The organism is Pseudomonas sp. ZS1P83, from assembly GCF_054897825.1.
This window is the reverse complement of sequence record NZ_CM142706.1, coordinates 682582-794604: the sequence shown is the minus strand read 5'-3', so window position 1 is coordinate 794604 and position 112023 is coordinate 682582. Positions and strand designations below refer to the sequence as shown.

Annotated in this window: 109 protein-coding genes, 2 tRNA genes and 5 pseudogenes (1 of these 116 only partly in view); 49 read left to right on the top strand and 67 right to left on the bottom strand. The window is 59.1% G+C overall.

The genetic code is table 11. The features are described from left to right. A protein-coding gene (locus tag ACYZT0_RS03890; RefSeq protein ID WP_462044703.1) for a phosphoethanolamine transferase crosses the window boundary here: on the bottom strand, nt 1–1096 show its 5' portion. It extends 554 nt beyond the left edge of the window; the window shows 1096 of its 1650 coding nt (coding positions 1–1096); its start codon is at nt 1094–1096; the stop codon falls past the left edge of the window. A gap of 172 nt (nt 1097–1268) precedes the next feature. Beyond that, nucleotides 1269–2651 (bottom strand): glutamine synthetase family protein, encoded by a 1383-nt coding sequence (locus ACYZT0_RS03885; RefSeq protein ID WP_462044702.1) that lies wholly within the window; start codon nt 2649–2651, stop codon nt 1269–1271. 405 nt (nt 2652–3056) lie between these two features. Here ACYZT0_RS03885 and ACYZT0_RS03880 point away from each other — a divergent pair, with 405 nt between their 5' ends. Both ACYZT0_RS03880 and ACYZT0_RS03875 read left to right on the top strand, forming a co-directional pair. Further along, a complete protein-coding gene (locus ACYZT0_RS03880) occupies nt 3057–4241 on the top strand; it encodes a cyanate transporter (RefSeq protein WP_462044701.1) in 1185 nt (394 codons plus the stop codon). A 177-nt stretch (nt 4242–4418) separates the two neighbouring features. After that, nucleotides 4419–5354 (top strand): LysR family transcriptional regulator, encoded by a 936-nt coding sequence (locus tag ACYZT0_RS03875; protein ID WP_462044700.1) that lies wholly within the window; start codon nt 4419–4421, stop codon nt 5352–5354. Nucleotides 5355–5357: 3 nt separating this feature from the next. Here ACYZT0_RS03875 and ACYZT0_RS03870 read toward each other — a convergent pair whose 3' ends face one another. The 9 genes from ACYZT0_RS03870 to dapA all read right to left on the bottom strand — a co-directional run bounded on the left by ACYZT0_RS03870 (nt 5358) and on the right by dapA (nt 11502). Beyond that, nucleotides 5358–5723, bottom strand: a complete 366-nt coding sequence (locus ACYZT0_RS03870) for a 5-carboxymethyl-2-hydroxymuconate Delta-isomerase (RefSeq protein WP_462044699.1) — start codon at nt 5721–5723, stop codon at nt 5358–5360. A gap of 57 nt (nt 5724–5780) precedes the next feature. Then, entirely contained in the window at nt 5781–6707 is a 927-nt protein-coding gene (locus ACYZT0_RS03865; protein ID WP_462044698.1) for a LysR family transcriptional regulator, read from the bottom strand. A gap of 171 nt (nt 6708–6878) precedes the next feature. Then, a complete protein-coding gene (locus tag ACYZT0_RS03860) occupies nt 6879–7070 on the bottom strand; it encodes a YegP family protein (protein ID WP_282377157.1) in 192 nt (63 codons plus the stop codon). A gap of 240 nt (nt 7071–7310) precedes the next feature. Further along, on the bottom strand, nt 7311–7637 hold the full coding sequence (locus tag ACYZT0_RS03855; protein ID WP_462044697.1) for a hypothetical protein: 327 nt from the start codon (nt 7635–7637) through the stop codon (nt 7311–7313). Between the two features lie 175 nt (nt 7638–7812). Continuing rightward, nucleotides 7813–7902 (bottom strand) — tRNA-Ser (locus tag ACYZT0_RS03850). Between the two features lie 83 nt (nt 7903–7985). Beyond that, the gene (gene purC, locus ACYZT0_RS03845) at nt 7986–8699 is read right to left on the bottom strand and encodes a phosphoribosylaminoimidazolesuccinocarboxamide synthase (RefSeq protein ID WP_008034929.1); all 714 of its coding nucleotides are present in this window, start codon (nt 8697–8699) and stop codon (nt 7986–7988) included. A gap of 28 nt (nt 8700–8727) precedes the next feature. Beyond that, nucleotides 8728–9486, bottom strand: a complete 759-nt coding sequence (locus ACYZT0_RS03840; protein WP_462044696.1) for an MBL fold metallo-hydrolase — start codon at nt 9484–9486, stop codon at nt 8728–8730. Between the two features lie 4 nt (nt 9487–9490). After that, complete coding sequence (gene bamC, locus ACYZT0_RS03835) at nt 9491–10606, bottom strand: outer membrane protein assembly factor BamC (protein WP_462044695.1); 1116 nt, start codon at nt 10604–10606, stop codon at nt 9491–9493. Between the two features lie 17 nt (nt 10607–10623). Continuing rightward, on the bottom strand, nt 10624–11502 hold the full coding sequence (dapA, locus tag ACYZT0_RS03830) for a 4-hydroxy-tetrahydrodipicolinate synthase (RefSeq protein WP_462044694.1): 879 nt from the start codon (nt 11500–11502) through the stop codon (nt 10624–10626). 328 nt (nt 11503–11830) lie between these two features. On the opposite strand from dapA, the gene ACYZT0_RS03825 reads away from it, so the two are divergent. After that, nucleotides 11831–12391 (top strand): glycine cleavage system transcriptional repressor, encoded by a 561-nt coding sequence (locus tag ACYZT0_RS03825; RefSeq protein WP_008034925.1) that lies wholly within the window; start codon nt 11831–11833, stop codon nt 12389–12391. A 10-nt stretch (nt 12392–12401) separates the two neighbouring features. Next, nucleotides 12402–12875 (top strand): peroxiredoxin, encoded by a 474-nt coding sequence (locus tag ACYZT0_RS03820; protein ID WP_462044693.1) that lies wholly within the window; start codon nt 12402–12404, stop codon nt 12873–12875. 37 nt (nt 12876–12912) lie between these two features. Here the strand turns inward: ACYZT0_RS03820 and ACYZT0_RS03815 are convergent, their stop codons facing one another. Together ACYZT0_RS03815 and ACYZT0_RS03810 are read right to left on the bottom strand one after the other, a co-directional pair. Then, nucleotides 12913–13983 carry an AI-2E family transporter gene (locus tag ACYZT0_RS03815; RefSeq protein ID WP_462044692.1) on the bottom strand — a complete coding sequence of 357 codons (1071 nt, stop codon included), beginning with the start codon at nt 13981–13983 and terminating at the stop codon, nt 12913–12915. 32 nt (nt 13984–14015) lie between these two features. Continuing rightward, entirely contained in the window at nt 14016–14255 is a 240-nt protein-coding gene (locus ACYZT0_RS03810) for a sulfurtransferase TusA family protein (protein ID WP_462044691.1), read from the bottom strand. 98 nt (nt 14256–14353) lie between these two features. Here ACYZT0_RS03810 and ACYZT0_RS03805 point away from each other — a divergent pair, with 98 nt between their 5' ends. Continuing rightward, complete coding sequence (locus ACYZT0_RS03805; protein ID WP_462044690.1) at nt 14354–15787, top strand: M48 family metalloprotease; 1434 nt, start codon at nt 14354–14356, stop codon at nt 15785–15787. Between the two features lie 66 nt (nt 15788–15853). Here ACYZT0_RS03805 and ACYZT0_RS03800 read toward each other — a convergent pair whose 3' ends face one another. The 4 genes from ACYZT0_RS03800 to rpoE all read right to left on the bottom strand — a co-directional run bounded on the left by ACYZT0_RS03800 (nt 15854) and on the right by rpoE (nt 19626). Beyond that, on the bottom strand, nt 15854–17281 hold the full coding sequence (locus ACYZT0_RS03800) for a DegQ family serine endoprotease (RefSeq protein ID WP_462044689.1): 1428 nt from the start codon (nt 17279–17281) through the stop codon (nt 15854–15856). Nucleotides 17282–17461: 180 nt separating this feature from the next. Then, the gene (locus tag ACYZT0_RS03795) at nt 17462–18418 is read right to left on the bottom strand and encodes a MucB/RseB C-terminal domain-containing protein (RefSeq protein ID WP_462044688.1); all 957 of its coding nucleotides are present in this window, start codon (nt 18416–18418) and stop codon (nt 17462–17464) included. An 8-nt stretch (nt 18419–18426) separates the two neighbouring features. Further along, nucleotides 18427–19014 carry a sigma-E factor negative regulatory protein gene (locus ACYZT0_RS03790; protein ID WP_282377216.1) on the bottom strand — a complete coding sequence of 196 codons (588 nt, stop codon included), beginning with the start codon at nt 19012–19014 and terminating at the stop codon, nt 18427–18429. A 30-nt stretch (nt 19015–19044) separates the two neighbouring features. Then, nucleotides 19045–19626: an RNA polymerase sigma factor RpoE gene (rpoE, locus tag ACYZT0_RS03785; protein ID WP_007944079.1), complete on the bottom strand. Its 582-nt coding sequence runs from the start codon at nt 19624–19626 to the stop codon at nt 19045–19047. A 558-nt stretch (nt 19627–20184) separates the two neighbouring features. Between rpoE and nadB the strand changes: the two genes are divergently transcribed. Next, a complete protein-coding gene (nadB, locus tag ACYZT0_RS03780; protein ID WP_462044687.1) occupies nt 20185–21801 on the top strand; it encodes an L-aspartate oxidase in 1617 nt (538 codons plus the stop codon). Here nadB and ACYZT0_RS03775 read toward each other — a convergent pair. Together ACYZT0_RS03775 and ACYZT0_RS03770 are read right to left on the bottom strand one after the other, a co-directional pair. Beyond that, nucleotides 21770–22222 (bottom strand): protein YgfX, encoded by a 453-nt coding sequence (locus ACYZT0_RS03775; protein WP_462044686.1) that lies wholly within the window; start codon nt 22220–22222, stop codon nt 21770–21772. The two genes, nadB and ACYZT0_RS03775, sit on opposite strands and share 32 nt — an antisense overlap. Further along, entirely contained in the window at nt 22206–22460 is a 255-nt protein-coding gene (locus tag ACYZT0_RS03770) for an FAD assembly factor SdhE (protein ID WP_007944081.1), read from the bottom strand. Before ACYZT0_RS03770 ends, ACYZT0_RS03775 begins: the two co-directional genes overlap by 17 nt. Nucleotides 22461–22609: 149 nt before the next feature. Between ACYZT0_RS03770 and ygfZ the strand changes: the two genes are divergently transcribed. Together ygfZ and ACYZT0_RS03760 are read left to right on the top strand one after the other, a co-directional pair. After that, nucleotides 22610–23551: a CAF17-like 4Fe-4S cluster assembly/insertion protein YgfZ gene (ygfZ, locus tag ACYZT0_RS03765; RefSeq protein WP_462044685.1), complete on the top strand. Its 942-nt coding sequence runs from the start codon at nt 22610–22612 to the stop codon at nt 23549–23551. Between the two features lie 34 nt (nt 23552–23585). Then, nucleotides 23586–24407, top strand: a complete 822-nt coding sequence (locus ACYZT0_RS03760) for an HDOD domain-containing protein (protein WP_462044684.1) — start codon at nt 23586–23588, stop codon at nt 24405–24407. A gap of 26 nt (nt 24408–24433) precedes the next feature. Here ACYZT0_RS03760 and ACYZT0_RS03755 read toward each other — a convergent pair whose 3' ends face one another. After that, a complete protein-coding gene (locus ACYZT0_RS03755) occupies nt 24434–25822 on the bottom strand; it encodes a sensor histidine kinase (protein WP_462044683.1) in 1389 nt (462 codons plus the stop codon). Next, the gene (locus ACYZT0_RS03750; protein WP_462044682.1) at nt 25815–26486 is read right to left on the bottom strand and encodes a response regulator; all 672 of its coding nucleotides are present in this window, start codon (nt 26484–26486) and stop codon (nt 25815–25817) included. Before ACYZT0_RS03750 ends, ACYZT0_RS03755 begins: the two co-directional genes overlap by 8 nt. A 233-nt stretch (nt 26487–26719) precedes the next feature. Here ACYZT0_RS03750 and ACYZT0_RS03745 point away from each other — a divergent pair, with 233 nt between their 5' ends. The 5 genes from ACYZT0_RS03745 to ACYZT0_RS03725 all read left to right on the top strand — a co-directional run bounded on the left by ACYZT0_RS03745 (nt 26720) and on the right by ACYZT0_RS03725 (nt 32141). After that, nucleotides 26720–28012 carry an OprD family porin gene (locus tag ACYZT0_RS03745; RefSeq protein WP_462044681.1) on the top strand — a complete coding sequence of 431 codons (1293 nt, stop codon included), beginning with the start codon at nt 26720–26722 and terminating at the stop codon, nt 28010–28012. 84 nt (nt 28013–28096) lie between these two features. Continuing rightward, on the top strand, nt 28097–29074 hold the full coding sequence (locus ACYZT0_RS03740; protein WP_462044680.1) for a Bug family tripartite tricarboxylate transporter substrate binding protein: 978 nt from the start codon (nt 28097–28099) through the stop codon (nt 29072–29074). Nucleotides 29075–29133: 59 nt separating this feature from the next. Beyond that, on the top strand, nt 29134–29592 hold the full coding sequence (locus tag ACYZT0_RS03735; RefSeq protein ID WP_462044679.1) for a tripartite tricarboxylate transporter TctB family protein: 459 nt from the start codon (nt 29134–29136) through the stop codon (nt 29590–29592). Between the two features lies 1 nt (nt 29593). Continuing rightward, on the top strand, nt 29594–31108 hold the full coding sequence (locus ACYZT0_RS03730; RefSeq protein WP_462044677.1) for a tripartite tricarboxylate transporter permease: 1515 nt from the start codon (nt 29594–29596) through the stop codon (nt 31106–31108). Beyond that, nucleotides 31101–32141 (top strand): AbrB family transcriptional regulator, encoded by a 1041-nt coding sequence (locus ACYZT0_RS03725; RefSeq protein WP_462044676.1) that lies wholly within the window; start codon nt 31101–31103, stop codon nt 32139–32141. The genes ACYZT0_RS03730 and ACYZT0_RS03725 overlap by 8 nt, the downstream gene beginning before the upstream one ends. 115 nt (nt 32142–32256) lie before the next feature. Here ACYZT0_RS03725 and ung read toward each other — a convergent pair whose 3' ends face one another. Continuing rightward, entirely contained in the window at nt 32257–32952 is a 696-nt protein-coding gene (gene ung, locus ACYZT0_RS03720) for a uracil-DNA glycosylase (RefSeq protein WP_462044675.1), read from the bottom strand. Between the two features lie 132 nt (nt 32953–33084). Here ung and ACYZT0_RS03715 point away from each other — a divergent pair, with 132 nt between their 5' ends. Then, the gene (locus tag ACYZT0_RS03715) at nt 33085–34188 is read left to right on the top strand and encodes an enoyl-CoA hydratase/isomerase family protein (RefSeq protein ID WP_462044674.1); all 1104 of its coding nucleotides are present in this window, start codon (nt 33085–33087) and stop codon (nt 34186–34188) included. 59 nt (nt 34189–34247) lie between these two features. On the opposite strand, the gene ACYZT0_RS03710 is transcribed toward ACYZT0_RS03715, so the two are convergent. Further along, nucleotides 34248–34745 carry a hypothetical protein gene (locus tag ACYZT0_RS03710; RefSeq protein WP_462044673.1) on the bottom strand — a complete coding sequence of 166 codons (498 nt, stop codon included), beginning with the start codon at nt 34743–34745 and terminating at the stop codon, nt 34248–34250. 185 nt (nt 34746–34930) lie between these two features. Between ACYZT0_RS03710 and ACYZT0_RS03705 the strand changes: the two genes are divergently transcribed. Further along, a complete protein-coding gene (locus ACYZT0_RS03705) occupies nt 34931–35122 on the top strand; it encodes a hypothetical protein (protein ID WP_462044672.1) in 192 nt (63 codons plus the stop codon). Next, nucleotides 35104–35877, top strand: coding sequence for a 5-oxoprolinase subunit C family protein (locus ACYZT0_RS03700; protein ID WP_462044671.1), 774 nt, complete (start codon nt 35104–35106; stop codon nt 35875–35877). The genes ACYZT0_RS03705 and ACYZT0_RS03700 overlap by 19 nt, the downstream gene beginning before the upstream one ends. A 16-nt stretch (nt 35878–35893) precedes the next feature. Here the strand turns inward: ACYZT0_RS03700 and ACYZT0_RS03695 are convergent. The 3 genes and pseudogenes from ACYZT0_RS03695 to ACYZT0_RS03685 all read right to left on the bottom strand — a co-directional run. Then, nucleotides 35894–37126, bottom strand: a pseudogene (locus tag ACYZT0_RS03695) (RNA polymerase sigma factor); the annotation flags it as partial. Nucleotides 37127–37242: 116 nt separating this feature from the next. Further along, the gene (locus tag ACYZT0_RS03690) at nt 37243–37587 is read right to left on the bottom strand and encodes a YciI family protein (RefSeq protein ID WP_462044670.1); all 345 of its coding nucleotides are present in this window, start codon (nt 37585–37587) and stop codon (nt 37243–37245) included. A 112-nt stretch (nt 37588–37699) separates the two neighbouring features. After that, a complete protein-coding gene (locus ACYZT0_RS03685) occupies nt 37700–38125 on the bottom strand; it encodes a YybH family protein (protein WP_462044669.1) in 426 nt (141 codons plus the stop codon). Nucleotides 38126–38267: 142 nt separating this feature from the next. Here ACYZT0_RS03685 and ACYZT0_RS03680 point away from each other — a divergent pair, with 142 nt between their 5' ends. Next, nucleotides 38268–38753 carry a GNAT family N-acetyltransferase gene (locus tag ACYZT0_RS03680; RefSeq protein ID WP_462044668.1) on the top strand — a complete coding sequence of 162 codons (486 nt, stop codon included), beginning with the start codon at nt 38268–38270 and terminating at the stop codon, nt 38751–38753. 94 nt (nt 38754–38847) lie between these two features. Here ACYZT0_RS03680 and ACYZT0_RS03675 read toward each other — a convergent pair whose 3' ends face one another. From ACYZT0_RS03675 to ACYZT0_RS03635, 9 genes are all read right to left on the bottom strand, one after another. Further along, nucleotides 38848–39345 (bottom strand): GNAT family N-acetyltransferase, encoded by a 498-nt coding sequence (locus ACYZT0_RS03675; protein ID WP_462044667.1) that lies wholly within the window; start codon nt 39343–39345, stop codon nt 38848–38850. 406 nt (nt 39346–39751) lie between these two features. Next, entirely contained in the window at nt 39752–40444 is a 693-nt protein-coding gene (locus tag ACYZT0_RS03670; RefSeq protein WP_462044666.1) for a response regulator, read from the bottom strand. Beyond that, on the bottom strand, nt 40441–43134 hold the full coding sequence (locus tag ACYZT0_RS03665) for a DUF4118 domain-containing protein (RefSeq protein WP_462044665.1): 2694 nt from the start codon (nt 43132–43134) through the stop codon (nt 40441–40443). Before ACYZT0_RS03665 ends, ACYZT0_RS03670 begins: the two co-directional genes overlap by 4 nt. 54 nt (nt 43135–43188) lie before the next feature. Beyond that, nucleotides 43189–45258, bottom strand: coding sequence for a potassium-transporting ATPase subunit KdpB (kdpB, locus tag ACYZT0_RS03660; RefSeq protein ID WP_462044664.1), 2070 nt, complete (start codon nt 45256–45258; stop codon nt 43189–43191). A gap of 11 nt (nt 45259–45269) precedes the next feature. Continuing rightward, nucleotides 45270–45950 (bottom strand): K(+)-transporting ATPase subunit C, encoded by a 681-nt coding sequence (gene kdpC, locus ACYZT0_RS03655; protein WP_462044663.1) that lies wholly within the window; start codon nt 45948–45950, stop codon nt 45270–45272. A gap of 10 nt (nt 45951–45960) precedes the next feature. Beyond that, nucleotides 45961–47667 (bottom strand): potassium-transporting ATPase subunit KdpA, encoded by a 1707-nt coding sequence (gene kdpA / locus ACYZT0_RS03650; protein ID WP_462044662.1) that lies wholly within the window; start codon nt 47665–47667, stop codon nt 45961–45963. Nucleotides 47668–47834: 167 nt separating this feature from the next. Next, complete coding sequence (gene kdpF / locus ACYZT0_RS03645) at nt 47835–47933, bottom strand: K(+)-transporting ATPase subunit F (RefSeq protein ID WP_095130908.1); 99 nt, start codon at nt 47931–47933, stop codon at nt 47835–47837. Between the two features lie 259 nt (nt 47934–48192). Further along, nucleotides 48193–48681 (bottom strand): GyrI-like domain-containing protein, encoded by a 489-nt coding sequence (locus ACYZT0_RS03640; protein ID WP_462044661.1) that lies wholly within the window; start codon nt 48679–48681, stop codon nt 48193–48195. A 67-nt stretch (nt 48682–48748) separates the two neighbouring features. Further along, complete coding sequence (locus ACYZT0_RS03635; protein WP_462044660.1) at nt 48749–49411, bottom strand: LysE family translocator; 663 nt, start codon at nt 49409–49411, stop codon at nt 48749–48751. A gap of 139 nt (nt 49412–49550) precedes the next feature. Here ACYZT0_RS03635 and alaC point away from each other — a divergent pair, with 139 nt between their 5' ends. Next, entirely contained in the window at nt 49551–50768 is a 1218-nt protein-coding gene (alaC, locus tag ACYZT0_RS03630; RefSeq protein ID WP_462044659.1) for an alanine transaminase, read from the top strand. Between the two features lie 115 nt (nt 50769–50883). Here the strand turns inward: alaC and ACYZT0_RS03625 are convergent, their stop codons facing one another. Then, nucleotides 50884–52236 carry a GntP family permease gene (locus ACYZT0_RS03625; RefSeq protein WP_462044658.1) on the bottom strand — a complete coding sequence of 451 codons (1353 nt, stop codon included), beginning with the start codon at nt 52234–52236 and terminating at the stop codon, nt 50884–50886. An 82-nt stretch (nt 52237–52318) separates the two neighbouring features. Further along, the gene (locus tag ACYZT0_RS03620; RefSeq protein WP_462044657.1) at nt 52319–52852 is read right to left on the bottom strand and encodes a gluconokinase; all 534 of its coding nucleotides are present in this window, start codon (nt 52850–52852) and stop codon (nt 52319–52321) included. A 215-nt stretch (nt 52853–53067) separates the two neighbouring features. Between ACYZT0_RS03620 and gntR the strand changes: the two genes are divergently transcribed. Then, on the top strand, nt 53068–54099 hold the full coding sequence (gntR, locus tag ACYZT0_RS03615) for an HTH-type transcriptional regulator GntR (RefSeq protein WP_462044656.1): 1032 nt from the start codon (nt 53068–53070) through the stop codon (nt 54097–54099). A gap of 129 nt (nt 54100–54228) precedes the next feature. On the opposite strand, the gene ACYZT0_RS03610 is transcribed toward gntR, so the two are convergent. After that, nucleotides 54229–55101, bottom strand: a complete 873-nt coding sequence (locus tag ACYZT0_RS03610; protein WP_462044655.1) for a LysR family transcriptional regulator — start codon at nt 55099–55101, stop codon at nt 54229–54231. Nucleotides 55102–55221: 120 nt separating this feature from the next. Between ACYZT0_RS03610 and ACYZT0_RS03605 the strand changes: the two genes are divergently transcribed. Both ACYZT0_RS03605 and ACYZT0_RS03600 read left to right on the top strand, forming a co-directional pair. Next, nucleotides 55222–55653 (top strand): PACE efflux transporter, encoded by a 432-nt coding sequence (locus ACYZT0_RS03605; RefSeq protein WP_461969268.1) that lies wholly within the window; start codon nt 55222–55224, stop codon nt 55651–55653. Nucleotides 55654–55709: 56 nt separating this feature from the next. Further along, the gene (locus ACYZT0_RS03600; protein ID WP_462044654.1) at nt 55710–56342 is read left to right on the top strand and encodes a glutathione S-transferase family protein; all 633 of its coding nucleotides are present in this window, start codon (nt 55710–55712) and stop codon (nt 56340–56342) included. Between the two features lie 125 nt (nt 56343–56467). Here ACYZT0_RS03600 and ACYZT0_RS03595 read toward each other — a convergent pair. The 3 genes and pseudogenes from ACYZT0_RS03595 to ACYZT0_RS03585 form a co-directional block, all read right to left on the bottom strand. Continuing rightward, nucleotides 56468–56899 (bottom strand): annotated as a pseudogene (locus ACYZT0_RS03595) (methyl-accepting chemotaxis protein); the annotation flags it as partial. 111 nt (nt 56900–57010) lie between these two features. Then, a pseudogene (locus ACYZT0_RS03590) lies at nt 57011–57682 on the bottom strand (PAS domain-containing protein); the annotation flags it as partial. Between the two features lie 522 nt (nt 57683–58204). After that, nucleotides 58205–59077 (bottom strand): LysR family transcriptional regulator, encoded by an 873-nt coding sequence (locus ACYZT0_RS03585; RefSeq protein ID WP_462044653.1) that lies wholly within the window; start codon nt 59075–59077, stop codon nt 58205–58207. 99 nt (nt 59078–59176) lie between these two features. On the opposite strand from ACYZT0_RS03585, the gene gstA reads away from it, so the two are divergent. Continuing rightward, complete coding sequence (gene gstA, locus ACYZT0_RS03580) at nt 59177–59779, top strand: glutathione transferase GstA (RefSeq protein WP_462044652.1); 603 nt, start codon at nt 59177–59179, stop codon at nt 59777–59779. Nucleotides 59780–59817: 38 nt separating this feature from the next. Here gstA and ACYZT0_RS03575 read toward each other — a convergent pair. After that, a pseudogene (locus ACYZT0_RS03575) lies at nt 59818–59958 on the bottom strand (ABC transporter substrate-binding protein); the annotation flags it as partial. 481 nt (nt 59959–60439) lie between these two features. Between ACYZT0_RS03575 and ACYZT0_RS03570 the strand changes: the two are divergent. Then, entirely contained in the window at nt 60440–60856 is a 417-nt protein-coding gene (locus ACYZT0_RS03570; protein WP_462044651.1) for a GNAT family N-acetyltransferase, read from the top strand. Between the two features lie 13 nt (nt 60857–60869). Here the strand turns inward: ACYZT0_RS03570 and def are convergent, their stop codons facing one another. From def to ACYZT0_RS03555, 3 genes are all read right to left on the bottom strand, one after another. Further along, nucleotides 60870–61409, bottom strand: coding sequence for a peptide deformylase (def, locus tag ACYZT0_RS03565; protein ID WP_462044650.1), 540 nt, complete (start codon nt 61407–61409; stop codon nt 60870–60872). Beyond that, nucleotides 61406–62362 carry a YihY/virulence factor BrkB family protein gene (locus ACYZT0_RS03560; RefSeq protein ID WP_462044649.1) on the bottom strand — a complete coding sequence of 319 codons (957 nt, stop codon included), beginning with the start codon at nt 62360–62362 and terminating at the stop codon, nt 61406–61408. The genes def and ACYZT0_RS03560 overlap by 4 nt, the downstream gene beginning before the upstream one ends. 165 nt (nt 62363–62527) lie before the next feature. Next, nucleotides 62528–62719, bottom strand: a complete 192-nt coding sequence (locus tag ACYZT0_RS03555; protein ID WP_283181403.1) for a CsbD family protein — start codon at nt 62717–62719, stop codon at nt 62528–62530. A gap of 200 nt (nt 62720–62919) precedes the next feature. Here ACYZT0_RS03555 and ACYZT0_RS03550 point away from each other — a divergent pair, with 200 nt between their 5' ends. Then, entirely contained in the window at nt 62920–63297 is a 378-nt protein-coding gene (locus tag ACYZT0_RS03550; RefSeq protein ID WP_282377262.1) for a hypothetical protein, read from the top strand. Between the two features lie 200 nt (nt 63298–63497). Here the strand turns inward: ACYZT0_RS03550 and fadD1 are convergent, their stop codons facing one another. Together fadD1 and fadD2 are read right to left on the bottom strand one after the other, a co-directional pair. Next, the gene (gene fadD1, locus ACYZT0_RS03545) at nt 63498–65198 is read right to left on the bottom strand and encodes a long-chain-fatty-acid--CoA ligase FadD1 (protein ID WP_462044648.1); all 1701 of its coding nucleotides are present in this window, start codon (nt 65196–65198) and stop codon (nt 63498–63500) included. Between the two features lie 433 nt (nt 65199–65631). After that, nucleotides 65632–67320, bottom strand: a complete 1689-nt coding sequence (gene fadD2, locus ACYZT0_RS03540; protein WP_462044647.1) for a long-chain-fatty-acid--CoA ligase FadD2 — start codon at nt 67318–67320, stop codon at nt 65632–65634. Nucleotides 67321–67578: 258 nt separating this feature from the next. Between fadD2 and ACYZT0_RS03535 the strand changes: the two genes are divergently transcribed. After that, the gene (locus ACYZT0_RS03535) at nt 67579–68523 is read left to right on the top strand and encodes a lysophospholipase (RefSeq protein WP_462044646.1); all 945 of its coding nucleotides are present in this window, start codon (nt 67579–67581) and stop codon (nt 68521–68523) included. Between the two features lie 43 nt (nt 68524–68566). Further along, nucleotides 68567–69037 (top strand): MaoC family dehydratase, encoded by a 471-nt coding sequence (locus ACYZT0_RS03530; RefSeq protein WP_461977697.1) that lies wholly within the window; start codon nt 68567–68569, stop codon nt 69035–69037. Nucleotides 69038–69160: 123 nt separating this feature from the next. Here ACYZT0_RS03530 and ACYZT0_RS03525 read toward each other — a convergent pair whose 3' ends face one another. The 4 genes from ACYZT0_RS03525 to ACYZT0_RS03510 form a co-directional block, all read right to left on the bottom strand. Continuing rightward, nucleotides 69161–70024: an efflux RND transporter periplasmic adaptor subunit gene (locus ACYZT0_RS03525; protein ID WP_462044645.1), complete on the bottom strand. Its 864-nt coding sequence runs from the start codon at nt 70022–70024 to the stop codon at nt 69161–69163. 10 nt (nt 70025–70034) lie between these two features. Beyond that, nucleotides 70035–70241 carry a DUF1656 domain-containing protein gene (locus ACYZT0_RS03520; RefSeq protein ID WP_462044644.1) on the bottom strand — a complete coding sequence of 69 codons (207 nt, stop codon included), beginning with the start codon at nt 70239–70241 and terminating at the stop codon, nt 70035–70037. Beyond that, the gene (locus tag ACYZT0_RS03515; RefSeq protein ID WP_462044643.1) at nt 70228–72216 is read right to left on the bottom strand and encodes an FUSC family protein; all 1989 of its coding nucleotides are present in this window, start codon (nt 72214–72216) and stop codon (nt 70228–70230) included. The genes ACYZT0_RS03520 and ACYZT0_RS03515 overlap by 14 nt, the downstream gene beginning before the upstream one ends. 157 nt (nt 72217–72373) lie before the next feature. Then, complete coding sequence (locus ACYZT0_RS03510) at nt 72374–72841, bottom strand: ferritin-like domain-containing protein (RefSeq protein WP_462044642.1); 468 nt, start codon at nt 72839–72841, stop codon at nt 72374–72376. A gap of 202 nt (nt 72842–73043) precedes the next feature. Here ACYZT0_RS03510 and ACYZT0_RS03505 point away from each other — a divergent pair, with 202 nt between their 5' ends. Beyond that, nucleotides 73044–73280, top strand: a complete 237-nt coding sequence (locus tag ACYZT0_RS03505; protein ID WP_128870220.1) for a DUF3820 family protein — start codon at nt 73044–73046, stop codon at nt 73278–73280. A gap of 22 nt (nt 73281–73302) precedes the next feature. Beyond that, nucleotides 73303–74484, top strand: a complete 1182-nt coding sequence (locus ACYZT0_RS03500) for an aminotransferase class V-fold PLP-dependent enzyme (protein ID WP_462044641.1) — start codon at nt 73303–73305, stop codon at nt 74482–74484. 2 nt (nt 74485–74486) lie between these two features. Here ACYZT0_RS03500 and ACYZT0_RS03495 read toward each other — a convergent pair whose 3' ends face one another. The 4 genes from ACYZT0_RS03495 to zwf form a co-directional block, all read right to left on the bottom strand. Next, nucleotides 74487–75212 (bottom strand): intradiol ring-cleavage dioxygenase, encoded by a 726-nt coding sequence (locus tag ACYZT0_RS03495; RefSeq protein WP_462044640.1) that lies wholly within the window; start codon nt 75210–75212, stop codon nt 74487–74489. Between the two features lie 167 nt (nt 75213–75379). Further along, entirely contained in the window at nt 75380–76045 is a 666-nt protein-coding gene (locus ACYZT0_RS03490) for a bifunctional 4-hydroxy-2-oxoglutarate aldolase/2-dehydro-3-deoxy-phosphogluconate aldolase (RefSeq protein WP_462044639.1), read from the bottom strand. A gap of 17 nt (nt 76046–76062) precedes the next feature. Beyond that, the gene (gene pgl / locus ACYZT0_RS03485) at nt 76063–76776 is read right to left on the bottom strand and encodes a 6-phosphogluconolactonase (RefSeq protein ID WP_462044638.1); all 714 of its coding nucleotides are present in this window, start codon (nt 76774–76776) and stop codon (nt 76063–76065) included. Beyond that, nucleotides 76763–78232, bottom strand: coding sequence for a glucose-6-phosphate dehydrogenase (gene zwf / locus ACYZT0_RS03480; protein WP_462044637.1), 1470 nt, complete (start codon nt 78230–78232; stop codon nt 76763–76765). The genes pgl and zwf overlap by 14 nt, the downstream gene beginning before the upstream one ends. A 245-nt stretch (nt 78233–78477) precedes the next feature. Between zwf and ACYZT0_RS03475 the strand changes: the two genes are divergently transcribed. Beyond that, the gene (locus tag ACYZT0_RS03475; RefSeq protein ID WP_177318169.1) at nt 78478–79338 is read left to right on the top strand and encodes a MurR/RpiR family transcriptional regulator; all 861 of its coding nucleotides are present in this window, start codon (nt 78478–78480) and stop codon (nt 79336–79338) included. A gap of 134 nt (nt 79339–79472) precedes the next feature. Here ACYZT0_RS03475 and ACYZT0_RS03470 read toward each other — a convergent pair whose 3' ends face one another. The 5 genes from ACYZT0_RS03470 to ACYZT0_RS03450 all read right to left on the bottom strand — a co-directional run bounded on the left by ACYZT0_RS03470 (nt 79473) and on the right by ACYZT0_RS03450 (nt 84864). Continuing rightward, nucleotides 79473–80327: a D-hexose-6-phosphate mutarotase gene (locus ACYZT0_RS03470; RefSeq protein WP_462044636.1), complete on the bottom strand. Its 855-nt coding sequence runs from the start codon at nt 80325–80327 to the stop codon at nt 79473–79475. A gap of 107 nt (nt 80328–80434) precedes the next feature. Then, nucleotides 80435–81781: a carbohydrate porin gene (locus ACYZT0_RS03465; protein WP_462044635.1), complete on the bottom strand. Its 1347-nt coding sequence runs from the start codon at nt 81779–81781 to the stop codon at nt 80435–80437. A 172-nt stretch (nt 81782–81953) separates the two neighbouring features. Continuing rightward, the gene (locus ACYZT0_RS03460; RefSeq protein WP_462044634.1) at nt 81954–83114 is read right to left on the bottom strand and encodes an ABC transporter ATP-binding protein; all 1161 of its coding nucleotides are present in this window, start codon (nt 83112–83114) and stop codon (nt 81954–81956) included. A gap of 3 nt (nt 83115–83117) precedes the next feature. Then, nucleotides 83118–83963 (bottom strand): carbohydrate ABC transporter permease, encoded by an 846-nt coding sequence (locus ACYZT0_RS03455; protein WP_282377279.1) that lies wholly within the window; start codon nt 83961–83963, stop codon nt 83118–83120. After that, entirely contained in the window at nt 83956–84864 is a 909-nt protein-coding gene (locus tag ACYZT0_RS03450; protein WP_007902369.1) for a carbohydrate ABC transporter permease, read from the bottom strand. Before ACYZT0_RS03450 ends, ACYZT0_RS03455 begins: the two co-directional genes overlap by 8 nt. Here ACYZT0_RS03450 and ACYZT0_RS03445 point away from each other — a divergent pair. Further along, complete coding sequence (locus ACYZT0_RS03445; protein ID WP_462046663.1) at nt 84779–84994, top strand: hypothetical protein; 216 nt, start codon at nt 84779–84781, stop codon at nt 84992–84994. The two genes, ACYZT0_RS03450 and ACYZT0_RS03445, sit on opposite strands and share 86 nt — an antisense overlap. On the opposite strand, the gene ACYZT0_RS03440 is transcribed toward ACYZT0_RS03445, so the two are convergent. The 6 genes from ACYZT0_RS03440 to edd form a co-directional block, all read right to left on the bottom strand. Then, entirely contained in the window at nt 84988–86295 is a 1308-nt protein-coding gene (locus ACYZT0_RS03440; RefSeq protein WP_462044633.1) for an ABC transporter substrate-binding protein, read from the bottom strand. The genes ACYZT0_RS03445 and ACYZT0_RS03440 overlap by 7 nt on opposite strands. Nucleotides 86296–86412: 117 nt before the next feature. Further along, nucleotides 86413–87672: a D-mannose isomerase gene (locus tag ACYZT0_RS03435; RefSeq protein WP_462044632.1), complete on the bottom strand. Its 1260-nt coding sequence runs from the start codon at nt 87670–87672 to the stop codon at nt 86413–86415. A gap of 229 nt (nt 87673–87901) precedes the next feature. Next, complete coding sequence (locus tag ACYZT0_RS03430; RefSeq protein WP_462044631.1) at nt 87902–89371, bottom strand: ATP-binding protein; 1470 nt, start codon at nt 89369–89371, stop codon at nt 87902–87904. Continuing rightward, nucleotides 89361–90092, bottom strand: a complete 732-nt coding sequence (locus ACYZT0_RS03425; protein ID WP_462044630.1) for a response regulator — start codon at nt 90090–90092, stop codon at nt 89361–89363. Before ACYZT0_RS03425 ends, ACYZT0_RS03430 begins: the two co-directional genes overlap by 11 nt. A gap of 157 nt (nt 90093–90249) precedes the next feature. Further along, entirely contained in the window at nt 90250–91200 is a 951-nt protein-coding gene (locus ACYZT0_RS03420) for a glucokinase (RefSeq protein WP_462044629.1), read from the bottom strand. Then, complete coding sequence (gene edd / locus ACYZT0_RS03415; protein WP_462030798.1) at nt 91197–93023, bottom strand: phosphogluconate dehydratase; 1827 nt, start codon at nt 93021–93023, stop codon at nt 91197–91199. The genes ACYZT0_RS03420 and edd overlap by 4 nt, the downstream gene beginning before the upstream one ends. Before the next feature lie 220 nt (nt 93024–93243). Between edd and gap the strand changes: the two genes are divergently transcribed. The 11 genes and pseudogenes from gap (at nt 93244) to ACYZT0_RS03360 (ending at nt 105452) form a co-directional block, all read left to right on the top strand. Next, nucleotides 93244–94245: a type I glyceraldehyde-3-phosphate dehydrogenase gene (gene gap, locus ACYZT0_RS03410; RefSeq protein WP_462044628.1), complete on the top strand. Its 1002-nt coding sequence runs from the start codon at nt 93244–93246 to the stop codon at nt 94243–94245. A 30-nt stretch (nt 94246–94275) separates the two neighbouring features. Further along, nucleotides 94276–94740: a methylglyoxal synthase gene (locus tag ACYZT0_RS03405; protein ID WP_462044627.1), complete on the top strand. Its 465-nt coding sequence runs from the start codon at nt 94276–94278 to the stop codon at nt 94738–94740. 77 nt (nt 94741–94817) lie between these two features. After that, nucleotides 94818–95336 carry an RNA polymerase sigma factor gene (locus ACYZT0_RS03400; protein WP_462044626.1) on the top strand — a complete coding sequence of 173 codons (519 nt, stop codon included), beginning with the start codon at nt 94818–94820 and terminating at the stop codon, nt 95334–95336. 195 nt (nt 95337–95531) lie between these two features. Beyond that, a complete protein-coding gene (locus ACYZT0_RS03395) occupies nt 95532–96440 on the top strand; it encodes a FecR family protein (RefSeq protein WP_462044625.1) in 909 nt (302 codons plus the stop codon). 122 nt (nt 96441–96562) lie between these two features. Continuing rightward, nucleotides 96563–99127 (top strand): TonB-dependent receptor, encoded by a 2565-nt coding sequence (locus ACYZT0_RS03390; RefSeq protein WP_462044624.1) that lies wholly within the window; start codon nt 96563–96565, stop codon nt 99125–99127. A 114-nt stretch (nt 99128–99241) separates the two neighbouring features. Further along, a complete protein-coding gene (locus ACYZT0_RS03385) occupies nt 99242–99850 on the top strand; it encodes a biliverdin-producing heme oxygenase (RefSeq protein WP_462044623.1) in 609 nt (202 codons plus the stop codon). Nucleotides 99851–99996: 146 nt separating this feature from the next. Then, nucleotides 99997–100386, top strand: coding sequence for a YbaN family protein (locus ACYZT0_RS03380; protein WP_462046500.1), 390 nt, complete (start codon nt 99997–99999; stop codon nt 100384–100386). Between the two features lie 178 nt (nt 100387–100564). Beyond that, nucleotides 100565–101845 (top strand): annotated as a pseudogene (locus ACYZT0_RS03375) (methyl-accepting chemotaxis protein); the annotation flags it as partial. A 102-nt stretch (nt 101846–101947) separates the two neighbouring features. Beyond that, on the top strand, nt 101948–102703 hold the full coding sequence (locus ACYZT0_RS03370; RefSeq protein ID WP_462046499.1) for a methyl-accepting chemotaxis protein: 756 nt from the start codon (nt 101948–101950) through the stop codon (nt 102701–102703). A 167-nt stretch (nt 102704–102870) separates the two neighbouring features. Next, nucleotides 102871–104040 (top strand): IS4 family transposase, encoded by a 1170-nt coding sequence (locus ACYZT0_RS03365; RefSeq protein WP_462041955.1) that lies wholly within the window; start codon nt 102871–102873, stop codon nt 104038–104040. Nucleotides 104041–104123: 83 nt separating this feature from the next. After that, complete coding sequence (locus ACYZT0_RS03360; protein ID WP_462044622.1) at nt 104124–105452, top strand: CoA transferase; 1329 nt, start codon at nt 104124–104126, stop codon at nt 105450–105452. Between the two features lie 38 nt (nt 105453–105490). On the opposite strand, the gene ACYZT0_RS03355 is transcribed toward ACYZT0_RS03360, so the two are convergent. Next, nucleotides 105491–106354, bottom strand: coding sequence for a DNA-3-methyladenine glycosylase family protein (locus ACYZT0_RS03355; protein ID WP_462044621.1), 864 nt, complete (start codon nt 106352–106354; stop codon nt 105491–105493). A 189-nt stretch (nt 106355–106543) separates the two neighbouring features. Here ACYZT0_RS03355 and ACYZT0_RS03350 point away from each other — a divergent pair, with 189 nt between their 5' ends. The 8 genes from ACYZT0_RS03350 (at nt 106544) to ACYZT0_RS03315 (ending at nt 111870) form a co-directional block, all read left to right on the top strand. Then, a complete protein-coding gene (locus ACYZT0_RS03350) occupies nt 106544–106909 on the top strand; it encodes a DUF5064 family protein (protein ID WP_462044620.1) in 366 nt (121 codons plus the stop codon). A 175-nt stretch (nt 106910–107084) separates the two neighbouring features. Continuing rightward, entirely contained in the window at nt 107085–108572 is a 1488-nt protein-coding gene (locus ACYZT0_RS03345; protein WP_462044619.1) for a sensor domain-containing diguanylate cyclase, read from the top strand. A gap of 6 nt (nt 108573–108578) precedes the next feature. Beyond that, the gene (locus tag ACYZT0_RS03340; protein ID WP_462044618.1) at nt 108579–108797 is read left to right on the top strand and encodes a cysteine-rich CWC family protein; all 219 of its coding nucleotides are present in this window, start codon (nt 108579–108581) and stop codon (nt 108795–108797) included. A gap of 32 nt (nt 108798–108829) precedes the next feature. Continuing rightward, entirely contained in the window at nt 108830–109522 is a 693-nt protein-coding gene (locus ACYZT0_RS03335; RefSeq protein ID WP_462044617.1) for a pseudouridine synthase, read from the top strand. A 312-nt stretch (nt 109523–109834) separates the two neighbouring features. Next, nucleotides 109835–110719 (top strand): alpha/beta fold hydrolase, encoded by an 885-nt coding sequence (locus tag ACYZT0_RS03330; protein ID WP_462044616.1) that lies wholly within the window; start codon nt 109835–109837, stop codon nt 110717–110719. A 161-nt stretch (nt 110720–110880) separates the two neighbouring features. Next, nucleotides 110881–110954 (top strand) — tRNA-Gly (locus tag ACYZT0_RS03325). Between the two features lie 294 nt (nt 110955–111248). Further along, nucleotides 111249–111425: a type II toxin-antitoxin system HicA family toxin gene (locus ACYZT0_RS03320; RefSeq protein ID WP_462044615.1), complete on the top strand. Its 177-nt coding sequence runs from the start codon at nt 111249–111251 to the stop codon at nt 111423–111425. 37 nt (nt 111426–111462) lie between these two features. After that, the gene (locus ACYZT0_RS03315; protein WP_462038633.1) at nt 111463–111870 is read left to right on the top strand and encodes a type II toxin-antitoxin system HicB family antitoxin; all 408 of its coding nucleotides are present in this window, start codon (nt 111463–111465) and stop codon (nt 111868–111870) included. The last annotated feature ends 153 nt before the right edge of the window (nt 111871–112023 follow it).

The following is a 112023-nucleotide window of genomic DNA, read 5'->3' as shown; positions in this document are numbered from 1 at the left end:
TATCGATGAAGTGCTGCAAACCCTGCAGCAGGATTTCATCGCGGCATTCGCTATTGGCGCACAGCACCGGGTCTTTCAGGTTACTGACGTCGTCGAGGGTGACCCGATCGCAAGTGCCTTTGCAGCCCGATTGGTTATCACGCCAGATCACGTCGAGACCCGCGCGTTTGAGCACGTCCAGCAGGCCTTCCTGATTCTTTGCCTTGCTGGCGTTGTAATCTTTACGGCCCATGTCGGAGAACATGCACGGCACCGACACCGCTGTTTCCGTCCCGCAGGAATGCACGTTGGTGAAAGCGATCAGGCCAGCTTCTTTATTCAGTTTGGGTGTGGTGTCGCGGTCATACCCCAGAATGCCGAAGTTCTCGGCTCGGGCACTTTCGCCCACCACCAGCACCGTCAGGGATTTGCGGTCATGAGTTTGCCAGGCTGGATTTCGCTGGGCATCTTCACCGAGTGTGACAAAGGGTTGTTGCGCCGACGCGACCTGTTCACGCAAATAGCCAGCCGAGGCACCGATGTAGTTACTGGGCACCACCATCAGGCGCAACTCATGGTGATTGCGAAACAACGAAGACAGGCCCTGATAGTTAACCAGTGCAACGCCTCCGATCACGGCAACCGACGCGACAATTACCAGAGCCTTACTTAATAGCTCACGGTGCCAGCGGCGATAACTAACCGGAATCCACCACAACAACAACGACGGCAAAACTCCCAGCAAAAGGATATAAACAAGCAACTTCAATGACAGCAAGTCACGTACTTCCGTCGCATTCGTTTGCGCAAAGTTACGTAACATGCCGGTGTCAATCAAAACACCATATTGGCTCATGAAGTACGCCACGCCAGCACTGACCATGAAGATCAGCGTCAGGACCGGTTTCATCAAGGGCCGGAAAGCCAGCAGGGTCAGCACAATGTTGAAGGCGGTCAGGATCATCACCCCGAATGCCACACGCATGACGATGCCTTTTACGTCAGACGTCGTGATTTCAAACATGTGCTGCCAGAGAACAAAGTTGAAGCCTGTTAATAAAAAGGCACTGGTAATCAGTGTCACCCACTCGGGGCGCACGGCTTTAATCTTCAACATGGTGATCGGCGGTTCCTGAAAAGATGTGCCTTCGGCAAATGTGAAAATTTCATCGACCACGGCCGCACTTATCTTAGGCAGCCAACCATCAATTTTTTGTGAAAAAGAAGCCAACGATTAGTTGGCTTGTGACGCGAGGCCATCACCTTATTGAGAATGGTTCAGGTTCTGCTCAGGCTTGATTCAAATACCAGCGCCAGTCCTGCTCGCCCACCTCGCCCATGAACTGTCTGTATTCAGCTCGTTTTACCGCCAGGTAAACGCCGAGGAACTCCCCACCGAACGCCTCCCGCGCCCAGTTCGAACCTTCCAGCGCCCGCAACGTGGTCAGCCAGTCGGTCGGCAACAATTCCGTGGCCTGTGAGTATCCATTGCCCTCCACCGGCGCGCCAGGATCGAGTTGTTCGCGAATACCGCGATGGATCCCGGCCAGAATCGCCGCAGCCGCCAGATACGGGTTGGCATCGGCACCACAGATGCGGTGTTCGATATGCCGGGAAAAGGCCGGCCCGCCGGGCACGCGCAAACTCACGGTGCGGTTGTCCACGCCCCAGGTGGCCGCCAGCGGCGCATAGCTGTTGGTCTGGAAGCGACGATAAGAGTTGGCGTTTGGACAGAACAGCAGCAACGAATCGAGCAAGGTGCTGAGCATCCCACCGACCGCTTGTTTGAGCAACGGCGTACCGTCCGGGGCTTCGCTGGCGAACAGGTTGTTGCCCTCCTTGTCCGCCAGGCTGACGTGCATGTGCATGCCAGTGCCCGCCAAGTCATCGAACGGTTTGGCCATGAAGCACGCCGTCATCCCGTGCTTGTGGGCCACGCCCTTGACCAGCCGTTTGTAGCGCACCGCTTCGTCCATCGCCTGCAAAGCGTCGGTGCGGTGCTCGAGGGTGATTTCTACTTGGCCCGGCGCGTATTCGGAAATCGCCGTGCGCGCCGGAATGCCCTGGAGTTTGCAAGCGCTGTAGAGATCGGCCAGAAACGGTTCGATCTGTTCCAGTTCACGCAAACCGTAGACCTGAGTCCCTCGCGGCCGCCCGCCATCGACATCCCGCGCCGGTTGCGGCCGACCGTTGCTGTCGCGCTGCTGATCCAGCAGGTAGAACTCCAGCTCCGCCGCCATCACCGGGTAATAACCGTCGGCCTGCAAGCCTTCGATGACGTTCGCCAGCAGATGCCTTGGATCGGCAATCGTCGCGGGCATGCCGTCCTTCGGGTGCATGCTGACCTGCACCGCCGCCGTAGGCATCAGCCGCCAAGGCATGCGCGTCAAACTGCCGCTGATCGGGTAAGCCCGGCAATCGATATCGCCAACGTCCCAGACCAGGCCGGAGTTTTCCACGTCGTCGCCGTTGATGGTCAGGCCAAGAATGGTGCTCGGCAATGGCCGTCCGCTTTCGTACACCGCCAGCAATTCATCGCGATGCAGCAACTTGCCCCGAGGCACACCGTTATTGTCGAGGATGAACAACTCGAACATCTCGATATCCGGATTCTGTTCAAGAAAGGTCAGAGCTTCTAGCTTGGAAGCGAAGGGTGTCGTGGCAAAACTCATGGGAATTCTCTTCTTTCCGCGTCAGGCAAACGCACAGGCGCCGCCACTTTGATCCCGGCGCGCGGCGCGGGACCTGTAAGAACAATCAACGGGAGATGCAGGAATCCGGTGGGCGCGCGTGACGGCAGTGCCACAACGCCCAGAAGGCGAGCTCAGAAGGAAGTGGAGCAGGCCAACCATCCATAGAGAAAACCGCAGAGAACAGATGAGCAGCAGCGTCACACGGGCGGTTAAGTCGTTAAATCGGGATTTTAAGAACTTTGGTTGCGGACCCGCTAAACATTGTTCGCGCCTTTCAGCTTCACACCGCTGTATTTAATTTCTAAATACTGCTCTGGGCTTTCTGATTTGCGGCCTGCAGACCTCGCACGTCTAATCGGCTCCTCGTCATTCAAGGTCCGATACATGGAAAACGTTCGCGCAACCTCCCGCCCTACCCTTTGGCTGATGTTCAGCATCATCTTGGTCGCCCTGAACCTGCGACCTTCCATGGCCGCCGTCGGTCCTTTGCTGTCGGCGATTCGTGGCGACATCGCGCTGAGTTTCAGCTCGGCCTCGCTGCTGACCATGCTGCCAGTGATGGCGATGGGGCTGGCGATGTTCTTTGGGCTGAGCGTCATCCAACGAATCGGCGAACAACGCACCGTGGTGCTCTCCCTGATGATCATCGGCGTGGCTACGGTGTCGCGATTGTTCCTCGATTCCGCGGCCGAACTGATCCTCAGCGCCGTGCTGGCAGGCATCGGTATCGCGCTGATCCAGGCATTGATGCCGGCGCTAATCAAATCCCGCTTTAGCGATAATGTTTCCGTGTGCATGGGGCTTTACGTCACGTCGATCATGGGCGGCGCAGCAATTGCGGCGTCGTTTGCACCGCTGGTGATGATCCGCACCGGCAGCTGGCGCATGGGTCTGGCGGTCTGGGCGGCACTGGCGCTGGTAGCGTTGCTGTTTTGGTGCATGCAACGCGAAAGGATCCCGGCGCAGCCTGCTCAGCCGCAACGCAATGGGTCCTTCTTCGGCAATTCCCGCGCCTGGCTACTTGCAATCTTCTTCGGACTGGGCACGGCGTCCTACACCTGTGTGCTGGCCTGGCTGGCGCCGTACTACGTCGAAAAGGGTTGGAGCGAACAAAACGCCGGGTTGCTGCTGGGTTTCTTGACCGCCATGGAAGTGTTGTCCGGCCTGCTGACACCGGCCATCGCCAACCGCAGCCGAGACCGACGCATGGTGCTGGTGGTGTTGCTGGCGCTAATCATGGCCGGTTTCTGTGGGCTTATTCTCAGCCCGCAACACCTGAGCCTGTTGTGGCCATGTCTGTTAGGGCTCGGCATCGGCGGACTGTTCCCAATGAGCCTCATCGTGTCCCTGGATCATTTGGATAATCCCCAGCGTGCCGGCGGCCTGACCGCGTTCGTGCAAGGCATCGGCTATCTGATTGCCGGTCTCTCGCCGCTTATTGCCGGGTTTATCCGCGATCAGCTCGGCAGCTTCGAATGGGCCTGGTGGTCACTGACCGGCGTCATGGCACTGATGATCCTGATGGTCTTGCGCCTCGATCCGCGACATTACGCCCAACATATTCACTGACCCGGAACCCCCATCATGAAACGCCTGCAGCCGTTCAGGGACTGAAAGCCTCTGGAACTACCCCACAACTTTCCATGAAAGTTCCTACAGATCATTCTCCTGGCACCATCGTTCCGTTAGGATCACTCGCACAAGTTTGCGCACAGTCAGCGCAAGGAGCACAGCGAGACGGAACGGATGCTGAACAGTAACTTGCTTAGAAAGCTCGATATGCAGGACCTCATGGTGTTTATCGCTGTGTATGAGCAAAGCAGCGTCACCGGTGTATCCGAGGCACTCTGCGTTAGCCAGTCCACTGTGAGCTACTGCCTGAAAAAACTGCGCACCAGTTTCGAAGACGAGCTGTTCATTAATACCCGCGCGGGTATGCGCCCCACCTACAAAGCCAGCACCATGTACACCCACGTGCTGAAGATCCTCGAAAGCATCAACCTGTGCCACGCCGGTACGCAGGCATTCGACCCCACCTTGCAACCGGTCACCTTCAATATCTGCGCACCTGAATACTTCGAGCAGTTGATCCTGCCGCGCCTGTTGAAAAGCTTCGATTTTGCCGACCTGCCGGTGATGGTCAACATGCACAAGTTCGAAACCGACATCCCGGCCGAAGAACTGCGCGACGGCAGCCTCGACCTGGTGATTTGCTTCGGCCCGAACTTTCATCGCAGTCACGGCGATTTCAAATCCCGGAGGCTGCTGGAGGATGACCTGGTGTGTGTCTTCGACCAACGGGCCACACCGCCGGAGCCGCGTTTAAGCCTGCAAGCCTTTGTTGAACGCCGGCACGTGTTCCCGACACCCTGGACATCCACCACCAACATGGTCGACGGCTGGCTGGCGCAGCAGGCGCAAAAACGGCAGATCGTCGCGCGTTCCAACAGCTACAGCGCGGCCCTGAAGATGATCACCGGCACCGACTTCATCGTGACCCTGCCTCGGCGCATCCAGCAATTGCTGGCCAACGAGGCAATCTTCAATCACTGCGAAGTGCCTGACGGCTTGCCCAGGTTCAGCCTCGACATGCAGTGGAGCCAGAATGTCGATCAGGACAGCGCCAACACCTGGCTGCGCGAACAAGTGGTTAAAGCCTGCACCGAGCAGGAAATGGCCTGAAACTCAGTGGCTGATGGCTATCTTGGTGTAGGACTCTCGATCGATGTCGAGGATTTCCACGGCCAACTGGACTTCAACGCCCGTCGGCCATTCACACAAGTCCTGCACCACCGCCAGCAGGCTTTCGGACAACTGCTTCTTGATCTGCGCCGAGCGACCGCTCAACAGTGCCAGTTTCACATGCACGAAGGCCCGTTCACCTAACGCCGTGCCGACCTTGAACGTCTCGACCTTCACCGCTCGACTCTTGATGTCGTATTCGGCAGCAAACTCACCTGAAGCCACCAACGTATTGTTGAGCCGGATCAACGCCACGTCGGCATTGAGCTCGGGCAGGTTGGCGGTGTATTCCATGTGCAGGTGAGGCATGACTGAGTTCCTTAAGGTTGGCAGAAAGGTCGTACATATTACACAGCGTTGCCCTACTCACTCGGGCTGCGGCAACACCGCACGTTCACTCATGAACGCCTCCAGCCTCGACCTCAACCAGCGCTCAGCGGGGTCGGTATCGACATGGCTGAGCCAGACCATCGACAGATCCAGTGTCGGTGTCTTGAACGGAAACGGCTCCTGAAACAGCTGGCCGGACGCCGCCATGGCCTCAGCCGTATAGTCCGGCAGGCTGGCGATCAGATCGGTGCCGGCGAGCAAAGCCGGCAGCGAGCTGTATTGCGGCACGGAAAGGACGACCTGACGCGTACGACCAATCTCCGCCAGCCACTCATCGGCGTAACCGCTGACATTGGCGGTGTGGGAAACCAGCACGTGCGGTCGCGCGCAATATTCATCGAGCGTCAGCGGTGTGTCCGATGCATCAGCGCGCAAAATGCTGGGCTGGATGTGCCGCAACAACTTGCGTTTGGCGTTGGCCGGCAAGCCACGGGTCTGGCTGATACCCACCGTGATATCGCCCGATGCCAGTAAATCCGGGATCCGCCAGTAATCGACATGCTGCACCACGAACACCACCTTCGGTGCCTCTTGGCGCAGGGCACGCAGCAACGGTGGCAACAGGCCAAACTCGACATCGTCCGACAGCCCGATTCGAAAGGTCATGGTGCTGCTGGCGGGGTCGAAATCATGGGTCAAGCTCAACGCCACCGACAACGAATCCAGGGCGGGCGACAGGTGCAGAATGATCTCCTCGGCCCGCGCCGTCGGCTCCATGCGATGGCCGACCCGAATGAACAGTGGATCGTTGAACAACGTGCGCAAGCGATTGAGCGCCGAACTGATGGTCGGCTGACCGAGAAACAACTTCTCCGCCACCCGGGTGACGTTGCGTTCGAGCATCAGCGTTTCAAACACCACCATCAGGTTGATGTCGGCCTTGCGTAGTTCATTGCGATTCATCCACTGCCCCCGCTCATAAATCAGATGACAGTTTAGGTACGTGTCGCAATCGACGTCTATGCGACTCAAGCAGTTTGCGCTTAATCCAAATTCAGGCAGCGGCACTCACAACCGTAACGCCACCTGATTAAAACGGAGCTGCTCTGACTGAGCAGCTTCACCGCCTGAAGGCTAGATTTCCTTGACCGGCGTCTGATCGTGGGTCCCTTTGATCAAACTGATGGCATGCACACAATCAGCCTTGTTGACGTAAGCCTCCCCGCTGGCAATCGTCTCATTGTTTCCCGCCCTCAAACGCCACCGCCATTGACCTTTGCCAGTCTGTGCGATGCCACGGGTTTGCCTGTAAATCTCAAAATACATTGCTCGCTCCTTGCGATTGCTGATTACGGCAGATCAGTGACCTGCGATACCAGAGTAGATGAGGATTTTTTGAGGCAACGGGTTTCAATGTCAGGGGATATTTCGGAAAAATATCCTTGATTAGCGGGGCGGCCAATGGATACGGGGGGTGGTAAATAGAGTGACTTGGTTGAGTAAGTTTTCCCAGAAACTGGCTTAATTTTCTTACGCTGTAGCGATACCTGTTCCGACGTCAGCTGACTAACTTTTCTGCTGAGTTGAATCTTCAGCTGATAAGGCCAGAGGCTGTTCCTGCATCAGCACTGGATCTTCCTCAAGGGGGACTGCCGTGGTGGCGACTGGGTCAGGACGGGGCAGCAAACCCCGTACAACCCTTTCAATCAGTGAAAGGATTCCATAGGTGATGAAGCCAAAAATAAGCCCGACAACCACAATGCTCAAAGGATGAAGTTGCGCTGCGTCGGGGCTTTCCAACATGTAGCGAAAAGCCTCAACAGCAACGGTCAGACAGGCCGAAAATGCTGCCACCAGCTTCACAAACACCCAAAACCGTCGCCACCTGTTCATGCACTCCTCCGTCATCCGGTGATTTGCGCTGTATTCATGATAGCTAATGACCTGGATGCAACTTACTTTCTGAATCGGTCTTCGCTGCGCTAACAGCTCATCGAGATGAAAAAGCCAAAACCCCAGAAACGAAAAAGCCCCGTAACTTTTCAGCTACGGGGCTTTTTCTATGTAATGGCGGAGAGATAGGGATTCGAACCCTAGGTACCGGTGAAGGTACAACGGATTTCGAATCCGTCCCATTCGGCCACTCTGGCATCTCTCCAACGGCGCGCATCATAACAACACTTTTGCCGGAAGCGAACCCCCTAAGCGAAATTTTTCCGTGCTATCAGATGCTTGCGTCGATTAAAGCGGTACGCCCAAACGATTGGCGACTTCTTCGTAGGCTTCGATGACGTCACCGAGGCCCTGACGGAAGCGGTCTTTGTCCATTTTCTTGCCGGTGGCCTTGTCCCACAGACGGCAGCCGTCCGGGCTGAATTCGTCGCCCAGAACGATGGAGCCGTCTGAGAACACGCCGAATTCAAGTTTGAAGTCGACCAGCAGCAGGCCAGCGTCGTCGAACAGTTTGCTCAGGACTTCGTTGACCTTGAGCGACAGTTCTTTCATGCGAACCAGTTGCTCGGCGGTACCCCAACCGAATGCCACGACGTGGGATTCGTTGATGAACGGGTCGCCCTTGGCGTCGTCCTTCAGGAACAGTTCGAAGGTGTAAGGGTTGAGCTTCATGCCTTCTTCGACGCCCAGGCGCTTGACCAGGCTGCCGGCGGCGTAGTTACGCACGACGCACTCGACCGGGATCATGTCGAGTTTTTTCACCAGGCATTCGTTGTCGCCCAGCAGTTTGTCGAATTGGGTCGGCACGCCGGCTGCTTCGAGTTTCTGCATGATGAAGGCGTTGAACTTGTTGTTCACCATGCCTTTGCGGTCGAGTTGCTCGATGCGCTTGCCGTCGAACGCCGAAGTGTCGTTGCGAAACAGCAGGATCAAGCGGTCAGCGTCGTCGGTCTTGAAAACCGATTTGGCTTTGCCGCGGTAGAGTTCTTCACGTTTTTCCATGATGGGCTCCGCTTGCTAAGTAGGTGGGCTAGGCGATGTATCGCCAGTCGAGCCCTGAATCTTGATCGGCCAGTTGCAGCCAGTCCGGGTCGCACCCGAGGGTGTCGACAAAACATTGCCGGGCCAGCTGCGGCAGGTTGTTTTTGCTGCTCAGATGGGCCAGGACCAGGTGTTGCAGGCCTTGCCAGCCCAACTCAGACACCAGGAATGCTGCCTGATGGTTGTTCAAATGTCCCAGTTCACCGCCCACCCGCTGCTTGAGAAAGTACGGGTAGTGACCGCGAGCCAGCATGTCACGACAATGATTGGACTCGATCATCAACGCATCGAGGTCCCGATAGCCGTCCAGCACCTTGTTGCAATACGAGCCCAGGTCGGTCAACAGGCCGAAACGCCGCTCACCGTCACTGAATACGTATTGCGTCGGCTCCTGTGCATCGTGTGCCACGGCAATAACGTCGATGCTCAGTGCGCCGATCTGCAGTTGCTCGCCGCCGGCCAGAAGGCCAGCCGGTTCAATGGGTTTGCGCATCCCGCGCAGGGTTCCGCGACTGAGGTAGACAGGCAGATTGTAGCGCCGAGACAGCAAACCCACGCCATGCACGTGGTCTGCATGTTCGTGGGTCACGAGTATCGCGCTCAGCTGCACAGGGCTCACACCCAGGCGCAACAAGCGTTTTTCGGTTTCCCGCAGGGAGAAACCACAATCCACCAGCACATACGTGTCAGCGCTGGCTATCAGCGTGCCGTTCCCTTGGCTACCGCTGCCGAGAACGGCAAAACGCATGTGATCAGCCCAGGTTGTCCTGAATCACGCTCAACACTTTGCGCGCCACGTCTGCCGGCGCCACGGTATTGAGGTTCTTCTCGACGGTGACCTGGACGTTCTCGCCAACCTTGCTCAGGCGAACCTGATAACGCTCGGCACGGGATTCAACTTCTTCCTTGCTCGGAGCACCGCCAAACAGGCCGCTGAAGAAACCAGGCTTCTCGTCTTTCTTCTCGGCTTTTTCGGCCAGGTTGATGTAGTACAGGCCCAGGCTGCGGTTGATGTCTTCAACGCGCCATTCACCCTGTTCCAGCGCACGACCGACGCTCGACCAGGCGCGATCCAGGTCGTTGCCGACGTTCAGGACAGGGTTGCCGCTGCCGTCTTCGCTCAGGCTGACACGGCTTGGCGTATCGGAATCACGTGAAGCCAGCATGGAGACCGAACCGCCCTTCTCCGAGGTGCGGCTCATGCTCGCGAGCATGTCGTCGACCAGTGCCGCGTCCAGGCCCGTGTTGACCGAGCGATTGGTGAAGGCCACGTCGGAGGTGCTACCGGCAGGACGCTCAGCGCTGACCACGTAGACTTCACTGGTGTTGCGCTGCACGCCAGGCTCGATGCGGACCCGCACGCGGGTTTCGCTGTCAGCGCCGACACCGGCCGCGCTCAGGCGCTTGGCCATGGCGGCGGACAGTTCGTCGGAATGCTGCCAGGTGGTGGTGAATTCGCCGGTTTGCGGGCGCTGTTCGTCAAGACGGAAACCGTTGTCCTGGAAGAACTGCACGGCCACTGGCCAGACTTCGGCCGGCGGGTTCTGGGCGACGATCCAACGCGAATCACCGGTCTTTTGCAGGGAGTAGGCGCTGGCGTCAGCCCCTGCCGACAACGGTTGCGGGCGAGGAACGATGTACTCGCCCTTGGCGGTGTCATCGGCCACGTTGCGCGGGATCGGCAACAGCGGATCCAGACGTTTGGCGGTGCTGACATCCGGTGGCAATTGCATGGGTGCAGTTTGTTGCGCTTCCAGGTAATCGCTACCACGGTCACGGAAATAACCTTCCGGGCCCCAAACCCATCCGCAGCCACTAGTGCTGGAGATGATCAAGGCAAGTGCGGAAAGTCCGGCCAATCGCTTCATGCGTAGTGCTTCCTCAATTAAACCAGGACGCCGGACTGGCGCATGGCCTGCCGCAGCGGTTCGTGACAGGCAGCGCTGAGCCAGGTGAGCGGCAGACGGATACCGTCCGGCATCAAGCCCATTTCATGCAGTGCCCATTTCACGGGGATAGGGTTGGATTCGATAAACAGGGTTTTATTGAGCGGCATCAGCTTTTCGTGAATCGCGCGGGCCGTCACGGCGTCGCCTTTCAGAGCAGCGTTGCACAGGTCGCTCATGTCGCGCGGCGCAACGTTGGCGGTCACCGAGATGTTGCCCTTGCCGCCGAGCAGCATCAACTCGACCGCGGTCGCGTCGTCACCGGAATAGACCAGGAAGTCGCTGCTCACGCCGGCAAGGATGTCCTTGGCGCGCTGCAGGTCGCCGGTGGCTTCCTTGATGCCGATGATGTTTTTCACGGTCGACAGGCGGATCACGGTTTCGGCCAGCATGTCGCACGCAGTGCGGCCGGGCACGTTATAAAGTATCTGCGGGATGTCGACGGCTTCGGCGATGGCTTTGAAGTGCTGGTACAAGCCTTCCTGGGTCGGTTTGTTGTAATACGGCGTCACCAGCAGGCAAGCATCGGCGCCGGCGGTCTTCGCATTGGTGGTCAGCTCGATGGCTTCGCGAGTCGAGTTGGCGCCGGTACCGGCGATCACCGGGATGCGCCCTGCAACCTGCTTCACCACGTAACGAATCACTTCGATGTGCTCGTTCACGTCAAGGGTGGCCGATTCACCTGTGGTGCCGACCGCCACGATGGCGTGGGTGCCGTTTTGCAGGTGAAAGTCCACCAGTTTGCTCAGGCTGTCCCAGTCGAGACGACCTTGTGCATCCATGGGTGTGACCAGTGCCACCATACTGCCCGCAATCATGCAACCGCTCCTGCCGGAAAAAGAGAGCGGTAATGGTACTGGCGCCAAGATGCTTGTACAAGCGAAGTACTGCGCTGCTGCCATTCCCCTTGGCGCTGCTTTTCGCTACCCTTCAGACTTTGATCGGTACTGATAAGCTCGTACGCCGGGTTCCAGCCTCCTTTTTCGGCATCACAAGCCCCGATCCAGCGTTGCCACCCCTCGCTCTTGCCACACTGGAGCACGTTGCAACCTTGCGGCTCGGGTTTTCTGAATTCGCATCCACAGGCTCGCTCCCGGCAAAAAAGCCCGTAGAAGTATCGACCGCTCATCGCTTTAGGAATGCTGCATGTCCACCCCCACAGTTCGCGAACAATTCCTTGTCATCAGTGCCCTCGGCGCCAACCCCATGGAGCTGACTAACGTTCTGTGCCGCGCCAGCCATGAAAACCGCTGCGCCGTGGTCACCTCTCGCCTGACGCGTCATGGCGAGTGCAGTGCGCTGATTCTCGAGATCTCCGGCAGCTGGGACGCCTTGGCGCGCCTCGAAGGCAGCCTGCCGAGCCTCGCCAAGAAGCACGCCTTTACGGTCAACGTGGTGCGCAGCGCGGCGCTGGAGAATCGTCCTCAGGCCCTGCCGTACGTCGCCTATGTCAGCTCGGCTTACCGCTCGGACATCATTAACGAGCTGTGCCAGTTCTTCATGGACCACAACGTCGAGCTGGAAAACCTCACCTGCGACACCTATCAGGCTCCGCAAACCGGCGGCACCATGCTCAATGCCACGTTTACCGTGACGTTGCCGGCCGGTGTGCAGATCAGCTGGCTGCGCGATCAGTTTCTGGATTTCGCCGACGCGTTGAACCTGGATGCCCTGATCGAACCGTGGCGCCCACAAAACCCAATGTAAGGAAGCATTCATGGCCGTTGCCATCGACCAACCGGTTGCCGACTTCGAAGCAACCGCCACCAGCGGGCAGACCGTCCGCCTCGCAAGCCTCAAAAGCAAGCAGGTGGTGATTTACTTCTATCCGAAGGACAGCACGCCAGGCTGCACCACCCAGGGTCAGGGCTTTCGCGATCAGCTGGACGCTTTTAAAGCCGCCAACACCGAAGTTTTCGGCGTGTCTCGCGACAGCCTCAAATCCCACGAAAACTTCAAGGCCAAGCAAGCGTTCACCTTCGAGCTGATCAGCGACAAGGAAGAAGCACTTTGCCAGTTGTTCGATGTGATCAAGCTGAAGAAGCTTTATGGCAAAGAGTATATGGGTGTTGATCGCAGCACTTTCCTGATCGACAAGGACGGTGTACTGCGTCAGGAATGGCGGGGTGTGAAGGTGCCGGGGCATGTAGATGCGGTGTTGGTTGCAGCTCAAGCGCTGAACAAGGCCTGATCGTTGAAGTCTGTGGGAGCCCGCTCCCACAGACCGCTTACAACAGCGGCGCCACCACCGGCACCTTGCGCGGCCATGCATCCAGCACAGCCTTGAATAGCGTCGCCAGGGGAATCGCAAAGAACACCCCCCAAAACCCCCACAGCCCGCCAAACAACAACACCGCGCAGATAATCGCCACCGGATGCAGATTGACCGCTTCCGAGAACAACAGCGGCACCAGTACGTTGCCGTCGAGTGTCTGGATGATCCCGTAAACCGCCATCAAATAGATGAACTGATCGCTCCAGCCCCACTGGAACAACGCAATCAACAGCACCGGCACGGTCACCACCACGGCCCCGACATAGGGCACCACCACCGACACCCCCACCAGCAACGCCAGCAGCGCCGCGTAGTTCAGCCCTAGGGCGACGAAAGCGATGTAAGTCACGCCACCGCAAATGAAGATTTCGATGACCTTGCCGCGAATGTAATTGGCGATTTGCCGGTTCATTTCCTGCGCGACGCGGGTGATCAGCGCCCGCTCACGGGGCAAGTAACCACGCACCCACTGACCGATCATTTCCCGATCCTTGAGAAAGAAAAACACCAGTATCGGCACCAGCACCAGGTAGATCATGATGTTCACCAGCAGCGGCAGACTCGACAGTGAGAACGTCAGCGCCCACTGACCGAACTTGCCGATCTCGCCCCGCGCCACTTCGATGGCCTGCAGCACCTGCTCGTCGGATACCAGATGCGGATAGCGCTCGGGCAGCAGCAATAACAGCGACTGCCACTTGGCGAGCATGCCGGGTAATTCGTTGAACAAGGTGATCAGCTGATGCCAGAGCAACGGCACCACGACAATAATGAATACCAGCAAAACCCCCATGAACAAGGCGAAGACCAGCCCCACCGCCACCCCACCGGGCATGCGCAGGCGTTCGAGAGTGACTACCAACCCTTGCATCAGATACGCCAGCACCATTCCGGCCAGCACTGGCGCGAGCATGCCGCCCAGCGTAAGCACGGCGGTAAACGCCAGAAACAGCAGGACTGCCAGTACCACGGCTTCTTCATCGGAGAAGTAGCGCTGAATCCAGTCGCGTAACACCTTGAACATCAATAATCCCTTAGAAACGAACGCACCAGAATTCAGGCTTTTTTCAACCAGTAGCGGTAAACACCCGCTTCATCTTCTTCACGAAGCAGCGTATGACCGGCCAATCGGGCAAAGGTGCGGAAGTCGCGCTGTGAGCCCGCATCGGTGGCGATCACCTTGAGCACTGCGCCGCTGGCCAGTCGATTAAGTTCCAGCTTGGCCTTGAGCAACGGCAACGGGCAATTCAAGCCACTGGCGTCGAGTTCGGCGTCATGGTTTACAGCGTCAGTCATTGCATCACTCCGGGGTCAGGTGGTTGTGCGGCTAGAATATCTGGTCCGAAGCGTAGTGTCCGGCTACAGTAAGGTCTTTGTCGACTAAGGCTTTGTGCATGACTTTTTTGCGCCCTACCCTGCTGACGCTCGCTTGCCTGCTCGCCTCACCGGGCTTCGCCGACGACCTGCCGTCACTCGGCGACGCCAGTTCTGCCATCGTCTCGCCGCAACAGGAACACCAGTTGGGCCGTGCCTGGCTGGCGCTGTTGCGTAGTCAGGTTTCCCAGCTCAACGATCCGCAACTCAAGGACTACGTCGAATCCAGCGTCTACCGCCTGGTAGAGACCAGCCAGGTCAATGACCGACGCTTGGAGTTCATCCTGATCAATAGCCCGCAACTCAACGCCTTCGCGGCACCAGGCGGAATTGTCGGGGTCAACGGTGGTTTGTTTCTCAATGCCCAGACCGAGGGCGAATACGCCTCGGTACTTGCTCACGAATTGGCTCACTTGTCGCAACGCCACTTCGCCCGCGGCGTCGAAGCCCAACAGCGCATGCAAGTGCCGATGATGGCCGCGCTGCTGGCCGGGATCGTGATTGCCGCAGCCGGTGCCGGCGATGCCGGGATCGCGGCCATTGCGGGCACACAGGCGGCGGCCATTCAGGAACAGCGGCGCTTCTCTCGCCAGAACGAACAGGAAGCCGACCGCATCGGCATCCTCAATCTGGAAAAGGCCGGTTACGATCCGCGCTCGATGCCGACCATGTTCGAGCGATTGGCGCGCCAATACCGCTTTGACGCCAAGCCACCCGAGTTTCTGCTGACTCACCCGGTTACCGAGTCGCGGATCGCCGACACCCGCAACCGCGCCGAACAGGCAAAACCGGGCGGCATCGAAGACACCATCCGGTATCAGCTGATTCGTGCACGGGTCCAGTTAATCTATGAAGAAACCCCTGGCCTGGGCGCCAAACGCTTTCGCGCCCAGCTTGATGAAAACCCGAAAAACGATGTCGCGCGCTATGGCCTGGCCATCGCCCAGATCAAGGGCGGCCAGCTGAACGAAGCGCGGGAAAACCTCAAGTTGCTGCTGGCCAAGTCGCCGAACGAAATCATCTACAACCTGGCTCTGGTCGATCTGGATATTACCAACAATCGTCTGCCGGACGCTCAGTCCCGGGTTGACCGGATGCTTACCCAGTATCCAGGCAACTATCCACTGAATCAGGTGCGTGTCGACCTGCTGCTCAAGCAGAACCGTGCACCCGAAGCGGAAAAAGCACTGGAGAATCTGCTCAAGAGCCGTCCGGACGATCCAGACGTCTGGTACATGGTGGCCGAAACCCGTGGTCTGTCAGGCAACATCATCGGCCTGCATCAGGCCCGCGCCGAGTATTTCGCCCTGGTTGGGGACTACCGTCAGGCCATTCAGCAACTGGACTTCGCCAAGCGCAAGGCAGGCACCAACTTCCCGCTGTCGTCGCGGATCGACGCACGGCAACGTGAGCTGATGGAACAAGAGCGCATGATCAAGGACATGATGGGCTGACTCTTTTCAGCAGACACAAAAAAACCGCCTCTTTCGAGGCGGTTTTTTATTCAGCCAACAACCGGATTATTCAGCCAGTTTGAAGGTGATGAAGCTGGCGCGATTTTGACGCAGAACCCGCATCGACACCGAGCGGTTCTTCGGCAGCGCCTTGGCGATATCCGTGAACTCCTTGGTGGAACCAATCGCCTGATTGTTCAGGTGAGTGATCACATCGCCTGGCTGCAGGCCAATCAGAGAAGCAGGACCGTCCTGGACTTCCTTGATGACCACGCCGCCTTTGAGGTCGTAGGTTTTCTTCTGTTCATCAGTCAGCTCGGCCACGGAAACACCCAGGCGGTTGCTGCTGCGTTCAGTGCTGGATTTTGGCAGGGTGTCCAGCTCTTTGCCTTCTTCCGGGATAGCGCCAACAGTCAACTCGACATTCTTGCGCTTGCCTTCACGTATCACTTCCAGATCAGCTTTGGAGCCGGCCTTCAGCGCACCCACCAAGTGCGGAAGATCGGCGGACATGACGATCGGTTGGCCATTCATGCTCAGGATCACGTCGCCTACTAGCAGGCCGCCCTTGGCAGCCGGGCCGTCATCCTGGATCTGAGCCACCAGCGCACCGGCCGGTTTCTCCAGACCGAATGACTCGGCCAGGTCCTTGTTCACTTCCTGAATCACCACACCCAACCAGCCACGGCTGACTTTGCCACCGCTTTTGAGCTGATTGGAAACGTCCATGGCTACGTCGATAGGGATCGCGAACGACACGCCCATGAAGCCGCCGGAACGGGTGTAGATCTGCGAGTTGATGCCAACCACTTCACCGGCCAGGTTGAACAGCGGACCACCAGAGTTACCTGGATTGATCGGCACATCGGTCTGGATGAACGGCACATAGTTTTCGTTCGGCAGGCTGCGACCGATGGCACTGACGATACCTTGGGTCACGGTATGGTCGAAACCGAATGGCGAGCCAATAGCCACGACCCATTGGCCGGCTTTCAGATCTTGGGATTTGCCTAGTTTCAGGACCGGCAGATCCTTGCCTTCGATTTTCAACAGAGCCACATCGGAACGTGGATCGGTGCCGACCAGCTTCGCCTTCAATTCGCTGCGGTCAGCGAGTCGAACGAGAATTTCGTCGGCATCGGCGATTACATGGTTGTTGGTCAGGATGTAGCCATCAGGCGAGATGATGAAGCCCGAACCCAAGGATTGGGCTTCACGCTGACGATCACCGCGAGGCGTACGCGGCTGTGGCATGCCACGTTCGAAGAACTCGCGCAGCATCGGCGGCAAGCCTTCAAGGTCAGGCATCTGCTCGCTCGACACTTTGCGGTCCGGCAGTTTCTGCGTGGTACTGATGTTCACCACCGCGGGCGAGGCCTGCTCGACCAACTGTGTGAAGTCAGGCAACTCGGCCGCTTGAACAGCGACCGCCTGACCAAGCACCAGCACGGTGGCAAAAATAGAGAGATAAGACTTCAAGCGTGGTATCGACATACGGCTCCCGTTACGACGAGCATGGTTAAGCGATATGGAGCAAGGAACACCGGGAACAATACGCCGGTATTTTTGTTCCGGGAACAACAAACAAGGCCAGAGCCGAGGGACTCTGACCTATAGAAAAATTCGGAGATATTTGCAAGTTGAAATGCTCACCAAACATTTCGATATAGCTCACTACTTGGTTGCAGTGGCGTCGGAGCGCATGGATAGCGCAATCCGCTCAGCGGTGCCAATCGGAATCTCACCGACCACGGTCACCATCATCTCACCTTGTGGGGTAGTCAAGCGTCGGGAAACTGCAACGGTCGGCCCCAGTTGGGTGCGAGTATCAGCGACTGTGGCGCCATTCAACGGTTCCAGGAAAACCGAGAAACGGGCCAGACCATCGTCATACATCAGACTGTTGACTTGAGTTTTGGTCTCTGGATCCTTGCGCGATGTACTACTGGTCAGCTCGAAACCAGGCGGTAACCAGTCCGAGCGCCAGACCTGAGCGGCCTTGATTGCAGAAGCCTTGTCGCTGTCGAGGGCAACAGTTTTGCAATCGGCGCCAGGCTGCAAGTCGCTGTCGGACGGAACATCAGCGGTATCCAATTGGGTGAACTGGAATCGCTCCAGCAATTGCCCTCTTTCATTCAGAAGCAATGATTTGAGAGGCAGGCCGGTTTCTTTATCCAGATGCAATTCAAAACCGTAACGGTGTTGATCGCGGGGTGTCAGTGAAACGATCACTGCCGCACGCCCGGCCACACGCGACTTGCCAATGACGGCAAGGTCGTACCAATTCTTTAGCTTTTGTGGATCGAGTGCACGAGCAGCGGAGTTGGGGGAATCCCCAAGCCCTGCTATCAGGGTGCCGCTGACACATTGAGTATGTCCATCAATGCGCACGACTTCCTGTGCCGAGCCGTCGAGCTGGAGTAAACGCTCACGGACCTTGCCATTCTGTACACGGTGCCAGATGTTGTGGGTAGAAAAACTACCGTTACGCTCGTAGACGAATGTACCGTGAAAGCTTTGCTGTTGCTCGGCTTGGCCCAGACGGGTCAACCAGTCCTGGGCTTCATCAGCATTGGCTGGAACAACGAACCAGCCACCGAGCAGAAGCGTAAGTAGAGGTATGGCGCGCATGATCCTCCTTAACGGTTTTCCAGACTTGCTGCACGAGCGTAAGGCAGAGCGCTCTCAGTACCTTTCAATGCAGCCTGTTGAGCATGTTGGCGCAAGTAGCCTGGCAGACGCTGATCGTGCCAGCCTGGCTGACCTTGCAATACGCCGTTGGCCATAGGACCAGTGGCTTCCGAACTCTCATTGTAGCCTGCCAAAACAGCTGGACCCTTGACCTGAGGAACGGCCAGACCCGGTTGATTGGATTGCTGTGCCAATTCGACACCAGCGATCTCGTCCTGATTATATAGACGAACGCCCGCCAGTACCGCGACGGTTACCGATGCAGCGACCGCCAGACGACCCAGGCTGCGCCATGGACCACGGGAGGCTTTTGCCGGTACGGCTTCGTCAGCCAGCGCAGCAGAGACTGCCGCAGCGATATCCAGACGTGGAAGCAGCAAATCCTTGTGCATAACTGCCCGAGCGATCTGATAACGAGCCCAGGTTTCCCGGGTTTCAACATCGTCAAAGGCATTCAATACCCGACGCAATTCCAATTCGTCCGCTTCGTTATCCATCACTGCGGACAGCGATTCCTGCAGGGCTTCACGACTCATGGCGTTCCTCTCTTGGCTGTCGCCGCTGTCTCAGTTTTCCTGCAACAACGGCTGCAGGGCTTTATCGATGGCTTCCCGAGCGCGAAAAATCCGGGAGCGCACGGTACCCACCGGACATTGCATGACGGCCGCAATGTCCTCGTAACTCAGACCATCGAATTCACGTAAAGTTAACGCCGTACGCAAATCTTCTGGCAGTTGCTGAATGGTTCGATGGACGGTGCCTTCGATCTCATCCCGCAGCAATGCACGCTCTGGCGACTCGAGATCCTTCAGGCCATGATCGCCATCGTAGAACTCTGCATCCTCGGAACTGACATCGCTATCCGGCGGCCGACGGCCGCGTGAAACCAGATAGTTTTTCGCCGTGTTGATGGCGATGCGGTAAAGCCACGTATAAAACGCGCTGTCTCCGCGAAAATTTCCAAGTGCACGGTACGCCTTGATAAAGGCTTCCTGCGCCACATCCTGGGCTTCATGGGTGTCGTGCACGAAACGCACGATCAACCCGAGAATTTTGTGCTGGTATTTCAGCACTAGCAGATCAAAAGCTCGCTTGTCGCCGCGCTGAACGCGTTCGACCAGCTGCTGATCCTCTTCCTGGGTTAGCATGAACACTCCTCGATAAACTCGGAGGAGGCTTGCATACCTAAACGACCAGACTTGCAAACATAGACTCGGGCTTTTCGCAAAAGTTCTCCCCCTCCAAGCAAGTTTCCTGCGGGCTCTGATTTGGCACGCACGAAAAGCGCAGCTCGGGTTAACCCGGCTGCGCGAATAATCTTGTCACCGGATTCGCCAGCAAGGATCAAACCATAGACCCCGCGTTGAAGCCGACACTGTCCCTTAAATCAGGCAACGGTCTATGGATCTTGGGCCTTTGGCAAAAGTTCCAAATATTTATAGCTGCGCAAGACCGACATTGTGCAACCGTGAAGAGAAAAGACTGTTAAATCCACGATACAGTCTTTTAGTCGCCGAACCGGTGAAAAAAACATCCGACGAAGCGTCCAGTCTTTTCCGTCACACTAGTTTCACAATGCCATGTGGGCTCGGCTATTGTGCCGCTCCCCCCCTCTATATACTAGTGGGCTGTGTGGCTGTCTTGACTCGCCGATCCAGGTGTCTTGCGCCAACCCCGACCCAGGTCGCTTTGAGCGGAATCCTGAAATGAGCCAACAGTTTCAACACGATGTACTGGTCATTGGCAGCGGTGCTGCCGGCTTGAGCCTTGCACTGACCCTGCCCGGTCATTTGCACATTGCCGTATTGAGCAAAGGCGACCTCGCCAATGGCTCGACTTTCTGGGCCCAGGGTGGCGTCGCCGCCGTCCTGGATGACACCGACACCGTTGAGTCACATGTCAATGACACCCTCAATGCCGGCGGCGGCCTGTGCCACGAAGACGCCGTGCGCTTTACCGTCGAGCACAGTAAAGAGGCGATTCAATGGCTGATCGACCAAGGCGTGCCCTTCACCCGCGATGAACAGTCCGGAACCGAAGATGGTGGATTCGAGTTTCACCTGACCCGCGAAGGCGGTCACAGTCATCGGCGCATCATCCATGCCGCCGATGCCACGGGCGCAGCGATTTTCAGAACCTTGCTCGACAAGGCCAGGCAACGACCGAACATCGAACTGCTGGAGCAACGAGTCGCGATCGATCTGATCACCGAAAAGCGCCTTGGGCTTGAAGGTGATCGCTGCCTCGGCGCCTACGTCCTCAATCGCGGGACCGGTGAAGTCGACACCTACGGCGCTCGCTTTGTGATCCTCGCATCGGGTGGCGCAGCAAAGGTCTATCTCTATACCAGCAACCCCGACGGCGCCTGCGGTGATGGCATTGCTATGGCCTGGCGTTCGGGCTGCCGGGTGGCGAATCTGGAGTTCAACCAGTTCCACCCCACTTGCCTGTATCACCCGCAAGCCAAAAGCTTCTTGGTCACCGAAGCCCTGCGCGGCGAAGGCGCACACCTGAAACTGCCCAACGGCGAACGCTTCATGCAGCGCTTCGACCCTCGCGCCGAGCTGGCGCCACGGGACATCGTCGCCCGGGCCATCGACCATGAAATGAAGCGTCTGGGCGTCGACTGCGTCTATCTGGACATCAGCCACAAGCCGGAAGCGTTCATCAAGACTCACTTCCCGACCGTGTACGAACGCTGCCTCGAGTTTTCCATCGACATCACCAAGCAACCGATTCCGGTGGTGCCAGCGGCGCACTACACCTGCGGCGGCGTGATGGTTGACCAGCACGGTCGCACCGACGTGCCGGGGTTATATGCCATTGGCGAAACCAGCTTCACCGGCCTGCATGGCGCCAACCGTATGGCCAGCAACTCGTTGCTGGAGTGTTTCGTGTACGCGCGTTCGGCGGCGGCGGACATTCTTGAGCAGCTGCCGCAGGTTTCGATTCCGATCGCCCTGCCCGTCTGGGATGCGAGCCAGGTCACCGACTCCGATGAGGACGTGATCATTGCGCATAATTGGGACGAACTGCGGCGATTCATGTGGGACTATGTCGGCATCGTGCGCACCAACAAGCGCTTGCAACGGGCGCAGCATCGCGTGCGGCTGTTGCTGGACGAAATCGATGAGTTCTACAGCAACTACAAGGTCAGTCGCGATTTGATCGAATTGCGTAACCTGGCCCAAGTGGCCGAGCTGATGATCCAGTCCGCCATGGAACGCAAGGAAAGTCGCGGTCTGCATTACACCCTCGACTACCCGAACATGCTGCCGGTCGCCCTCGATACTATTCTGGTGCCGCCCACCTACGTCGACTGAACGTGAGCCGAACCCGCAGGCGTCGGTGCAGATCCGTCGCCTGCGAGTCGCGGGGAACGCAGATTGATCTGACCTGCCGCTCGTCTCGCAGTCGAAAACGCAACACCACAATCAATGGCAACGCCAGGCTGTCCGGTCGCAACTGCACGGGTTGCCAACCTGCAGCCTGGTTCCACAACTGCCAACCATCAGCATCGCGACGCAAGCCGCGAAATGCCTGAGGGTGCGTCAGCAGAATCTGCCTCGGCAATGCCCAACAGCCATGAACCACGCACAGAATAACGCCTAGCAGACTGGCCCAGACTGGAATAGAGAGAAGAAACAGCGAACCCAGCGCGAACAGCTGGGCCAGAAGATACGCCGCCAGCAACTGCCGTGAGGCATGCCAGCGGCATTCGAACACATTACTTGGGCTGGACACGATCCAGGATCATGCGAACCATGCGTTGAAGCTCCGGATCTTCCGATTCGGCGCGCTCCATGAACCAGCCGAACATGTCCTGATCTTCGCATTCGAGCAGCTTGCGGTAGCAATCGCGGTCGACATCATTGAGGTGCGGATAGACCTCTTTCACGAACGGCACCAGCAACACGTCAAGCTCAAGCATGCCGCGGCGGCTGTGCCAGTAGAGGCGATTCAGTTCAACGTCTTCGACCATGGAGCGCTCCTCAAATAGGCGGCAAGTATACAGCCCCAGGCAGAGTCGGACACTCGGCTTTGGTCGGCCACCAACGATCCTTTGTGAACTACCCATTTCGAGAGCGCCCCCTTATGATGTCCCCCAGACTCTTTACCCTGCGATGACCCATGGCCGATTCTGCTTTTTTCTGCACCCTGTCTCATGAAGGCGTTCTCGCAGTACGCGGCGCGGATGCCAGCAAATTCCTGCAAGGCCAATTGACGTGCAACCTCAATTACCTGAGCGAAACCCAGGCCAGCCTGGGCGCTCGCTGCACGCAGAAAGGCCGGATGCAGTCGAGCTTCCGCATCTTGCTGGAAGGCGACGGCGTTCTGATGGCCATGGCCTCCGAGTTGCTGGAGCCGCAACTGGCGGACCTGAAAAAGTACGCGGTGTTCTCCAAATCCAAACTGACCGACGAAAGTGCCGCCTGGGTCCGCCTCGGCGTCAATCATGGTGAGGCTGCACTGATCAGCCTGGGACTTGAGCTGCCGGCAGAAACCGACAGCGTCGTGCGCAGTGAAGGTCTGATCGCCATTCGCGTCTCGCCGGATCGTGCCGAACTCTGGGTCACCGCGGATCAGGCCGACCTCATCAGGGGCAAGCTGTCCGCCCTGCTGGCCGAAGGCGATCTGAATCAATGGCTGCTGGGCCAGATCCGCGCAGGGATCGGTCAGGTCATGCCGAGCACTCGCGAGTTGTTCATCCCGCAGATGCTCAATCTGCAAGCCGTTGGTGGCGTGAGCTTCAAGAAAGGTTGCTACACCGGTCAAGAGATCGTCGCGCGCATGCAGTACCTGGGCAAGCTCAAGCGCCGCTTGTATCGCCTGAAACTGGATGCCAACGAGCTGCCTGAACCTGGTACGCCACTGTTCTCCCCGACCCATGGCAGTTCCATCGGTGAAGTGGTGTTGGCCGCCCACGCCGAGCAGAACATTGAACTTCTGGCCGTGCTGCAAGCCGAAGCAGCAGAAGGGGGTGATATCCATCTGGGCGCGCTCGAAGGGCCAGCCCTGCACCTGCTCGACCTGCCGTACCCACTGGATCGCGATCGCGAAATCCAGCGCTAACAGCAGCACTTGTCGCAACACCTAGAGAAACGAAATGAGCGAGCTGGCGGAAAAGGTCCAACAGGATTTGGTTGAGGCCATCGATAACGACGACCTGGTTCTGCCAACGTTACCGGAAGTGGCCCTGCAGATTCGCAAGGCCGCAGAAGACCCTGAAATCAGTGTCAGCACCTTGAGCAAAGTGATCGGCCGGGATACCGCGCTGTCGGCACGCTTGATCAAAGTGGTCAATAGCCCGCTGTTGCGCGCGACCCAGGAAGTCACTGATCTGCACACGGCGATCACTCGACTGGGTGTCAATTACAGCAGCAACCTGGCCATCGGTCTGGTCATGGAGCAGATTTTCCATGCCCGCTCCGAGGTGGTGGAACAGAAAATGCGAGAAGTCTGGCGCAAAAGCCTGGAAATCGCCGGAGTCAGCTACGCCCTGTGCCGCCGCTACACCCAGCTAAAACCCGATCAGGCAGCCCTTGGCGGACTGGTGCACCAGATCGGTGTGCTGCCGATCCTGACCTACGCTGAAGATCACTATGAACTGCTGTCTGACGCGGTCAGCCTCAACCATGTTATCGACCAGATTCATCCGTGGATCGGCGACAAATTGCTCAGGGTCTGGGAGTTTCCGGAAATGCTGGTACAGGTGCCGGGGCTCTATCTGGACTTCAAGCGAGAGTCGGAGCGGGTCGATTATGTCGATCTGGTGCAAGTGGCCAGCCTGTATTGCCACAAGGACACCGACCATCCCCTAGCCCGTATCGACGCATTCAGCGTGCCGGCGTTCAAGAAGCTGGGGATTGATCCGGAAAACGAGGTGATGTGCCGCGATCTGGAAGAGTCGCGGTCGATGTTTTATTAAAAGCGAAGAGGCCAGCAAAGACACCATCACTCTCCCACAATAAAACTCACCCGCACCTTCAGGCCCGCCTGCTCTCCATCGTGCAGGCTGATTTGAGCCAGGTGTGCGCGGCAGATCTCGCCGACAATCGCCAGCCCCAAACCCGAACCCGCCACCTGCTGGTTACGCCGGTAAAAGCGCTCGAACACCCGATCGCGCTCTTCAAGAGGAATCCCGGGGCCGTCGTCCTCAACCTCCAACACTGCCGGTGCCGTGACCCGAAGAATGACATTGCCACCCGGCGGTGTATGGGCCAGCGCGTTATCCACCAGATTGCTCAACAGTTCGTTCAACAGCGTCGGCTCGCCGCGCAACCAGACGGGTTCGTCCGCTTCCAGCGCCAGCGCCACACCGCGTGCGTGGGCCAGCGGTGCCATGGCCATGCCGAGCTCGCGAGCCAGCTGACTGAGGTCAAGCAACTGCGCACCGCCCTCGGCGATGGCCCGGGCACCATTTTCGACCCGTGCCAGCGAGAGCAATTGATTGGCAAGGTGGGTCAATCGGTCCGTGCCTTGGGCGGCGGTTTCCAACGTACTGCGCCAGGTTTGCGGTTCGCTCGAACGCAGACCCAGTTCGAGTAGCGCCTTGAGCGCCGCCAGGGGCGTGCGCAATTCATGGGCGGCATCGGCGATGAACTGCGCCTGACGCTCGAACTGCCCGCGCAGGCGCTCGGTAAAGTGATTGAGCGCGCGCACCAGTGGCCACAACTCGTGCTGCACCTCCACCAGCGGCAACGGTCGCAGATCGTCCGACTGCCGCTCCTCCACCGCGGTGCGCAAGCGTTCCAGCGGACGCAGCGCCGCGCTGACCGCAAACCAAACCAACAACAACGCGCCGACCGCCAGCATGCCCAGACGCAACAGCGTGTCCGCTGCCAGACTGCGAGCCATGCTGACCCGCGCTTCATCGGTTTCCGCCACCCGAATTTCCGCCATGCCATTCATGTTCGGGTCGCTCACAGGTTTAAGCAGGCTCACCACGCGTACGTTCTGTCCCAGGTATTGGGCGTTATAGAAACGCGCCAATGCCGGATAGTCATCGGTGCGCGGCGTCCCTGGTGGCGGCGGCGGAAGGTTTTCGTAACCGGAGATCAGTTTCTGATTGATGTCGTTGACCAGGTAAAAAATTCGCCCCGCGCTGTCGTACGCGAAGGTATCGAGGGCTATATACGGCACGTCAGCGCTCAGCGTGCCGTCGCGCTGAGACACACCGGCGGCGATGGTCCGCGCCGACGCCAGCAAGGTCCGGTCATAGGCGATGTCGGCGGCTTCGCGACCGTTCCAGTAAGCGCTCAAACCACTGGCCAGCATCAACACCACCAGCAACAGCGCCAGATTCCACAGCAACCGCCAACGCAGGCTGCTGGGCTTATGCATCACGGCTTTCCAACAAGTAGCCGAGACCACGGAAGGTCACGATGACGACCGGTTGACCGTCGAGCTTCTTGCGCAGGCGATGGACATAGATCTCGATGGCGTCGGGGCTGGCCTCTTCGTCCAGACCGAACACTTGTGCAGCCAGTTGCTCCTTGCTCATCACCCGACCAGGTCGGGCGATCAGGGCTTCGAGTACGGCCTGTTCGCGAGAGGTCAGGGTCAGCAGTTCTTCGCCGAGGGTGAAGCGCCGAGTGTCCAGGTCATAGGCCAGCACGCCGCAGCGCTGCTGGCGTTCACCGCCGAGCACACTGCGACGCAGCAAGGCTTTGACCCGAGCTTCGAGTTCGGTCAGTTCGAAAGGTTTGGCCAGGTAATCGTCAGCGCCGAGGTTCAGGCCGTGGACCCGATCCTTGACGTCGCTGCGAGCGGTCAACATCAACACCGGCAGGTTCTTGCCCCGCGCCCGCAGGCGCGCCAGCACTTCGAAACCATCCATGCGCGGCAGGCCGACGTCGAGGATCGCCATGGCGTATTCCTCGCTACTCAACGCCAGGTCGGCCGTCACGCCGTCGTGCAGCACATCCACGGTCAGCCCGGTGCTCTTGAGCGCCTGGGCGACACTTTCGGCGAGCTGCAGATGGTCTTCGACGAGCAGAACACGCATGGATCTTTACCTCATTCAGGGATGGTCGACGCCATTCTTTGGCGCGGAGTTTACAGCCGCAACCGCTGCTGTGAAGCCCGAGAACCGTGAAAGGCTGCTGAAAGGTTAGTGAAAGGTTGGACCGTTAGAGTCCAGCCACGGGCAGTTTCGACTGCCCGGCGCTAGCGCACTAGCGATACGAAAAACGCCACGAAGCGTTTTCGCCAATAAGAACAATAACGGAGTACTTCACGATGCTGTCCATGCAGCCTCAGGCTCGCCCGCCTGTTCGTTTTTCCCGCCTCAGCCAGACCGCCCTTGCCAGTGCCGCCGCCTTCGCCGGCTTTTCGCCGTTGAGCCAGGCTGCCTTCTTCGAAGACAGTACGGCAACGCTTGAAACCCGCAACATGTATTTCAACCGCGACTTTCGCAGCGGCACCAGCGCCCAACAATCCAAGCGTGACGAATGGGCCCAGGGCTTCATGCTCAATCTGCAATCGGGTTACACCGACGGCACCGTGGGGTTTGGTGTCGATGCGCTGGGCATGCTCGGCGTTAAACTCGATTCGAGTCCCGACCGTACCGGCACCGGCCTGTTACCAACCCACGATGATGGTCGCGCGGCCGATGAGTACTCCAAACTCGGCCTGACCGGCAAAGTGAAGATCTCCGCCACCGAACTGAAAATCGGCAGCCTGATCCCGGAACTGCCGACACTCAAGCCCAACGATGGGCGCATCTTGCCGCAGACCTTTGAGGGCGGCCTGCTGACCTCCAAAGAGATCAAGAACCTGACCTTCACTGGCGGGCGACTGGATAAAGCCAAGGACCGCGACAGTACCGATTTCGAGGACATCGCCCTCAACAACAAGAACAGCCGCTTCGCTGGCACGGCCGCGGGCAAGCACTTCGACTTTGGCGGCGTGGACTACAAGTTCACCGACAAAATCACCGGCAGCTACCACTTCGCGCAACTCGATGAAGTCTATAACCAACACTTCCTCGGCGTCGTCGCCTCGCAGCCGTTCGGCCCTGGCACTTTCGGCACTGACCTGCGACTTGCCATCAGTGATGACCAGGGCGCGGCCCGTGGCGGCAAGATCGACAACAAATCCCTCAACGGCCTGGTGAGTTATGCCTTGAGCGGGCATAAATTCAGCGCCGGTTATCAGCACATGTCCGGCGACAGTGCCTTCCCGTATGTCGATGGCAGCGACCCGTACCTGGTTAACTTCGTGCAGATCAACGACTTTGCCGGCGCCGAAGAACATTCCTGGCAGGCGCGCTACGACTACGATTTCGCCAAACTCGGCATCCCCGGCCTGACGTTCATGAGCCGTTACCTGAGCGGTGACAACATCAAGCTCAAGAACGGTGATGAAGGCAAAGAGTGGGAACGCAACACCGAGATCAAATATGTTGTACAAAGCGGCGCGCTCAAGGACGTCGCCGTACGCCTGCGTAATGCCGCCTACCGTTCCAACTACTCCGCTCGCGATGCCGATGAAGTGCGTCTGCTGGTGAGCTATAGCGTTGCACTTTGGTAATTGATTGAACCGCCGAAGGCTAAAAGATCGCAGCCTTCGGCAGTTCCTACACATCCATACAACAAAAAATCTGTGGAGAACCCAATGAATTTGTCACTGCGTAAAGTTGCTCTCACCGCCAGCGCCCTGCTGTTCGCCGGCCAGTTGTTGGCCGAGCCGAAGCGCCCGGAATGCATCGCCCCGGCCTCGCCAGGTGGCGGTTTCGACCTGACCTGCAAACTGGCGCAAAGCGCGCTGGTCAATCAGAAGCTGCTGACCAAACCGATGCGCGTGACCTACATGCCCGGCGGTGTTGGCGCGGTGGCGTACAACGCGGTGGTCGCTCAGCGTCCGGCCGATGCCGGCACGCTGGTAGCGTGGTCCAGCGGTTCGCTGCTGAACCTGGCCCAAGGCAAGTTCGGTCGTTTCGATGAAAACGCCGTGCGCTGGCTGGCGGCGGTTGGAACAAGCTATGGCGCCATCGCGGTGAAAAGCGATTCGCCTTACAAGACGCTGGACGATCTGGTTCAGGCGTTGAAGAAGGATCCGAGCAAAGTGGTGATCGGCTCCGGCGGCACCGTCGGCAGCCAGGACTGGATGCAAACCGCCCTGATCGCCAAGGCTGCCGGGATCAACCCGCGCGACCTGCGTTACGTTGCCCTCGAAGGTGGCGGTGAAATCGCCACTGCCCTGCTCGGCGGCCACATCCAGGTTGGCAGCACCGACATCTCCGACTCCATGCCGCACATCCAGAGCGGGGACATGCGCTTGCTGGCGGTGTTCTCCGAGAAGCGTCTGGACGAACCGGAAATGAAAGATATTCCGACCGCCAAAGAGCAAGGCTACGACATCGTCTGGCCAGTGGTTCGCGGCTTCTACCTCGGGCCAAAAGTCAGCGACGAAGACTACGCCTGGTGGAAAGACGCCTTCGACAAACTGTTGGCTTCCGAGGAGTTCGCCAAGCTGCGCGATCAACGTGAGCTCTTCCCGTTCGCCATGACCGGTCCGGAGCTGGACACCTACGTGAAAAAACAGGTCGCGGACTACAAAGTGCTGGCCAAAGAGTTCGGCCTGATTAAGTGATCGCCTCTGTCTAGCGGCTGTGGCCCCCGTCCTGCGGGGCCACGGCACAGGAGTTTCCCATGCTCTTACAACGCATTTTCGCTTCGGTGCTGTTGCTGGCCTGTGTTGGCCTGGCACTGATGGCGTGGCCGTATCAAGCGTCTTTTTCCTACGAACCGGTGGGGCCGCGAGCCTTCCCGCTGTTGATGCTCGGCCTGATGGGCCTTGGTCTGCTGTACATGGTGTTTCGCCCGACGCCGATTGTGCACAGCGACGATGACCCGAAACTCGACCGTGAAACCCTGACCAAAATCGGCATCTGCGTCGTGCTGTTGCTGGTGTTCGCCGGGACCTTCGAACCCCTTGGTTTCATTGTCGCCAGCATTCTGATTGGAATCCCGATGGCACGCCTGTATGGCGGCCGCTGGCTGCCCAGCGTGGTGATCATCAGCCTGATGGCGATCGGTCTTTATCTGCTGTTCGACAAGGTGATGGACGTGCCACTGCCGCTGGGCGTGCTCGACGTTCTGGAGAACTGATATGGATACTCTTGGCTATTTGGGTCAGGGTTTCGGCGTCGCGCTGAGCCCGTACAATTTGGTGACCGCGCTGTGCGGCACCCTGATCGGCACCGTCGTCGGGCTGTTGCCAGGCCTGGGCCCGATCAACGGCGTGGCGTTGCTGATTCCGATCGCGTTCGCCCTCGGTCTGCCACCGGAGTCGGCGCTGATCCTGCTGGCGGCGGTGTACCTGGGTTGTGAATACGGCGGCCGGATCAGCTCGATCCTGCTGAACATTCCGGGCGAAGCCTCCACCGTCATGACCACCCTCGACGGTTACCCAATGGCCCGCAAAGGTCTGGCCGGTGTAGCGTTGTCGCTGTCAGCGTGGAGTTCGTTCATCGGTGCGTTCATCGCTACGTGCGGCATGGTGCTGTTCGCCCCGCTGCTGGCGAAATGGGCGATTGCCTTTGGACCGGCGGAGTATTTCGTGCTGATGGTATTCGCGATTGTCTGCCTGGGCGGCATGGCCGGTGATCGACCATTGAAGACGTTTATTGCCGCGCTGATCGGCCTGTTTCTGTCGACCGTCGGGATCGATGCCAATAGCGGCGTGTACCGTTTCACCGGGGACAACATCCATTTGACTGACGGCATTCAGTTCGTTGTGCTGGTACTGGGCTTGTTCTCCATCAGTGAAATCCTTCTGCTGCTGGAAAAAACCCATCGCGGCCAGGAAGCGGTGAAAGCGACCGGCCGGATGATGTTCAACTTCAAGGAAGCCTCGGCGGTGTTCGTGGTGAACATCCGTTGCGGTGTGCTCGGTTTCATCATGGGCGTTCTGCCGGGTGCCGGCGCAACGCTGGCCAGTGCCGTGGCCTACATGACTGAAAAACGTATCGCCGGCGCCAATGGCACGTTCGGACAAGGCGACATGCGCGGCCTCGCGGCTCCGGAAACCGCCATCGGTGGCGCAGCCTGCGGTGCCCTGGTGCCGATGCTGACCCTCGGTGTTCCGGGCTCCGGCACCACGGCGGTGATGATCGGCGCTCTGTCGCTGTACAACATCACCCCGGGTCCGCTGCTGTTCCAACAGCAACCCGACATCGTCTGGGGCCTGATCGCTTCGTTGTTCGTCGCCAACATCATGCTGGTGATCCTCAACATCCCGATGATCCGCATCTTCACCCGCATCCTTGCCGTGCCGAACTGGGCGCTGGTGCCAGTGATTGCGATCATCACCGGGATCGGCGTCTACGCGGTGCATGCCACCACCTTCGACTTGTTCCTGATGATCGGCATTGGCATCTTCGGTTACATCCTGCGCAAGCTGGACTTCCCGTTGTCGCCTGTCCTGTTGGGCTTCATTCTCGGCGGCCTGATGGAGCAGAACCTGCGTCGCGCCCTGTCGATTTCCAATGGTGCGCTGGAAATCCTCTGGTCGAGCCCGATCACCTTTGGTGTCTGGGTGCTGACCGCAATCATGTTGCTGATGCCGATCCTGCGGATCTGGCGCAAACGTTCGGTCTCCCGGCGCGCAATCGCTGATGTCTGATCGAACACCCTTCAGAGCCTGGTGGGGAACCCCGCTGGTCGGTCTGCTGGGCGGGTATCTCGCCAGTCAGATCGACTGGCCACTGCCGTGGATGGTCGGCTCGTTGCTGGCGATCATCCTGGTGCGCTGCCTGACACCCTGGCAATTGGCGCAAATCCCTGGCGGCCGCAAGTGCGGCCAGTGGATTGTCGGTATCGGCATCGGCCTGCACTTCACCCCGGTGGTGATGGAGCAGGTCCTGAGCCACTTCGGTCTGATCTTCTTCGGTGCGTTGGTCACCAGCCTGTCGGCCGTGGTCGGGGTCTGGTTGATGCGGCGTACCGGTGAAGATCGCGCCACCGCGTTCTTTTCCAGCATGCCGGGCGGTTCCGGGGAGATGGTCAACCTCGGCGCGCGTAACGGCGCGGTGCTCAGTCGTGTGGCGGCGGGGCAAAGTCTGCGGGTGTTGGTGGTGGTGCTGTGTGTGCCGGCGGCGTTCAAGTATTTGCTGGACAGCGGCGCACCGATTTTTCATCCGTCCACCGTCAACGGGTGGTGGCTCGCTCTTCTCTTCCCGGCAGGCGCCTTGGCGGCGTGGCTCTGGGAACGTCTTCGTCAACCCAATCCATGGCTGTTCGGCCCATTGCTGGTGAGTGCGGCGGTGAGTATCGGTTGGGACCTGCACATCGGTTTGCCCAACGGCGGCAGCCAGATCGGCCAATGGCTGATTGGCAGCGGGTTGGGGTGTCACTTCAATCGGCAGTTTTTCCGTCGCGCCCCGTCGTTCATGGGCCGGACCTTGATCGGCACGGTGCTGACCATGTTGATCGCCACGCTGGCGGCATTGGGGTTGAGTGCGCTGACCCACCTGGATTTGCGTTCGTTGACCTTGGGCATGATGCCCGGCGGGATTGCGGAGATGAGCCTGACGGCGCAAACCCTGCAATTGTCGGTGCCGCTGGTGACGGCGATGCAGGTGATGCGGCTGTTGTTCGTATTGTTTCTGGCGGAGCCGTTGTTCAAGTATTGGAATCGGTTGCCCGACGCCCGCTAACCTGAACGTTCCCGCGCTCTGCGTGGGAACGCCTCAACGGACGCTCCGCGTTCGGCTTTGGATGGGACGCAGAGCGTCCCGGGCTGTATTCCCACGCGGAGCGTGGGAACGATCATTACGCGACTGGCGGCAACCGCCATTCGATCGGCGTCTCGCCATTCTGCTCAAGATACTTATTGGTCCGGCTGAAGTGCCCGCAGCCGAGGAAGCCGCGATAAGCGGACAACGGTGATGGATGCACTGAGGTCAGCACCAGGTGCTTGGTGGCATCGATCAGTTTCTGCTTGCTCTGGGCATGCGCGCCCCACAGCAGGAACACCAGGTGTGGCTGGTGCTCGCTGACCACTTCGATAATCCGATCGGTAAAGTGCTGCCAGCCTTTGCCTGCATGGGCGTTGGCGTTGGCGCGTTCCACGGTCATGGTGGTGTTGATCATCAGCACGCCCTGATCGGCCCAGCTTTGCAGGCAGCCGTGGCCCGGGATGTCGATGTTCAGGTCGCGTTTCAACTCTTTATAGATGTTCACCAATGACGGCGGTGCCGGTACGCCCGGTTGCACCGAGAAGCACAAGCCGTGGGCCTGTCCCGGACCGTGGTACGGGTCCTGGCCGAGAATGACGACTTTGACCTTATCCAGCGGCGTCGAATTGAGCGCATTGAAAATCATCGGTCCTGGCGGGTAGATTTCCTTGCCTGCCGCGCGCTCTTCTTGCAGGAAGTTGCGCAACTCTGCCATGTAGGGCTGGTCGAATTCGGCACGCAGTGCTTCCTTCCAGCTCGGTTCGAGTTTGATACGTTCGTCAGCAGTCATGGTTACATCCGGCAAAAACAATGGAGCGAACCCTAGGAAAGCCCATCACGCTTGTCAATTGATCTGACGCAGATCCGGCACTTTCCTGCATAGCGATCATACTGAACGCTCAAATTCCCGATCGAGGTCACGATGAATCTGCACTTCGAAGAACTCACCGGCACCGACGGCGCACGCATCGGCATCGCCAGCCTGGATGCCGAAAAGTCCCTCAATGCCCTGTCCTTGCCGATGATCAACGCCTTGCGCGATCAACTGGACGCCTGGGCCAAAGAGCCGCAAATCGTCTGCGTAGTGTTGCGCGGCAAAGGCGCCAAAGCCTTTTGCGCCGGCGGTGAAGTCCGCAGTCTGGTGGAAGCCTGTCGCACCCATCCAGGCGAAGTGCCGCCGTTGGCCGCGCACTTCTTTGCGGCGGAATATCGCCTGGACTTCAATCTGCACACGTACCCTAAACCGCTGATCTGCTGGGGGCATGGCTATGTGCTCGGCGGCGGCATGGGGCTGCTGCAAGGGGCGAGCCTCCGGATTGTCACGCCGAGCAGCCGCCTGGCGATGCCGGAGATCAGTATCGGTTTGTACCCGGATGTCGGGGCCAGTTGGTTTCTGTCGCGCCTGCCCGGCAAGCTCGGATTATTCCTCGGCCTGACCGGCGCCCATATGAACGGTCGCGATGCGATCGATCTGGACCTGGCCGACCGTTTCCTGCTCGATGAACAGCAAGAAAAGCTGATCGAAGGCCTGCTGCAACTGAACTGGCAGGAACAGACGCCGATGCAGCTCAACAGTCTGCTCAAGGCGTTGCAGCAGGAAGCGCTCGCGCAAATGCCCGAAGCCCAGTGGTTGCCACGACGCCAGCAGATCGATGAGTTGCTGGATGTCAGTGACGTGCGCTGCGCCTGGAAGGCGATCAGCCAGTTGCGCGACAACACGGATCTGCTCCTCAGCCGTGCAGCGAAAACCATGAGCGAAGGCTCACCCCTGACCGCTCATCTGGTGTGGGAGCAGATTACTCGCGCCCGGCACCTGTCGTTGGCTCAAGTCTTTCAGATGGAATACACCATGAGCCTCAACTGTTGCCGTCATCCGGAGTTCAGCGAAGGCGTACGCGCGCGGTTGATCGACAAGGATCAGAAACCTCACTGGCACTGGCCGGACGTCAACAACGTGCCGGATGCGGTGGTGCAAGCGCATTTCCATAAGGCTTGGGAAGGTCGGCATCCGCTGGCTGACCTGTAGGAGTACTGACATCCGGGCATAAAAAAGCGGCGCTTCATGCGCCGCTTTTTTATGAGTGTTTAACGGTGGCCGCCCCGTCCATCGTAATCGCCGCGACCGTTGTGATCGCCCCGTCCGCCACGATTGTCCCGCCCGCCATGTCCGCGATAGTCGTTGTCCCGACCGCCGCGGTTACGGCCATCCCAACCATGATTCTGTTGAACCCGATAATCGCGGTTACGGCCATCCCAACCGTGATTCTGTTGGGCCCGATAGTCGCCTCGTGGCGACTGGTAATAGCGTGGTGCCGGTTGATAAACCCGCGGCTGGTAATAATACCGCGGCGTTGGCTGGTAATACCGCGCTGGCGGGGCGTAGTACCGGCGGGGTTGCGTGTAATAACCGCCGCCATCTGAGTAGTAAGACCCGCCATCGGAATAATAGGCTGGCGCTGGCGAGGTATAGACCTCGGAACTGTAGTAGCTGGCTCCTCCATCGGAATAGGGCACGCATGCACCAAGAGACAATCCCAATACAGCTATCAGAAGAATTTGGCCGAGCTTTTTTCGACAGAGCATGGCGGCCTCCTGGACCGCGAGTGAGCCACACCAGCAACGCTGGCAGGCGACAGTCAATTATTCGGTGACTGTCAAAAGATCAGACATCGAATTCGAAATCTGGTGCGTTCTTGAAACACATTGAAACAAGTCGCCGATGAAAGGTTTTTCATTTTCCCTATCAAAAAAAGGCGCCACCATGGGCCTTGCGGTGCAACGTAAACCTTCAGATCAGCGGCCTGCGCTTCAATTGCGATGCGGTTGTGGCGGTCTCAGGCGCGATGATTCCATTGGCGCTGAACGGTGAAACCGTGCCGCTGAACACCGTGCTGCTGCGGGTCAACAACTGGAAGAAGAACAGGTCACCGCGTTACCGGCGGTGCGGCAGATCCGGTTGATTTATGGTCCGCATGGCGCACCGGAATACGTCACCGAAAACTACATCGGCACCTTTTTTGCCACTCAGTGGGAAGTGCATTTCAACTCAAGCCGAACCGGTGTGCGATTGATCGGGCCGAAGCCTGAATGGGTGCGTGCCTTCGGTGGTGAGGCGGGGCTGCATCCGTCGAATATTCTGACAATCCGTACGCCATTGGTGCAGTGGATTTCACCGGTAATCCTCGGTCCGGAAGGCCCTAGCCTCGGTGGGTTTGTTTGCCCGGTGACGGTGATCGAGGCAGATCTTTGGCAGCTTGGGCAGCTCAAGGCTGGGGATAAAGTGCAGTTCCTCCCAGTCGATCTCAAGACCGCCCGCAACCTCGTCCTGAAATGGGATACCCCCTGTGGGAGCGGGTTTGCTCGCGAAAAGGCCGCGTCAGTCGACATTGATGTGTCTGACACACCGCTTTCACGCCCTGAGCCTTTCCGTCAACACGGTTTTGCTGTGTCCGGCTCGCTGGTTGCACGACTGTCGGGCGATACGCATCTGCTGCTGGAAATCGGCGCCCCCGAGCTGGATCTGGTTCTGCGCTTCCGCGCCCACGCCCTGATGCAGGCGCTGGAAAGCCAAAACCTGCACGGTGTAATCGACCTCACCCCGGCCGGTGGCCCACCGTTTCGTCCCGGGATGGTTCGGGTGCTGGAATCTACCCATCAAGTTTTGAAAGGCGTGAAGATCGGCCCCCTTTCCCCTCGCCCCGCTGGGGCGGTCTGACGTTTCGGGAGGCTCGATCCAACGCCTGAATCCGGGCCTCAATAAACCGTCGTTCCGGCACCTGCTGTGTCAATTCCAGCGCCCGCTGATAAGCCGCCCTCGCCTCCTCAACCCGTCCCAACTGCCGACAAAACTCGGCCCGAGCCGAGTGTGCCAAGTGGTAATCCAGCAAATCACCCCGCGCCAGAATCCCTTCAACCAATGTCAGCCCCGCCAACGGCCCATCCCGTTTGGAAATCGCCGCCGCACGGTTCAATTCAATCACCGGTGAAGGCACCTCCCGCAACAGCACGTCATACAGACCCACAATCTCCAGCCAGTCCGTTTGCGCCGCCGTGGACGCTTCGGCATGCACCGCCGCAATCGCCGCTTGCAAGCAATAAGGCCCGAAACGCCGGGTCGCCAGCGCCCGTTCTACCAGTGCGCAACCTTCAGCAATCATCTCGGCGTCCCACAACGTGCGATCCTGCTCATCCAGCACGATCAACTCCCCGCTCGCTGACGTCCGTGCCGGACGTCGCGACTCATGCAGCAGCATCAGTGCCAGCAGCCCCATCACCTCGGATTCGGGCAGCAATTCCATCAACAAACGACCGAGCCGAATCGCTTCGCGGGTTAAATCCTCACGGGTCAGTTCGGTGCCGACTGACGCGGAATAGCCTTCGTTGAACACCAGGTAAATCACCCGCAGCACGCTGTCCAGGCGCTCGGGCAATTCCGCCAGGGTCGGCACCTGATAAGGAATTTTCGCGTCACGGATTTTGGCCTTGGCGCGCACGATGCGCTGGGCGATGGTCGCTGGCGCCGACAGAAAGGCCCGGGCGATTTCCTCCGTGGTCAGGTCGCAGACTTCCCTCAGCGTCAACGGCACCTGCGCGTCCGCCGCGAGTGCCGGGTGGCAACAGGTGAAGATCAGGCGCAGGCGATCGTCTTCCACGTCTTCGTCACTCCAGTTGACCTGCTCCAGCGCCTCCAGTTGAGCGATCAACATCGGTTGCGACGCGATGAAGCGGGCGCGCCGACGCAACACATCGATGGCCTTGAAACGCCCCGTGGACACGAGCCAGGTACGCGGATTGTCCGGTACCCCGTCACGCTGCCAGCGCTCGACCGCGACAAAAAACGCCTCGTGCAAGGCTTCTTCGGCGAGGTCGAAATCGCCGAGCAAACGGATCAGGGTCGCCAGAATCCGCCGCGAGTCTTCGCGGTAAACCTGCTCGACCTGCGCCCGTACCGACTCGACAGACATCAGTCGGGCATGCCTTCGGTCACCAACGTCACCCGTCGATCGAGGCTTTGTCCCCAACCGTGCTGTTTTTTATAGGGTTGCGGACTCATTAAGATCTCCTGTTTTGTGAATGTTATTCAGGGATTCAACTGGCGAACGGGACGCACCTCGACACAGCCAACCCGGGCCGCCGGGATGTTGCCGGCGACCTGGATGGCTTCATTGAGGTCCTTGGCATCAATCAGGTAGAAGCCGGCCAACTGCTCCTTGGTTTCGGCGAATGGACCGTCGGTGATCGACATTTTGCCGTTGCGCATGCGCACGGTGGTCGCGGTCTGCACCGACTCCAGCGCCTCGGCGGCGACCATTCGGCCGCTGCCCTGGATCGACTCGGCATAGGCCATGCATTCAGCGTCCTCCGGGCTTTCGGGCAGCGAGTGCAACTCGCGTTCGTTACTATAGACCAAGCATAAATACTTCATGGAAAGCTCTCCATTCTTGGGGCTCAGCCCAGATCGAACTGATCAACTTTGGCTGCTGATTGAGGCGTTAGCGCTGTTTCCCGACGACCAGCCCGACAAATCAGTCCGACGCTCACGGTTCCAGGTTGAACAGCGCCGTGCCGCTCATCATGTCGAACGGGGCCGACCAGTGTTCGTGGACGATGCGCCATTGCCCATCGTCGCGCCGATAGCAGGCGGTCACGCGCATCCAGCAGGCCTGGGTTTCGCCCTTCTCGTTAGTGCCGCCGCAATGGGCCAGCCAATGGGCGAAGGCGATGTGCTCGTCCGCCACGATGTTCATTTGGTCGAAGTCAAACTTGTGCGCGCCCTGGCACATTTCCAAGCATTCCTGCCAATGCGCGCGGTAGGCCGCCTTACCCCGAAATTGCAGGGCCTTGACCGCGTCGTAGGAGACGATGTCGTCGGCATACAGGGGCATGAGTTTCTCGATATCCTTGGCGATGACCGCCTGACGGTAGGTGTCGATGAGGGTCTGGATCTCGTGTGTAGCGTTCATGGTGGTTCTCCGTGGTTTTTTGTGGTGAAGACACCCTTAGTCGTCTGGCGAAACGCCAAATCGACAGCCGAAATAAAAATAATCCGGGAACGCAAACTCGTTAGAATTCGAAACACATTTATGTTGGAAAAAGGACACTCCAGTGACAGCCCGTCTCGTGCCTTACGAAAGCCTGAACGCGCGCCAGCGCCAGCAGGTCGAGGCCATTGAAGTTCACAAAGAACAAATCAAGTTCTCCGGCGACATCCACGGTGCGTTGCACACCCTGCTGTCCAAACCCGGCCCCGGCGTCAAAGGATTTGCCCTGCTGGCCGAGGATGTTCCCGTGGCCTTTCTGCTGCTCAAGCGCCCGCCCGTGTTGCCGGCGTGGGCCAATGAACACAGCGCCACGCTGCATGCCTTGCAAGTCGATCAGCGCTCTCAGGGCAAAGGTTATGGCAAAGCCTGCCTGCAAGCCCTGCCCGACGTGGCGCGTCAGGCGTTTCCGGAGATAAAAGCGCTGGAGCTATCGGTGGATGCGGACAACGAGCCGGCCATCGCGCTCTACGCAACATTCGGCTGGGTCGACAGCGGTGAAGCCTATAGGGGACGTATCGGGTATGAACGGCGCATGAGTCTGACTTTCTGAGGTGGTTAGGGCCGTAACGATCAGGATGGCCAACGCAACAAGGTCTGAATTTAGTCCATTAAAAACTTATCTCTCAAGAAGTCATTTGCTCCTCTCAAAGATCCAACACCATCTCATGCCACGCCATGCCGCCGTGGTCCGAGGCGGAAGGCTTGATGTAGGCAAACCCGAACCCGGCATAGAGCGGAATGTGCCGCTCCTTGCACATCAGGTTAATGCTGGTCTTGCCCAACGCGCGCATCCGCTCGATGAATTCGCCCATCAAGCGTTTCGCCAAACCTTGACCCTGGTAATCCGGGTGCACCACCACCGACATGATCACCACGTGCGGGCCGGCCGGGTCGTGGCCGATCAGTTCCTTGAACGCCTCGTCCGACATTTCCACCTGAAACGCCGCACCGGAATTGATGAAACCGGCCACCATGCCATCGACTTCGGCGACGATGAAACCCTCGGGCCAGGTGGCGATGCGGGTGGCAATTTTTTCGCGCGTAGCGGCTTCGTCGCCTTCGTAGGCCACGGTTTCGATGGCGTAGCAGCGGTCCAGATCAGCAGGCAGGACGTATCGGATAACAGGGTTCGTCGAGTTCATGGCGCTGCGCAGACCTTGGGGCAAGTGAGATGACAGGATAACGCTCGCCGAGTCTAACAATACTTGCTTGCTCTCGAACGCCCAATACCCACCTCTCGTATGAAGTGCATAGGGTTCAACGACGGCGCCGTAAAGCTTTCATATAACCGCTACCCAAGGCCCAGGGTTCGTATTATCTATCTAGTCCTCGACGATTGACGACACCCTGCCACGGCAGGTTGAGCGCTCCTCGTCCCACCCCCAGGACTTTGATCATGAGCTCGACTCAAATCGGCCTACTCGTGTTGTTCAGCATTACCGCGTTCGGCTTCATCACGCTGTACATCGATTTCCTGCGCGAGCGCCGGATCAAGAAAGACAAGTGAGCGACACACGGCCAGGCGCTGCGACCAGCGTCCGCCGTGCTTTACAGCCCCACCAAGCGATATCCCACCTGCAATTCGGTGATGAAATGCTGCGGCTGGGCCGCATCGGCCTCCAGTTTTTGCCGCAAGTGCGCCATGTGCACCCGCAGATAGTGAGCACGATCGACGTAATCCAGGCCCCACACTTCCAGCAGTAGCTGGCGATGGGTCATGACCCGGCTTTGTCCGCGAATCAGCGCGCAAAGCAAGCGATACTCGATGGGCGTTAGATGGACCGATTGGTTCTCGCGCCGGACCTCGTGCGTGGCCATGTCCACCTCGATCATGCCGAATGTCACCTTGCTGGTGACCGCGGCGGTCCCGTTTTGCACATGCCGACGCAACTGGGCGCGGATACGCGCGAGCAACTCGGGCACGCCGAAGGGTTTGACCAGATAGTCGTCCGCCCCCGCATCCAGTGCGGCCACTTTCTCCTCTTCACGATCACGGGCCGACAGCACCAGAATCGGCACCGTCATCCAGCCCCGCAGCTCGCTGATCAATTGTTTGCCGTCACCGTCGGGCAAGCCCAGATCGACAATCACCAGATCCGGTTGACGACTGGCGGCGTGGATCAGGGCGCGTTTGACGTTGTCGGCCTCGAACACCTGAAAACCTTCGTCTTGCAGCGCGATACCGACGAAACGGCGGATGTTGGCCTCGTCCTCGACAATGAGGATGCGTGCACTGGTCATAGCGATTCCATGGAAGGCGGGTGACCCGCCGGTAGAGTGATCACAAAGCGGATGCCCGAGGTGGCCTGAGGCTGAGCCTCGATCGTTGCGCCATGGGCCTGGACAATACGTTTTGCCAACGCCAGCCCAAGGCCGATGCCGGCAACGGCCGACTCCTGCTGACCCCGAGTGAACGGTTCGAACAAGCTCTGAGGCGTGCTGCCCTGAGGACAACCGGGACCGGCGTCGATCACCTCCAGCACAATGCTGTCCTCCTCTTGCCGGGCCACAACCTGTACCAGCGTTCCGGCCGGGGTGTACTTGGCGGCGTTGTCCAGCAGGTTGACCAGAACACGCTCGATCAACAGCGCATCGACTTCCACCAACGGCAACCGCGGCGACAGCGCGGTGCGCACCACATGCCGCGCCAACGGCTCGCGCAGTTGACGCAAAGCGCTGCCGACGATTTCCTCCAGTGAGTGCCATTGCCGGTTGAGGCGCACACCGCGTTCCTGCATCCGGGCCATGTCCAACAGGTTTTCGATCAACCGCTGCATGGAGCTGGCCTGATCGCGGATACCGCCCAGCAACTGCGCCAGTGGTCCGGGCGGCGCATGGGGCGCCGCTGCATCTGCCGCGCCGATAATGGTGGTCAGCGGCGTGCGCAGGTCATGAGAGATCGCGGCCAGCAGGGTATTGCGCATGCGCTCACCCTCCATCTGCACCAGGGTGCTTTGCGCCACCTCGACGAAATGCACCCGCTCCAGCGCGATTGCCAGTTGGCTCATGCAGGCCTCCAGCAGGCGCTGCTCTTCCGGCTCGTTCAATCGCTCGGGTTCAGCCAACTCGAGCACCAACACTCCGCGCACGCGCATTGGCGCCTTCAACTGCAAATAGCGGCCCTGAGCGGCGGCCAGCGTATCGGTGCCCTGACCGGCAGGTTGGCCATGGTCGTAAACCCATTGGGCAATGCTTTCATCGATCGGGAATGCTCCGGCGCCACGAGCGTGGACACTGTCTGTGGCGTCCGGCAGTGTCAGCCCGACCCGCGCTTCAAACACGCCGCTGAAGGTGCGCAGCGCCACCTCCGTGATCTGTTCCACCGTCAGCGCCGCCGACAAGTCGCGCGCCAGCCTGGCCAACGACGTCGCGCGCCGCTCACGACCGGCGGCGGTGCGGGCTTCATGACGCAAGCGTGCCGTGAGCTGCCCGGTGATCAACGCAATACCCAGCATCAGGGCGAAGGTAAAGAAGTACTGGGTGTCGTTGACCGTGAACGACCAGCGTGGCTGGACGAAAAAGAAATCAAAACACAGCACCGCCAGCATCGCTGCCCAGACACCTGGCCCTCTCCCGTAACGCAGGGCGACCAGCACCACCGTGAGCAAAAACAGCATGACCACGTTGGCCAGATCAAACACCTGCAACAGCAAGGCAGCCACCGCCGTGGCGGCAAAACAGGCCAGGCTGGCCCACAGATACGCCGGTGCCCTGCTGGGTGGCAGCGCTGCCTCAGTATTCACCGCAACCGCAACCACCATGGGCAACGGGCCATGAGCGATGACAATCTGATCGATCTCGGGATGGCGACGGCTGATGCGGTCACTGACCGACTGGTGCCAGAACTGCCAGACCTTGCGCGGGTAATGCCCCAACACGAGGCGGTTGGCGTTGTGCTCACGAGCAAACGCCACCAGCGCCTCGGCCACGTCCATGCCGGACAGCGTGGCGGTGTCGGCACCGAATTCGGCGGCCAGCGCCAAGGCCTTCATGGCGGCGGCATAGCGGCTCGCATCTGCGCCACGGCGCTGCACCGAAGGCACATGGACGACAATCCAGTCCGCCTCAAGCTTTTGTGCCAGACGCGCCGCTTCACGAACCAGACGATCATCCGACGGGTGCCCTGCCACTCCGACCAGCAAACGCTCGCGCGCGGGCCAAAGGGTGTTGATGGACCGCTCGCGGCGATAGACGCGCATCTGTGCATCGACGCGATCAGCGGTACGCCGCAGCGCCAGCTCGCGCAAGGCCAGCAAGTTGCCCTTGCGGAAGAAATGCCGGGACGCGCGCTCGGCCTGGGGCGGCAAGTAGACCTTGCCTTCCTTGAGACGGCGCAGCAGGTCATCGGGTGGCAGGTCGATCACCACCACTTCATGAGCATCGTCGAACAGATGATCGGGCACGGTCTCGCGCACCCGGATGCCGATGATCCCGCTGACGATATCGTTAAGACTTTCCAGGTGCTGGACATTGAGGGTGGTCCAAACGTCGATGCCGGCGCGCAGCAGTTCTTCGACATCCTGCCAGCGCTTGGGGTGACGCGAACCGGGAACGTTGCTGTGGGCCAGTTCATCCACCAGCAGCACCGCCGGACGCCGCGCCAACGCCGCATCCAGATCGAACTCGCTGAGGGCACACTCGCGATGCATCACGTTATAGCGCGGCAGCAGTTCCAGGCCGGCGAGCAGTTCCGCGGTTTCCCGGCGGCCATGGGTTTCTATCACGCCAGCCACCAAGTCACGGCCCTGGTTCACTTCGCGTTGGGCCGCGGTGAGCATGGCGCAGGTTTTCCCCACCCCTGCGTTGGAACCGAAATAGATGCGCAGTTTCCCACGCAGGGCGGCCTGTTCGTCCTGCTGCAGCTTCTCCAACAGCGCGTCGGGATCTGGGCGGCCATCACGTGAAGCGATGAACGTATCAATAACGGGCATGGCAATCCTTTTGAACTGCACGGCGCCACACAGGGCGCCGTGCAGTCAGTCCTTTCAAACCAGGCCGAGCCCGGCCAACAGCATGTCGATCACCTTGATCCCCGCGAACGGCACCAGCACGCCACCCAGTCCATAGATCAGCAGGTTGCGATTGAGCAACGCCGCCGCGCCGATGGCTCGATAGGTCACGCCCTTGAGCGCCAGCGGGATCAGAAACACGATGATCAGGGCATTGAAGATCACCGCGCTGAGAATCGCCGAGTTCGGGCTGCTCAGGTGCATCACATTCAGGGCGCCCAGTTGCGGGTAGGTCGCGACGAAAGCGGCCGGTACGATAGCAAAATACTTGGCCACATCGTTGGCCACGCTGAAAGTAGTCAACGCGCCGCGAGTCATGAGCATCTGTTTGCCGACTTCCACCACCTCGATCAGCTTGGTCGGGTTGCTGTCCAGATCGACCATGTTGCCCGCTTCCTTGGCGGCCTGAGTACCACTGTTCATAGCCACCGCCACGTCCGCCTGGGCCAGTGCCGGCGCATCGTTGGTGCCGTCTCCGGTCATCGCCACCAGCTTGCCTTGGGTCTGGTAGTCGCGGATCAGTTGTAGCTTGTCTTCCGGCCGAGCCTCGGCAAGAAAGTCGTCGACCCCGGCTTCCACGGCAATCGCTGCCGCCGTCAGGCGGTTATCGCCGGTGATCATGACTGTCTTGATACCCATGCGCCGCAGTTCGGCAAAGCGCTCCTTGATGCCACCCTTGACCACGTCCTTGAGCTCGACCACGCCCAATGCCTGTTGGCCATCGCACACAACCAGCGGTGTACTGCCACGGCGCGAGACTTCATCGACCCTGGCCTGCAACGCGGGCGGGAAGCTGCCGCCCAGCGCCTCGATATGCAGGCGAATGGCATCTGCCGCACCTTTGCGGATGCTCCGGCCGCCCGCCAGATCGACGCCGCTCATGCGGGTTTGCGCGGTGAAATGCACGAAGCTGGCGCGCAGCGCATTGAGGTCCCGCGCCCGCAGGTCGAACTTCTGCTTGGCGAGCACCACGATGCTGCGCCCTTCCGGCGTTTCGTCGGCCAGCGAGGCCAGTTGCGCGGCGTCGGCCAGTTCCGATTCCTTGACCCCGGGCGCCGGCAGGAAACTGCTGGCCTGGCGGTTACCCAAGGTGATGGTGCCGGTCTTGTCCAGCAGCAGGACGTCAATGTCGCCCGCCGCTTCCACTGCTCTCCCGGAGGTGGCAATGACGTTGGCCGCCATCATCCGGCTCATGCCCGCCACACCAATAGCCGACAACAGACCGCCAATGGTCGTGGGGATCAGACAGACCAGCAGCGCCACCAACACCGTTGCGCTGACCACGTCGCCTCCGCTCATGGCCACCGCGAACATCGAATACGGGCCCAGGGTCACAATTACCAGCAGAAACAAAAATGTCAGGCCCACCAGCAAAATGGTCAGCGCCACCTCGTTGGGAGTCTTCTGGCGTTTCGCGGATTCGACCATGGAAATCATGCGATCCAGGAACGATTCGCCGGGGTTGACGCTGATGCGCACCACCAGCCAGTCCGACAGCACTTTTGTCCCGCCGGTGACCGATGAAAAGTCGCCACCCGCCTCGCGAATCACCGGTGCCGATTCGCCGGTAATCGCGCTTTCATCCACCGACGCCACGCCTTCAATCACCACGCCATCGAGGGGCACCAAATCGCCGGCTTCGATCAACACCACCGCGTCCTTGAGCAGTTCGCTGGAAGGCACTGGCATCCAGGCGCAGCCATGCCGAGGCTGTTGCAACAGCTTGGCCATGGTCTGGCGCTTCATCCCGCGCAAGCTGGCCGCCTGGGCCCGGCTGCGCCCCTCGGCCAGGGCTTCGGCGAAGTTGGCGAACAGCACGGTGAACCATAGCCACAACGTGATGCTGAGAATGAAGCCACTGGAGGCTTCACCCTTGCCGACCAGTGATTGAAACCACAACAGCGTGGTGAGAATGCTGCCCAGGTACACCACAAACATCACCGGGTTCTTCCACTGCGCCTGGGGCAACAACTTCTTGAAGGCATCCAGGCACGCCGTGAGCAACAACTTACGGTCGAACAAAGGCAAACGAGCTTGCTTACTCATAGTTGTTTCTCTTACTCACTGGCCGCAAGGGGTGGCTGATGCGCGGGCGCCAGAGCATCCAGCGCGAGGTTGAGTTGCAGCACATTGACCCGGGGCTCGCCGAGCAGGCCGAAGGTGCGTTGCTCGGTGTGGGTATTCACCAGCTTCAACAGATCGGCTTCCGGCAGGTGGCGCAGGCGTGCGACGCGCGCCGCCTGAATCTGTGCGTTGGCCACCGAAATGTGCGGGTCCAGGCCTGAAGCCGACGAGGTGACCGCATCCACCGGCACCTGCGCATCTGCCGCCAGGCCGTTCTGCCGGCGGTAGGCTTCGACCCGCATGGCCACGGCGTCGATCAACTTCTGGCTGGTAGGGCCAAGGTTGCTGGCGCCACTGGAACCTGCGTTGTACGGCTGCGCCACGCTCTTGCTCGGGTCCAGTGGATCGGCGCCGAGGGTCATGCTCGCACGGCCCTGGAAATACTCGGGGCGGGTGAAATGCTGGCCGATCACCGCCGAACCGATCACCAGCCCGTCCCGTTCAACCAGGCTGCCCTGGGCCTGAAACGGGAACAGCACGTTGGCCACCAGCGTGGTGAACAACGGATACGCCACCCCGGTCAGTAGCATGAAGAACGCCGCCGAAATCAGCACCGGGCGCAACAGCCCGGTAAACAGAAATTGCACCTTGGTTTTTGGTTGTACTTGAGTCATCACAGCTCCCTCACTTGTAGGTCTGGCCGGTCAGCAACTGCAGTTGCTCGACCAGCGGGCCGAGCGCGAGCGCCGGCAGGAACGTCAGGCCGCCCACCACCAGCACCACGAACACCACCAGGAACATGAACAGCGGTGTGGCGGTCGGGATGGTGCCTGCACCGGCCGGGATGTTCTTTTTCATCGCCAAGGAACCTGCGACCGCGAGCATCGGCAGCATGGTGAAGAAACGTCCGAGCAACATGGCAAGACCGATTGTGGTGTTGAAGAACGGCGTATTGGCATTCAATCCGGCGAACGCCGAACCGTTGTTGGCAGTGCCCGAGGTGTAGGCATAGAGCACCTCGCTGAAGCCATGGGGCCCCTGGTTGTTGAGGCTGTTCAGGGTGTCCGGCCAGAGTGCCGCCAGGGCGGTGAAGCCGAGAATGCAGATGGGGTGCGCCAGTACCGAGAGCATGACCAGCTTGATCTCCCGTGCCTCGATCTTCTTGCCGAGGAATTCGGGACTGCGGCCGATCATCATGCCCACCAGAAACACCGTCAGCAGCGCGTACTGGATCAGGTTGATAAAGCCCACGCCGTCACCACCGAACACGCAATTGAGCATCATCTGCGCCAGCGGTACGAAGCCGCCCATGGGCGTCAGCGAGTCATGCATGGCGTTCACCGAACCGGTGGTGGCGCCGGTGGTGGTGGTCACGAACAAGCTGGTGTCGGCAATCCCGAAGCGCAGCTCCTTGCCTTCCATGTTGCCGCCACTCTGGGTTGCCGACAGCACCTGGTCCGCGCCCACACGGGTCAGCAGGGGGTTGCCACTTTGTTCAGCCGTGTAAACGATGCTCAGAAAGCCGACGAACATCACCAGGAACGTGCCAAAGAACACCCAGCCCTGACGCCGACGCATCAGCATGCTGCCAAAGGTGTACGTCAGCGCCGACGGGATCAGCAGCATGCTGAGGATATGCAGCATGTTCGTCAGCGGAGTCGGGTTCTCAAACGGATGGGCGGCGTTCATGCTGAAGAAGCCGCCGCCGTTGGTGCCGATGTGCTTGATTGACTCAAAGCTCGCCACCGCGCCGACGATCAATTGCTGCTGCGCACCTTCCAGAGTGGTGGCCAGGGCCTGGGAACTCAGGGTCTGCGGCATGCCTTGCCAGACATAAACCAGCGCCATGCCAAAACACAGTGGCAACATCACCCGGTACAGCGTGCGAGTGAAGTCCACCCAGTAGTTTCCGATATCAGCGGAATTCGACCGACTGAGGCCGCGAATGAAACCCGCCGCTGCCACAACGCCCGCTGTTGCGCCGACGAACATCAGGAAGGTGATGACAGCCATCTGGCTGAAATTGGACAGGCTGGTTTCACCTGAATAAGCCTGCCAGTTGGTGTTGGTGATAAAGGACGCAGCGGTATTGAACGCCAGATCAGGCGTTTGCGCGTTCAGCCCCAAGGGGTTGAGCGGCATGAAACCTTGCAAGCGCAACACGATGTAACCCAGCAACATCATCGCCGCGTTCGACAGCAGCAGGGCCGAGCCATAACGTGCCCAGCCCATGGCTTCGGCCGTATCGATCCCCAGCAGACGATAGGTAGCGCGCTCCGCCAAGGCATGGTTGCGCCCGGTAAATACCAGCGTCAGCCACTTGCCCATCAACACGGCGAGTCCGGTCATCAACCCGAGAATCACCGCAAATTCCAGCATAGTGCTCAACATGTCGATGCTCCGTTCAAATCTTGCCCATGGCGACGATGACCATGGCTGTCGCGGCAAAAAACACCACGCTAACCCCCATAAAGATCAGGTCGTACATTGCCGATTTCCTTTCTCAAGACCGCCCTGACGGGCTGATAAAAAAGCCTGTGCCGCAATGACTGCGGCCATCAGAACTTCTCTGCACGGATAAGGGCGTAACCCAGGTAGGCAAACAACAGGGCGGCACACAGGCCGCTGGCGATGTAAATGAACTCGAGTGTTAACAAGACAGCTCCCCCTGACAAAACGAAAGGACACCCGCAATCGGGTACCGGCAGAGCGCGTCAGTGCAAAAAAACGCACTGAATTCGCGCTCTCATCTGCGCCTTGCAGGTTAAGTGAGGGGGTATCAAGGACGGACACTGATTGGGGGCAGCGGTATTAAGACGGCGTAAAGATCGAGCGAAACGGGCGGTGTGCAGGGTGATGCGAGGAGTCAACGACAGTCACGAACGGGCACAGTGAAGTGCCCGCCCGGGGCTTGGGTCAATCCGATTTGAGCGGCAGCCAGATTTCCAGCACACCGGTGTTGAGTTTCGGATTGAAGTCGTCGCTGTAGCGTTCGAATTCCGGGGCGTCCGCCGCTTCTTTACCGGACTGCGGCAACCAGGTTTTCCAGATGTACTGAAAAGTCTGCGGCAAGGTATCCAGCGAGCCCTTGTGCTCGAACACCGCGTAGCGCTGAGGCTGGACCTCGACCCAACGGTACTTCTCCGGCAGGTCGTCGAGCTTGTCGATCTCGACGCCGGCAATGTATTCGAAGCCGCCCTTGCCATCCGGATTGCAGCAGATGCCGTAGGTCACTTCGCTTTTTTGACCGGGGATTTTGCCAATCTCGGGAATGAATTTCTCCCAGAGATCGGGAATGCCTTTAGTGGTGTCTGCGGTAAATCGTCCGCCAAGCCCGGCAATGAGCAGAAAATGCCCGCTCTCGAAGCGTGGCTCGGCCAGTTTGAAGTCTGCTTGCTCATCCATGACTCAACTCCTGGAACAAAAAAGTGGGTTCGGCTGGAAGTATAGAAGCCAAACCCGATTCGCCCAATTACAGTGCGTGCAACTGCTCGACGGCGCCTGCGCCGACGAACTCGTTATAACCCGATAGGATCACGTAGACCGCGAAATAGCAGAAGATCGCCGCCGATGCCATATAGGAGTAACGCAGCAGTTTGTCACCCAGCAACTTGCCGCCGTGACTCGCCGCGAAGCACAAAGTGACGCACCAGAGCACGCCGGCGCAGAGAAACCCACCGAGAAACAGCGCTGAGCTGAGTGCACCGCCGCCGCCAGAACGAGCGATCAATGTGCCGCCCACCGCAGCGAACCAGAGAATGGCGCTGGGTGACGACATGGCGAGGAAGATCCCGCGGAAAAACTCCCGCCGATGGGAGTTCTGACCCACCTCTGTGGACTGCGCCAGTACCGCCTCATGGTGAATCGCCGAATAGATCATCTTCGCTGCGAAGTACAGCAACAGTGCCGAACCACCGATCCACAGCACCCAGCGCACGGTTTCGTATTGCAGCAAAACGGTCATTCCGGCCAAGGCCAGCACGGCGTAGATCAGGTCGCCGACACACGTCCCCAAACCCAGCGCAAAGCCCTGAAAATAGCCGCGCTGCATTGCCAACGTGATCATCGCGATATTGGCCACGCCGATGTCCAGGCACAGCGAAAGGCTCAGCAAGAAGCCACTGGTAAATTCCATCAACCGATTTCCTTCGGACAAATTTGTTTACATAGTCGCTGGACAGTTTGCCACATCAGCCCTTACATTCCGCCACAGGTCACCGCAGTGACCAGCGTCGCTCGGACGGTTCCGGGCGCTCACGTTATCCGAGGCAACAATGGCCAACCCAGGTTCGCCGCGCCGCTTTGCGCGCATAGATCGACTTCCCCCTTACGTATTCAACATCACTGCCGAGCTGAAGATGGCCGCCCGTCGTCGTGGCGAAGACATCATCGACTTCAGCATGGGCAATCCTGACGGCCCGACGCCGCCGCACATCGTCGAAAAACTCGTCACCGTCGCCCAGCGCGAAGACACCCACGGCTACTCGACGTCCAAGGGCATTCCGCGTCTGCGCCGGGCGATTGCCAATTGGTACAAGGAACGCTACGAAGTCGACATCGACCCGGAAAGCGAAGCCATCGTCACCATCGGTTCCAAGGAAGGCCTGGCGCATTTGATGCTGGCCACCCTCGACCAGGGCGACACCGTTCTGGTGCCGAACCCGAGCTATCCGATTCACATCTACGGTGCGGTGATTGCCGGCGCCCAGGTGCGTTCGGTGCCGCTGATTCCGGGCGTGGACTTCTTCGCCGAACTGGAAAGCGCGATTCGCGGCTCGATTCCGAAACCGAAAATGATGATCCTCGGCTTCCCGTCGAATCCCACCGCCCAGTGCGTGGAGCTGGATTTCTTCGAGCGGGTGATCGCCCTCGCCAAGCAGTACGACGTGTTGGTGGTGCACGACCTGGCTTACGCGGACATCGTCTACGACGGCTGGAAAGCCCCGTCGATCATGCAGGTGCCGGGCGCCAAGGACATCGCGGTGGAGTTTTTCACCCTGTCCAAGAGCTACAACATGGCGGGTTGGCGCATCGGTTTCATGGTGGGTAATGCCGAACTGGTCAACGCCCTGGCACGGATCAAGAGCTACCACGACTACGGCACGTTCACCCCGCTGCAAGTCGCGGCCATTGCGGCGCTGGAAGGCGACCAGCAGTGCGTCAAAGACATCGCCGAGCAGTATCGGCAACGTCGCAACGTGCTGGTCAAAGGCCTGCATGAACTGGGCTGGATGGTCGAGAATCCGAAAGCGTCGATGTATGTCTGGGCGAAGATTCCCGAGGCGTATGCGCACTTGGGCTCGCTGGAGTTCGCCAAGAAACTGCTGGCCGAAGCCAAGGTTTGCGTCTCGCCGGGTGTAGGGTTTGGTGAGTACGGGGATGATCACGTGCGCTTCGCGCTGATCGAAAACCAGGACCGGATTCGTCAGGCAGTACGCGGGATTCGCGGGATGTTTCGGGCGGATGGGTTGGTATCAAAAACCAATAGCTAACACAAAACACTGTGGGAGCGAGCTTGCTCGCGATGAGGGCTTAACATTCAACGAAGATGCTGAATGTAAGTCCTATATCGCGAGCAAGCCCGCACACATTTGTATTGTGGTGTGCTTAGACGAACAACGACAACAGCAGGATAAAGCCCAGCGCAACGATGGACAGGATGGTTTCCATCGCGGTCCAGGTCTTGAAGGTTTCCGCCACGGTCATGTTGAAGTACTGCTTCACCAGCCAGAAACCCGCGTCGTTAACGTGAGACAGGATCAACGAACCTGCACCGGTCGCCAGTACCAGCAGCTCACGGTTCACACCTGGAATCATCCCCACCACCGGCACCACAATGCCGGCCCCCGTAATGGTCGCCACGGTCGCCGAACCGGTTGCCACGCGAATCACCGCCGCCACCAGCCAGGCCAGCAGGATCGGTGAGATCTGTGCGTTCACCGCCATGTGGCCGATGACGTCACCCACGCCGCTGGTGACCAGCATCTGCTTGAAGCCACCACCGGCACCGATGATCAATATGATCGCGGCGGTCGGCGCAAGGCTGGCGTCGAGCAACTTGAGAATTTTGCTGGAGCCCATGCCCTGACGGTGCCCGAAGGTGTACAGCGACAGCAGTAACGCCAACAGCAGCGCCGAGATCGGGTGACCGATCAAGTCCATGAAGGTGCGGAAGAAATTGCCGTCCGGCAACACCACGTCAGCAAAGGTCTTGAGCAACATCAGGAACACCGGCAGCAGCACGGTAATCAGGGTGATGCTGAAGCTCGGCAGCTCTGCCGCTTCTGGCTCGCGAGCCAGTTGATCCACCAGTTCCTGGTTCGGATGGCCGGGGATGTATTTGGCAATGAAAGTGCCGTAGATCGGTCCGGCAATGATCGCCGTTGGCAGCGCAACGATCAGGCCGTAGAGAATGGTTTTACCGATGTCGGCACCGAACACGCCGATGGCCAGCAACGGACCCGGATGTGGCGGAACCAGACCGTGCACGGCCGAAAGACCGGCCAGCAGCGGGATACCGATCTTGATGATCGACACACCGGTACGCCGGGCAACGATGAACACCAGCGGAATCAGCAGCACGAAGCCGATTTCGAAGAACAGCGGAATGCCGACCAGGAAGGCCGCGAACATCATGGCCCATTGCACCTTGTCCTTGCCGAACGCGCGAATCAGCGTCTGGGCAATCTGATCCGCCCCGCCCGACTCGGCCATCATTTTGCCGAGCATGGTGCCCAGCGCCAGGATGATCCCGACGAAACCGAGCACCCCACCGAAGCCGTCCTGGAACGCCTTGATGATGGTGCCGATCGGCATACCGGAAGTCAGCCCGAGAAAGGCTGCGGCGATGATCAGGGCAATGAAGGGGTGCAACTTGAACTTGGTAATCAGGACGATGAGGCCGATCACCGTGACCACTGCGTCTAGCAGCAGGAACGTCTCGTGGGACATGCCAAACATTAGGGGTGTCTCCTGGTTGTTGTTGTTATTAAAGCGGGTAATTCGCAAGCCATCAGGACAGCGCTATCTCTTCGAGAAAAACTCATACGGCGAGTTTCAGGCCGTGTTCAAGCCACCAGCGGTGTGCTTGAGCGGCCAGTTCGTCGACACTGTGGTTCGACGCGTCGAGTGCCAGGGTCAGCGGTTCGCCAACGGGGGATTCGAGGGTAGCGAACTGGCTGTCGATCAGGGTTGACGGCATGAAGTGGCCCGGCCGATGGGAGACACGATCGGCTGCGACTTCAGGGGTCAGCTCAAGGAACACGAAGCCCAGGCCAGGCAAGGCGCTGCGCAGACGTTCACGGTAAATGTGTTTGAGCGCCGAGCAGGTCAGCACCGGGCGTTGGCCCTTGGCGTCGATGTGGCGCAGTTCATCGCACAGGCTGTCGAGCCAGCCGGCACGGTCGTCGTCGTTCAGGGGGATACCCGCGCTCATCTTTTCGATATTGGCGGCAGGGTGGAAAGTGTCGCCTTCAATGGCGGTCGCGCCGCTGAGTTGGCACAAGGCCTCGCTGACGCAAGTCTTGCCGCAACCGGCAACGCCCATGATGACCAGGGCGGTGATGGGATGATTCATGTAACACCTCAGCGCGCAGACAGCGCTACCTTTGCCAGTTATGACACTAGACGAAAAGTAGAAGTTGCCGACGCCTTCTTGTCATTTTTGTGGGTTGCAGCATGTTCGTTCCCAACGCCAAAAAACGGGGATCAGGCAAACCCCGCTCACGCATTTGCAGCTGCGTCGAGACAGCGCTACCTTAGTGCCTCGAATTTTGTTTGGCAAGCCGTCCGATGATCTCCCCTAAAAACGATAAAAATACTCGCACCACTGGCCGCCCCACCTTGAACGAAGTCGCGCGCCTGGCCGGTGTCAGCCCGATCACCGCCTCTCGCGCCCTGCGCGGAGTCAGCACCGTGGCCACCGAACTGGTGGAAAAAGTGCAGAAAGCGGCGCTTGACCTCAACTACGTGGTCAATCCCGCTGCCCGCGCGCTAGCCTCGGCCCAGAGCCATTCGGTAGTGGTGTTGGTGCCGTCACTGTCCAATTTATTGTTCATCGACACGCTGGAAGCCATTCATCAGGTTTTGCGCCCCAAAGGCTTCGAAGTGCTGATCGGCAACTTCCATTACTCTCGCGACGAAGAAGAAAACCTGCTGCGCAATTACATGGCGTATCAGCCGCGCGGTTTGCTGCTGACCGGTTTCGACCGCACCGAAAGTTCGCGCCGCATGATCGAGGCGAGCAACATTCCCTGCGTGTACATGATGGAACTGGACAGCGCGGCCGGCCTCAATTGCGTGGGTTTTTCGCAACTCGCTGCCGGCGAGACAGCGGCCGAGCATTTGCTATCCCGTGGACGTAAGCGCCTGGCCTATATCGGCGCACAACTGGATCAACGCACGTTGCTGCGCGGCGAAGGTTTCCGCAAAGCCCTGCAAAAGGCCGGTTTGTACGACCCGGCTCTGGAAGTGCTGACGCCTCGTGCCTCCTCCGTCGGCCTCGGTGGCGAACTGTTCCTGCAACTGATCGCCAGTCATCCCGATGTCGATGCCATCTTCTTCGGCAACGACGACCTGGCCCAGGGCGCACTGCTCGAAGCCATGCGCTGCGGGATCAAAATCCCCGAACAAGTGGCGATCCTCGGCTTCAACGACCTGCCGGCCTCGGCCCACATGGTCCCGCGTCTGAGCAGCATCAGCACACCGCGCGAGGCGATTGGCCGGCGCGCAGCGGAGCAGATGCTGACCTTGATGGCCGGCAACACGGTGGCGAAACCGGTGCAGGACATGGGGTTTGAGTTGAAGGTGCGCGAGAGTACCTGACACTGTTTGATCGTTCCCACGCTCTGCGTGGGAATGCAGCCCGGGACGCTCCGCGTCCCTGCCGAAGCGGACGCAGAGCGTCCGGTGAAGCATTCCCACGCAGAGCGTGGGAATGCTCGGTGTGCAGGGTCAACGCCCCATCAACTCCACGAACGCCAACGCCCCTTTCTGCAACGGCTGGCTCTTGAGCCACACCGCATGCACCGGCAGCACCAACCCGTTCTCGATGTTGCGGAAGCTCAGGCGCTTGAGCCTTCCAGCATCGAGCCACGGCTGGACCACCGACAGCGGAAAATTGCCCCAGCCCAATCCGGCTTCGACCATTTCCAGCGCCATCGTCAACGTGTCGGTGCGCCAGTATGACTCGGCCACCAGTGGCCGGGTTTCGCTGATCGGCAGGTCGCGGCTGGCGACGATGATTTGCCGTTCGTGGACCAAATCTTCGAGATACAAATCCTGGCCTTGAAACAACGGATTGTCCGCCGCCAGCGTGGCGATCATCCGTTCGGTGCCGACGAACTGGAACCGCTCCAGCACGTTCATGCTCAGCCCGGCGAACGCCAGGCAAACGCTGACCCGGCCGCTGTGGAGCATCGCCAGCACATCATCCTGCGGCGCGCTGAGCACTTCGATTTCCAGTAGAGGATGACGCTCGGCGATGACCTTGATCGCCGCCATCACGCGGCCCTTGTCGATGTCCGCCACCACCCCGATCGACAACTTGCTTTCCAGCCCCAACGACAGCTCGACCGCATGCACTTGCAACTGTTTGAGCTGCTCGGCAATCAGTCGCGCATGCGGCACCAATGCGCAGGCCATCGCCGTCGGCACCGGCTCGCGATGGCTGCGATCAAACAGTGGATAACCGAGTTCGGCTTCCAGGTTGGCGATGCCCATGCTCACCGCCGACGGCACTTTACCTAGCGCCCGGGCGGCAGCGGAGAACGAGCCGCGTTCGATCACCGCGAGGAACAACTCGATGCTGTCGCTGTTGAAATTCATCCGTCGTCCTATCAATAAAACTGAAAGCTAATGACTTTTTCTGTCAGCCCTATTGAAGCTATCTTTCGTCGCCTTCGCCAGTGCTCCTGGCTTCAAGTTGGCAAGAAAGAGGCAACCCCCATGCAAGGCGTTAAACGAAAACTGCTCTACGTGTCCCTTTACGAGGTCATCGGCATGACATTCTCGGCCTTGGGGCTGGCATTGTTGTCCGGCACCTCGCCCGGCAGCACTGGCCCGTTGGCAGTGATCATCACCACCATTGCGGTGACCTGGAACTTCATCTACACCACGCTGTTCGAGCGCTGGGAAAGTCGTCAGCCTTCGCGAACCCGCACCGTTAAACGGCGCATCGCCCATGCCGTGGGTTTTCAACTAACCTTGATAGTGTTCCTCATCCCGTTGATCGCCTGGTGGATGAACATCAGCCTGGTGCAAGCCTTCCTGCTGGACGCGGCGCTGATCATTTTCATCCCGTGCTACACCTTCGCCTTCAACTGGTTGTTTGATCGCACGTTTGGTTTGCCAATTTCGGCGCTGCCGGATCCGGTTTGAAAACGCTGAATGTCTATTAGATTCCTGAAGCGTCGAATCGCTAACGGAGTAGCTCAATGGAACATGCACTGAAGATTCTGGGAAAAGCCTCGTCCATCAACGTCAGAAAAGTCCTGTGGACCTGTGAGGAACTGGATGTTGCCTACGAACGTGAGGACTGGGGCGGCGGTTTTGCGTCGACCCACACGCCGGAGTTTCTCAGGCTCAACCCCAATGCTCAGGTGCCGGTGATCATCGACGACGCGGGCGTGCTGTGGGAGTCCAATACCATCTGCCGCTATCTGGCCGGCAAACACCACAACACCGATCTGTTACCGCACGAACCGGCGGCACGCGCTCGGGTCGAGCAGTGGATGGATTGGCAAGCCACCGAACTCAATGCCTCCTGGAGCTACGCATTCACAGCGTTGGTACGCAAAGATCCGGAATTCCAGGACCCGCATCACATTACCGCTGGCGTACGCAGCTGGAATCAGAAGATGGGCATCCTCGAGCATCAGCTCGCGACCACCAAAGCGTATGTCGCCGGGCCACACTTCACGCTGGCGGACATCGTCATCGGACTGTCGGTCAACCGCTGGTTGATGACACCGATGGAGCGCCCCGACTACCCCGCCATCGACGAGTATTTTCAACGATTGGCACAACGCCCGGGATTCCTCAAACACGGCTGCAATGGCCTGGCTTGAACAGCTCCCGCGCGACCCGACCAACATCCGTGCGGGTGTGGTCGACAAGTTCCTCGCTTCGCTTTAAAAGTGCGGGAATCAATAAAAAAGGGCCCCTTCGAGGAACCCTTTTCAATTGGCCGCGATCAACTTATCTGCAAGGTCGAGTTGAACTGACTGATTGCATCCATCACATGCCGCGATCCTTGTTGAATCTCCAGAATCACTGCTCCCGCCTCGTTCGCCAGTTCCACCCCAAGACCCGTTCGACTCAAACTTGACTGCATGCTCGACACCGCACTCAATGACAAATCATGGTTCTTGCGTACCACTTCAACGATCTCCAGCGTTGCCTGGCTCGTTCGTGCCGCAAGACTACGAACTTCATCAGCGACTACCGCGAACCCGCGCCCGTGCTCCCCGGCGCGGGCTGCTTCGATCGCCGCGTTGAGCGCCAGCAGATTGGTCTGATCGGCAATTCCGCGAATGGTCTGAACGATGGTGCCAATGATGTCGGACTGTTTGCTGACGGCATCAATGCTCAGCGCCGCTTCGTTCAAGTCTTTGGAAATGTCCTGGATGGTCTGCACCGTTTGCTGTACCACCTGAGAACCTTTCTGCGCACAGGCGTCGTTTTGAACCGAGGTACTGTGGGCCGACTCCGCGGCGGTTTGCAGGGTGGTTACCTGATCGGTGATATCGCTGGCGAACTTGACCACTTTGTACAATCGACCCTTGGTGTCAAACAGCGGGTTGTAGGAGGCCTCCAGGAAAACCGTATGACCCTGCTTATCTTTGCGCTCGAAACGGTGCGAGTGATATTCGCCGCGATTGAGTGAAGCCCAGAACGCTTTATAGGCCTGGGATTCGGCGTCACCACGATGGCAAAACAGACTGTGGTGCTGGCCAACCACTTCGTTGAGCGAGTAATGCATCGTCTTCAAGAAGTTTTCGTTGGCCGAGATGACTTTGCCATCCGGAGTGAATTCGACCACGGCCATGGAACGACCGATCGCCGCGAGCATGCTCTCGTTTTCGTGTTCCTTGTAGACCCTGGCTGAAATATCAGTGGCGACTTTGATCACGCTCCGGACCTGGCGATCAGCGCCGAACACCGGCATATAGCTGGCTTCGAGCCAGATTTCCTTGCCGCTCTTGTTCAAGCGCAAAAAGGTCCCGCTCACCGGTTCGCCACGGGCAAGGTCACGCCACAACTTGGCATAGGCATCGCTTCGATAAAACGCTTCTTCGCAGAAAATTCGGTGATGTTTTCCGCGCACATCTTCGGCGCTGTAACCCATGACACTGCAAAAGTTGTCGTTGGCATCGATCACGATGCCTTCGGGGGTGAACTCAATCATCGCCATCGAGCGGCTGACCGCGGCCAACTTCGCGTTAGCCTCAGTCAGCGCGCAACTGAATCGTTCGATTTCCAACAGGTCAGTCTTGTGACGTCGGTTAAACATGGTCGTATCACCTTCAGCGTGGTCTTTTGTTTGATGAAAGTTCTTTGGTCTTTCAACGGCTCCACCACTACGTTCCAAGGAACAGGCACACGCATCCCTCCACCGGAAGGGCTTGGTCAGGTGATCAAGATGTTTAATAGGAGAGTCCATGCAGCGACGCTCTTATCAAGACATCCTTCTCTTGATAGCCCGGGATCGAGCCAGCCCTAACGTTCTGATAAATCACTCCATTGACCGGACAGCTCCGTGTTGTTCAGAGTCGGTGCCTTGGGTTGCGCACGCTTTAAACGTGTATGACGGCCTTCACAGGGTGTGTCGACATAGTTAGTTACGAGTCAGCATAGACAGGCAAGTCAGGTAAGCAAGGCCACTAGTCGGCCAGTACCTAGGACAAAATCGGTTCAGCTTCGGTATGAGTCATTTTTCAGCAAGCAAACTCATCAGCGCCTGCACCGCCGCCGAGGGTGGCTTGTTCGCAGTGATCACCAAGGCAAATTCGCGATCGATACGCGGTTTGACCGGAATCACGCGCAGCCCCTGGCGCTGGCTCGGCAGTGTCATCTCTGGCACCAGCGTCACGCCGATGTTTTCCCGTACCAGGGTGAACGCACTGCTCCACTCGCGGACCTCGACCCGAACGTCGCGCAGCTGCAGCCCGGCACCGGTTGCCAGGCTGCGAGCGTTAGTCGAACAACCGCCCGTGGCCAGTACAAAAGGTTGCTCCGCCAACTCTGCCAGGGAGACCCCTTCTTCATTCGAACGGCGAGCCAAAGGATGGCCGCCGGGCACCACCGCCATCCAGGCATCACTGCCCAGGCGACCGGCATTGCGCTCAGGCGCTGGGTTCAACACCACGCCGACATCCACCAGCCCGGCGCCAAGCAGTGTTTCCACTTCATCGTCACTGACTTCCAGCGCGACCACCTGAATGCCGGGATAAAGCCGATTGAACTGACGCAGCAGCGGCGGCAGGAAAGTCGTCAGCACCATGGGGAAACTGGCCAGGCGAATCGTCCCGCGCTGAATGTCTTTTGTGGCATCGACGCTGCTGCGGATGTTTTCCAGGGCACCGAGCATCGTTCTCGCGTGTTCGATGACAGACAGGCCAATCGCCGTCGGCAAGGTCTGGCGACTCTCCCGACTGAACAGTTGAACGCCCAGGGTTTCTTCGATCAATGCCAAGGCCTGGCTGGCACCGGACTGGGTCATGCCGACCCGCTCGGCCGCCCGGGTAATGTTGCCCGTGTCAGCCACTGCCACCACCATTCGCCAATGCATCAAATTCATCATGGCAGTAGCTTTCCTTATGGCCGCTTTCTGAAAGATTAATTTTACCGAGGGTGCCGCGCACTATGACACTGGCGCAACCCCCCAAACAGAGCCCTGCCGATGAAGTTGTATTACGCCCCACACGCCTGCTCGCTCGCGCCGCATATCGTGCTGCGCGAGTTGGACCTGCCTTTCGAATTGATCCGCGTCGACAACACCACCAAGAGAACCGCAAGTGGTGAGGACTTCCTCGCCATTAACCCCAAGGGTTACGTCGCGGCATTGCAATTGGACAATGGCCAAGTGCTGACCGAAGGCCCGGCGATCCTGCAATACCTGGCAGACCTGCGACCCGAGGCGAACTTGGCGGCAGCGAACGGGACGTTCGAGCGGGTGCGGTTGCAGGAGTGGCTGAATTTCATCTCGACCGAGATTCATGGCGGGCTGGGTTGGCTGTTCAGTTCACAGTTCCCGGATGAGGTGAAAGCGCTCATCCAAGAGAAGCTGTTCAAGCGATTTGTTGTGTTGAGCCAGACGCTGGAGCGCCAGGAATATTTGATGGCTGACGGGTTCAGCATTGCCGATGCGTATTTGTTTACGGTGTTGCGCTGGGCTCCGCTGTTTGCCATTGATTTGAATCAGTGGCCGGCGTTGGCGCGGTTTCAGGCGCGGGTTGATCAGCGGCCTGCGGTGAAAACTGCGTTGGCCGCTGAGTCGGAGTAAGGCCTACCCGTGAAGGCTATCTTCCTGGCGCCACTGAGTTACAAACTCGCACTCACTTTGGTGACCACTTCACCCGGCACCCAGCCCTTCCACACCTTCGGCTGATCACGCAAAAACGCTTCGGCCACCTGACGCGGTTGCAGGCGCTTTTCGCTCATCTGGCCGAGGATCTTGTTCAGCGATGTCCAGCGGGTGGGATGACCGTGCAGCAATTCCCAACCGACGTACACGCCGATCAGCAGCAACAAAGTCGGCCACTCGGTGCAAGCGGTCAGGCGTTGGCGCAAGGTTTCGATTTCTTCACGGTGCGCGGTATCGACGCATGGCGTTGCGCAGATCGGGGACTCGTCCCCTTCTGTGCAATGGCGCAAGGTTTTTTTGCAGAGTATTTGGTTATTTCGTTAGAAGCAGCGGGAGCCCCAGGGCCGGGCTCCCTTGTCACGGGATCAATGACCGAACACATCCACCTTCTTGGCCTTCTTGTCGGCGCGCTTTTCGTCGGCGGTTTTTGCCGGCTTCTTCTTTGCTGCTTTTTTTGAATCCATGCCTTTGGCCATGATACGTACTCCACTCATACGGGATGTGTGATCAGGTATACACCTATCGCTGCGTGCGCGTTCTTTTATAATCGCCCGCTTTGTGCACCGACAGTCGAAGACTATGCCCAATACCCAATACACCTTGCTCGCCGAGCCTTTATGGCCCTTGATGAACAAGTTTTATCGCGCTCACCAATCGTCGATGAAAGCGGTCCGCGACGCTCAACTCTGGGTGGCCAGGCGCGACGAGATCATTGGGGCGCTGTGTTTGCGACCAGTGGCGGACGGGCATTGGCTGACGGGTTTGTTTGTCGATCCGGCCTGCCGTGAACAGGGAATCGCTGCGGCGCTGATCGCCGAGGCACTCAAGGACCTCGAAGGCCCGGTGTGGCTGTTTTGTCATCCGGACTTACGCGGGTTTTATGAACGTCGTGGTTTTACCTTCGACCCGCCACTGCCCTACTCCATGGCCGAACGCCTGAGCCGTTACGCACGCAGCAAACCGATGATCGCCATGGGCTTGGAACCGTCTGGTTGATTCACGGAGTGTGTCAGTCGTCTGCAGTAGGATCGAGATCCGGGAACATCACGTCGGTAAACCCGAACTTGCTGAAGTCACTGATGCGCGACGGGTATAACCGGCCGATCAGGTGATCGCATTCATGCTGCACTACCCGCGCATGAAACCCCGAGGCGATGCGCAGGATCGGCTGCCCCTTGGGATCAAAACCTTCGTAACGAATGTGCTGATAGCGATCCACCGCGCCGCGCAGGCCGGGCACCGACAGGCAGCCTTCGAAACCCTCTTCCAGCGTCGGGCTCAACGGCGTAAGCAGCGGGTTGATCAGAATTGTCTGCGGCACGGCCTCGGCCTCCGGATAACGCTCGCTGTGCTCGAAACCGAAGATCACCAGTTGCAAATCGACGCCGATCTGCGGTGCAGCCAGGCCAACGCCACCGACGCTTTCCATGGTCTGGAACATGTCGTCGATCAGTTGCCACAGCTCGGGGCTGTCGAACATTTCGGCGGGCACCGGCGGGGCAATGCGCAGTAGGCGATCGTCGCCCATTTTCAGAATTTCACGGATCATTTGATGACTTCGTCAGTGCTCGGCTTGATCGAGTGATCCCGACCCAGTCCCGATACGTGTTGTTTGGGTTCGTGGTCGTGCTCGCCGGGGACTTTTTCGCCATCATTCTTGCCTTCGGTCGACATGTGTTCGATCACGGCATTCATCTCGGCGCCCAGCAACAGCACCGCGGCGGAAATGTAGAAATACAGCAACAGCACGATGATCGCACCGATACTGCCATACATAGCGTTGTAATTAGCGAATTCCTTGACGTACAGACCGAAGCCCAGTGACGCGATGATCCACACCACCACCGCCAGCACCGAACCCGGCGTGATGAAACGAAACTCTTGTTTGACGTCGGGCATGACGTAATAAATCAGCGCCACCGCCATCATCAACAGAATCACGACCACCGGCCAGCGCACGATGGTCCAGAGCGTCACAATGAAGTCTTCGAGGCCGACTTGCGCGGCGATCCAGCCCATCACCTGCGGCCCGAGCACCATCAGCGCGGCGGCGACCAGCAGCATACCGGCGATGCCGACGGTGTAGATAATCGACAGAGGAAAACGCTTCCATGCCGGACGGCCCTCGACCACGTCGTAGGCTGCGTTCATCGCACTCATCATCAGCCGCACGCCGGCGGACGCGGTCCACAGGGCAATCACGATACCAACCGACAGCAAGCCACCTTTGGATTGCTGGAGCTGGTCAATGACCGGGTTCACCTGTTCCAGCGCCTGGGGTGGCAACACAAGTTCCGATTGCAGGCGCAGCCAGGAGAAAAAGTCCGGCAGGTGCAGGAAACCGATCAGAGCAATGAGGAACAAAATGAAAGGGAATAGCGAGAACAGCATCTGATAGGCCAGCGCCGAGGCATAGGTCGACATCTCGTCGTCGACGAACTCGGTGATCGTGCGCACCATGACACGGTGCAGGCGCAAACCTTTCATGTGAGGAAAAAACATAAGCGTCTCCTTTCGCCGCAAAATTTGGTCGAAGTCGTGGCGACTCAGGGGCCGTTTTCTACATCAAAGTAGCCTACTTGGCGATTTTGATCTTGTGCAAGTTCAGACTGACACAAAAACGGCCATCCGCGGATGGCCGTTTTCTTACGCTCATTACAGGTCGGATCACGCCTTGTCGACGCCTTTCTTTATCGCATCCTTGGCTTTGCCGACCGCTTGCTGCGCTTCGCCTTTCTTTTCCTGCACGACGCCTTCGGCGCGCATTTTGTCGCTACCGGTGGCCTTGCCGACGCCTTGCTTGACGTTGCCGGCGGCTTCGTTGGCCATGCCTTTTACTTTATCGCCAGTGCTGCTCATGGTGTTTCTCCTGTGAACAATTCAACGGGGAAAGTTGTTACACAAGGATTGACCGGAGGCGTTTGCGCGGAGTTTCATTTATTTTCACCGCAACATTTCATCGTTCAGTGCAGGTTGGGCTTTATGTTTGCCGACCAACCCCCGAGAATGCGCAACGTATTCAGGCCATGGCGCTGAAGATCCAATCCCGTAGGAATGTTATGAAACTCGATAAAAAGCAGGCCATTGCCCGCAGAAACCAGGAACTTGGCGGTGCTGTGCTTGGCGTCAATAACTGCCATTTCACTGAATTGAACCGCAACCGCAACATCTGGTGGTTCGATATTCCGGTCGCGCGCCTGGCCGTCGGTCAGTACGAATGGGTTCACTTGCTGATGCACACACCCGATACCGACGAACTGCTGCACCTGAAAGTGCCAACGGTGTTCCTGCGCGAGAAGCTCGAAGGTCTGGTGGTGCGCAACGAAGGTAAACGCAAAGCGGCCTTGAGCCTGGAACTGAGCGCCGACAAGGACTCGTACCTCCAGGACATGCGCCCGGCGGGTACCAACGTGAACTTCGCGCAGTTCCGCCTGTAAACCCGGACCATTGTGGCGAGGGAATTTATCCCCGTTCGGCTGCGCAGCAGTCGTAAACCGACGAATACAGTGTTCCTGGTGAAACACGGTTGCAGGTTTTGGGGCCGCTTCGCAGCCCAACGGGGATAAAGCCCCTCGCCACAGAAGCCTGCTGATATCACAGACAACAAAAAGCCCCGCATCTGCGGGGCTTTTGTTTGTTACGCGCTGACCTTCTTGACGCCGAGCTTCTTCAATTCTTCGTCGCGCAACTCGCGGCGCAGGATCTTGCCGACGTTGGTGGTCGGCAGCGCATCGCGGAACTCAACGGAGCGCGGAACCTTGTAACCAGTGACGTTAGCGCGCATGTGCTCCATCACCTGTTCCTTGGTCAGTGTCACGCCCGGTTTGGCGACGATGAAGATCTTGATCGCCTCGCCCGACTTCTCGTCCGGCACGCCGATGGCTGCGCATTGCAGCACGCCCGGCAGGGTCGCAAGCACGTCTTCCAGTTCATTCGGGTACACGTTGAAACCGGAGACAAGGATCATGTCTTTCTTGCGATCGACGATGCGCATGTAACCATCAGGCTGGATCAGCGCAATGTCACCGGTCTTCAACCAGCCTTCGCTGTCGAGGATTTCATCGGTGGCGTCCTGACGCTGCCAGTAGCCCTTCATGACTTGCGGACCTTTCACACACAGCTCGCCGATTGCGCCCAACGGCTGTTCAACGCCGGCATCGTCGATGATTTTGCACAGGGTCGACGGAACCGGAATACCGATGGTGCCGATCTGGATGTTCTGGATCGGATTGACGGTGGCCACCGGGCTGGTTTCGGTCATGCCGTAACCTTCGCAGATGGCGCACCCGGTGACCGCTTTCCAGCGTTCGGCGGCAGCCAGTTGCAGGGCCATGCCGCCGGACAGGGTAACTTTCAGCGCCGAGAAGTCCAGATTGCGGAAACCTTCGTTGTTGCACAGGGCGACGAACAGCGTGTTAAGCCCGACGAAACCGCTGAACTTCCACTTCGACAGTTCCTTGATCATCGCCGTCAAATCGCGCGGGTTGCTGATCAGCACGTTGTGGTTACCGATCAGCATCATCGCCATGCAATGAAAGGTGAAGGCATAGATGTGGTACAGCGGCAGCGGCGTGATCAGGATCTCGCAGCCTTCATGAAGGTTGGAACCCATCAGCGCCTTGCACTGCAGCATGTTCGCCACCAGGTTGCGGTGGGTGAGCATCGCGCCCTTGGCCACGCCGGTGGTGCCGCCGGTGTATTGCAGCACGGCAACGTCGCTGCTGGCCGGGTTGGCTTCAGCCACTGGCTGGCCATGGCCCTTGCTCAGCACGTCGTTGAACTTGATGGCCTTGGGCAAGTGATACGCCGGGACCATCTTCTTCACGTACTTGATGACGCTGTTGACCAGCAAACGCTTGAGCGGCGGCAGCAGGTCGGCCACTTCGGTGACGATCACGTGCTTGACGCCGGTTTTCGGCACGACGGTCTGGGCCAGGTGTGCCATGTTGGCCAGGCAGACCAGGGCTTTGGCACCGGAGTCGTTGAATTGGTGTTCCATTTCCCGCGCGGTGTACAGCGGGTTGGTGTTGACCACGATCAGCCCGGCGCGGATGGCACCGAAGACGGCGACCGGGTACTGCAACACGTTGGGCAGCTGCACGGCGATTCGATCGCCTGGCTGCAAGTCGGTATGCTGTTGCAGGTAAGCAGCAAAGGCACCAGACAATTCGTACAGTTCACCGTAGGTGATTGTCTTGCCCAGGTTGCTGAATGCCGGTTTGTCGGCAAAGCGCTGGCAGGACTGCTTCAATACCGCCTGAATATTCGGATACTCGTCCGGATTGATGTCGGCAGCAATCCCGGCAGGGTACTTATCCTTCCAAAAGTCTTCGATCATGGAAGCCCACTCCTCAGCAACGCGAATTCATCACCGCATTTGATGCGATTATTATTGGTGTTTGTTCATTGGTGTTTCTTTGTGTTTCTTTGTTGGTGAGTCTGGCTTTTACCTCGGCCGAGAAGTCACAAAGCGCGCCGAGAGTAGCAGCTTTGCCTAGGGCCGACCAGAGCCAAAATAGGCCTCTATAGTCACTTTTGTGACGCGAGAATAGAAAGCGGTCATTTTAGAGCAAAAATTCTATACAGGCTTGAAAGCCCCGGATTTTGGGCCCTCCCCCCCTTAAAAGCTTCGCGGGCAAGTCGGATCGCCGCACCGCTCGCTCCACAGGTTTTGCGTCGTTCACTTACTTTGTGAACAACACTGAACCTATGGGAGTGTGGCTTGCCTCGGGCCGCGTTCCGACGATCCCCGCGAAGCGCGGCCATTCACCTCAAGCGATATCACGCAACTCCCGCCGCAATATCTTGCCCACCGGCGTCATCGGCAACGACTCACGCAAGACGATGTGCTTGGGTACTTTGTACGCCGTGAAGTTCTCCTTGCAGTACGCCTTCAGTTCTTCAAGGCTGACTCCCGATTCACGGGCCACCACAAACAGCTTCACCGCCTCCCCCGAACGCTCGTCCGGCACACCGATCACCGCGCAGTTGGCGACTTTCGGGTGCGCCATCACCACGTCTTCGATCTCGTTTGGGTACACGTTGAAACCCGAGACGATGATCATGTCTTTCTTGCGATCGACGATGCGCACAAAACCGTCCGGGTCGATCACCGCGATGTCACCGGACTTGAACCAGCCTTCTGCATCCAGCACTTCGTCGGTGGCTTCGGGTTTCTGCCAGTAACCTTTCATGATCTGCGGGCCTTTGATGCACAGTTCGCCGCGCTCGCCCAAGGGTTGCTCGACGCCTTCATCGTTGATGACCTTCAGCGTGGTGCCCGGCACCGGCAGGCCGACTGTACCGATGCGCGACTGGTCGCCGTAAGGGTTGGTGCAGGCCACGGGCGAGGTTTCGGTCAGGCCGTACCCTTCGGTGATACGGCAACCGGTGAGCTGTTCCCAGCGTTCGGCGGTGGCCTTGACCAGCGCGGTGCCGCCGGAGTTGGTGAGTTTGAGGCTGGAGAAATCCAGAGTCTTGAAGTCCGGATGGTCCATCAACGCGACGAACAGCGTGTTTAGCCCCAGCAACGCCGAGAAACGCCAGTTCTTCAGTTCCTTGATGAAACCCTTGATGTCCCGCGGATTGGTGATCAGCACGTTGTGGTTACCGGTCACCATCATGCACATGCAGTTCGCCGTGAAGGCATAGATGTGGTACAGCGGCAGCGGCGCGATCATCACCTCTTGCCCCTCGCGCAGCAGCGGCTGACCGTCTTTGCCGAACTGACCCAGGCACGCCCGCGCCTGCTGCATGTTCGCGACCAGATTGCCATGGGTCAGCATCGCGCCCTTGGCCAGCCCGGTGGTGCCACCGGTGTATTGCAGCACGGCGATGTCGTCGAGGCCGGCATTCAGCGGCTTGATGCCCAGGCCCCGGCCCAGACGTAGCGTGTTCTTGAAGGAAATCGCCTGCGGCAAGGAATATGCCGGGACCATCTTCTTGACCTTGCCCAGCAGGTTATTGATCAGCCAGCCCTTGGCGGCGGGCATCAGGTCACCCATCTTCGCTTCGATCAGGTACTGGATGTCGGTGTCGGGCAGCACCTCCTGGACTTTTTGCCCGAACATGTTCAGGTACACCAACGCCCGTGCACCGGAGTCCTTGAACTGATGACGCATCTCCCGCGCGGTGTACAGCGGGTTGGTGTTGACCACGATCAGCCCGGCGCGCAGGGCACCGAACACGGCAATTGGGTAATGCAGGACGTTGGGCATCTGCACCGCAATGCGATCCCCCGGGACCAGGTCGGTGTGAGCTTGCAAGTAAGCGGCGAAGGCTGCGCTGTAGCGCTCCAGTTCGGCATAGGTCAGGGTTACGCCCATGTTGCTGAATGCCGGGCGGTCAGCAAATTTTTTGCAGGAACGCTCGAACACCTCGATCACCGACTTATAGGCCCCTTGGTCGATGTCCAGGGGCACGCCGGCCGGGCGTTTGTCATTCCAGAAATCAGGTTGCATTGTTTTTATCCTCTTTACCTGAACCTATCCGGGGCCGCTTTTCTGTCCTTTCTCTCTCATCCCTCAAAAAGCAGAAAGCGAAAAGCGGGGCTTCACGGACACTAGCAGCTATGGCGAATCAGGCAAATATGCGCACGGGCGTCATTGACCGTGTGAATCTTGGTGCCGTGGCGTGGCCTGATCAGACGGCACGCTAAGGATGCGCTATACAATGCAACGACGCCCATGCCACATGCAGCCCTATGCAAAGGAATCGCCATGATCCACGACACTTTTTGGCTGATCGCGAGTGACCGCAGCCGCCTTTTCGTTAACCAGTGGCTGCCAACCACTCCACTCAAGGCAGTGATCCTGTTGGCCCATGGCATGGCGGAACACAGTGGTCGCTACGCCCGTCTGGCGGAAAAACTCTGCGATCAGGGTTACGGCGTCTATGCACCAGATCAGCGTGGACATGGCAAAACTGCCGAAAACGGGACACTCGGCCATTTCGCCGACACCGATGGCTGGGGCAAAGTGGTGGGTGACCTGGCCTGCCTCAATCAGCACATCGGCCAACAGCATCCCGGCGTGCCAATCGTGCTACTCGGCCACAGCATGGGCAGCTACATCGCCCAGGCCTATCTGCTGCATCACAGCGCCAGCCTGCACGGAGCCGTTCTCAGCGGTTCGAACTTCCAACCGGTGGCGCTCTATCGCACGGCGCGGCAGATTGCGCGATTAGAACGTTTGCGCCAAGGCCCGAAAGGTCGCAGCGCGATGATCGAATGGCTGTCGTTCGGTTCGTTCAACAAAAAATTCAAACCGGTGCGCTCGCGGTTCGACTGGCTCAGTCGCGATCCGGCGGAGGTCGATCTGTACGCCAACGACCCGCTCTGTGGCTTTCGCTGCACCAATCAGCTATGGATCGATTTGCTCGGTGGGTTGCAGCAAATCAGCAAAGCGTCCAATCTCGCTCAGATTGATCCGGGCCTGCCGTTGCTGGTCATTGGCGGTGAATGTGATCCGGTGAGCGAAGGCAAACGTCTGAAAGATCTGGCCCATGCGCTGCGGGCGGCCGGCAGCCAGAGCCTGCAACTGACTATTTACCCGCAGGCACGGCATGAACTGTTCAACGAGAGCAACCGCGATGAAGTGATCAATGACGTGTTGAACTGGATCGCCCAGGCGTTGAGCCATCGCCGGCCACCCAGATCGGAATAGTTTTTTTTGTGAATTTATTTATTCGTGACAGGAATTGAAACAGATGACCCAGGTTACCAACACCCCTTACGAAGCCCTTGAAGTCGGCCAGACCGCCAGCTACAGCAAGACGGTCGAAGAGCGCGACATTCAGCTATTCGCCGCGATGTCCGGCGATCACAACCCGGTGCACCTGGACGCTGAATTCGCCGCCGGCACCATGTTCAAGGAGCGCATCGCTCACGGCATGTTCAGCGGTGCGCTGATCAGCGCTGCCGTTGCCTGCGAGCTGCCTGGGCCGGGGACTATTTATATCGGTCAGCAAATGAGCTTTCAGAAACCGGTGAAGATTGGCGACACGCTGACCGTGCGTCTGGAGATTCTCGAGAAACTGCCAAAATTTCGTGTGCGGATTGCCACTCGTGTGTTTAACCAGCGTGATGAGTTGGTGGTGGATGGTGAGGCGGAGATTCTAGCGCCGCGTAAGCAGCAGACTGTGTCGTTGCCGACCCTGCCTGCGATCAGCATCGGCTGAACCGCCTGATCGTTCCCACGCTCTGCGTGGGAATGCCTCAACGGACGCTCCGCGCTCGGCTGTTGATGGGACGCGGAGCGTCCCGGGCTGCATTCCCACGCAGAGCGTGGGAACGATCATTGCTTAGCGGTTACCCTCTCCAACCTGCACACTCGCCGTCATCCCCGAACTCAAATTAATCCCCTCCGGCAACTTATCAATCTTGATTCTTACCGGAATTCGCTGTGCCAGCCGTACCCAGTTAAACGTCGGTTCCACCTCCGCCAACAACTGCCCATCCGGCGTGGTATTGCGATCAGTAATCCCGCGACTGATGCTGTCGACATGCCCCTGTAACGCTTCCCCCGCGCTCATCAACCAGACCTTCACCGGATCGCCGACGCGAATTCGCGGCAGTTTGGTTTCTTCGAAATACGCCTGCACATAAAAAGTCGAATCGTCGATCAACGCCATCACCGGTTGCCCGGCATTCACGTAGTTGCCTTCAGCAAGGCGCAGGTTGGTGATGTGGCCGTTGCGGGGCGCGTGAACCTGGCTGCGGGCGAGGTTGAGTTCGGCGACCTTGGCTTCGGCCTGAGCTTCGCGCAGTTCGCCACGGGCGATGCCGGCGTTGATCTGTGCGTTCTCGCGCAACTCGGCACTGATCGCTTGCGGCCCGAGGCTGGCACGGCGACTGGCTTCGCGTTCACGCAGATTGAGCTGCTGCTGGCGTGTCTGGACCACCGCTTGAGACTTCTCCAGCGCGGCTTCGAAACGCTCGCGGTCGATACTCAGCAATAAATCGCCGGCCTTGACCTGCTGGTTATCAAAAGCCTTGAGCTCACGCACCCAACCCGAGACGTCCGGAGCGATCACCACCACGTCGGCGCGAATCCGCGCGTCCCGGGTCCATGGGGTAAGCATGTAGTACTGCCACAAATGGAAGCCGGCAAAGATCGCCGCCACCACCAGCACCAGGGTCACCGCGACACGTAGGGGTGTACGCATTTTCAACTCCTTATAAAGGTCCGAGGACGACGGTGATCAGGGTCAATACACAGACGTACAAGGCGCAATCAAACAATGCTTCGTGCCAGATCCAACGGCCCCCCGGCGTCAAGCGCAAGAGCATGCGCAAGGCCCCGGTCACGAGCAGCGCCAGCAACACATAAATCAGAAATGGACTGAGCAGCACGCCGCCCACCGACCACTCACGCAAGCCCATGGCTTTGCTCCTGTTGACGGCACCAGACGCGCCAGCTGCTTTGCAATTGCAGCACCGCGCCTTGGGCCAGTTTCACGGCATCGCTGGGGGGCAACGCATACAAAGTCTTCAAGAATTCTTCACTCGGGAGAGCCAACGCCTCGGCGCGCTTGCCGGCCGGGCCTTGCTCGAGGATTTTTTCCAGCTGTTCGAGATAACGCCGCTGAGGCGCACTGACCGGCAGCTGCGCCACCGCCAGACTCAAACGCAAATGCAGCAATTCGTCGCCGATATCCAGGCCGAGCAAGCCATCGTCCCAGCGGCTGCGCGCCGGTTCCGGCAACTCGGGATAGTGCCGCGCCAGTTGCAACAGGCGATCGGCCATGCGCCCGCCAAACCAGCTTTCGGCACCGCGCAGATTACGCCGGGTAAGGCGCACCAGATCGTGGAGGGTCGCCGTCAGCAAGCGTCGACCGTGCCACGCCGGGTTGCGCAGGATCAGCAAGTGGAAGGCCAGCACGGCGGCGCCAACACCGACCACGATGGATTGAGCGCTGTTGAAGAACGTCGCGACATCGAATTTCATCGCATTGAGCGGCGAGACCAACACGACGAAGTGCAGACAAAATGAGGTGGCCGTCGCACCGATCTGCGGCTTGGCCATGCCCAGCGCGCCGAGGAACAACGGCACGCCCATGCCCATGCAAAGCAACGCAAAACCACTCCATTGCGGCAGCAGAATCTGCCCGACGATAAACGCAGCCGGAATCGCCAGGAAGATCCCGCGCATAAAACTCATGCCGATCTGAGCGCCGTTCTCGCGGCTGGCAAACAGGCTACACACCACGCACGTCAACAGCAGCGCGCCGGAGGCAGCGGGCCAGGCGGTCGCCAACCAGAAGCACGAGACCACCAGAAACGCCAACGCACTGCGGGCACCAAACACCAGCGCCAATGACAGGTCGCGGTGCGGTGTCAGGGTTCGTGGCGGGTCGACCGTTTCCTTGCCCTCCTCAACGGCGTTCAACGCGACGCCGGCCGCCATGGCGGTATCGAGCAACAAGGTGAAACGGGCCAGGCAGTAACTCTGTGCGGAGCTGATGTGCGGGGCGTGAGAAGCGTCGAGCAACCTCGGACGCAGCGCTTGCAGGGTCGCGGTATCCGGGCTGTTGAGCGCCTCTTGGACCTCGGTCATCCAAGGCCACAGTTGCTCGGCTTCCTGGGGTTCCAATTGCTTCCATTGACGGCGCGCCGAACGGGCGATGCGCAGCAGCATCAACAGCTTTTGGCTCAAGCCGCTGATCGCGCGTGCTCGTTGCCGCCCCAGGCTTCCTTCAAACCAGGCATGCTCGCGCTGGGCATCGACGGCGACGATTTTCCCGAGGATTTCCAGCAAGCCTTTACGCGCCTGACCATCACCGGCCAGGGTTGCACGCGCAGCGCTCATGCCGCTTTGCCAGGCTGCCCGCGCCTGATCCGCCAGTTGCCGTTCGACCCGCATCGGCCAGAGCAACGCACTGGCGGCGGTGGCGCAAAGTATGCCCAGGCAGATTTCCGTGCAGCGAGCCACGGCCTGATCGAACACGGTCAGAGGATGGGTGATGGCCGGCAACGCGATGATCGCCACCGTATAACCCGCCAGCACGAATGAATAAGACCAGGCGCTGCGCAGCAAGGTCGAACTCGCCGTACACAGCCCCAACCATAACGCCAATGCCAACAAAAACAGCCAAGGCGTCTGGGCGAACAACCCCATGAACACCACTGACATGATCGTCCCGACCAACGTACCCAGCAATCGCGCCAGGCCCTTCTGTACCACCATCCCCGACAACGGCTGGGCGACGATGAACGCCGTCATCAAGGCCCAGGCCGGTTGCTCCAGGCCCCAGCGCAATGCCAGCCACAGCGCCAGGCCGCCGCCGATCAAGGTTTTGATCGCGAACTGTAAGGCGCGGCGGTCAGGCGCGAACAAAGCCTGCAAAGTGATAGGCACGTAATGGACTCTTGGAAAGACGATTTAACGATAGTCGGGTTCGGTTCAGTCACTTGAAAAACAAATTATTAGCTAGCTAACTATCATCCGTCCAGTGCTAATTCCCGGACACAAAAAAACGCCAGACTGGCTGGCGTTTTTGACAGACAACGAACGCTTACGAGCGAGCGCGAGCCTGGTTACGCAGGGCTTTCACCTGATCGTGGTTGCGTTGGACGCCGTGGTATTGACGCTCAACCAGGTCACGAATGCCCACCAGGTTGTGTTTGTTGATTTTTTCGATGGCTTCTTTGTAAGCCTTCAGTGCATGGTCCTCGCCCCGTTCAGCTTCGTTCAGCACGGCTTCTTCATCCTTGCCGGTGAACATCGCTTTCACGTCGACCCAGCGACGGTGCAGGTCACCGCTGACACTGGTGGAGGTTTCCGGATCGCCACCCATGGAACGTACAGCGGCCTGCAATTCAGAAGCAGCCTTGGCGCAGTCAGCCGAGCGCTGTACGAAAAGGGCTTTGAGTTCCGAGTGTTTGATGTCTTCAGCGCAAGTCTTGAACCCTTCCTGACCGTCTTTACTGGTTTCAATCAGGTCGTTGAGTACAGAGATGGCTTCTTTATTCATGTCGGTCATTTTCAATTCCTCACGGGTTGATGAAAGATGCAATAGGTATTGCACCCTGCATGCCAGCTTTGAATTGACAACTTATCCCTTATATTTCAATTAGTTATTGTTTAACACGAAATCTGTATCCGCTTTATTTGCATGATCTGTCATTTGGCCTCCATGCAGAATGCCTGTATTTTCCAGACTGTTTGAATCAAGACGACTGATGATGAACCCTGAAAAGCTCGAACTGCTGGTTACCCGTGAAATGCCCTTCGGCAAATACAAGGGCCGGATCATCGCCGACCTCCCCGGCCAATACCTGAACTGGTTCGCTCGTGAAGGTTTCCCCCATGGTGAACTCGGCGGCTTGCTGGCCTTGATGCAGGAAATCGATCACAACGGCCTGTCGGAGTTGCTCGAGCCGCTACGCGCCAAACATGGCAAACCTGCCCCGCGCCACTGATTCTCCCCAGACCGAGTAGCCCATGCCCGATAACACCCGCCGCGCCCGTGATGAACAATTCTGGAAGACCTTTGCCGACCGCTACGCTGTCGAACCCGGGCCCATCAACCTGGAAAACGGTTACTTCGGGCGTATGTCCCGAACGGTGGTCGAGGAGTATCAGCGCAACATCGAACTCATCAACCGCAGCAATTCGGTGCATGTGCGCCAACGCTTCGAGCAGGGCGAAAGCCTGGAGATTCGCAAACAGCTCGCCGAGCTGATGGCCGTACCCGAGGAAGCCGTCGCCCTCACCCGCAACGCTTCGGACGGTCTGCAATCGCTGATCCGAAACTACAATCAGCTTCAACCGGGCGACCAGGTGCTGATGTGTGATCTGGAATACGACACGGTCAAAGGGGCCATGCGCTGGCTGGCGCGTAATCGCGGCGTCGAGGTGATCGAGATCGAGCACCCGCACCCCGCCAGTTTCGACAGTTTGCTGGCCACTTACCGCGAAGCCTTCGTGCGTTATCCGCGACTCAAAATGATGGCCCTGACCCACGTTACCCATCGCAGCGGGTTGGTCATGCCAGTGCAGGCGATCGCTGCGGCCGCCAAAGAGCGTGGCATCGACGTGATCCTCGACGGTGCCCATGCACTCGGCCAGTTCGAATTCAATCTCGATGAATTGGGCATCGCCTTTGCTGGCTACACCCTGCACAAATGGATCGGTGCGCCGCTGACCCTGGGCTTCATTTACATCGCCCCCGAGCGCCTGGCCGACATCGACCCGGACATGGGCGAGATGCATTTCCCGATCACCGACATTCGCGCCCGCACCCCGTACAGCACACCCAACATCCCGGCGCTGCTGACCCTGCCGCTGGTGTTCGAGGAACATCGGGCCATGGGCGGTTCCGCCGCCAAGGGCGCTAGGCTCAATTACCTGCGCAACCGGTGGGTGAGCGCGGTGCGTGAACTGCCGGGGATCGAAGTCATGACCCCGGACGACCCTCGACTGTATTGCGGCATCACTTCGATGCGCTTTACCCGGCATGCCGATCAACAGTCGATGGTCGAGCGACTGCTCAAGGACTACAACCTGTTTACCGTGGCGCGAAGTGGTGCCGCGAGTGGTGCGTGCATTCGCATCACGCCGGGGCTCACTACCACGGCTGCAGACATGGATTTACTGGCCCGGGCGCTGACCGAACTGCGCTGACGTCACACGGTGTACTTGTCGAAGTCCTGGGGCTTGATCAGCGTCGACACCGCGAACGTGTCGATAGCGATGGTCATGTGCCCAAAAAATCCGTCTTCATTCGAGTCTCGACCCAAGGTGTGAACGTTCAGGGTCGAAGCTTTGCCACCCATGCTTTCATAGAAAAAGTCTTGATCGTTCGTCAGCGGCGAAACGGCTCGCCCCCGGTACTCCCGGGCGTTAAGTACCGAGCGCGAGGCCACCTCGGGAAAATAAAGCTGGCCGACCCAGGCGACATGCCGCTCTTCCAAATAGTTATTGCCTTCCATAATGCGTACGACGACGTGAATGTGCAGTGCACGGCCGGCATAGAACCCCGGATAGATCGTAGTAAACCGCACAACGCCTTTTTTGTCCGTGAATTGCCCACCACGCAAGTAGGTGTCGTCGTCGGTGCGCGGGATCGAGCCGATGTCATCGACGTCGACTTCCTTATCCGGATTGACCTTGCTCCAGCCCGAATACGCACCGCGCGCATTGCAATGCCAGATATCCACCAATGCATCAGTCACCGGTTGACCGGTCATGGCATCGATGATCATCAGCCGCAGCACCAAGGGAATGCCATCGGCGCCTTCGCTGATATTTCGTCTGATCAATTTCGGATTTCGAAAATACGGGCCGGCGATCTGTTCGGGTGACAGCTGGTAAACCGGGGGTGCGGGTGTAACCGAGGTGTTGTCGTCCATGACGTTCTCTCTTCCATAAGATGAACGCAGGTTATGACGGGGCCAGGCTCGATGTGCGGTAACTATGTATCGCTTTTACAGGTTTTCATCAGGCAAAAAAAAACGGTGCACCGACCAAGCGCACCGTAAAGCCGTAGAACACACAACGAAGTGTTTAGTAAAGCTGATCAGTCCAGCAGCGCCAGTGCCTCGGCGGTGCATTCCTGAATGCGGGCCCAGTCGCCGTTCTTGATCCACTCAGGATCAAGCATCCAGCTACCGCCCACGCACATCACGTTTTTCAACGCCATGTAGCTCTTGATGTTGGCCGGGCTGACGCCGCCAGTCGGGCAGAATTTCACTTCGCCGAACGGGCCGCCCAGGGCTTTGATCGCCGCGACACCGCCGCTGACTTCCGCCGGGAACAGCTTGAAGCGGCGGTACCCCAGGCCATAACCTTCCATGATGCCGGAGGCGTTGCTGATGCCCGGCAACAGCGGAATCGGGCTGTTGACGCTGGCTTCCAGCAGGTCACGGGTGATGCCCGGCGTGACGATGAACTGCGAACCGGCCGCTTCGGCAGCCGCCAGCATGTTGCGATCCAGCACAGTACCGGCACCGGTCACCAGTTCCGGGCGTTGCTCGCGCAGAATCTGGATAGCCTTGAGGCCGAACTGCGAACGCAAGGTCACTTCCAGGGCTGTCAGGCCACCGGCCGCGAGGGCGTCGGCCAGCGGCAGGATGTCCTGCTCGCGAGCAATGGTGATCACCGGCAGAATCCGCGCCTTGGCGCAGAGGTTGTCGATCAGGGCAACTTTGTCCGCCATGGAAACGGTCGGGGCTGTGTTTGTCATAACGGCTGATCCTTGGCTCATGGGCACCAGTAAATCTCTAACGTAGGTTGCAGAAACGCGCGAATCGGCATGGCGGCGACATCGTCACCGGCCAATGCGGCACTCAAGGTGGTCAGCTTGGACTGACCGGAAATCGATAGAACGGTGAACTGGGCCGAGGCCAGAAGCGCGCGACTCATGGTCAGGCGCTGATGCGGCACGGTCGGCGCCAGCATCGGGTAGCAATGACGTGTGCCGTCGGCTTTCAAGGCATCGATCAGGTTCGGACTGTTGGGAAACAACGAGGCCGTGTGGCCGTCGTCGCCCATGCCCAGCACCAGCACGTCAATCGGCGGCAACTCGGCGAGCAAACGGTCGGCCTGCTCGGCTGCCTGTTCAAGGTTGGCGGTGGCGCTGTAGAGGCTCAGAAACTTTGCCTTGGCCGCCGGACCTTGCAGCAGATAGCGCTTGAGCAGGCCGGCATTGCTGTCGGCGTGCTCTACCGGCACCCAGCGCTCGTCGGCCAAGGTCACGACGACTTTGGACCAGTCCAGTTTCTGCTTGGCCAGGTTTTGGAAAAACGCCACCGGGCTGCGTCCACCGGACACCACCAGCGTCGCGGTGCCGCGAGCGTCGATGGCGTCACTCAGTTGCCTGGCCACATTCAGCGCCAAACCATCGGCCAGCAGCACCGGGCTCTTGAACTCATGGGCGCTGACGCCCTGAGGAAGTTTCAATTCAGATATCGCCATACCACGACCTCCCATCCCGCGTGATCAGAGCAATGGAGCTCATCGGTCCCCAGGACCCGGCCGCGTACGGCTTGGGCGCATCACCGGATTTTTTCCACCCGGCGATCAACTGGTCACACCACTTCCACGCGGCTTCGATTTCATCTTTACGGACAAACAGGTTCTGATTGCCGCGCATCACTTCCAGCAACAACCGCTCGTAGGCATCGGGAATCCGTGCGCTGCGATAAGTGTCGGAAAAATTCAGCTGCAACGGACCGCTGCGCAGCTGCATGCCCTTGTCCAGGCCTTGTTCTTTGGTCATCACGCGCAAGGAAATGCCTTCGTCCGGTTGCAGGCGGATAATCAGCTTGTTGCTGATTTGCAGGCGCTGCTCGGGAGCGAAGATGTAATGGGACGGTTCCTTGAAGTGGATGACGATCTGCGACAGCTTCTGCGGCATGCGCTTGCCGGTACGCAGATAAAACGGCACGCCGGCCCAACGCCAGTTGCGGATATCGGCACGCAAGGCGACGAAGGTTTCGGTGTCGCTTTGGGTATTGGAGTTAGGCTCTTCCAGGTAACCGGGGACCGATTTTCCTTCGCTATAGCCGGCGATGTACTGGCCGCGCACCACTTGAGTGGTCAGGCCTTCCGGGCTGATCGGCGCCAGTGCCTTGAGCACTTTGACTTTCTCGTCACGAATACTGTCGGCGGACAGGTCGGCCGGCGGGTCCATGGCGATCAGGCAGAGGAGTTGCAGGAGGTGATTCTGGATCATGTCCCGCAGCTGACCGGCCTTGTCGAAGTAACCCCAGCGACCTTCGATCCCGACCTTCTCGGCCACAGTGATTTCCACGTGGGAGATGTAATTCTGGTTCCACTGGGTTTCGAACAGACTGTTGGCGAAACGCAGGGCGATCAGGTTTTGCACCGTCTCTTTGCCCAGGTAGTGGTCGATGCGGTAGGTGCGGTTCTCCGGGAAGAACTGCGCCACGGCGTCGTTAACCTTGCGCGAGGATTCCAGGTCCGAACCAATGGGTTTTTCCAGCACCACGCGGGTGTTTTCGGTCAAACCAACCTTCGACAGGTTCTCGCAGATCGCGCCGTAAACGGCTGCCGGTGTCGCGAAGTAGGCAATCACTCGCTGGGCGCTGCCTGCCATTTCGGCCAGGGCGACGTAATCGTCAGCCTTGAGGAAATCGACGTGCAGGTAACTCAGGCGGGCCAGAAAGCGTTCGACCACGGCTTCGTCCAGCTCATTGTCACTGACGTATCGGCGCAGCTCGGAGGCGATAAACGCCAAATGCTGCTGCTCGCTGCCAGGTTCACGGGCCAGCGCGATAATTCGCGTGTCCTCGTGCAAGAGGCCTGCGCCATCGAGTTGATAAAGGGCAGGAAACAGCTTGCGCAGGGCCAGATCGCCGAGGGCGCCGAACAAGGCAAAGGTGCACGGTTCAACCGTAATCGAAGGCATGATGTTTGTTCTTTTATCAAGTTAAGCTACAAATACCTTTTTTCAAGGCATCACTCAAGGGAAAATGTAGTAATAACCACAACATTTTCGCAAAATACTGATTCCGAGTGGTGGTCGGTCGGAGCCATCAGTAGGATAGGCCACCGTTTGGGGCCCGATCAAAGTCCCAATTTGCATAGCCGAACGCTTATTTGCATAGCAAAGCTCCTTTTCGTAGGTGAACCAAGGAACCCCATATGGACCGCGTGCGAAATTTACTGGAACAGATCCAGAATCGCCTTGAAGACCTGAACAAGGCAGAACGCAAAGTCGCCGAGGTGATCCTGCTCAACCCACAGCAGGCCACCCGATTCAGTATCGCCGCCCTCGCCCAGGCCTCAAAGGTCAGCGAGCCGACGGTCAACCGTTTCTGCCGTTCATTCGGCGTCAGCGGCTACCCGGAACTCAAGCTTCAATTGGCCCAGAGCCTGGCCAGCGGTGCGGCGTATGTCAGCCGGGCGGTTGAGGCCGACGACAATCCGGAAGCGTATACCAAAAAGATTTTCGGCAGCGCTATCGCCTCGTTGGACAGTGCGTTGCAGGCGCTTGACCCGAACCTGATCAGCCGCGCCGTCGATCTGTTGATCCAGGCCCGACAGATCCACTTCTTCGGCCTCGGCGCCTCGGCCCCGGTGGCGCTGGATGCGCAGCACAAGTTCTTCCGCTTCAATTTGGCCGTCACCGCCCATGCCGACGTGCTGATGCAGCGCATGATTGCGTCGGTGGCGCATACCGGCGAGTTATTCGTGATCATTTCCTACACCGGCCGCACCCGCGAACTGGTGGAAGTGGCGCGTATTGCCCGGGAGAACGGTGCTTCGGTGCTGGGTCTGACGGCCGAGGGCTCACCGCTGGCCAAGGCCAGTACGTTGAGCCTGAACATTCCGCTGCCGGAAGACACCGACATCTATATGCCGATGACGTCGCGGATCATTCAGCTGACGGTGCTGGATGTGCTGGCGACCGGCATGACCTTGCGTCGGGGTGTGGACTTCCAACCGCATTTGCGCAAGATCAAGGAAAGCTTGAATGCGAGCCGGTATCCGATTGGGGATGAGTTCAACTAATCCAAATCTCCGTTGACTGCGCGGGCCTCTTCGCGGGCAAGCCTCGCTCCTACAGGGAAATGCGAACCTCTGTAGGAGCGAGCGGTGCGGCGACCCGACTTGCCCGCGAAGGCGTCAGCCGCAACACCGCAGGATCAAACCCCAACCCGAGCCTGCAAACTCAAATGCGCCCTCTCCCCCGGCGCTAGGCTCAGGCTATCGGTCCCGCCACTTGCGGCTTCAACGCAAACAAACTCCGACATCTCATTCCAGCTCACTCCCAGCAACGGTCGCGAGCCCGGATGCCAGACCACCGTGTCCGCATCGTCACCGGTATCGATGCACAACTCCCGCTGCCAGGCATGGTCCTTGAGCTGTAATTCGCCGTCATGCTGGAACACCCGCTGGCAGCCACCCTCTACCCGCAACTCGCCTTCCTGATGACAAATCTGACGGTTCAACTGGTCGTAACCCTGTGCTCCATCGAGCCCAGACAGCGCTACCTCGCCGACGTCGCCAATACGCCAATAGGCGTGCAACGCCTGACTCAATTGGCACGGCAGGCTGTCCTGATGCTCGGTACTCAGGCGTAAATCCATGCGTTCGCCCAAGTGCGCGTGCAGGTCCACTTGCCAGTCGCACAACTGAAGTTGCCAGTGCAGGCGCACGCCATCGTCATCAGTGCTGCTGTCCAGAAGCTTCCAGTCGATCAGCCGTGCCCAACCATGGGAAGGCCAGGCGTTTTCGCTCGGATGACGTCCATACCACGGCCAGCACACCGGAACGCCGCCACGAATCGCACCGACCTGCGGCCACTTCGCCGCGCACCAGAGCCAGGGTTTCTGGCCCTTTGGCTGAAAATGCAGCAACTGCGCCCCCTGCCGACTGAACACCGCCTGACACAGCGGATGGTCGATAACCAGCACGTCGCGCTTCTGATAGCGCTCCCACGCAAACACCGGACGTTCGCGCAAGGATTTGAAGAAGCGTTGTAGCGGATGCTCATGCATGTGCCACGGTCCTGAAAATCACCCGGGGTGCGCCGCCCCAAAAAAAAGCGGACAGCCAAGGCTGTCCGCAAAAATGCGCACATAGAGAGGAGCTTATCGCAACAGCGTTAGAACACCGACTGAATTTTCAGGCCTGCGACCAGCGCGTTGTCGACTTCATCCACACCGCCCGGATGAGTGATGTATTGCAGGTTAGGACGCACGGTCAGCCAGTTGGTAACGTGGAAGCCGTAGTTGATCTCGTAGTTGTACTCGGTGGTACGCAGTGGCGAGAACAGTGGATCCTCGTAGTCGGTGACACCATTGGAGGCGTTGACCAACTCGGCGTTTTTCTTCACGTCATCGTTGACATGGATACGGGCGAAACCGATACCGACGTCATCTTTGGGACGTGCATCGAACGGGCCCTTGTACACAAACATCAACGACTGGTAGTTGTCGACGACGTTGGTGTCCTTGTCGTGGAAAGTGGCGTTGGCTGCAATGTTCAGACCACGGCTCTTGTCACCGTTGTGGTCGGTCAACTGTTGCTGCGCCACGAACCAGTAGCCGGACTTGCTGCTGTGGCTGCGATAGGCGTTGCCGCTGGTTGCCGCATCATTGCCGTTGTCGTCTTTACGAACGTCATCGGCCTTGGCCGTGCTTTTGTAGTAACCGACACGGTATTCGCCCGGCAGGTTGTTAGGGTTAGGCAACCAGACCAGTTCGACCGGCAAAACGGTGCCTTTGGTACCACTGCCGCTGAGCTTGAAGCCGTTACCGTGCTCCAGTTGCGACGGGTTCTGGTTGTACGCGCCGATCTGCGCATAGAACTCAGGCGAGATGTTGTACTTCACGCGGACAGCGGCCTGGCTGACTGGCCAGTTGTACCAGATGTTGGTCGCCCAGTTACCCACTTGGGAACCGCAGAATGCCAGGTTCTGGAACTCGCATGGGAAGGTGTTGAAGTCTTCGCCTTCGCCGAAGTAACCGGCTTTGACGTCCAGTTTTCCGTCGAGGAACTGGTGCTTGATCCACAACTGGGTCAGACGGACCATATGGCCGCGGCCGTAGACTTCCTGGGAGGAACTCAAGGTGCCGGCACGCGGGTCGCCGACACGATCATTGGAGATGTTCTGACCGTTACGGTTGGTGAACTGGATCTTGGCCTGGGTGTTATCCCAGCCCCACAATTTTTGCAGGTCCAGTGCCACGCCCAGGCCAAACTGGTCGGCGTAACGCGCCGTCTTGTCGTTGTTATAGCCGCCGTGGAGGTTGCCACCCACTTCACCGACGTAGTCCATCTTGATGTCGATACCCTGCTCGATCAGCTTGGTCCGCTCGCCACCCCAATCACCGGTCATCCACTCGGAATCGGCGCTGAACGCTTCAGCCGCGTGCACACTACCGGCCAGCATCATTGCCGCAATGGCTGACAATTGGCAGATAAGCCGAGCGTTGTTGTTCTTCTTCATCCCTACATCCTCGTTTTATTGTTATTAACTGTTTTTATCTAACGCGGTTACATCGGTTGCGAAGAGCAATAAGCCGCTCACCGCATATCCCCTTGTAGGAGCCAGGCTTGCCGGCGAAGGCGTCCCTGAAATCGCTTTCGCCGGCAAGCCTGGCTCCTACAGTTTTTGATCTTCAGCGGCCTTTGAACTGAGCGACGTTGGCACTGTGAGTTTCGGTTTTAGGCTGACCGGCCACCCCCAGGCGTTCACCGGTCTTGGCATCGAACAGCAGCACTTTCGATGGGTCGAATTGCAGGGTCAGGGTCTCGCCCACGGCCGGCGCAACGTCCGGCGCCAGACGGCAGCAGACTTTGGTTTCGTTGAGATTGACGAACACCAGGGTGTCGGGACCGGTCGGCTCGGTGACCTGGACTTCGGCGCGAATGGTCGGCAAACCGTTCAGCTCGTTGCCCGCCAGCACGATCTGCTCCGGGCGCATACCAAGTATCACTTCGCGGTCTTCAAGACCGGCGTCCTGCATGCCCAACGGCAATTCGCAGCGCGCCTGTCCGCTGTCGAGCAGCGCCACCAGACGACCGTCCTTGCGTTGCAAACGCAGCGGGATGAAGTTCATCGGCGGCGAACCGATGAAACTTGCCACGAACAGGTTGGCCGGGTTGTTGTAGATGTCTTTCGGCGTGCCAAATTGCTGAATGATCCCGTCCTTCATCACCGCCACTTTGTCGCCCAGGGTCATGGCTTCGATCTGGTCGTGAGTCACGTAAACCGTGGTGGTTTTCAGGCGCTGATGCATCAGTTTCATTTCGGTGCGCATCTCGACGCGCAGCTTGGCGTCAAGGTTGGACAGCGGTTCATCGAACAGGTAGATCTTCGGCCGCCGCGCCAGGGCACGACCCATGGCCACGCGCTGTTGCTGACCACCGGAGAGCTGGCCGGGTTTGCGGCTGAGCAGATGTTCGATCTGCAACAGCTTGGCCACGCGAGCGACTTCTTCGTCGATTTCGGCGGCCGGCATTTTGCGAATCTTCAGGCCGAACGCGATGTTGTCCCGCACGCTCATGGTCGGGTACAGCGCGTAGGACTGGAACACCATGGCAATGTCGCGATCTTTCGGACTCATGCCGCTGATGTCGGCGTCGTCCACCAGGATTGCGCCGCCGCTGATGTTTTCAAGTCCCGCGATGCAGTTCATCAAGGTGGATTTGCCGCAGCCGGATGGGCCGACCAGGATCAGGAACTCACCGTCATCGATCTTCAGTTCGATGTTTTTCAGGGTATCCGGCAAACCGGCGCCGTAGGTTTTGTTGACGTTGCGTAATTCGAGAGTTGCCATGTTCTACCCCTTGACCGCGCCGGACGTCAGCCCACGCAGGAAATACTTGCCAGCGAATATGTAGACCAGCAGTGTCGGCAGCCCGGCGATCATCGCGGCGGCCATATCAACGTTGTATTCCTTGGCCCCGGTGCTGGTGTTGACCAGGTTGTTCAGGGCCACGGTAATCGGCTGGGCATCGCCACTGGCGAAGACCACGCCGAACAGGAAGTCATTCCAGATTTGGGTGAACTGCCAGATCAGGCAGACCATCACGATCGGGATCGACATCGGTAGCAGGATCTTCCAGAAAATCGTGAAAAAGCCTGCGCCATCAAGGCGTGCAGCCTTGACCAGTGCATCCGGAATGCTCACGTAGTAGTTGCGGAAGAACAGCGTGGTGAACGCCAGGCCGTAGACCACGTGCACCAGCACCAAGCCAGTCGTGGTGTTCGCCAGGCCAATCTTGCCGAGGGTAAACGAGGCTGGCAGCAGCACGGTCTGGAACGGCAGGAAGCAGCCGAACAGCAGCAGGCCGAAGAACAGTTGCGAACCCCGGAAGCGCCACATCGACAGCACGTAGCCGTTCATTGCACCAATGAAGGTGGAGATCAAAACGGCTGGCACGGTGATTTTCACCGAGTTCCAAAAGTAGCTGCCCACGCTGTCCCAGGCCTTGATCCAGCCAATGCCGTCAATCACTTGCGGCCAGCTCAACAGGTTGCCGGTGCGAATGTCTTCCGGGGATTTGAAACTGGTCAGCAGCATCACCACCAGCGGGATCAGGTAGATCGCGGCGGCCAGCAGCAAGGTGGCGTAGATGGCGATGCGGCTGAAGCTCAAGGCCGGTTTGCCAAGTTGATTACTCATGGCGTTTGCCTCGCAATTCGGAGTACAGGTACGGCACCAGAATCGCCAGGATCGCGCCAAGCATCATCATGGCGCTGGCCGAACCAATGCCCATCTGGCCACGGCTGAAGGTGAAGGAATACATGAACATTGCCGGCAGGTCGGACGAGTAACCGGGACCGCCAGCCGTCATCGCCGCCACCAGGTCGAAGCTCTTGATCGCGATGTGCGCAAGGATCATGAAGGCGCTGAAGAACACCGGGCGCAGGCTCGGCAGAACGATCTTCAGGTAGATGGTCGGCAGGCTCGCGCCGTCGACTTGCGCGGCACGGATGATCGATTGATCGACACCACGAAGGCCCGCCAGGAACATCGCCATCACAAACCCGGAGGCTTGCCACACAGCGGCAATCACCAGGCAATACACCACGCGATCCTGATCCACCAGCCAGTCGAGACGGAAGCCTTCCCAACCCCAGTCACGCAGCATTTTGTCCAGGCCCAGGCCCGGGTTGAGCAGCCATTTCCACGCGGTACCGGTAACGATCATCGAGAGCGCCATCGGGTACAGGTAAACGGTGCGGATGAAGCCTTCCTTGCGAATGCGCTGATCCAGCAGCACCGCCAGGAACACCCCCAGCACCAGGCTGATGCCGATGAACATGCCGCCGAAGACCGCGAGGTTTTTGCTCGCGACCCACCAGCGATCGTTGTCCATCAGGCGGATGTATTGCTGCAGGCCGACCCATTTGTAGCTCGGCATGAAGCTGGAATTGGTGAAGGACAGAACGAATGTCCAGATGATGTAACCGTAAAAGCCAACCAGGACGATCAGCATGCTTGGCGCCAAAACCAGTTTGGGGAGCCAGCGCTGCAGTGCGTCGAACGGTGAGGCTTTGCTGAAAACCGCCACAGAGCTCATCGGGATAATCCAGGTGAAGAAGTGGAATCCGGACTGCACGCCCCCGCCGCATGAGCGGAAGCGCATGCAGGGCGGCGACAATCAGGGGTGTGCCGCAGGTTTCACCTACGGCGTTTTACGAACTTACTGAGCGGCTTTGACGGCCGATGCCAGTTGGGCGCTGGCCTTGGCCGGGTCAGCATCCTTGTCGTTCATGAAGTTGGTCACCACATCGAAGATCGCGCCCTGCACGGCCAGGGAAGTGGCCATGTTGTGCGCCATGCTCGGTTGCAGGCCGCCGGTCTTCTCGTCAGCCAGGAAGTCCTTGGCCGCCGTTTGAGCGCAAGAATCGAAGCCCAGACCGCTCATGTCGTTAAGCATGTCGGTGCGCACCGGGATCGAGCCTTTGTTGATGCTGAAGATTTTCTGGAAGTCTTTACCCAGCGCGACCTTGGCCAGGTCTTGCTGAGCGGCGATGTCGCCTTTTCGATCAGCTTTCAACTTGAACACGGCCAGCGAATCGATGTTGTAGGTGAAGGCTTTTTCGGTGCCAGGGAACGGCACGCACTGATAGTCCTTGCCCGCGACTTTCTTCGCCGCGGTCCATTCGCTTTTCGCCCAGTCGCCCATCATCTGCATCCCGGCCTTGCCGTTGATGACGTCGGCGGCGGCGATGTTCCAGTCACGACCGGCGCGGTTCGGGTCCATGTAGCCAGTGAGTTTTTTAAGCTCGGTGAACGACTTGGTCATCTCGGCACCCGAAAGGGTTTTCTGATCCAGGTCTACCAGGGCTTTTTTGTAACCGTCAGCGCCCATGACCGAGAGCACCACGTCTTCAAACACGGTGCTGTCCTGCCAAGGCTGGCCACCGTGGGCAAGCGCGATGAAGCCTGCGGCTTTGAGCTTGTCGCCGGCGGCATAGAATTCTTCGAGGGTGGTCGGGGCTTTTTCGATACCGGCTTTCTTGAAAACTTCCGGGTTGATCCACAGCCAGTTGACGCGGTGAATGTTCACCGGCACGGCGACGTAGTCACCTTCGTACTTGACGGTGTCGGAGACTTTCTTCGACAGCAGGCCATCCCAACCTTCGGACTTGGCAACGTCTTTCAGGGTATCGGTGCTGAGCAGGCCAGTGCTGCCCCACTCCTGGATGTCCGGACCTTTGATCTGTGCAACGCCCGGCGGGTTACCGGCGACGGCACGGCTTTTGAGTACGGTCATGGCCGTGGAACCGCCGCCACCGGCGACTGCGCCGTCCTTCCAGGTGAAGCCGTCTTTTTCGACTTGGGCCTTCAGAACATCGACCGCTGCCTTTTCACCACCAGAGGTCCACCAGTGAACGACTTCCACCGAACCTTTGGAATCGGCGGCAAGCGCACTCAGCGGAAATGCAGACAGGGGAAGCAGTGAGGCGAGAGAAATGACAGTAGCGAGGCGAGAAATCGCATTCATCTAGTAGTACCTTTCTTGTTGTTATGCATGCAAGTCTGGTGCTTGCGCTGCATAGGATTTTAAACAGGAGTTATCCCTTCGCAGGTAACGAAGGGACGTTCGAATGTCACCGCATGGTTACACAGGAGCGCTCTGGGATAACTGTGACAGAGCAGTCGCCATACTGGGTGCCAGAGGCAGTCGTGGGATCAATACGGCTTGCCAGGCGTGATAGAGATCAGGCTTGCCGGCCCAGATATCGGCGCTCGGACGATTCTGCGGATCGAGTTCGTGGTGCCAGCTGCCATCACATCGGTCGATGAAATGACTGTCACAGAATTCCCAGAACAGTCGGTACCAATGTTCGTACTGTTCGTCGCCAGTGCGTTTTAGCAGAGCGCTGGCGGCGGCGCTGGCTTCGCAATGAGTCCAGTGCAAACGATGGCGGACCACGGCGCGATTGTCCCAGTCGAGGGTGTAGACAATCCCAGGCAGCCCGTCGACATTCCAGCCGTGGCGGCAGTTGTGGTCGAAGAGTTTTTGCGCGTCAGTGGCCAGCCAGCCTGGCGTGAGCATTCCGGCCTGCACCCGCGCCGCTTCCAGGTGCAGTAACAGCCGCGCCCATTCGAAACCGTGACCCGGCGTGGTGCCGTAAGGGCGAAAACCGTCGGCCGGGTTGTCGTGGTTGTAGTCGCGAAGCGGCTGCCAGTCGCGATCGAAATGCTCGACCACCAGGTAATCGTTGGCGGCGGCGTGACCGTGAATCACCCGCTCGACGATGCGCTGGGCGCGGCACAGCCAGCGGTTATCTTCGGTGACATCGGCCAACGCGAGAAAGGCTTCGGTGGCGTGCATGTTGCTGTTGGCGCCGCGATAGGCCTCCTCGCAGCTGAAGTCGCGGTTGAAGGATTCGCGCATCGCGCCTTCCTCCTCGCTCCAGAAATGCGTGTCGATGACGTTGATCGCGTCATCGAGCAAAGCTTGCGCGCCGGGACGCCGGGCGACCACAGCGGAGCTGGCGGCCAAGGCGACGAAGGCATGCAGGTAAGCCGCTTTGCCGGTGTTGCCGTCGCGATGATGTGCGGCGGCGAACCAGCCACCGTGCTCGGCATCGCGCAATGGGCCGCTGAGGGCTTTGACGCCGTGATCCACGCGCTCGGCGAAACCCGGCAGACCCTGGATGTGGGCCATGGCGAAGCTGTGGGTCATGCGGGCGGTGTTCATGGTTTCGGCTTGAGCGTTGGCCGGGAGGTGGCCCTTTTCATCGAGATTGCCGAAGCCTTCGGGAAGCGTTGAAGCCTTGGCAAACGCCAGCAGACGCAGGCCTTCGGCGGCGAGCCATTGTTGATGGGCAGGTGCGTTCAGCCAACTGCTGAAAACAGGTTGGAAGGTGTCCATGGGGTACCTTTTTTGTTGTTATGACTGGGGGCAGTCTAAACAACGGCCGGGGGCGGGCTTGTAACGAAGGGGGCGAGTTATGTCACCGACTTGTGACATTTGCCCAGATTCTGTGGTGAGTGATGACCTGTGGCGAGGGAGCTTGCTCCCGCTGGACTGCGCAGCGGTCCTTCTTTTGGGGCCGCTTCGCGCCCCATCGGGAGCAAGCTCCCTCGTCACAGGGTCGGTGTCAATCCACCGACCGAGGCAACTGCAACGTCACCCTCAACCCACCTTCACGCAAATTCTGCAGGCTGACCTCTCCCCCATGGCTATGCGCAATATTTCGCGCAATCCCCAACCCCAACCCATAACCCTGCTGCTGCCCCGCCAATCGGAAGTGCGGTTCGAACACCTGCTCCATCCGCTGTTCCGGCACCCCTGGCCCCTCATCGTCGACATGCAGGATGAACGCACTCTGGTCGTCATCAATGTGCAAATGCGCTTTCTGTCCATACTTCAAGGCATTGTCGATCAGGTTGCCGATGCAACGCTTGAGCGCCAAAGGCTTACCGGGATACGCCGCCAACGCACGCCCTTGTTGAGTGACGCGACCATTGCCGTTAGGCGCCAGGTACGGCTCAACCAGGCAATCAAGCACGTGGTTAAGGTCCACCGGTTCGATGTTTTCGTGGATGTCAGTGTCTTTCACGCATTGCAGCGCGCCTTTGACCAGCAGCTCCAGCTCATCCAGATCACGGCCGAACTTGGCTTGCAGTTTTTCGTCTTCGAGCAATTCAACCCGCAGCCGCAAGCGAGTAATCGGCGTGCGCAAGTCATGGGAAATCGCGCTGAACAACTGGCTGCGCTCGGTCAGGTAGCGGCTGATGCGTTCGCGCATGGCGTTGAAGGCGCGGCCAACCTCGACCACTTCACTGCCGCCGCCCTCGGCCACTGGCTCGACTTCCGCGCCGAGTGACATGTCCCGTGCTGCCCGCGCCAAACGCTTGAGCGGACGGCTCTGCCAGTGCACCAGCAGGCCAATGAACAACAGCAAGAAGCCGCTGGTGAGCACGATGAACCAGACTTGCTGCGCCGGCAGGCCTTGTTCTTCAAGACTGGTGTAGGGTTCGGGCAACAGTGAGGCGATGTACAGCCACTCGCCCGGTGCCATCTGGATTTGGGTGACCAATACTGGCGGGTTCACCGGTTCCAGGGTCAGCGCGTAATGGGCCCAGGAGCGCGGCAATTCATCGAGTTTCAGGCCGCCGTTGAAGATCCGCAGGTCTTCGGGGCTGACGAACGTCACCGAGATATCCGTGTCCTGGCCCAGCGACTGGCGCAGCACTTCGTCCACCGCTTTGAGTACTGCTTCTTTGCGCGGGGTGATCGGCAGCACTTCCATGCCCAAGGGTTTGTCATTGAGCGTCACCACGAAACGGGTGCCGCCCATGCTGCGCAACTGGTCGAGCACCAATGGCCGAAACGCTACCGGCAGAGAGCGGAAATAACTGACGCTGGCCGTCATCGAATGGGCCAGGCTACGGGCACTGGTAACCAGCCCTTCGAGCTGGGTTGCACGCAGTTGCGAGACCCAGATCACGCTCGACAACGTCTGAGCGAACAACACCGCCAACAGCGTCAGCAGCAGCATCCGCCCAAGCAGCGATCGCGGCACGGGGATTCGTGTGGCGGCTTTGCGGAAGAACTCAGTGGCCATTGCTGGCAACCACATTGGCGGCCAGTTGGTAGCCACTGCCGCGCACGGTACGGATCAGCCGCGGCGGTTTTTCGGTGTCGCGCAGGCGCTGGCGCAAACGGCTGACGGCCATGTCGACGATGCGATCCAGCGGCATCAAATCGCGGCCACGGGTGGCGTTGCCGATGGTGTCGCGGTCGAGAATTTCCTGGGGGTGATCAAGGAACAGTTTCAGCAGCGCGAAATCGGCGCCGGAGAGAATCACTTCTTCGCCGTCGATGTGGAACAGTCGGTGACTGACCATGTCCAGGCGCCAGTCATCGAAGGCCAGCACTTCACTGCCGGAACGCTCCTGCCCGAACTGCGCGCGACGCAACAAGGCCTTGATGCGCGCCTGCAATTCACGCGGGCTGAAGGGTTTACCAAGGTAGTCGTCCGCCCCCAATTCCAGACCGATGACGCGGTCGGCCTCGTCGGAACTGGCGGTGAGCATGATGATCGGCACCTGCGCCTGACGCGGGTGCTGACGGATCCAGCGGCAGAGGCTGAAGCCGTCTTCGTCCGGGAGCATCACATCGAGGATCACCAGATCGCTCGGTGCCTCGTTCATCGCCTGACGAAAGCCTGCACCGTCGGGCGTGGTGCGAACATGGAAACCGGCGCGGGTCAGGTAGGTGTCCAGCAACTCGCGTATCTCTTGATCGTCATCGACCAACAAAATCGACTTGTTGACTGAGCTCACAGGAAGGCGTCCTTGTTATTTGAATTGGGCGGATTATGCCTGATCGAGCGTAAATCGTTGGTGTCTGTACGGACGCCTTCGCGGGCAAGCCTCGCTCCTACAGATTTTCAGCGGTCCTGTAGGAGCGAGGCTTGCCCGCGAAGGGGTCGACGCGGTCTTAAGCCTGATCGAGCGCTACCCCTGCCCCCATCAGGCCGGAATACGGCGCTGTCACCAGCCACACCGGGATGCCTTTGAAGTAATCGCTCATGCAGCCCTTATCGGCAAAGCACCGAGCAAAGCCGCTTCCGATGAAGAAATCGGCGAACCGCGGAATCACCCCGCCCACGATGTACACGCCACCCCGTCCGCCCGTGGTCAGCACGTTGTTGCCGGCCACACGACCCAGCCAGCAGCAGAACTGCTCAAGCACTTCCAGGGCAATCGGATCGCCCGCCAGACCGGCAGCGGTAATCGACTCGGGGGAATCCAGCACCGGCTCATGACCGTCCACCGCACAAATCGCCCGGTAAACCCGAGGCAAACCGCTGCCGCTCAACGCGGTTTCAGCGCTGACATGGCCGATCTCGTTGAAGATGTGTTGCCACAACTGAGTCTCCCGCGGACTGCTCAGCGGCAAATCGACGTGACCGCCCTCCCCCGGCAACGCGGCGAAACGACCTTCGCCCAGGTCCAGCAACGTGCCGACGCCCAGGCCCGTGCCGGGACCGATCACCACCGCCGGCCGCAACGGTTCCGGTGTGCCTTCGCAGACCACCCGAAACTCGTCCGGCTGCAAACGGGTCATGCCCAGCGCCATGGCCGAGAAGTCGTTGACCAGCAACAGTTGATCCACCTGCAAGGTCTTGCAGAAACCCTTGCGGCTGAGTCGCCAGTGATTGTTGGTGAACTTGAATTCATCGCCACTCACGGGACCTGCCACCGACAGGCACACCGAACCGATCGAACCCGGCGCCAGGCCAAGCCCGCTCAGGTAGAGGGCAATGGCCTCTTCCGGGCTGGCGTGAGCGGCCGTTGCCAGCACCCGGATCGATTCCAGCTGCTGGTTTTTCCACAACGCGAAACGTGCGTTGGTCCCTCCGATATCACCGACCAAAGCCAATTTCAATTAAGCGTCTCCAGGGCAGAAGTAAAGGCGCTGGCGCCTTGCTCCGCCGAGCTGAAGGCCATGCGCATGAAACCAAACAGCTCGCGACCGCTGCCGATGTTATTGCCCAACAGGCCCTTGGCAGGTTCGCGCGCCGCGAATTCTTCGGCGTCCACCTTAAGTTCCAGGGTGCCTTTGACGCCATCGACGCGGATGATATCGCCCTCTTGGACGCGCGCCAAAGCGCCGCCCACATACGCTTCGGGGCTGACGTGAATCGCCGCCGGGATTTTCCCCGACGCACCGGACATGCGCCCGTCCGTCACCAGCGCCACTTTGAAGCCGCGATCCTGCAGCACGCCGAGAAACGGCGTCATCTTGTGCAATTCCGGCATGCCGTTGGAGCGCGGACCCTGGAAACGCATCACAGCGACGAAATCCTTCTCCAGCAAACCGGCCTTGAACGCATCGGCCAAGTCCTGCTGATCCTGGAACACCATGGCCGGTGCTTCGACGATCTGGTTTTCCAGCGCCACGGCGGAAACTTTCATCACGCCACGCCCGAGGTTGCCTTCCATGACCCGCAAGCCGCCCTCTGGCGAGAATGCACGAGCGACTGGACGCAGAATGGTTTCGTCGAGGCTTTCGATCGGGCCTTCGCGCCAGACCAGTTCGCCGTTTTCGAGGAACGGTTCCATGGTGTAGCGGCTCAGGCCATGGCCCAGAACCGTGTTGACGTTTTCGTGGAGCAAGCCCGCTTCCAGCAATTCGCGGATCAGGAACGACATACCGCCCGCGGCCTGGAAGTGGTTGATGTCGGCCTTGCCGTTTGGATAGACGTGGCTCAGGGTCGGCACCACCTCGGAGAGGTCGGCCATGTCCTGCCAGGTCAATTGAATGCCCGCCGCCATGGCGATGGCCGGCATGTGCAGCGTGTGGTTGGTCGAGCCGCCGGTGGCGTGCAGGGCCACGATGGAGTTGACCAGCGAACGCTCGTCGACGATTTCGCCGATCGGCATGAAGTCGCCGCTCTGCTTGGTCAGACGCGTGACCTGATGCGCCGCTTCGCGGGTCAGGGCATCACGCAACGGCGTGTTCGGGTTGACGAAAGAGGCGCCCGGCAAGTGCAGGCCCATGACTTCCATCAGCAACTGGTTGGTGTTGGCGGTGCCGTAAAAGGTGCAGGTACCCGGGCTGTGGTAGGACTTCATCTCCGATTCCAGCAGCTCTTCGCGGCTGGCCTTGCCTTCGGCGTAGCGCTGGCGAACGTCGGCTTTCTGCTTGTTGGAAATGCCCGAGACCATCGGCCCGCCCGGCACGAAGATCGTCGGCAAGTGACCGAAGCGCAGCGCGCCCATCATCAACCCCGGCACGATCTTGTCGCAGATGCCGAGCATCAGCGCGCCGTCGAACATGTTGTGGGACAGCGCCACGGCGGTGGACAGTGCAATCACTTCGCGGCTCGGCAGGCTCAGTTCCATGCCCGGCTCGCCTTGGGTCACGCCATCGCACATGGCAGGGGTACCACCGGCGAACTGGCCAACGGAGCCGATTTCACGCAGGGCTTTTTTGATCTGTTCAGGAAAGACTTCGTACGGCTGATGCGCCGAGAGCATGTCGTTATAGGACGAAACAATCGCGATGTTCGCGGAGTTCATCATTCGCAGACTGTTCTTGTCGTCGGTGCCGCACCCGGCTACGCCGTGGGCGAAGTTGGCGCACTGCAGCTTGCCGCGCATAGGACCGTCGCTGGCAGCACCACGAATCAGTGCAAGGTAAGCCTCACGCGTGGCGCGGCTGCGGGCGATAAGCCGTTCGGTGACCTCAAGGACGCGGGGATGCATGTGTAGAACTCCAGGCTAACGGATGTGGCGACCTGATTGTCTATGCTGAACAAGTGCCGTTGTCGATGGGATGACAGACGGTTTTCTTGTTCGGTCGGACCAGTTGATTCAGGTCACTCGTTGTAGATTGAACAAAATATTGCCATTAAAAAGGCTTGTTTTCTATTTTTATGCGAATAATCTTGTAATTCCAACAACAAATCGACGGCGGCCCTGTTAAATGACTCTTCGAATCGCAATCAATGGTTTTGGCCGAATTGGCCGTAACGTCCTGCGGGCACTGTATACCCAAGGTTATCGTCAGGATCTGCAGATCGTTGCCATCAATGACTTGGGCGACAGCTCGATCAACGCTCATCTGCTCAAGTACGACACTGTTCACGGCACATTCGACGCCGATGTTCAGCATGATCTGGAAAGCTTGACCGTCAACGGCGACCGTATTTCTGTCAGCGCCATTCGTAACCCGGCCGAACTGCCCTGGGCCGCGGAAAAAATTGATGTCGTGTTCGAATGCACCGGTTTGTTCACCGACCGGGCCAAAGCCGCCGCGCATATTACGTCCGGCGCACGCAAAGTGATCATCTCGGCCCCGGCCAAAGGCGCCGACGCCACCGTGGTGTATGGCGTTAACCACGACATTCTGCGCCAATCGCACCAGATTATTTCCAATGCGTCGTGCACCACCAACTGCCTGGCCCCAGTGGCCCAGGTGCTGCACCGCGAGCTGGGCATCGAAAGCGGTTTAATGACCACTATTCACGCCTACACCAACGATCAGAACCTGACCGACGTCTACCACACCGACCCGTACCGCGCGCGTTCGGCCACCCAGAACATGATCCCGAGCAAGACCGGCGCCGCTGAAGCGGTCGGTTTGGTGCTGCCGGAACTGGCGGGCAAACTGACCGGCATGGCGGTGCGTGTTCCGGTGATCAACGTGTCGCTGGTGGACCTGACCGTGCAACTCAAGCGCGAAGCGTCGGCCGATGAAGTGAACGCACTGCTGAAAGAAGCCAGCCAGCACTCGAAGATTCTTGGCTACAACACCCTGCCGTTGGTCTCCAGCGACTTCAACCACAACCCGCTGTCGTCGATCTTCGACGCCAACCACACCAAGTCCAGCGGCAAGCTGCTCAAGGTGCTGGCCTGGTACGACAACGAATGGGGCTTCTCCAACCGCATGCTCGATAACTGCCTGGCGCTGTGCAACGCTGAATAACCCGCCGTGAAAAAGCAGGAGCAGCAACCGATGATCGGTATCAGCTTTACGCAAAAGACCATGGCGGCGCGCAAGCGTATTGCCTTGGTCGCCCATGACCACTGCAAGGTGTTTTTGCTGGACTGGGCCGAGCGGCACAAAGACAGGCTCGCACACCATGAACTGGTCGCCACCGGCACCACCGGGTTGTTGTTGCAACAACGCCTGGATTTGCCTGTGGAGAGCATGATCAGCGGTCCGTTGGGCGGCGACCAGCAACTCGGTGCGCGAATCGCCGAGCAGCGGGTCGACATGCTGGTGTTCTTCTGGGACCCGTTCGAACCACAGCCGCACGACCCGGACATCAAGGCGTTATTGCGAGTCGCGGCGGTCTGGAACATTCCCGTCGCCTGCAACGAATGCAGCGCCGACTACCTGCTCAGCAGCCCGATGATGGAGCAGGCGCACGAACATCGGATCCCCGATTACGCGACCTATCTGCTGGGCCGCGCCTAAACCTTCACAAATCAATACTTGACCATTCGAGCGGATGATAAGCATTATCATTCGCTCGAAATGGATCAGGTCCTCCCGTGAGTCAATCTCGCTTCAATCACGTCTTCATCGCCCAGCGAGTCTCTCTTCTGCGCACGTTGGAGCGGATGGTCAATAATCACAGCACCGCCGAAGACCTCCTGCAGGAGACCTACCTGCGAGTGACCCGGGCGCTCAGTGAGCGGGCCATCGATCACCTTGAACCCTTCGTTTTCCAGACCGCCCGTAACCTGGCGCTGGACCATTTGCGTGCGCGGCGCATTCAGTCCCGCACCCTGCTCGACGACGTCCCGCTGGAGGTGGTGCAGGCGGTTGCCTCACCTGTGAGTAGTGCCGAGGACGCCGCCCATGCCGAACAATTGCTTGAGCGTTTGAACGTGAGCCTCAATGAACTCAGCACCCGTCAGCAGCAGATTTTCATCCTCAGCCGTCTGCACGGGCACAGCTATCTGGAGATCGCCGAGAAGCTTGGCGTGTCATTGAGCACCGTGCAAAAGGAGCTGAAACTGATCATGGCGGTCTGCGTCGGCGTGGCCGAACGGTTAAACGGCGGCTGAGTCTGTAGGTTTATTCTCTACGAGTGAGGATGACTGCACGGACTATCGGGCTTTGCTACCCTTGCCCCACTTTCAAGCTTCATTGAAAAAACAGCCGTGCCAAGACACTGCCGAGGAAACACCGTGACGGACACGCTTCCAGTGCCTCCCCCCGCCCCCCCTCCGCCCTCCCCGGCGCGGGACCCCGCAAGTGCGATGGACCAGGCCCTGGACTGGCTGATCGTGCTGGACAGTCCGAGCGAGGAACAGACCCGACAGTTTCACGACTGGCTGGCCGCCAGTCCGTTGCATGCCGAGGCGTTCGCCAAGGCTCAGGCGATCTGGGATGGCCCGCAGGTCGTGCAATGTGCGCAAAGCTTGGCCGCCCGCCCGCCGAAAGTGACTGTCCTGTCGCGCCTGCGGCCTCACTGGAAACCGCTGGCCACTGCCGCGGTGCTGATCCTCGGTGTGTTCAGTTTCAGCAATCTGCCCATGCGTTTGCAGGCTGATCACCTGACCGTGGTCGGTGAACGTCAACGTCTGCAATTGGAGGACGGCTCGAAGGTCCTGCTCAATACCAACTCGGCCTTCTCCAGCACCATCAACGATCAAAAGCGCATTGCCCGCTTGTATCAGGGCGAAGCGTTTTTCGAGGTGGCGGGCAATCGCGGCCAGCCCCTGGAAATCGACGCTGGGCCAGTCAAGGCCAGCGTTCGGGACACCGCATTTGCGGTGCGATATCTGGACGGTGTGGCACAGGTTCGGGTGCAGCGTGGGGATGTCGACTTGCGAGCGACCCGCGACGACGCGCGAATTCGACTGTCCGCCGGAGAAAGCATCCGCATCGGCCCCAACGGTTTCGATCACCCCGCCAAACTCGATGCCGCGACCGATCTGGCGTGGGTCCAGGGTCGACTGGTGTTTGAAAACTGCCCGTTGAGCCAGGTGCTGGCGGAGCTGCGTCGTTACTATCCCGGCTGGATCATCAACAACAACGAGCAGTTGGCCGACATCGCTGTCACCGGCAATTACCGACTCGACCAGCCGCTGGACGTGGTCCGTTCGCTGGCCCACATCACCTCGGCGCGGCTTCAGGTATTCCCGGCGCTGGTCATTTTGAACTAAATGAGAATTATTTTTACTCGATAGCCAAACCCCGTACGTCTCGTTATAGCCAATGCAATTGATTCGCATTTTCGGATGCCAATTAGCACCTATAAAGATTCGTGCGACACGGAGCGCTATCGATGTCCTCTCGCCTAACCCGACAACCTTCTTCACCTTCTCGCGTGCTGTCGCTGCTGACCGCCGCCATCCTGATGGCAGGCAGCGCGCCGCTGATGGCCGCCACGGCTGCAGAGCAACCGACCCGCAACATGGGCGATTACGCGTTCGCCATCCCTCAGCAGTCGCTGGTCTCGGCACTCAATGCCTTTACCGCCGTGACAGGCTGGCAAGTTGGCTTGCCGGCAGAACTGGCTGAAGGTGTGGCCTCGCCGGGCGTGCGGGGTTCGCTGCCGCCGGAGAAAGCCCTCGATCGCCTGTTGGTGGGGACCAACCTGAGCTATCGCAAACTGGGCAATAACAACATCGTGTTGGAGAAGCGCAGCAACAGCGGCGCGCTCAACCTGGAACAGGTGACCATCAGCGCCACCCGTCAGGAACAGGACGTGAACAGCGTACCGAGCACCGTCACCGTCCAGACCCGCGAACAGCTGGACCGCAACAATGTGAATACCATAAAGGATCTGGTGCGCTACGAGCCCGGTGTTTCGGTGGGCGGTGCCGGTCAACGCGCCGGTCTCACTGGCTACAACATCCGCGGCATCGACGGCGACCGCGTACTGACCCAGATCGACGGTGTGCAGGTGCCCGACAGCTTCTTCAACGGCCCGTACGCCCAGACCAACCGCAACTACGTCGACCCCGAGATCGTCAAGCGCGTCGAGATCCTGCGCGGCCCGGCGTCGGTGCTCTACGGCAGCAACGCCATCGGCGGCGCGGTCAGCTACTACACGCTGGACCCGGACGACATCATCAAACCGGGCAAAGACGTCGGCGCACGCCTGAAGACCGGCTACAGCTCAGCCGACGACAGCTGGCTGACCTCCGGTACCGTGGCCGGTCGCTCCGGCGACTTCGACGGTCTGTTGCACTTGAGTCAGCGCAATGGTCATGAAACAGAGTCCTACGGCGAAACCGGCGGCACCGGCCTGACCCGCACCGAGGCCAACCCCGAGGACGTGCGCACCACCAACGTGCTGGCCAAGCTGGGCTGGAACTACGCCGACGATGCGCGCTTCGGTCTGACCTACGAGCACTACAAGGACGACCGCGACACCCACCAGCTGAGCGCGGTGGGCGGCCCGTTCAACGCAGGACGCGGTTTCGGCTTCTATAAATCCCGTACCGGCAACGACACCGTCGCCCGCGAACGCTTCGGTCTGGAACACAGCTTCGGCCTGGACAGCGTCCTGGCTGACAACATCAAGTGGACGCTGAACTACCAGATTGCCAAGACCGACCAGAGCACCGAAGAAATCTACGCGCCGTCGCGCACCGTGCTGCGCACCCGCGAGACCACTTACAAGGATCGCCAATGGGTGTTCGATGCCCAGGCTGACAAGTCGTTCGCCATCGCCGACACCGACCACCGTGTCACCTATGGCACCACCCTCAAACAGGACAAAGTCACCGGTCTGCGCACCGGCAGCGGCACCTGCCTGACAGTGGCCGGCGCCTGCCGGGTCATCGGTGCCGCCAGCGCTGCCGACACCCTGAAACCCGCCAGCGACTTCCCGGACCCGACCATCAACAGCTACAGCGTGTTCGCTCAGGATCAGATCAGCTGGGGCAACTGGACTTTCCTGCCCGGTGCACGCTATGACTATACCCAGCTCAAGCCACACATCACGGACGAGTTCCTGGCCACCGCCGATCAGAGCGGCAACGGTGCTGTGAGCGACGAAACAAAAACCTGGCATCGTCTATCACCCAAATTCGGCACCACCTATAGCTTCAACGACAACTACACTTGGTATGGCCAGTACGCCGAGGGCTTCCGTACTCCGACCGCCAAGGCTCTGTATGGTCGCTTCGAAAACCTGGCCGGCGGCTATCAGGTCGCGCCTAATCCCGACCTGGAGCCGGAAAAGAGCAAGAGTTATGAAACCGGTTTGCGCGGCCAGTTTGAGGCGGGCACTTTCGATATGGCGGTGTTCTACAACAAATACCGCGACTTCATCGACGAGAACGCCATCACTCCCGGCTACACCGAGACCACGTTCCAGAGCAACAACATCAAGCACGCCACCATCAAGGGTCTGGAGCTCAAGGGTCGCCTGAACCTGGATACTCTCGGTGCGCCAAACGGTCTCTACACCCAAGGTTCGGTGTCTTACCTCTATGGTCGCAACGATGACAACGGCGAGCCGCTGAACAGTATCAACCCGCTGACCGGCGTGTTCGGTCTGGGTTATGACCAGGACAACTACGGTGCCCTGTTGAGCTGGACACTGGTTAAACGCAAGACCCGCGTCGACAGCACCAGCTTCAAAACCCCGGACGGCACCAGCACCCAGTTCAAGACCCCGGGCTATGGCGTGCTCGACCTGGCCGGTTTCTACAAGGTGACCGACGATGTAACCGTCAACGCCGGCCTCTACAACCTGACCAACAAAAAGTATTGGCAGTGGGACGACGTGCGCGGTTACGACAGCGTCGGCGAAGCCTCGGTGACGCAACCGGCCAACCTCGATCGCCTGACTCAACCGGGTCGCAACTTCGCGGTCAATCTGGTCTGGGACATCTGACCTGATTCACCTCACGGCGCAGCGTTATAGAAGCAGCGCCGGGAGGATTTTTTACTGTCCGGCGCCCCGTCATTCGTCTCGTTACCAAGCGCCTCTTTTTCTCAAGGACTTCTCATGACCACTCAGGACACTGCTCAACGCCCGACTCTGCGTTCGCAACGCTTGAACCAGATCACCCATGAACCTCACACCCAACTCGATGCGCTGGTCAAAACGCACGCACCGTTTGAAACCCAGGCCAACTTCGCGCGTTTCGTGGTGGCGCAGTATTTGTTTCAGTCAGAACTGGTGTCGCTGTACAACGATGCCGAGCTGACGTCCATCGTTGCGGACCTGCCAGCCCGCTGCCGTGCTGAAGCGGCCAAGGCCGACCTGGCTGATCTGGACACTGAAGTGCCGGCGCCCGTCGCAGGTGCCGTGAAGGATCCTACCAAAGCCGAGGCCCTGGGTTGGCTCTTCGTGTCTGAAGGCTCGAAACTCGGTGCGGCGTTCCTGATCAAGCGTGCCGTGGGCCTGGGGTTGAGCGAAACCTTCGGCGCTCGTCACCTCGCGGAACCGGCCGGTGGCCGCGCCGAAGGCTGGAAAAGTTTCGTCAAAACCCTCGATGGGCTGGCGTTCAGCGCTCAGGAAGAAGCCGAAGTGGAGAAAGGCGCAATCAATGCGTTCAACCGCTTTACCGTGCTGCTGGAACAGGCTTACGCCTCCACCCCTGAACTCGCCTGACATGCTTTTCGTAGGAGCGAGCGGTGCGGCGATCCGACTTGCCCGCGAAGAACGATAACGCGGTCTGTCTGAAAATCCGCGGCGCTTTCTTCGCGGGCAAGTCGGATCGCCGCACCGCTCGCTCCTACAAGTCAACCGTAGACCTTATGAGCACCACTTCAAAACTCGCACGAATCCTCTTCGGTCTGCTGGCCTACGTCAGCCTGGGCATCGGCCTGATCGCCATCGTCGTACCTGGCCTGCCGACCACCGAGTTCATCCTGCTGGCCGCCTGGTCTGCAACCAAAAGTTCGCCGCGCCTGAGTGCCTGGCTGGAAAACCACCGGCTGTTCGGACCGATCCTGTGTAACTGGCGCAACGGCAAAATCATCGCCCGCCGAGCCAAGGTCAGCGCCACCGTCAGCATGCTGCTGTGCGCCGGGTTGATGCTGGTGATGCTCGATCATGGCTGGCCGATTTACCTGGCCATCACCGGCATGAGCCTGGGTAATGTGTGGATCTGGTCACGGCCGGAATCGTTGCCGACAATCTCCTGAATTTCTGTCATTTTCAGGGCATTTTCCTGCGCAAACGTTCACGTATTACCGTTCGTCGGTTTTGCGTTCATGCAACCTCCGCCCCCGCCGATGTGCATGAAATGGCGCTAAATGGACTTGGCAAGCCGGGTCGATCCCGACTCACAGCCAATACCTCATCCATTCGCGAGTTCGTCCTATGTTCGACTCTCTCTCCATCCGCCTGAAAATTGTCCTGCTGTCCGGTCTGTGCCTGCTTGGCGTGGTCGTCTTGATCGTCGGCATGAACCTCTACCAGACCGATCAGAACGATGAACTGGTCAGTGCCTCCAGCAGCAAGATGCTCACCGCCAGTGTGCAGAACTTGCTCCATGCCAAGGCCGCCGAGCAAGCGGTGCGGGTGCAGAAGACCTTCGGCGAAAGCCTGCTGGTGGTGACCTCCCTGGCCGATCAGATCAAGGACTTGCGCAGCATGGCGAGCAAGCGCTCCCTTGAAGCTGGCGCCCTGCGCGAAGAGTTGAACCAGAGCCTGAAAACCGCTTTCGAGCGCAACAGCAAAGTGCTGGGGATTTGGCTGGCGTTCGAACCCAACGGGCTGGACGGCAAAGACAGCGAGTTCGCCAACGATGCGGCTCGCCAGTCCAACGAAGTCGGTCGTTTCGCCAGCTACTGGAGCCGTGCCGGCGGTGCCGGGATCAACACGATCATGGTCGAAGACGACATGACCAAAACCACCTTGAGCCTCAGCGGCACACCCTATAACAGCTGGTACACCTGCCCTCGCGACAGCAAGCGCACCTGCCTGCTTGACCCGTATGCCGATACCGTCGCCGGCAAGGAAATGCTGATGACCACCATTTCCGTACCGCTGCTGGTGGATGGCAAATCCATCGGCGTGGTCGGTGTGGACATTGCCCTCGACGCGCTGCAAGCGGCAGCTGTCGACTCCCAACGTGATCTGTTCAACAGCGCCGGGCACATGCTGATCGTCTCCGGCAGCGGCGTGCTCGCTGGCTACAGTGTGGACGCGAGCAAGGTCGGCAAAAGCATCGGCGACACCCTGGGTGCAGACGGCAAGGACGTCCTGCAACTGCTCAGCGGTGGTACGCCGAAGATCCTCGAACAGGGCGACCTGATTCGCGCGGTGTACCCGGTCAGTCCGATTGCCGAGTCCAAAGCCTGGGGCGTGGTGATCGACCTGCCGAAACAAGTGCTGCTGGCCGACTCGGTAAAGTTGCAAGCCGTACTCGATGACGCCCAGCAAAGCGGCACAATCAAAGCGGTGTTGGTGGCGGTCATTGCCGGCCTGGTCGGACTGTTGCTGATCTGGCTCACGGCGTCCGGCGTGACTCGGCCGATCAATAGCGTGGCCGAGATGCTCAAGGCGATTGCCAGCGGCGACGGCGACCTGACTCAGCGTCTGCACTACAGCAAGAAAGACGAACTGGGCGAACTGGTGAGCTGGTTCAACCGTTTCCTCGACAAGCTGCAACCGACCATCGCGCAGATCAAACAAAGCATCACCGATGCGCGCGGCACGGCCGACCAGTCCTCTGAAATCGCCCGCCAGACCAGCGAAGGCATGCAGGTGCAGTTCCGCGAAATCGACCAGGTCGCCACCGCGTCCAACGAAATGAGCGCCACCGCCCACGACGTCGCCAACAGTGCCTCGAACGCGGCTAACGCGGCCAAAGGTGCTGACCAATCGGCGCGTGACGGCATGTCGATCATCGAACGCAGCACCCGCGACATCAACCAACTGGCCGACGAAGTCAGCAAAGCGGTGACCGAAGTCGAAGCGCTGGCGGTCAACAGCGAGCAGATCGGCTCGGTGCTGGAAGTGATCCGCAGCATCGCCGAACAAACCAACCTGCTGGCGCTCAACGCGGCGATTGAAGCGGCCCGTGCCGGCGAAAGCGGTCGCGGGTTTGCGGTGGTCGCCGATGAAGTGCGCAACCTGGCCAAACGAACACAGGATTCGGTGGAAGAAATTCGCATCGTGATCGAACGCATCCAGACCGGCACCCGCGGCGTGGTTGCCACCATGCATTCGAGCCAGACCCAGGCCCACAGCAACGCCGGACAGATCCAGCAAGCAGTGCAGGCCTTGAGCAAAATCAGCGACGCGGTGACGGTCATCAGCGACATGAACCTGCAAATCGCCAGCGCCGCCGAACAGCAGAGCGCCGTGGCCGAAGAGGTCAACCGCAACGTCTCGGCGATCCGCACCGTCACCGAAACCTTGACCGGACAGGCCACCCAGTCAGCGCAGATCAGCAGCCAGCTCAACTCGTTGACCACCCATCAGATGAAATTGATGGATCAGTTCAGGGTGTAATGATCGTTCCCACGCTCTGCGTGGGAATGCAGCCAGGGACGCTCTGCGTCCCCAAAGCGGACGCGGAGCGTCACTAGTGTCCGGTAAAAAACGAGGGGGGAGCTTGCTCCCCCTTGCTGTTGGCGGCTGTGAAGCATAATCGGTTTTTTCAGACTCGATTTTGACTTATGTTTTCCAGCACCCGTTTAAGCCAACTACTCAGTGCGATCCCGCGCCAGTTTTTCCAGCAATCCATCGAAACACACCAAGCTGATCGCTACGTCAAACGCTGCACGACCTGGCAATTGCTGGTGACACTGATCAGCGGCCATTTGACCCGAGCCTCAAGCCTGCGATCCTTGGCGACTATCTCCGAAAATTTCGGCCCGCATAGCTACCATCTTAATGCCGGCCCTATTGCCCGCTCGACAATGTCCGATGCCTTGAACAAGCGTGACTACCGGCCATTACAGGACCTTTGTGGGTACCTGATGAGCGCCGTCAGCCGCCAGCAGCGCAAGGAGGTCGGGGCCATGGTTAGCCTGATTGACTCCACGTCGATCACCTTGCGCGGACCTCACTTCGATGGCTGGACAGCCGCGACGAAAACCCGCATCACCCAAGGCCTCAAAGTGCATGTCGGGCTGGATCTGGCGCAGCTGGCCCCGGTGTACGTGAACATTACGCCTGCCAACGTCAACGACCTGAGCGATGCACTGGAAATGCCGATCCAGACCGGCATGACGTATGTTTTCGACAAGGGCTACTGCGATTACAACTGGTGGCACGAGTTGCAGACCAAAGGTGCTTTTTTCGTCACCCGCCTGAAGAAAAACGCCAATATCAAAGTGCTGCATGAGCACTCGACCGTGACTGAGCAAAGCTCGGTCATGACCGATGAAGTCGTCCAGTTTGGCAAAAAGCATTTGGCCGGCAAACGCCTGAACGACTATTGGGAAAAGTCGGTAAGACGCGTCGTGGTTGAGCGCGAGGGGCATGCGACGCCGTTAGTTCTGGTGACCAACGACTTCACGAGGACAGCTGAAGAAATCGCGTCCTTGTACAAAGATCGTTGGCAGATCGAGCTATTTTTCAAGTGGATCAAACAACATCTGAAGCTCAAACGCTTTTATGCCTACTCCGAAAATGCGGTGCGTTTGCAGATTTACAGTGCCTTGATCAGCTATCTGTTACTGCAAATACTCCATCGTCGCTCAGGATTTACCGGCTCGTTGTTCGAACTGACGGTTCGCATAGTTCATGTCCTGTTTGAACGGCCCGGAACCCCAGTATTGAGGGATCGACGAAGGCAGGAGCGAGAAAAGTTGAAGGCTGCCCAAGGCAGCCTTCAACTATGAAGCATGTTTACCGGACACTAGTGACGCGGAGCGTGGGAACGATCTATCAACTATGATCGAGCTCTCGTTCCGGAGGGCTTTCGATGACTGATTTACTCACGTCCATTCAAGCCGCACTCGGCTTGCCTCATACCCAGGTCAAGTTCACCTCGAGCGGCACCCTGCCCTCGGCGTTGGCTGTCACCAACCTGGCGTGCGCCAGCATTGCCGCTGCCGGCCAGGCTGTCAGCGAATGGCTCCAGCAACAAACCGGTCGCTTGCCCGCCCTTGAGGTCGACCGCCGCCTGGCCTCTTTCTGGTTCGCCACTTCGATCCGCCCGATAGGCTGGAGCATCCCGCCGCTCTGGGACCCGGTCGCCGGTGACTACGCCACAAAGGATGGCTGGATCCGCCTGCACACCAATGCGCCCCATCACCGCGCCGCTGCCGAAAAAGTGCTCGGCGCCTGTGCCGACCGTGCAGCGATGGCGAGCAAGGTTGCTCAATGGGCCAAAAGTGATCTGGAGCAGGCCGTGGTCGATGCCAGTGGCTGCGCCGCCGAGATGCGTACCTGGGCGCAATGGCAGGCGCATCCCCAAGGCCAGGCGGTGAACGCCGAGCCGCTGATTCAGTTTGCTGACAACAGCCGCCAGAACGCGAAACCATGGCAAGGCTCGGTGGCGCAACCGCTGGCCGGGATCAAGGTACTGGATTTAACCCGAGTGCTCGCCGGCCCGATTGCCAGCCGCTTTCTGGCAGGCCTTGGCGCTGACGTTTTGCGTATCGACCCACCGACCTGGAACGAACCGGGCGTGGTGCCGGAAGTCACCCTGGGCAAACGCTGCGCGCGCCTGAACCTGCACGACAAGATTGATCGCGCGGTGTTCGAAAGCTTGCTCAAGGACGCTGACATTCTGCTTCACGGCTACCGCGCGGACGCACTGGAACGCCTGGGTTACGGCGTCGCCGAACGCCAGAAACTGGTGCCCGGCCTGATCGATGTCAGCCTCAATGCCTACGGTTGGAGCGGCCCGTGGCAGAACCGCCGCGGCTTCGACAGCCTGGTACAAATGAGTAGCGGGATCGCCGAAATCGGCATGCAGTGGAAACACGCGGACAAACCGACGCCATTGCCATTGCAAGCGCTCGATCACGCTACCGGGTATTTGATGGCGGCCAGTACGATTCGATTGTTGGGGCGCGGTGGATCGGCGCGCTTATCGTTGGCGCGTACGGCGAAGTTGCTGATTGAAAACGGCGCGGGGACGGATGAGCCGTTGCGGGCAGAAGATGACAGCGATCAAGGGCTGTTGGTTGAGCAGACGCCCTGGGGACCGGCGCATCGGTTGCAGGTGCCGCTGAAGATTATCGGGACGCCGTTGCAGTGGACACTTCCGGCTTCTGAATTGGGGGCACATCGTGCGCAGTGGTAAACCAGTGATCGTTCCCAAGCTCTGTGTGGGAACGATCATCAATCACCTCGACTCAACGAAGTCCAAAGCACCTGCGCCGCATATCCTCGATAAGGTCTCCAGGTTTCAGCTCGCTGCAACATCTGCCGAGCCGTTACCGGCCCACCTTCAAGCGCCGCCAGTGCATTGATCAACCCCACATCCCCGCTCGGGAACGCGTCCAGATCGCGCAACTGCCGCAAGGCAATGTACTGCGCCGTCCAGTCACCAATCCCGTGCAACGCCAGCAGTCGCGCAACACCGTCCTCCCGATCCGGCTCAAACAATAAAGGATCATCGAGCAAGGCCTGAGCCACACCCGACAGCGTTCGACCACGGCTTTTCGGCATCCCCAACGTGGCCAAATCCACTGACGCCAAAACGGCAGCCTGAGGAAACACATGGGTCACGCCGGGCAGCGATGAAACCATCGGCTGGCCATACTGCGCCACCAGTTTCCCCGCCAATTTAATCGCCGCGCCCACGCTGATCTGCTGCCCCAATACCGCACGAATCGCCAGCTCCAGACCATCCCACGCCCCCGGCACCCGCAACCCCGGACGCTCGGCAATCAACCGCGCCATTAAGGGATCAACCGCCAGATGCCAATGAATCGTTGCCAGGTCCGCATCCAGATCAAACATCCGCCGCAGCCGCGCGACGATCTCCGGCACGGCCGCTGAATCAGGGAAATCCAGCGTCAACTCAAGTGCATCCGCCGCCGTGGGCTTGATCGAAAGTGCGCCATGAACACCGTTCAACCCGATGCTGCGCGAGTAAGCGCCATCGACCACTGCCTCGACCCCGACAATCGCTCGCGCCGACAAGAACCCCAGCATCGCCGACCAGTCGTAGGGCGGCAGGAACTCCAACAGCACCTTCATAACGCCTCCAATTGCCGATGAGACCACGCTGACCAAGATGAACCAAGTTCGCCCGATGCACTGGAAAAGTCGAGATGATCGGTTCACTCTCGGACTCGGCGACACCCGGATTAGCGATCAATAAAAGAAACTTCGAGGGCAGGCTTGAGGTCTGCCCTGAATCAAAGTCTTTTTGAAGGAGAGACGCCAATGGCAACGTTCGAGCCCGGTCACCTGCACATCGAGCGCCACGCGCTGAACAAGGAAGATTACAGTTTCAGCCTGAGTATCGACTATGAAGTCGCCCAGGACCCCAAGGAAGGTCAAGGCATGCTCTTCAAGATGCATGGTTCAGTCGAAGGTAAGGACCTGAAGGAAGAGTTCTTCTTGCCCAAGGATCAGGCATTCGACTTCGCCCGGCATGCCACGCGCATTGCGCAGAAGTACGGAATGCCCAAGGAGGCCAGTATCGGCACGATACATAAGGAGTATGACGCCATGTTTGAAGATGTGCGGGCGCAGCTCGACGTCAAATCCGGAGATCCGGTCAAACCTGAGCATTTGGATCGAATCTGAAGGCTACCCCCTCTCCCCATTGGGGAGCGGGCTGGTGAGGGGTCGATCTGCCCAACAACTCTGCTCTTGATCAACACATTCAAATCGCCCGCCATTCCCCCCCACAAATGCAGCAGTTATTTCCCCACAGTGCCATTAGAATGCCAGCCATCGGGTCACTGTCATCGGAATCGTCATGCCGCTTCGCTCGCCGCTGTATTCGCAACGTTCGTTGGTCCTCACGCTGATCGCGCTGCTGGACGCAGGTTTTCTCGCCACGTCCTTCCTCAGTTACTACGCCTCGCGAGCGTCGATCCGCGACAACATCATCAACACCGAACTGCCGCTGACGTCGGACACGGTCTACTCGGAAATCCAGAAAGACCTCGTCAGACCGATCCTGATTTCCTCGATGATGTCCCGCGACACCTTCATGCGTGACTGGGTGGTAAACGGCGAAAACGACCCCGAGAAAATGACCCGTTACCTCAACGAGGTCATGACCCACTACGGCGCCTACACCGCCTTTTTCGTTTCCAACAGCAGCCTGACCTACTACCACGCCAAAGGCGTACTCAAGCAAATCAAAGCCACTGAGCCCCGCGATGCGTGGTATTTCCGCGTACGCGACATGGCCGATCCCTACGAGATCAACGTCGATCCGGACATGGCCAACCAGGACAACCTGACCTTCTTCATCAACTACAAGGTCTACGACTACAACAACCGCTTCATCGGCGCGGCGGGCGTCGGTCTGACAGTCGATGCGGTGACCAAGCTGATTGACAAGTACCAGCAGCGTTATCAACGCAGCGTGTTTTTCGTCGACAACTTCGGGCGCCTGGTGCTTACGGGCGCCGAGGGTGGCCCGGAAGGCGCGCGGATCGGGCAGACCCTCGGCGAGCTCGACAGCATGAAGGGCCTCGTCAGCCAACTGCCCAAACCTCACAGCGGCAGCTACGAATATTCCGTCCAGGGCCAGGGACATTTCCTCAATGTGCGTTTCATTCCGGAGTTGAACTGGTACTTGTTCGTCGACAAACGCGAAGACGGCGCCCTCAGTGAAATCCGCCAGTCGCTGTACCTCAACCTGTTGATCTGCCTGATTGTCACGCTGATTGTGTTGATCCTGCTCAACCGGGTGATTAAGCGCTATCAGGGCAAGATCCAGGCCCAGGCGATCCTCGACAGCCTGACCGAGTTACCGAACCGTCGCGGATTCGACTTGCTGGCGGCGCAAGCCATGCACGAAGCCCAGCGCGAGCCCAAACCACTGACCGCGATCCTGCTGGATCTGGACCATTTCAAGGCCTTGAACGACACCTACGGCCACCTTGCCGGCGATCAGGTGCTGATCGGTTTCGCTCGGGATCTGGAGAGCTGTCTGCGACACTCCGACATTATTTGCCGCTGGGGCGGTGAGGAATTCATCGTGCTACTCAAGGACACTGACGGTGAGACCGGTCTGATGATCGCCGAGAAAATTCGTCAGCATGTCGAGCAACAGCGTTATGCCTACAACGATAAGGCCTTGCAGCTGACCGTGAGCATCGGCCTTACCACCCTGCAGACCGATGACACCTTGCACACGCTGCTCTCGAGGGCTGATCATGCGATGTACCGGGCCAAGCAAGCCGGCCGTAACCGCACCTGCGTGGAAATGCCTCACTCCAGTTATGCATAACCCTAAATGAGCAAGCCTGACCTCTGCCCAGCGTGCGGCGCCTCCAACGACTGTACGCTGGCCGACCCGCGAACCGCCGATCGAGCCTGCTGGTGCTACGGCGTCAGCATCGATCCGGCAGTGCTCGAAGCGCTGCCGGCCGGCCTGCGCGACACATCCTGTTTGTGCCCCGGCTGCGCTCGGGTCGAGTCGCAGTTAAAAGCACCTGCCCGGCCGATCACGTAAGATGCGCAGCCTTTTTCCACCGACCTCTAGCCATGCGTGTTGACCGTTTCCTCAGCAACCTGCCGCGCTTCAACCGTAAGCAGGTGCGTCTGTTGCTGGTGGAAAAGCGCGTCAGGATCGACGGAAAAATCGTCAGTGACCCCCACGCCGAAGTACGCGAGTTCAGCCGTGTCGACGTCGATGACGAGGTGCTGCAAGTCGGCAAACCGGTGCGTCACTTCATGTTGCACAAGCCAGCCGGCTGCGTCAGCGCCACCCGTGATCCGGAGCACCCGACCGTACTCGACCTGATCCATGAGCCGGACAAGGATGAGCTGCACATCGCCGGTCGGCTGGATTTCAACACCACCGGTCTGATGCTGATCACCAACGACGGCAGCTGGTCGCGACGCCTGACCCAACCGCAGACCAAACTGCCCAAGGTTTATTACGTCGAGACCGAGCAGGACATTGGTCCGGAGTATGCTGTCGCGTTCACCGAGGGGCTGTACTTCGCCTTCGAGGATCTCACCACCCAACCCGCCGAACTGGTGCTACTCGGGGCAAAATCGGCGCGGCTGAGCATTGTCGAAGGCAGGTATCACCAGGTGAAGCGGATGTTCGGCCATTTCGACAACAAGGTGCTGCGCCTGCACCGCGAAAGCATGGGCCCGCTGGTACTCGACAGTGCGCTGAAACCGGGCGAGTACCGCGCATTACGCACCGAAGAGATTCAATTGATCTAAGCAGGCGACCGCTCAGCAGACGTTGTCGAACAATTTGCCAAAGATACTTGCGCGATGACGTGACCCCTGCTTGAATCAGGACGTCGGCCGAAATGTGACCGATGAGTCACAATATACTTCTAAGAAACTTCTTGCCGGCAGTGAACCCTCAGGTTCCGCCTTCCCCCGGCAGACTGCCCGCCAATAACAATACCCGTCGACCGTCTGCAATGGATCGACATGGGCCTCTCAAATTCCAGGCGTATGCCTACCTGTCACAAAGCTTGTGCAATCTGATTTGCACGCATACCCGCTTGCCAGGAGTCTTATGACATGAGGCCAGAAATCGCTGTGCTGGATATACAGGGTCAGTATCGGGTTTACACGGAGTTCTATCGCGCAGACGCCGCAGAGAAGACCATTATTTTGGTCAACGGCTCGATGGCCACGACTGCGTCGTTTGCACAAACCGTGAAAAATCTCCACCCGCAGTTCAATGTGGTTTGCTACGACCAGCCCTACGCGGGCAAGTCCAAAGCCCACAACCTGCATGAGAAAATGCTGTCCAAGGAAGTCGAAGGGCAGATCCTCCTGGAGCTGATCGACCACTTTGGCGCCGAACACGTGCTGTCGTTTTCCTGGGGTGGCGCCGCAACCCTGGTCGCCCTGGCCCACCAGCCACGGCGAATCGAAAAAGCCGTGATCAGTTCGTTCTCCCCGGAAATCAACGCGCACATGCTCGACTACCTAGAGCGCGGTGTCGATTACCTCGGCAGCCGGGACGGGGACCGGGTCGGCAACCTGGTGAACAGCACCATCGGCAAACACCTGCCGACACTGTTCAAGCGCTTCAACTATCGGCACGTCAGTTCCCTGGCCGAGCATGAATACGGGCAGATGCATTACCACATCAGCGACCTGCTCAACAGCGATCGCCAGTGTTTTCTGAAAGCCGCGGAGAAAATCAACGTGCCGGTGCTGTTCATGAACGGCGAATGGGACGAGTACACCGCTGCCGACGGCGCTCAGTTGTTCGCCAACCATGTGCAACACGCCACCTTCACCACCCTGCAGGCCACCGGGCACTTTCTCGACATGGAGCACAAAGCGGCTTGCCGAGACAGCCGCAACGCATTGCTGGGCTTTCTGAAACCTTCGCGACACGAAAGCCGACCGCGTTACCACTACATGCAGGACCAACATGCATTGGCCATCTGAAACAGAGTCATCGCGAGCAAGCCCCGCCCTGTAGGAGCAAGGCTTGCCCGCGAATGACCGTCACGCGGTCACTGCATGTGTTTCACTCGGCGATAAAGCATCGCGCACAAAGAAAAACTTCATTTCCACGGCCACATCTGGTACAACGTCAGCCGCTCTGAGCGGGTGTCGTATAATGGCATTACTCCAGCTTCCCAAGCTGATAACGAGGGTTCGATTCCCTTCACCCGCTCCAATCGAATTTTGGTCTCACGTTGAGGTGGTTTTGACGGGGGATGTAAATACAAAAAAAACCGGTCCAAAGTGGCCGGTTTTTTTATGCCTGAAAATCGAGTTACGCGAACACTTGGGGGTGGCAAAACCCCGCAATACAGAAAACGCTCATTTGAGGTAATCCCTCGAACCCTCTCCTCACGTCCCCCTAGACTCGTTTCCACCATCGGTGCCCGAGAAGGTCCAGTGGTTATAGTGTTGATCATATAAATTCAGTGGGTATAGTAACCACCTAAGCACACCACAGGGAGGTGATGTGAATAGCCGATTTCTGATAAGCCAAATCGTTGCGGATGGCTGGTACCTGGTCTTCAGGGGCAGTCATTATCACTTTAAGCATCCGATCAAACCGGGGCTGGTGACAGTTCCTCATCCGAAAAAGGATCTGCTCAAAAAAACGGCCATGAGTATTTTGCAACAGGCGCTGCTCTGACGATCTCAATGCGCGGCGCCCCAGGAGGACAATGAACATGCTTTACCCAATTGCAATTTCAATGGGCGATAACGAACACGCTTGGGGAGTGGAAGTACCGGATATTCCGGGATGCTACTCTGCCGGTGACGATCTGGATGATGCGATGGCCATGGCTCGCGAAGCCATTGAGGGTCATTTCGAAATTCTGGCCGAAGACGGTTCGCCGATTCCACCCGCGAACAAAGTCACTCTGCATGCGGCCAATTCGCAGTACGCAGGTTGTACATGGGCAGTGGTGGACATCGATATTACCAAGTACCTGGGCAAAGCCCAGAAGCTGAACATCACACTGCCGGGCTACCTGCTCAACCGCATTGACGAATACGTACTGCACCATCCGGAAGAGAAAAGCCGTTCGGGTTTTCTGGCCTCGGCAGCACTTAAGGTGTTGCAGCAGAGCTGATGACCTTGTTTCAGAGAGGTATCTACCGGCCCGGAGTGGCCGGCTTTTTTGTGGGCGGGATTTGGTGAAACGTTGATTCTTCCCCTGTGACCAGCCGTTCACCGCCTATCAAATTAAGTGTCTATAGCCCATTCTTCTGGGCTCCGAGCGAAG

What these genes read in the sequence shown, in the direction of transcription:
- ACYZT0_RS03885 (WP_462044702.1), bottom strand. Translation starts at nt 2,651, where the DNA reads ATGAGTTTTGCCACGACACCCTTCGCTTCCAAGCTAGAAGCTCTGACC.
- ACYZT0_RS03880 (WP_462044701.1), top strand. Translation starts at nt 3,057, where the DNA reads ATGGAAAACGTTCGCGCAACCTCCCGCCCTACCCTTTGGCTGATGTTC.
- ACYZT0_RS03875 (WP_462044700.1), top strand. Translation starts at nt 4,419, where the DNA reads ATGCTGAACAGTAACTTGCTTAGAAAGCTCGATATGCAGGACCTCATG.
- ACYZT0_RS03870 (WP_462044699.1), bottom strand. Translation starts at nt 5,723, where the DNA reads ATGCCTCACCTGCACATGGAATACACCGCCAACCTGCCCGAGCTCAAT.
- ACYZT0_RS03865 (WP_462044698.1), bottom strand. Translation starts at nt 6,707, where the DNA reads ATGAATCGCAATGAACTACGCAAGGCCGACATCAACCTGATGGTGGTG.
- ACYZT0_RS03860 (WP_282377157.1), bottom strand. Translation starts at nt 7,070, where the DNA reads ATGTATTTTGAGATTTACAGGCAAACCCGTGGCATCGCACAGACTGGC.
- ACYZT0_RS03855 (WP_462044697.1), bottom strand. Translation starts at nt 7,637, where the DNA reads ATGAACAGGTGGCGACGGTTTTGGGTGTTTGTGAAGCTGGTGGCAGCA.
- purC (WP_008034929.1), bottom strand. Translation starts at nt 8,699, where the DNA reads ATGGAAAAACGTGAAGAACTCTACCGCGGCAAAGCCAAATCGGTTTTC.
- ACYZT0_RS03840 (WP_462044696.1), bottom strand. Translation starts at nt 9,486, where the DNA reads ATGCGTTTTGCCGTTCTCGGCAGCGGTAGCCAAGGGAACGGCACGCTG.
- bamC (WP_462044695.1), bottom strand. Translation starts at nt 10,606, where the DNA reads ATGAAGCGATTGGCCGGACTTTCCGCACTTGCCTTGATCATCTCCAGC.
- dapA (WP_462044694.1), bottom strand. Translation starts at nt 11,502, where the DNA reads ATGATTGCGGGCAGTATGGTGGCACTGGTCACACCCATGGATGCACAA.
- ACYZT0_RS03825 (WP_008034925.1), top strand. Translation starts at nt 11,831, where the DNA reads ATGTCCACCCCCACAGTTCGCGAACAATTCCTTGTCATCAGTGCCCTC.
- ACYZT0_RS03820 (WP_462044693.1), top strand. Translation starts at nt 12,402, where the DNA reads ATGGCCGTTGCCATCGACCAACCGGTTGCCGACTTCGAAGCAACCGCC.
- ACYZT0_RS03815 (WP_462044692.1), bottom strand. Translation starts at nt 13,983, where the DNA reads ATGTTCAAGGTGTTACGCGACTGGATTCAGCGCTACTTCTCCGATGAA.
- ACYZT0_RS03810 (WP_462044691.1), bottom strand. Translation starts at nt 14,255, where the DNA reads ATGACTGACGCTGTAAACCATGACGCCGAACTCGACGCCAGTGGCTTG.
- ACYZT0_RS03805 (WP_462044690.1), top strand. Translation starts at nt 14,354, where the DNA reads ATGACTTTTTTGCGCCCTACCCTGCTGACGCTCGCTTGCCTGCTCGCC.
- ACYZT0_RS03800 (WP_462044689.1), bottom strand. Translation starts at nt 17,281, where the DNA reads ATGTCGATACCACGCTTGAAGTCTTATCTCTCTATTTTTGCCACCGTG.
- ACYZT0_RS03795 (WP_462044688.1), bottom strand. Translation starts at nt 18,418, where the DNA reads ATGCGCGCCATACCTCTACTTACGCTTCTGCTCGGTGGCTGGTTCGTT.
- ACYZT0_RS03790 (WP_282377216.1), bottom strand. Translation starts at nt 19,014, where the DNA reads ATGAGTCGTGAAGCCCTGCAGGAATCGCTGTCCGCAGTGATGGATAAC.
- rpoE (WP_007944079.1), bottom strand. Translation starts at nt 19,626, where the DNA reads ATGCTAACCCAGGAAGAGGATCAGCAGCTGGTCGAACGCGTTCAGCGC.
- nadB (WP_462044687.1), top strand. Translation starts at nt 20,185, where the DNA reads ATGAGCCAACAGTTTCAACACGATGTACTGGTCATTGGCAGCGGTGCT.
- ACYZT0_RS03770 (WP_007944081.1), bottom strand. Translation starts at nt 22,460, where the DNA reads ATGGTCGAAGACGTTGAACTGAATCGCCTCTACTGGCACAGCCGCCGC.
- ygfZ (WP_462044685.1), top strand. Translation starts at nt 22,610, where the DNA reads ATGGCCGATTCTGCTTTTTTCTGCACCCTGTCTCATGAAGGCGTTCTC.
- ACYZT0_RS03760 (WP_462044684.1), top strand. Translation starts at nt 23,586, where the DNA reads ATGAGCGAGCTGGCGGAAAAGGTCCAACAGGATTTGGTTGAGGCCATC.
- ACYZT0_RS03755 (WP_462044683.1), bottom strand. Translation starts at nt 25,822, where the DNA reads ATGCATAAGCCCAGCAGCCTGCGTTGGCGGTTGCTGTGGAATCTGGCG.
- ACYZT0_RS03750 (WP_462044682.1), bottom strand. Translation starts at nt 26,486, where the DNA reads ATGCGTGTTCTGCTCGTCGAAGACCATCTGCAGCTCGCCGAAAGTGTC.
- ACYZT0_RS03745 (WP_462044681.1), top strand. Translation starts at nt 26,720, where the DNA reads ATGCTGTCCATGCAGCCTCAGGCTCGCCCGCCTGTTCGTTTTTCCCGC.
- ACYZT0_RS03740 (WP_462044680.1), top strand. Translation starts at nt 28,097, where the DNA reads ATGAATTTGTCACTGCGTAAAGTTGCTCTCACCGCCAGCGCCCTGCTG.
- ACYZT0_RS03735 (WP_462044679.1), top strand. Translation starts at nt 29,134, where the DNA reads ATGCTCTTACAACGCATTTTCGCTTCGGTGCTGTTGCTGGCCTGTGTT.
- ACYZT0_RS03730 (WP_462044677.1), top strand. Translation starts at nt 29,594, where the DNA reads ATGGATACTCTTGGCTATTTGGGTCAGGGTTTCGGCGTCGCGCTGAGC.
- ACYZT0_RS03725 (WP_462044676.1), top strand. Translation starts at nt 31,101, where the DNA reads ATGTCTGATCGAACACCCTTCAGAGCCTGGTGGGGAACCCCGCTGGTC.
- ung (WP_462044675.1), bottom strand. Translation starts at nt 32,952, where the DNA reads ATGACTGCTGACGAACGTATCAAACTCGAACCGAGCTGGAAGGAAGCA.
- ACYZT0_RS03715 (WP_462044674.1), top strand. Translation starts at nt 33,085, where the DNA reads ATGAATCTGCACTTCGAAGAACTCACCGGCACCGACGGCGCACGCATC.
- ACYZT0_RS03710 (WP_462044673.1), bottom strand. Translation starts at nt 34,745, where the DNA reads ATGCTCTGTCGAAAAAAGCTCGGCCAAATTCTTCTGATAGCTGTATTG.
- ACYZT0_RS03690 (WP_462044670.1), bottom strand. Translation starts at nt 37,587, where the DNA reads ATGAAGTATTTATGCTTGGTCTATAGTAACGAACGCGAGTTGCACTCG.
- ACYZT0_RS03685 (WP_462044669.1), bottom strand. Translation starts at nt 38,125, where the DNA reads ATGAACGCTACACACGAGATCCAGACCCTCATCGACACCTACCGTCAG.
- ACYZT0_RS03675 (WP_462044667.1), bottom strand. Translation starts at nt 39,345, where the DNA reads ATGAACTCGACGAACCCTGTTATCCGATACGTCCTGCCTGCTGATCTG.
- ACYZT0_RS03670 (WP_462044666.1), bottom strand. Translation starts at nt 40,444, where the DNA reads ATGACCAGTGCACGCATCCTCATTGTCGAGGACGAGGCCAACATCCGC.
- ACYZT0_RS03665 (WP_462044665.1), bottom strand. Translation starts at nt 43,134, where the DNA reads ATGCCCGTTATTGATACGTTCATCGCTTCACGTGATGGCCGCCCAGAT.
- kdpB (WP_462044664.1), bottom strand. Translation starts at nt 45,258, where the DNA reads ATGAGTAAGCAAGCTCGTTTGCCTTTGTTCGACCGTAAGTTGTTGCTC.
- kdpC (WP_462044663.1), bottom strand. Translation starts at nt 45,950, where the DNA reads ATGACTCAAGTACAACCAAAAACCAAGGTGCAATTTCTGTTTACCGGG.
- kdpA (WP_462044662.1), bottom strand. Translation starts at nt 47,667, where the DNA reads ATGTTGAGCACTATGCTGGAATTTGCGGTGATTCTCGGGTTGATGACC.
- ACYZT0_RS03640 (WP_462044661.1), bottom strand. Translation starts at nt 48,681, where the DNA reads ATGGATGAGCAAGCAGACTTCAAACTGGCCGAGCCACGCTTCGAGAGC.
- ACYZT0_RS03635 (WP_462044660.1), bottom strand. Translation starts at nt 49,411, where the DNA reads ATGGAATTTACCAGTGGCTTCTTGCTGAGCCTTTCGCTGTGCCTGGAC.
- alaC (WP_462044659.1), top strand. Translation starts at nt 49,551, where the DNA reads ATGGCCAACCCAGGTTCGCCGCGCCGCTTTGCGCGCATAGATCGACTT.
- ACYZT0_RS03625 (WP_462044658.1), bottom strand. Translation starts at nt 52,236, where the DNA reads ATGTTTGGCATGTCCCACGAGACGTTCCTGCTGCTAGACGCAGTGGTC.
- ACYZT0_RS03620 (WP_462044657.1), bottom strand. Translation starts at nt 52,852, where the DNA reads ATGAATCATCCCATCACCGCCCTGGTCATCATGGGCGTTGCCGGTTGC.
- gntR (WP_462044656.1), top strand. Translation starts at nt 53,068, where the DNA reads ATGATCTCCCCTAAAAACGATAAAAATACTCGCACCACTGGCCGCCCC.
- ACYZT0_RS03610 (WP_462044655.1), bottom strand. Translation starts at nt 55,101, where the DNA reads ATGAATTTCAACAGCGACAGCATCGAGTTGTTCCTCGCGGTGATCGAA.
- ACYZT0_RS03605 (WP_461969268.1), top strand. Translation starts at nt 55,222, where the DNA reads ATGCAAGGCGTTAAACGAAAACTGCTCTACGTGTCCCTTTACGAGGTC.
- ACYZT0_RS03600 (WP_462044654.1), top strand. Translation starts at nt 55,710, where the DNA reads ATGGAACATGCACTGAAGATTCTGGGAAAAGCCTCGTCCATCAACGTC.
- ACYZT0_RS03585 (WP_462044653.1), bottom strand. Translation starts at nt 59,077, where the DNA reads ATGATGAATTTGATGCATTGGCGAATGGTGGTGGCAGTGGCTGACACG.
- gstA (WP_462044652.1), top strand. Translation starts at nt 59,177, where the DNA reads ATGAAGTTGTATTACGCCCCACACGCCTGCTCGCTCGCGCCGCATATC.
- ACYZT0_RS03570 (WP_462044651.1), top strand. Translation starts at nt 60,440, where the DNA reads ATGCCCAATACCCAATACACCTTGCTCGCCGAGCCTTTATGGCCCTTG.
- def (WP_462044650.1), bottom strand. Translation starts at nt 61,409, where the DNA reads ATGATCCGTGAAATTCTGAAAATGGGCGACGATCGCCTACTGCGCATT.
- ACYZT0_RS03560 (WP_462044649.1), bottom strand. Translation starts at nt 62,362, where the DNA reads ATGTTTTTTCCTCACATGAAAGGTTTGCGCCTGCACCGTGTCATGGTG.
- ACYZT0_RS03555 (WP_283181403.1), bottom strand. Translation starts at nt 62,719, where the DNA reads ATGAGCAGCACTGGCGATAAAGTAAAAGGCATGGCCAACGAAGCCGCC.
- ACYZT0_RS03550 (WP_282377262.1), top strand. Translation starts at nt 62,920, where the DNA reads ATGAAACTCGATAAAAAGCAGGCCATTGCCCGCAGAAACCAGGAACTT.
- fadD1 (WP_462044648.1), bottom strand. Translation starts at nt 65,198, where the DNA reads ATGATCGAAGACTTTTGGAAGGATAAGTACCCTGCCGGGATTGCTGCC.
- fadD2 (WP_462044647.1), bottom strand. Translation starts at nt 67,320, where the DNA reads ATGCAACCTGATTTCTGGAATGACAAACGCCCGGCCGGCGTGCCCCTG.
- ACYZT0_RS03535 (WP_462044646.1), top strand. Translation starts at nt 67,579, where the DNA reads ATGATCCACGACACTTTTTGGCTGATCGCGAGTGACCGCAGCCGCCTT.
- ACYZT0_RS03530 (WP_461977697.1), top strand. Translation starts at nt 68,567, where the DNA reads ATGACCCAGGTTACCAACACCCCTTACGAAGCCCTTGAAGTCGGCCAG.
- ACYZT0_RS03525 (WP_462044645.1), bottom strand. Translation starts at nt 70,024, where the DNA reads ATGCGTACACCCCTACGTGTCGCGGTGACCCTGGTGCTGGTGGTGGCG.
- ACYZT0_RS03520 (WP_462044644.1), bottom strand. Translation starts at nt 70,241, where the DNA reads ATGGGCTTGCGTGAGTGGTCGGTGGGCGGCGTGCTGCTCAGTCCATTT.
- ACYZT0_RS03510 (WP_462044642.1), bottom strand. Translation starts at nt 72,841, where the DNA reads ATGACCGACATGAATAAAGAAGCCATCTCTGTACTCAACGACCTGATT.
- ACYZT0_RS03505 (WP_128870220.1), top strand. Translation starts at nt 73,044, where the DNA reads ATGAACCCTGAAAAGCTCGAACTGCTGGTTACCCGTGAAATGCCCTTC.
- ACYZT0_RS03500 (WP_462044641.1), top strand. Translation starts at nt 73,303, where the DNA reads ATGCCCGATAACACCCGCCGCGCCCGTGATGAACAATTCTGGAAGACC.
- ACYZT0_RS03495 (WP_462044640.1), bottom strand. Translation starts at nt 75,212, where the DNA reads ATGGACGACAACACCTCGGTTACACCCGCACCCCCGGTTTACCAGCTG.
- ACYZT0_RS03490 (WP_462044639.1), bottom strand. Translation starts at nt 76,045, where the DNA reads ATGACAAACACAGCCCCGACCGTTTCCATGGCGGACAAAGTTGCCCTG.
- pgl (WP_462044638.1), bottom strand. Translation starts at nt 76,776, where the DNA reads ATGGCGATATCTGAATTGAAACTTCCTCAGGGCGTCAGCGCCCATGAG.
- zwf (WP_462044637.1), bottom strand. Translation starts at nt 78,232, where the DNA reads ATGCCTTCGATTACGGTTGAACCGTGCACCTTTGCCTTGTTCGGCGCC.
- ACYZT0_RS03470 (WP_462044636.1), bottom strand. Translation starts at nt 80,327, where the DNA reads ATGCATGAGCATCCGCTACAACGCTTCTTCAAATCCTTGCGCGAACGT.
- ACYZT0_RS03465 (WP_462044635.1), bottom strand. Translation starts at nt 81,781, where the DNA reads ATGAAGAAGAACAACAACGCTCGGCTTATCTGCCAATTGTCAGCCATT.
- ACYZT0_RS03460 (WP_462044634.1), bottom strand. Translation starts at nt 83,114, where the DNA reads ATGGCAACTCTCGAATTACGCAACGTCAACAAAACCTACGGCGCCGGT.
- ACYZT0_RS03455 (WP_282377279.1), bottom strand. Translation starts at nt 83,963, where the DNA reads ATGAGTAATCAACTTGGCAAACCGGCCTTGAGCTTCAGCCGCATCGCC.
- ACYZT0_RS03445 (WP_462046663.1), top strand. Translation starts at nt 84,779, where the DNA reads ATGCTTGGCGCCAAAACCAGTTTGGGGAGCCAGCGCTGCAGTGCGTCG.
- ACYZT0_RS03450 (WP_007902369.1), bottom strand. Translation starts at nt 84,864, where the DNA reads ATGAGCTCTGTGGCGGTTTTCAGCAAAGCCTCACCGTTCGACGCACTG.
- ACYZT0_RS03440 (WP_462044633.1), bottom strand. Translation starts at nt 86,295, where the DNA reads ATGAATGCGATTTCTCGCCTCGCTACTGTCATTTCTCTCGCCTCACTG.
- ACYZT0_RS03435 (WP_462044632.1), bottom strand. Translation starts at nt 87,672, where the DNA reads ATGGACACCTTCCAACCTGTTTTCAGCAGTTGGCTGAACGCACCTGCC.
- ACYZT0_RS03430 (WP_462044631.1), bottom strand. Translation starts at nt 89,371, where the DNA reads ATGGCCACTGAGTTCTTCCGCAAAGCCGCCACACGAATCCCCGTGCCG.
- edd (WP_462030798.1), bottom strand. Translation starts at nt 93,023, where the DNA reads ATGCATCCCCGCGTCCTTGAGGTCACCGAACGGCTTATCGCCCGCAGC.
- gap (WP_462044628.1), top strand. Translation starts at nt 93,244, where the DNA reads ATGACTCTTCGAATCGCAATCAATGGTTTTGGCCGAATTGGCCGTAAC.
- ACYZT0_RS03405 (WP_462044627.1), top strand. Translation starts at nt 94,276, where the DNA reads ATGATCGGTATCAGCTTTACGCAAAAGACCATGGCGGCGCGCAAGCGT.
- ACYZT0_RS03395 (WP_462044625.1), top strand. Translation starts at nt 95,532, where the DNA reads ATGGACCAGGCCCTGGACTGGCTGATCGTGCTGGACAGTCCGAGCGAG.
- ACYZT0_RS03390 (WP_462044624.1), top strand. Translation starts at nt 96,563, where the DNA reads ATGTCCTCTCGCCTAACCCGACAACCTTCTTCACCTTCTCGCGTGCTG.
- ACYZT0_RS03385 (WP_462044623.1), top strand. Translation starts at nt 99,242, where the DNA reads ATGACCACTCAGGACACTGCTCAACGCCCGACTCTGCGTTCGCAACGC.
- ACYZT0_RS03380 (WP_462046500.1), top strand. Translation starts at nt 99,997, where the DNA reads ATGAGCACCACTTCAAAACTCGCACGAATCCTCTTCGGTCTGCTGGCC.
- ACYZT0_RS03370 (WP_462046499.1), top strand. Translation starts at nt 101,948, where the DNA reads ATGCAGGTGCAGTTCCGCGAAATCGACCAGGTCGCCACCGCGTCCAAC.
- ACYZT0_RS03365 (WP_462041955.1), top strand. Translation starts at nt 102,871, where the DNA reads ATGTTTTCCAGCACCCGTTTAAGCCAACTACTCAGTGCGATCCCGCGC.
- ACYZT0_RS03360 (WP_462044622.1), top strand. Translation starts at nt 104,124, where the DNA reads ATGACTGATTTACTCACGTCCATTCAAGCCGCACTCGGCTTGCCTCAT.
- ACYZT0_RS03355 (WP_462044621.1), bottom strand. Translation starts at nt 106,354, where the DNA reads ATGAAGGTGCTGTTGGAGTTCCTGCCGCCCTACGACTGGTCGGCGATG.
- ACYZT0_RS03350 (WP_462044620.1), top strand. Translation starts at nt 106,544, where the DNA reads ATGGCAACGTTCGAGCCCGGTCACCTGCACATCGAGCGCCACGCGCTG.
- ACYZT0_RS03345 (WP_462044619.1), top strand. Translation starts at nt 107,085, where the DNA reads ATGCCGCTTCGCTCGCCGCTGTATTCGCAACGTTCGTTGGTCCTCACG.
- ACYZT0_RS03340 (WP_462044618.1), top strand. Translation starts at nt 108,579, where the DNA reads ATGAGCAAGCCTGACCTCTGCCCAGCGTGCGGCGCCTCCAACGACTGT.
- ACYZT0_RS03335 (WP_462044617.1), top strand. Translation starts at nt 108,830, where the DNA reads ATGCGTGTTGACCGTTTCCTCAGCAACCTGCCGCGCTTCAACCGTAAG.
- ACYZT0_RS03330 (WP_462044616.1), top strand. Translation starts at nt 109,835, where the DNA reads ATGAGGCCAGAAATCGCTGTGCTGGATATACAGGGTCAGTATCGGGTT.
- ACYZT0_RS03315 (WP_462038633.1), top strand. Translation starts at nt 111,463, where the DNA reads ATGCTTTACCCAATTGCAATTTCAATGGGCGATAACGAACACGCTTGG.